This is a genomic window from Amycolatopsis sp. FU40, from assembly GCF_021903635.1.
GTDB lineage: Bacteria > Actinomycetota > Actinomycetes > Mycobacteriales > Pseudonocardiaceae > Amycolatopsis > Amycolatopsis dendrobii.
Map to the genome: position 1 here is coordinate 3,131,407 of NZ_CP091381.1, position 113,427 is coordinate 3,244,833.

Here is a 113,427-nt window from a genome sequence, read left to right on the forward strand (position 1 = left end):
CACGTCGGCGGCGGCGTACTGGACATCCTCGACGAGCAGGGCGAGGCACTGGCAGCCGAGCACGGCGTGCGGCTGCTCGTGACCGGTGTGGCGGAGTTCGGCGGCGGCGCTGTCGACCCCGCTGGACTCGAACTCGCCGTGCTGCGCACCGCTCTCGCCGAACGTCGGCCGCTCGGCGAACTGCCCCGAGTCGGCGTCTCCGGTCTGACCCCGGTCGAAATGCTCGACCGCGCAGAGGCCGACATCCTGCTCGAAGCGACGCCGGTCGACCTCGTCGACGGCGAACCCGGCCTCTCCGCTGTCCGGCACGCGCTCGGCAGCGGAAAGCACGCCGTCCTCGCCAACAAAGGCCCGGTCGCCCTGGCGTACGAGGAACTCTCCGCGCTCGCCGCCGAATACGGCTCGATGCTTCGATTCAGCGCGACCGTAGCCGGGGCGCTGCCGGTCGTCACGATGGGACAGCGCGATCTCGCCGGATGCCGGATCACCCGGATGGAAGGAGTCCTGAACGGCACCAGTCACAGCATTCTGCGGGCGATGGAACGCGGAATCTCCTTTGCTGACGCCGTCCGCGACGCCCAGCGGCGCGGAATCGCCGAGGCTGATCCGAGCCTTGACGTAGACGGGCACGACGCGGCCTGCAAACTGGCGATCGCGGCGAACGCCGTGCTGCGCATGCCCTGCACGGTCAAGGACGTCGCAATCCGCGGGATCCGCGAACTCACCGCCGACGACGTTCGCGCGCCGCTGGCCGACGGCCGCCGGCTCGTCCTGCTGTGCTTGGCCGAGGCCGACGCGACCGGTTACCGGCTCTCGGTCGAGCCGGCGCCCGTGCCGGACGACCACCCGCTCGCGCGGCTGCACCCCGACGAGATGGGGATCGTGTTCCACACCGACCGGAACATGCGGATCTCCGCGGCCAGCCTGGAACCTGGCGCGGAACCGGCGTCCGCCGCGATGCTGCGCGACGTCCTCGACATCAGCCGGAGCACATCATGCACTTGACCACAGCGGACACCCTCGCACGGTTCGCGCTGACTCGGCGAGAAGTCGACGAGATCGAGGGACTGCTCTCCCGCTTGATGTCCCGGCACGATCGCGCCGACAACCCGGGATTCCTTGCGGCAGCGGCACTCCACGCACAGGAGCTGCCGCTGCGGCTGCGCAGCACCTTGGGCGCCATGCGCACCCGCGAGACGAACGCCGCATGCGTTGTCAGCGGGCTGCCGGTGAACGACGCCGCGATCGGCCCGACCCCGCGGCATTGGGCCCGCCAGCCCGACCGGGGCTCGACGCTGCGCGAGGAGCTCTGGCTCGTGCTCGTCGCCTCCTTGCTCGGCGAGATCTTCGGCTGGGCCACGCAGCAGAACGGCGCGGTGGTGCACGATATCTCGCCCTCGCCCGGCCACGAACACACACAGCTCGGCAGCGGGAGCAGCGAAACCCTGGCATGGCACACCGAGGAGGCGTTCCATCCGCTCCGGTGCGACTATCTTGCTCTGCTCGGGCTGCGCAATCACGACCTGATCCCCACCACCTTCGCCTCGATCGGCGACGTCACCCTCGATTCGGAAGTACGCGACGTACTGTTCCAGCCCCGTTTCCGCATCCGGCCGGACGACTCGCATCTCGCGGCGGAGGACCGGACCGCGGAGATCCCGCCGGGCCGCGAGGGCACGCTGCTGCTGGCCGCGCGAGACCGCGTCGACCAGATGAACAGCAGCCCGCAGCGGGTCGCTGTGCTCTCGGGCGACCCCGTCGCGCCCTATCTCGCCATCGATCCCTATTACATGGACGTCCCGGGGGACGACCCGCCGGCGCGCGCCGCGCTCGACGCGATCTGCCGGGCGATCGATCGCCGGCTGCGCGAGATCGTGCTGCGGCCCGGCGACATTGTGCTCATCGACAATTTCCGCGCTGTCCATGGCCGGGCGTCCTTCCGCGCTCGCTACGACGGCACCGACCGCTGGTTCAAGCGCGTCAACATCACCCGCGACCTCCGCAAGTCCCGTGCCCACCGCCTCGCCTGCGATTCGCGGGTCGTCTACTAGGAGCAGCCCGATGTCCTCCCGAACGCTCCGGTCCGTCCCCGGCAGATACTCCGTATGCCGGCTGCCGCCCGCCGCACCGATCCCGGGCGACGCGCTCACCCGGTCCGCCGATTTCCTCAGCGTCACGCGCACGAGCGACGAGCTGACGGTCATCTGTGCCGAAGACGTCCAGGTCCCCGGAGCGGTCCGCGACAGCGGATGGCACTGCCTGCGGGTCGCGGGCATGTCGGGACTCGACGAACCAGGCGTGCTCTCGTCAGTCGTCGCGCCGCTGGCGGACGCCGGGCTGAGCGTGTTCGCGGTCGCCACCTACGACACCGACTACCTGCTGGTCACTGAGCTCCAAGCGGCCTCGAAGGCGCTCGCCGCCGCGGGACACCGCGTTGTGGGGGCCGCAGATGACTGACCCCGGCCGCTGGATCATCCGCTGGCCCGCGCCGCTGACGCCGCGGCTTCGGCTGCTGTGCTTCCCGTACGCCGGAGGCGGTGCGTCGGTTTACCGGCCATGGCGGGAGCACCTGCCGCCTGATGTCGAGCTGTGCGCGGTCCAGCTGCCCGGCCGCGAATCCCGGCTCAGCGAACCGCCCTGGTACCAGCTGTCCGCTCTGCTCCCGCAGTTGCACCGCGGCCTCTCCGGACTGCTGGACCTGCCCTACGCGACCTTCGGCCACAGCCTGGGCGCGCTGGTGTCATTCGAGTTCGTCCGGCAGCTGCGGCGCTGCGGGGACCCGCTGCCCCGGCACCTGTTCGCGTCCGGCCGCGGCGCCCCGCAGGTCCCGGTCCGCTCCGAACCCATCCACCGGCTGCCCGACGCGGAGTTCGTCCGGGAGATCGCACGTTTCCGGGCGACCCGGCCCGAGGTCCTCGCCGATCCGGACCTGCTCGAACTCGTACTGCCCGCGCTGCGCGCCGACTTCGCGCTGAGCGAGCGATACCGCTACCGACCCGAACCCCCGCTGCCCTGCCCGATCACCGCGTTCTACGGGATCGGCGACACGTCCGTGCGGAAGGACGACGTCAGCGCGTGGGGATCCCAGACCAGCGCCGCCTGGCGCGTGCGCGCCATGCCGGGCGATCACTTCTTCCTGCGCCCTGCGCAGCCGCGGCTGCTCGCTGAGATCGGCTCGTCCCTTGCCTGACCCGCCTGCTTCGGAGGAACTCCCATGTGGCCCACCATTCGCGTCATCGACAACTTCCTCGACCCGACTGAGCTCAAAACAGTGACCGGCAAGGTCGGCGCGGCGCGGTTCGTCGACGGGCGGGTGAGCGCCGACGGCGGCAGCGCCGAGGTCAAGAACAACCAGGAAATGGCCTCGGAACAGCAGTACGTCGAGGTCGTCAAGATCGTCGACCGAGCGGTGCGGGCGAACCTGGATCTCAACAACTCCGTGTTCCCGCGGTCGATCACCCGCGCGATCATCAGCCGGTACGAAGACGGCATGGCGTACGGCACGCACATCGACTCGCCGATCATGGGGTTCACGGTGCAGAACGAGGCATACGGTCCGTTCGGCCAGAACTACGTCCGCAGCGACTTCTCCATGACAGTGTTCCTGGCCGAGCCGGATACCTACGACGGAGGCGAACTCTCGTTCGGCAGCCCGTGGGGCACGCACACCTACAAACTGCCCGCCGGGTCAGCAGTCGCCTACCCGACCGGCCTGCCTCACCAGGTCACCCCGGTGACCAGGGGCGTGCGGCTCGCCGCCGTGCTCTGGCTGCAAAGCATGATCCGCGACCACGAGCAGCGTCGGCTCGCCTCGCAGCTGAATCTGCTGGCAACCCGTCTCGAAAGCACCGAAGCCGGCTCCGCCAACGCCCAGCTGGCCCGGGAACTCGCGGCCACCGCCCTCCGGATCAACGCCGACATCTGACCTGCCCGGCAGCTGAAAGGCCCCCGATGAACAGCGGCACTCCCGACGTCCTCGAGGATCTCGCGAGAATCGACCTGACCGACGCCCGGCTCTATTCCGACGACCGGCCGGAGCGCGCGTGGAAGCAGATGCGGGAATTCGGCAGGCCGATCCGGTCCGGCGGTTTCCGCGAGCACTGGGCCGTCACGCGGTACCGGCACATCCAGGAAGTCCAGCGCAACGCGCACCTCTTCTCCTCGCAGAAAGGCATGCACCTGGGCGAGAAACCCACCGACGATAAAGCCGGCGCGGCCGCGGGCGGGTTGTCGCTGCTGGTGACCGACGACCCGGCCCACGCGGAAATGCGGAAGACGATCAACACGTCGTTCACACCGAAATTGCTGCGCAAGCTCACCGACAGCACACTGCAGATCGCGCGGGACCTGGTGTCCGCTGTACTGGACCAGGGCACGTTCGACTTCGTCGAGAAGGTCGCCGCGCCGCTGCCGACGATCGTCACCTGCGAACTGCTCGGCGTGCCCGACGACGACCGCGATCATGTCAAGGAGCTGACGCAGGCGGCCTTCAGCGGGTCCGGTTACACCACCTCCAACGCGCAGATCGCCGCGCACACCAAGCTGTTCGGCTACTGCCACAAACTGCTGGCCGCGAAACGCCGCCGGCCGGGGAACGACGTCGCTACCGTTCTCGCGAACGCGACGATGTACGACCAGCCGATACGGCCCGAGATCGCAGTGATGAACTGCCACGACCTGATCGCGGGCGGCAACGAGACGGCACGGCACACGTCGAGCGCCGGCGCGCTCACCCTCGTCACGGACCCGGGCGAGTGGGCGATGCTGCGCGCCGGGCGCGCCGACCCGGATACCGCGACCGAAGAGATTCTCCGGCTCGGATGCCCGGTCAGCCACGTGATGCGGGTCGCCACCGAGGACGTCGAGATCGGCGGAACCCGCATGCACGCCGGGGAATTCGTCACCCTGTGGCTGAGATCGGCCAACCGCGACCCCGAGGTATTCGATCGTCCGGACACGCTCGACTTCACCCGCAAGCCCAACCGGCACCTGACCTTCGGGCTGGGTTCCCACTACTGCATCGCGGCGTTCCTGGCGCGGCTCGAAGTGGGCTCGATCGTCAAAGCGATGCTCGAACTGGTCGGCACGGCCGAACTGCGCGGCGACCCCGTCCACCTCGAGTCGAACTTCTTCCGCGGGTACCGGTCCCTGCCCATGGCCTTCACGAGCCGCGCGTGACCCGCCGCTCAGGCCCCGGCCTGGGTCAGCAGCACGACCGCGCGGCGGGCCGCCTCTCGCACCCGAAGCACCGAGTCGTCTCGAAGCGCAGCCGCGGCTTCGAGCGCGTCACCCAGCAAATGCCGTGCAATCACCTTCAGCCCCATCTCGCGCACCCGCCACGACTCATCCTCCAGCGCGGCGAGTATCGCGGGCGTAGCGGACTCCTCCCACGCCCACAGCAGGCCGCGCGCGCCCCACACCCGGAACCAGTAGAGGTCGTCGTGCTGGGCGCCGTCGAAGAACTTGTCGGCGCCCGGACCGCCGAGCGCGCGGATCAGCGATTCGTCGACCGGTTCCCCGACAATCAACTTGGCGCATCCGTCCACGACTGCGGGACGCCCGCGACGCGCGCACTCCGCCTCGATGCTCTGCTGCGGGGTCAGCGACCAGACCGAACGACCAGGCACACCTTGATTATGCGGCACCCGGCCGAATCCTGTCGAATCCGCAGCGCGCCGAGCAAAGGGGTCTCCGCGTGAGTGAGCACCAGGTGGCGTTCCTCCTGCTCGACCTCTCGCTCATCATCGCGCTGGCCAGTGCCGCCGGATTCCTCGCACGGAAACTGGGCCAGCCTCCGGTCATCGGCGAAATCATCGCCGGCATCGCCCTCGGCCCGACCCTCTTCGACGGCGCTCTGACCCGCACGCTCTTCCCCGCCGACATCCGGCCCTTCCTCCACACCCCGGCCAACCTCGGCCTCGCCCTGTTCATGTTCCTGGTAGGCACGGGCATCGAGCACATCGGCAGCCGGAGCACCCGCCGGGCCACTGCCGCCGTCGCGATCGGATCGACCGCACTGCCCTTCGGACTCGGCGCCGCGCTCGCCGTCTACCTCGCCGGACACCACCATTCGACCAGCCGTACCGGATTCATCCTGTTCATCGGCGTCACCCTGTCGATCACCGCGTTCCCCGTACTCGCCCGCATCATCGCCGAACGACACCTCACCAACACCGCCGTCGGCGCGATCGCGCTCTCCTCAGCCGCTGCCTGTGATGCCGTCGCCTGGGCCATGCTCGCGTTCGTTCAAGCCCTCTCCACTCACAACTTCGCAGCGCACTGGCAACCCTTGCTCCTGATCCCGTTCATCGCCGTCATGTTCATCGGCGTGCGTCCCCTGCTCACCCGGCTCCTCGCCAGCACCAACCCCGCGGCGGCGACCGTGACCGTCGTCTTCGTCGGCACCCTCGCCACCGCGGCGGCCACCCAACTGATGGGCCTGCACCTCGTGTTCGGCGCGTTCCTCTTCGGCATGATCATGCCCAGAACCCTGACCGGCCGCGCCCGCGAAACGATCACCCGTCCGATCGAGTTCGCCGCACGACAACTGCTTCCGGTCTACTTCGTCATCGCCGGCTTCAACGTCGATCTCTCCCGCCTCGGACTCGCTGGCATCGGCGACTTCTGCATGATCGTCACCCTTGCCGTCCTCGGAAAATGCGCCGGCACCTACGCAGGAGCACGCGCCGGCGGGCTTCCCTCCGAACGAGCAGCCGTCATCGCCAGCCTCATGAACACCCGCGGGCTCACCGAACTCGTCGCACTCGGCATCGGCTTACAGGCCGGTCTGCTCGACCAACAGCTCTACGGCGCAATGGTTCTCATGGCCGTCGCCACCACCGCGATGGCCGGCCCCATGCTCTCCCTCATCGCCTGCCGCGCCCGGCAGAAGGGCCTGGACCCCTATCGCGAAGTCCAACTGGCCCGGACCGGCGACTAGGGTGTCACCTGCAATCAGAATTGAGCACACACGCGCCCGCTGTTAAGCGCACAGCACAATGGTGAAAAAGAAGGAAATCTGCGTCTAAATCGGCGGGCAAGCATCGGTTCACCCCGATGGGCGATGTGAACTTTATCGCTGGACGCGTCACTGTCTCGGCCGAATTCTGCAGGCCAACCGTCGGGACTTGGTACGCGTCGAGCCGATCAATATCGACACACACTGGCAGGATCGGAGTGGCCGCGCACGGAGTCAGCGCAAGTACGCTCCGGCGATGCGCCGGGGTACCCGTGGTCCGCGCGGGAGCCCGCCGTGGTTGTCGAGCGAAAGCAGGGGCGGAGCCGACCGGTCAGTTCCCTCGGACCGCCCGCCGAACCCAGCGTGCCCATTACTGAGCACCGGACTCCCCGCATGGCCCGGTTGGGCGACCGGCATTTCTATCCGGCACCGAGCCAGGACCCTTTGTGCCGGGCACGATGGACGACAGACGCTGATGTCGCCGACCCAGCCGGGCGCGTTTCCACCCTTCCGAAGGTGCCGAACGCGAACTGGGCTCTGCGTTGGCGGGCGGCGTGATTCCGACGCGAGCGTGTGGCGGATCGAGCTGCCGCAGTCGACGCCGACCTTGTTGCAGCCGCCTTGCCGTCCGGGGCAAGGTCGAGTTAGCAACGACATGCCCGGATAGCCCTGGGCGTGGTCATGTGCTGCTCGTCTCGTACGCGAAGCTGACCCGCTGAAGTTGCCGCCATTTGGCCGTCCGTCGCAACTTTGCGTGCGGCCGAACGCAAGCGGGCATCGTTCACGAAGGCGCGAACAGGCCGTGCCCACGCTTCTAGAGCAGATCGGGGGCGCGCGATTCCGAGTTTCCCGAGCGAGCCGCAGTGCGAGACTCCGGCGGCCCGGCAGCCGGAGTTCCCGGGCCGGAAGCTACGGCCTCGCGAGGGCGAGGGATCACCGGGGAGAGAGCACGCCAAAGACCGCGAGTCAGACTGGCGCTGGCGGTGGCGCCGATCGTGTTCAACAGTACGTCGTCGGTGGCGCTGACCCGGCCGGCGTCCAACAGGTACTGCACGGCTTCGATCCCGATCGAAACGAGCGCCGCAGCCGCTGCTACCCGTGCGAGCGACTGCAGCCGGGGCACCCGAAACGGGACCAGCGCCGCGAGCGGTGCCAGCAGCACCAGGTTTCCCGCGATCTGCCAACCCGCGTCGTTTCCCAGACCGGCGACGTCCTGGCCCGGAATCAGGTGCAGGGCACTGCCTTCGCCGTCCCCGGCGGGTGCCGTGACCAGGACGACGACCAGCCCGCCGCAGAGCAGGATCGCCGTGTCGATGGCGGCGGTGAACGTCGCGATCGAGAGCGGCAAGCGCCGGCTCCTGCGCACCGCCAGCACAACCCACAGGATCTGCGACACCGGCAACGCAAAGACCGCCACCGGAATGATCCGTTCGACCACCGTGTCCATCCCGCGCCTCTCCCCTGAACACCTTTCGCAAGATCACCTTCGCATCGGTCAGGGAGAGTGTCGTGTCGTCGCGATCACCCGAGTTGGTGGACGGCCGTATCGCCGAATGCTCTGTCTTGCAGTGGGGTTCGACCAGCCGTTCACCCGACGGCCGGGGGATGCAATTACGCCATTCGTGTAGTGCCGGGGACTCGGGGCTGGACACGCTGGCGGCGGTGCGTGCGAGCGGCACGAGCCGGCGTAGCGGCAGCCGTTTCTGTCACATTGCTGATTGCGAGCATCGGGGGGATCTGGATTCCGAAAGTCAGCGCTTTTCCTTACGTGACTATCGGACTGGCGGCGACCGGCGTGGCACAAGGGCTCGTCCTGGGCTACTGCGACCGCCTCTGCCCCCTTCGGCCAGGATCCAGAGCGAAAGAGCCCGAAGTATTACCCGACCTGGGTGTGTCATCTGCCCGGGGGCGCAAACCTTGCCACCTCAGCTGCGACTCAGCAACCGGCCTGGGCGCGCGTCCCGGCCCCTGGTTCTGCCCGGCAACGCCCCGCCTGCCGGGGTCCCGCCCGCGCCGAAGGCTGCCCGACCCGCTGGATGCCGGTGCCGATCTCAGTCGCTGTCGTGTTTGGCGGTGTCGCCGGGCCACTGACCGGTGAGCTTGTCGTAACCGGTCGCGCCGCCTCGGTCGACAGCTGCCTTCACCAGGCCGAAGATCGCTCCTTGGACGGACGCAGCAAGGAGCACCTCGCCCCATCCCCGGTCTTTCTGGGTCGGGGCGGGCACCTCTTCCCTGCCGGAGATCAGCTTCCACACTCGTTCGAACACCGCGTTCGCGGCCAGACCGCCAAGCACGCCGAACAGCATGCCCAGCGGGCGGTACAGCAGCTTGTTCATCTTCACTTTCCTTCCGGACGACCTTCCACAGCGCACAATCGCGGCGTTCTCGCTCAGCCGGGCGGGTCGATGTCGGCAAGGTTCATGACCGTCTCCTCTCGCTCGATCAAGCACTACCCGCTATCTCGAAGGTGTATGCGCGGCCTCGCTGGCGGTACCTGAGAGCTTTGCCGCCCGGGGGCTGGTCAAGCAGGCCAGAGGCGCGCACGTGCTCGTCTACGACGACCCGCTGCTCGCGCGCGGCGAGGGCAGTACCGCCGGGAGCCGGATCCGCCTTGCCTCCCCCAGCGCTTCACTAGGCCGCGACTATGTTGTCGCGAGCGACGGCGTCGAACGCCGATACCCCGTCGAAGCACGCGGCGCGTACCGGGTCGCCGTCCGCAGCCAAAGCCCTGACGGACAGGGGGCGGCCGGTGCGGGACGGCCCGAAGCACGGCCCGCCCTCGATAGTCGCTTGTGGACAGTCCTGGAGGAGCTGGCCGGGTTTCCGCTCCGGGTCGGCGCACAGCGAAGCCATTTCGGTCTGCGAACGATGCGAACGATGTCGCGCCGCGTGCGTCGTCCTGTGCCGTCAGGAAGTGTTGGCCAGGATCGTGCGGCAGTCGGCGAGCAGCGATTCGTCGGCGGTGACGAATCCGTTGTAGACATCGAAATACTCGACGACTCCCTGCACAGTGTGCCGGCGAACTGAATCCAGCTCGGCGCGGGCCAGCGATGCGGCCGGACGGGCGGCGGGACCCAGTTCCGCCAGGCTGCGCGCCAAGGCAGGCATCAGCACCCGGTTCGTGCGCCACAACGTGACCAGCACCGCCGCTGCCGCGTCGGCGTCGCCGTCGATGCGCCACAGGGCGGTCGCCAGTTGGTAACGCACCCATCGGTAAGGGTCGGATTCGTCGTCGGCTTGGGCGAGCATCGTCCGCAACCGTGCGCGGTAGGACGTTGCTGCTTGGCCGAGGACGCCGAGGGCTTCCGCGGCGGCCGTGATCGCGTATTCGCCTCCGTCCAGGTGCCGGGCGATCGCGGGGAGCACGACATCGGCGTCGCCGGTGATGCGCCACAGCGCGACCGCCGCGCCGATGGAAGACTCCCGGTCTGGTTCGTCCAGCAGCGAACGGAGTGCCGGAACCGCGGCGGCGGCGCGAGGACCTATCTTGCCCAAAGCCGGCACGGTTTCCCGGATCTTGCCGTCCGAGAGGAGGGCCGCCATCTCCGGCACGGCTTCCGCGGCGGCGGCACCCATCTCCCCCAGCGCGCCTGCCAGTGCCTCGGCTTCCCCTGGGAAGTCCCGGATCCGGCGACGGATCAGCGGGACCAGATCGGCCGCGAGCTCGCCGAAACTGCCGATGGCGCTTCCGATCCCGGTGGGCAGCTGCTCTTGCTCAAGCACCCAGCGCTGGGCCGGCAACGCCCGCACGTCCCGCAATTCCGCCAGCACCGGCAGAATCGGGTTGAGATCGACGGAAACCCGCGCAGGCCCGGAGCCGCGCGGGCGCGAAGTCTTGATGAGCCAACCCGGTTGGCCGGACAGCGGGTTGCTCCGTTCGGCTTCCCGGGGCATCGCGTCGAGGGCCTGGCTCAGCGCGCCCGCCGCGGGAGCGGCCAGGACGCCGAATCCCGCCAACGCGGTCACTGCGTTCCCGGCCAGCAGCGGATGCTCGTCGAGCGCGTTTTCGCCGACCCGTGCGGCCAGCTCGTGGTAGTCGCCGCGCCAGCCGCGGACGAGGTCGTTCGCCGCGTTCTGGGCGTCCAGGCGGCATTGCCGCCCAGCCGCCCCCGTCAGGCCGGTCAGCAGCCGGGCCCGGTCGCCGACCTGATCGCCGAAAGCCCAGCTCAGCTCTCGGACCGGCGAGGGTCCGTACGGATCCAGGTCCTCCGGCAGGCCGCTCCGGTGCAGTGCCTTCCGCTTCCGCAACTCGCCGGCGAGCGTCGGCGGCGCGCCCGGCAGGGTCTCGAACGGGGCCGGCTCCGGCACGGGCTCGGGGGCGGCATGCTGGGCGGTCAGCAATTCCACCGCCAGCGCAAGCCTCTCGGCCGACAGCGTTTCCGTGCCGGACCGGGCCAGCGCGGCGAGCGCGGCCAGCCGCACCTTCGGGGGCCCGGGCTCGGCCAACGCGGCGCGCACGCCGGAGAGGTCGATCTCCGCCGAGCGCCGGGCGAACGTTCCGATCGTGGCGACCAGAGCAGCCGCGACGGCCGGCACCGCTTCCGCGGCGAGCCGCCGCTGCACCGCCGCCGCGACCTCGGCCACCTCGGACCTGCGGGCGAGCAGTGCGGCGCCAACGGCCTCCCGGACCTCCACGTCGGAATCGGCCAGCAACGGCAGCAGTGCCTCAGCAGCGCCGCCCACCGCCGACGCCGCCTGCCCGTACCGCATGCGGTCGCGATCCGCCGGCGGCGAAGGCCGTTCCGCACCGCCGATGCTGGCCAGCAGCCGCAGCACATCAGCGCGCCCGGGGAGACCGGGGCACGCGGCTGCGCGCACCAGGAACGGGACGGCCGCGACCGTGCATTCGTAGACATCGCCCTGGTGGTGCACCGCCCCGTACATGCCGTCGAGCGCGACCTCCCGCACGGCCGGGTCGGCAGACACCAGCCCGCGAAGCAGCCCGGGGACGTCCCCCGCCGGTCCGTACGCGTGTTCCATCGCGATCCAGTCGATCTCGTCCAGCCCGGCGAAAACCTCAGCAGGCGCCTCGTTGTCCAGCACGTCGGTGATCATGCCACCGACCCCCGACAAAACCGGCCGCTCTCGTCCTCGGTCCCCGTCCCGAGACCTGCCCCGAGCCGAAGCCATGCGACCGCCTCGTCCACATTTTCGCTCTGCCGACCGCAGGCGGCGGGATCGCGCTCACCGCGCATGGCGGAACCGGCGAAGGCAGCGGCCTGGTCGTGGACATCACCAACGCGTCACCGGAAAACGCGCAATGCGTTTCACTTTCACGTTTATGCCACCCTTCGCGTGAAGCCGGTGCAATCGCGCGGGGCACTCTTTCGGCCGTGCTAGGATCGATTCAGAGAGAGCATCCATCGAACGTCGAGGTGCCCGATCGACGCATTCACCTGAACCCGAGCGGAAATCGCTGCCCGATCGGGTTGTTTTGGCATGGCGACGGGCGATCCCCGGGCATGCGGGTGCGTCTCACCGGGACGAGCGGAATTCCGCGCACCATTTCCGCGGAGCCCTGAAGTTCCCCCGCTTTTCCGCCGCACTGACGTGCGGCTTTTTCGCGCAGGCCAACCAATGACCGGAAGGAATACCGTGATGAGCACCAGTTCGTCCGCGCCTTGTGCGCGACCGCTGATTCAGCGCACTTTGACCCACCTGGCCCAGCCCGCCGACCTCAACCACCAGGGAGACGTCGCGGGCGCGGTCATTTTCCGGCTGATCGACCACGCGGCCTGGCTCGTGACCCTCGAGTACAGCAACGGCCCGACGGCCACCCGCGCCGTGCAGCGCATGGAATTCCTGAACCCCGTGCGAGAGGGCGGTTTGCTGCACGCCCGCGCGCAGATCGAGCGGGTCAACAACACCTCGATCGAAGTCCGCACCACGGTGACCGCCACTTACTGGTCGGGCTGGGCCGACGATCCCGAGGACCTCGCGGCGCCGCCGACGCCGGTGGCTTCCGCGGACTTGGTCTTCGTGGCGATCGACGTCACCGGAACGCCGCGGCCGGTGAACCCGGTGCCGGGGACCAGACTGTCGTCCGAGCACCTGCACCTGCAGCAGGAAGCGGCTTCCGGCTATCGCCGCTCCAGCCCGTAAAACGAATGCGGAGTTCTTGAGCATTCAACGAGAAGACGAAAAGCAGAGCAGGAAGAATAACCGCCTGCAGAACTCCCGAGCCGAAGTGTCGCTGAACGCCGTCAGAATTACCTGACCGGCGAGCAGCTTCTCAGCGACCGTTATTGATCGCGGAACAATCTGGCTGGCGGCGCGTCTAGTGCGTGCCGCCAGCCAGCTTCACGCTGCCTCCGATCGGGTCCGGCGACACCCCTCCGGCAGGCCTCGTCAATGGAACGGGAAGAATCGCTGAACGGAATCCGAAGCGGGAAATGCGCCCGCGAGGGACCGTTTTCGCCGCTCAGCGGCACCCTGCTCGCCAGCCGCGCCGAGTGCGAAGGCGACGACACCCTGGGCGGAAGCGGACCGATTCGCCAAGCCATCGGCAGCGGAGCCGCTCCCCCGCATTCGCCGGTGCGGCCAGGCGGAGCCAGGGGTTTTGCCCGGCTTCTTTAGCCTGCGAGGCCTCCGGGAGGCAGGGCTGGCGGAGACCTCGCAGGCGATGCTGCTGTCGCCAGCGGCGCACCGCCAGCAGGCCGAGCCAGCCCGGCCACCCCGATTCCGCCGGGTCCAGGCTGCCGAACCGGCAGAGCGGGGCCCGGTCGAGGCAAATCGAGGCAAATCGTCTCGGCTTTCCGGCTTCGGACGCGGCGGGTCCGGTCTTGTCATCGTGCCCTTTCCCGCACAGGTGCGAGCTCGGTTTTCTCAGCCGTGGCCTTTCGACCCCTGACCCGGACGAGGACGGATCGCCGCGTGGCCGATCAGTCGCTCGGCCGCGGCGCTGCCCTCCGGCAGCAGGTCGTAATAGCTGACTCGCGGACTGCTTTCTTCGTCCAGCCGGATCCTTTCGACGTACCCCTGCTCGCACAGCTTTCGCAGCGTTCCCCGAAGCGCGTTCGTGCTCGGCGGCTTGCGCAGCCGCCGTCTCAGCTCATGGATGTCCTGAGTGCCGTAACGGGCCAGCGCCACGAGAACAGCCGACTCGGCGACCGACCGCTTCCGCTTTTTTCGGCGCACCGGTTCGGCTTCCGGCTTCCCCGCGCTCTCGTCGTGCAGGCCCGGATCGTCGACCGGAGTGAACAGGCCCAGCTCGCGGCCGAATCCGACGACGAGCGCGTTGTCCGCGGCGGAAGCCGCGAGAACCTCCGCCGGGACGAACAGCACGGCTTCCGCGCCGCCGGTCCGCGCGTCCCAGACACAGGCGCTGTTCTGGCTGCCTGCCGCGATCACCACCGGGCGGCCGGCGGTGGTTCCGAAGAGCAGCCGGGAAGCGACGCCGGCCGACGAGGGAATCGTCAGCACTGCCTCCGCGGCCGCGGCGTCCCACACTTTGATCACGCCGTCCGCCTGCTGCGTCGCCAAGAGCGAGGGACCGGGCGTCGTGGTCATCGCGACGTGCACGAGGTCGGAATCGAGCGGGCCTAAGGCATGCAGCGCCGAGCCTGTGGCCAGGTCGAAGACGACGGCCATCCGGTCGGCGGTGCCGGCCGCGAGCACGGCTCGCCGGCCGATCAGCCCGAACGCGACAGCAGTGACAGCCGGGAGATCCGGCCCGTCGCCGACGGCGTTCGGCAGGACCCGCCCGCTCCGGAGGCTCAGCATCGTGATCCGCCCGTCGTGCAACGCGGCGACCGTCGCGCTCCGCCCGGAGCCGCCGACTTCCAGCGCCGAAGCGGGCATGCGGCGCTTCCACAGCGCTTTGCCGGTGGAGACCAGGCGTGCGGCAACCGTTCCGTCGGAAGTGGCGGTCACCGCGACCGCGCCGTCCCGCGTTCCGCCCAGCCCGACCGCGACCACGGTCCCGGTGCCGACCGTGTAGTGCCCGATCTGCTTGCCGTCCGCGGCCGTGAACAAACGCAGCACCGAGTCGCCGCAAGCGGTGGCGATGACGGTCTGGCCGCCGACACGCCGCACCGCGACCGCGTCGACCCGTTGCGGATGCCTGGCCCCTTCGGCCTGCGTCCGCCAGTGCTCCAGATCCCAGAGGCTCGCCGTGCCGTCCTCGCTCCCGCTCACCGCGATCGGCTCGCCCCAGAGTTCGGTGACCTTGATGTCGGCCACGCCGCCCGTGTGCGCGAAGAACGTCCGCAGCGGCCGGCAGTTCGAGGCGCTCCAGCTCTGCACCGTTTCGTCAGCGGATCCCGACAGGACGACGTGCCCGGCGAGCTCTCCGAGGATCTCGGCTTTTCGCCGCCACCAGTCCGTCTGCGGACGCCGCCGCACCAGGTCCGGTTCGTTCGGCCGCGCCGACTGCGGGGAGCGGTGCGCCCGGACGACATGCCAGGCGACGGCGGTGATCCGCTCCCGGTGCCGGCCGGTCATCCGGCCCAGGAGCTTGCCGTCCGCGAGGTTCCACAGCCGCAGCACCCCGTCCTCGCCGCCGGTGACCGCGACGGTCTCCAGCCCGGTTTCGATCACGCTGAGAACCTCGAGGCAACCCGGGCGTCCGGTCAACGTCGCCGTCAGGGCTCCGTCGGAGAGACGCCACACGTGTCCGGTGCCGTCCTCGTGGGTCGTGACGACGACCGGCTCCTCGCGAACGAACGCACACTCCGCGGCGGACACCGGACTGGCGGCAGTCCCGAATCCGGCGATCGCCCGCCGGGCGATGAGATCGACGACCACCACGGACCCGGCCGCGGTCACCGCCACGGCCACCGGGGCGTCGTCCGCGCCGCCGGAGATCAGCCGGGTCACCGGCCCGCCGGCTCGCACCGCCTCGAGCGGCGTTCCGCCGACGAGATCCCACAGGCGGACCGCACCGTCCGCGTCGCCGGAAATCGCGAGGTGCTTCTCGTCGACGGCGTCGACCAGCAGGCAGCCGACCGCCGCGGTGCCCGCGTGCCGGTATCGCTTCTTGCCGGTGCGAAGTTCCCAGCAGCACACCGTCCCGCCGGTGTCCGCGGTGATCGCCAGCGGCGAGGACGCCGGGCCGCCCACCGCGACGGAAGTCAGCGGCCTCCGATGGCCCCGAAGACGCCGGTGCAGCACCCCCACGAAAAGGTTCCACACGCACGCGGCCCCGTCGTCGCCCGCGGTGACCGCGATCGGCGTCTCTTCGACGAAGCCCGTGGCGATCGCGCGGATCGGCCCGTCGTGCCCGACGAGCGAGGCTTTCAGCGCGAGGCTGATGTTTCCGGCGGTGGCCCAGCGGCACTGCCAGCCGACCGGCGGCAACAGCGGCGGGTTGTACAGCCGCGAGCCGATCCGGCCGGACCGGTGCCGGATCGCGTCCACGGCCAGGATCTGCCGCCGTTGTTCGGGTTCGGAGTGCAGATGGCGCGCCAGCGAGGACCGGTAGATCGGCATGGTCTCGGTGGGGATCCGCGTCTCCAGGATGGCGCCGAAGGTCTGCACGCTGCCGGGAGCGCCGTGGACCAGATACTCGGCGTCCTGGAGGAGTTCGGCCAATTCTCCCGCTTCGAGCGCGTGTTCGGGTGCGTGGCGCAGCAGATAGGGGGAAGCCAGATCCCATCTTCGCGACCCTCCCTCGGTGATCGAGGCGAGCAGCCGCTCGTAGACCAGCGCGGCGGCCGGCCCGCGCGCTTCGGCTTCGGTCATCCCAGCAGCCTGGCCAGGCGGCGGGACTTCAGGTAGTTGCCCGCCTTGTGGAAGTCCCAGGCATGGATGACGTCGTGGTCGTCGCTGTCGACCCCGGCGAAACAGCGCGAGACCCCGCCGATCGGAACCGCGACGAGATCCCCGGGATCGGCCAGGTTGGCCCACCTGCCGACCCGGTGCGGACGTGTCCCCCGCCCTTCTCGCGGCGCGGGCGTGAGCCGCTCGAAAACAGCCTTCGGGAAGGCCAGCGGCGAGCCGAGGGTGATCCACAACGGCACGCTCGGCCCCGCGCTCTCGTGCAGAATCTCGTAGGTCGCCACCGTTCCCAGGGAATGGGCGAGCACGACCTCGGGCTGATGCCGCTGAAGCGCCGCGCGCAGCCGTTCCTGGACGGCGTCCCTGGCCCCGCCGGGCGAAAGATAAGCGACCGCCTCCTTCGCGAAACGAACCAGCAGCCATTCCACGAACCGCTCGCTGCACGCCCGGCTCGACGCGAGCGTCGAAATCATCGCCCGAAGCCACGCGGTCAACCGGCCCTGCGGCACCCCCGGCAGTTCGAGGGGCTGCCCCTCGAGGAGACACCGCAGGAACTCCTCCTCGACGGCGGTCAGATCGCCGAGGTCGCTGTCGTCTCCCTGGCGGCCGCGCACCCGCAGGAGGTCGGAGTAGTACGCCACGGTGACGTCGTGCCTGCCCCCGGCCGCGGCGAGACCAGCCGTCCAGATCCGGGACAGCGAAGCCGAAGCGCTCTCCGGAGTCTCATCAGGACGGTAGTTCCCGATCCCGTGGACTCCCAGGATCTTCATGTCCGGATTCCTTTCCCCATGGCGTTGCCTTGAGATAGTCGGCCAGCCCCTGGTGGAAGAGCCGGTACAGCACCGATCCGTCCGCTTCGACGCTCGTGCGCAGGTAGAAGCGGCCGGCGGCCAGCAACTCCCGGACGTTGTCCTCGGTGACCGAACGATGGAACGCGGGTGCGATCGCGGCGACCGCCTCGGTCGGAAAGCCCTGCCCCTTCGCCCAGGCGACAGCTGCCAGGGCCGCCCGCAGAGCGTCTTTCTCCGGATGCAGCGAAAGGTCCAGTTCGAGCACGTCGGGCAACGTCCGGGGGGCGCTCGCGCCGAGCACGGCGGCGCTGACGGCGTCTGTCGCCGGCTGGAGCGCCACCAGCGACCGGCTGAATATCCGGGCTACCAGAAAGGGTCCCCACTCGCGACGCCGCCGCGGATCCTCCGCGAGAGTGCGCGCCACGGTGCGGGCCAGGACGGCGCGCACGTGGCGGCGCGCAGGTTCCCGGTAAGCGGTGTGATCGGCCAGGACGCGGAGAAGATGCTGTTCGAGGTCCGCGCGCAATTCCGCTTCCGGCACGTCGTCGAGATCGACCACGGCGCCGGCCGCGCCCGCCTGCTTCAGCAATGGTTCGAAGTCCGGCCTCCGGCGGGTCCCGACCAGCAAGCGGCACGCCGGGGCGCCGTCCGCCCGGACGGCCCGAACCAGCGGAAGCAGGAGTTCCCGGAGGAGGTGCACCGGATCGTCGGCTTCGTCAAGCGCGTCGAACACCAGAGCAGGCACCGTTTCAAGGTCCAGGACAGCGGCGACGAGCGCCCGCGCGGACAGCGCGCCCTCGCCCGGGTCGAGACGCCACTGCGCCGCCAGCGAGACGAGAACGGCGTCGAGATCGCGCCCGCGGGCGTGAATGGCCGCCAACCCGTCGTTCGCGGACGGGGTGCCCTCAGGACACTGCGCGGCGAGGCAAGCCCGGACGTCCGGCACCGCGGCGACGATCTCGGGGTGGCCCGCGCACGCCAGCGCGCCGAGCAAAGCCGATTTGCCCGCCCCCGGCGCACCGGTCACCACCTTCAAGCCGCCGACGGTCACATCGTCCAGCCACGGGGCGAGATCGCCCAGCTGCTGCCGCCTCCCGACGAAGTGGTCGCCGACGCGGTCGATGAAATGGTCCGCACCGAGATCGGCGACGAACGGCCGGACCGGCGGCGTGATCGCCTGCACCCGCGCCCGGCGCTCGTCGGACACCCAGTTCGGGTTGCGGAAGAACGGCAGTTCCGGAGGCGGCTGGGACGGGTCGATCTTCGTGGCGTGGATCCGCTGCGTGCTGCCCGCCGCGGTCAAGCGCTGCTGGATCACGAACACCAGGCGGTCCCAGCGGACGAATTCGATCGACGGGTCGGTGTCGAGGCCGTTCGCCGCGATCTGTTCGAGCACCTCTCCCACGATCTCGCTGAATGTGCCGTCGTAGGCGGGTTCCGCGGGGCTGGTCGCCGCGACCACCCAGGCGTTCAGCTCGTCGTCGGGAACCTGGGCCAGCTGCGCGATCCGGGCCGCGCGGCCGGCCCGGCAGAGATCGACGACGAACAGCATCGGCTCGGCTCGCCGGTGCGCGGTGCGAACCCACTGGACCACGTCGGTCCCGTTGCCCGTCTGCCCGCAGGAGGGCACGAAACACAACTGCTCGCTGTCTTCCGCCGATCGTGACCGCACCGCGTCCGCGAGCGACGTCGCACCGTGCGAAATGACGTGGACGATGCGAAATCCCTTCGTCACCGCGTCGTCCCATTTCTCCAGAACAGTCCGCCGGACGGGGTTCTCGACTATTTCCACGTCGTACGCGAGCTTTCGATAAGCCTGGTGCAGCCGCGGCAGCAATGCGGTGACGAAGGGCAAGTCCTCCCACGCCTGCTGCCCGGGCTCCGGCTCTGCATCCGGCGGGAGCGGCGACGCGAACCGTTGTGCCGCAAGCACCATGACCGCCCCGGCGCCCGCCTGTTCGGCAACCGGATGAGTTCGCTCGGCGGCAGGCATGTGCTTCTTTCGGCGGCGGCTTGGTCTCTGCCGAAAGGTCGCGGCAGGACCGCTTGCCGTTACACCGCGTTTCCGGTGGATCCCACCGGCCGTTCACCTGCTCCGCGCGGGCCGGGAGCGCTCGGCTCCCGGCCCGCGCCGTTGTTCGCAGATCGTCAAATACAGCGTCAAATACAAGGATGCGCCTGGATTCCGCCGTCTTCAAGACTCACCGAGTAGCCGCAGCCGCCCGGGCTCGTGGCGGAGAAGCGGTACCGGCGATGCCACGGCGGCGGCGTCAAGGGCTTGCGGAGCAGGATGTACTGGAACGGCTGGACGATGCCCGCGGCGGTCAAAATGTTGTACGCGTTCGAGGGCGTCATCGTGATCGGCAGGTCCACCGCGAGAACACCGACCGGCGGTGCCGCCGGCGAGGTGTGCACCGCCTTGATCTTGCCGTTCAGGCTGGCCTCGACGGCGATGGTCTGGTTTCCCGATTCAGAGCGCGCACCCCCGCAGGCCGGGAATGGCGGAGAAAGCCAGTTCGGGAGAAGACGACAAGTCCTCCTCGTCCAGTGCGCACGCGCCCGGTTCACCCGCTGCGCTGGTTCTTCCGCGAAACGTCCCGCCCGTTCGGCGCAGCCGTGCCGCGAGTCAGGATTCCGTCACCACAGTTGCCGAAGGCGACAGGCGCTCGGCGAACCCGGTTCCGCGGTATAGGCCACCAGCAGCTGCTCCGGATGAGTGTCCACGGTGAACTGCTGAACGTTGAGTTCGAGCTTCCCGGCCACCGGATGCCGATAGACCTTCGACAGCGCTCGCGGCCCGCGCACCCGGTGATCCGCCCACCACCGCCGGAAATCCGGGTCCAGCACGCTCAGCTCGCCGACCAGCGCGCTCAACGCCGGATCGTCCGGCGTCCGGCCGGCTTCCATCCGCAGCACCGAAACGCACTCGCGCGCGGCCCGCGGCCAGTCCGCGTACAGCGACCGGAACGATTCGTCCGCAAAGGTCAGCCGGATCAGATTCCTTTCTGCCGCCGGCAATTTCCCGAAATCGGTGAGCAACGCGGCGCTCCCGCGGTTCCAGGCCAGCACGTCCATCCGGCGGTGCAGCACCATCGCCGGAACGTCGCGCATCGTGTCCAGCAACTGCCGCAGCCGGGGCGCGACCTCGGGCCGGACAGCAGGCCGCGGCGAGACCGGCGCGACGTCGGCGACCGTGAAGAGGTACGCGCGTTCGTCCGGCGCCAGTTGCAGGGCATCGGCGAGCGCGTCGAGCACCGACCGGGAAACGCGGTTCGTGCGGCCCTGTTCGAGCCGCACGACGTAGTCGATGCTGAGGTGGGCGAGCTGAGCCAGTTCCTCGCGGCGCAACCCGGGGACGCGCCGCCGCCGTCCGTCGTCCGGGTACCCGGCCTGCCGCGGGTCGAGCGCCGCCCGGCGGGCGCGCAGGAAGTCGCCCAGTTCGCTTGCCATGCCACCAGTGTGCCGGGCGGCCGGACCGCGTGCCTGGTACTGGGCCGCATAGGCAGCACTGTCCCTGGTCGCGGCTCTGGACCGCGCCGAAGCTGGAGGCATGCGAAACGACGTCTCCTTCCCCAGCAACAACCTCCGCATCGCCGCCCACCTCTGTCTCCCGGACGCCCCCGGCCCGCATCCCGCGCTGGTCGTCGGGCACCCGGGCACCGGCGTCAAGGAGCAGACCGCGGGCTCGTACGCCGAGCTGATGGCCGCCCACGGCTACGCCGCCCTCGCCTTCGACGCCGCTTACCAGGGCGAAAGCGAAGGCCTGCCGCGCGGACTCGAAGACCCCGCTCAACGAGTCGAAGACTTCAAAGCCGCCGTCAGCTACCTGACCGGACGCGAGGACATCGACCCCGCCCGGATCGGTTTGCTCGGCATCTGCGCGTCCGGCGGCTACTCGCTGACCGCCGCGTCCACCGACCGCCGAGTGCGCGCCGTCGCCACGGTCAGCGCCGCCGACGTGTCCCGCCAGCTGCGCCTTGGCGCCGACGGAACCCAGGACCCGGCGGTGTTCGACGCGATGCTGACCGCTTCCCGCACCGCTCCCGGCGGCCTGCCGGTCTTCCCGGCGAACGAACTGGAAGCCCGTGCCGCGGGCCAGCACGCCTACGAGGGCTGGGAGTACTACCGCACCCCGCGCGGCGCGCACCCCCGCTCCGCCAAGACGCTGACTTGGGACAGCATCGACCGGCTCGCGTTCTTCGACGCGTTCGCGCCGCTCTCGCTGCTCGGCCCGCGGCCGCTGCTGACGATCGTGGGCGACCGCGCCGAGACCGCGTGGATGAGCATCGAGGCGTTCCAGCGGGCGACCGGCCCGAAGGAGATGTTCCGGGTCCCCGGAGCGTCCCATGTAGACCTTTACGACCGGCCGGCGGCGGTCGGCGCGGCGGCGGAGAAGCTGGCCGAGTTCTTCGGCAAGCACCTGTGAGCGCGCTCCGCGAAACCAGGTGCGCTCCGCCCGCCACCGCTGCCAGACTCCCTCCGTGGACAACGTCATCGACCTGGACGCAGCCGTGCGGGAGATCGACCGGCGGCGCGGTGTCTGGCAGGGTCTCGGCATCGCCGCGGGCGAGACGACCTGGCGGGATCAGGGCGAGGAATGGCCGCACCCGTTCAAGACCGGCCGCGCGGCGGTCGTCGACGCTGACTCGATCGGCGTCGAGCTCGCCAAAGGCCCGCAGCGGGGAAGCATCGTGCTCTTCACCGGCGGTTGGGCGGACTTCGCCTATGGGGACGGCGACGACCTCCTCGTCCAGGAGGCGCCCGGGTGGGGCGACCCGCTTGACGTCGGGAAGTTCGCCGGCGAGCTCGATCGGCTCACGAAGCTCTTCGCATAGGCGGGACGGCCCGGAGCGCAGCTCGTGCGAGGAGAAGCCGTTTCCCTTGCCAGGCAAGCGAGTCAGCGGCGACCTCCGACCGGGCCGGCGATGTCAGCGGCGCGAGCGGCGAGGCTCAGCCGCCGTCGATGCGCAGCATCCGCCTGAGCCGCCTCGCTTCCGGACGTCAGGCGCAGGCCCTGCGGATGACCTCGTTGATCCGCGCGCCCTCGGCCCTGCTCACCGGGTGTCGCGGAGTGCTGAAACTCTGCACCGCCTCGCCGTCGGGGTCGGGGAGGCGTGCGTTGAGCGCGGTGCACTGCCGGACCACTCGCTGCGGGAAGTACGGCAGTTCCTGCAGAGCCCGCATCCCGTGCCGGACCAGGTCGCTTTGCACCCCGGCCATGCCCAGCGCGGCATGGGCTTTCGCCGCCATGTCGTCCGGGTCGCCGGCCATGCCTCGCATCCAGCTCGGCAGGTATTTCCGGTCCGCTTTGACGGGAGGCGGCATCGGGCCGGACTCCTCCGGTGCGGGCGCGGAGGAGGACGCCGACGGCGGCGGGGCGCCCACCGGGCTGCTGGAGCTCGGCCGCGGTGCGGGTGGCGTCGAACCGCAAGCTGTCAGCACGCACAACCCGATCGCGGCGAGGAAGCGCATTCCGCGCGGTGCACGGCTGTCCTGCGGTGAACTGCGCCGACGGTGTCCTGACACGACATGCTCCGCTCCTGAGTGGACTCGACCGGCAAGGCGGTCATCGGCGCCGACCGTGCCAGGACGCGGCGGGAGCGGTCCCGGGACCTACCAGGCCACCCGGCCCTCGTCGTCGAAGAAGCCGCCGGTTTCGGCGCCCGCCGTTGCCCAGTGCACCGACGCCCGCGCGCCTTCCTCGGTGGTGCGGACACCGTTGAAGTTGTTCAAGTCCGTCGCCACATAGCCGGGAGTCACCGAGTTGATCTTGATGTGCGCGAGCTCCGGATCGTCGAGGAACGCGTTGGCGTACTTGACCGTCAGCATGTTCACCGCGGTCTTGGTCGCGGAGTACGCGAAGGACTCGTGCGACCGCGCGAACATCGAGCCCTTTTCGGTGGTCTTGGCGAACATCGCCGAATCGCTCGCGACGTTCACGATCCGGGCCGAACGCGAACGTCGCAACAGGGGCAGCATCGCGTGGATCACCCGCACGAGCCCGAAAACGTTGGTCTCGAACTCCGGGCGCATGTCGTCGGCCGTGACCTCCACCGCCGGTTTGCGGATGAGCATGCCCGCGTTGTTGACCAGCACGTCGAGCCGTCCGTAGTCCCGCTCTACCAATGCGGCGGCGTCGTTGACTGAAGCGTCGTCGGTGATGTCGATGCGTACTGGCCGCACGGAGAGGCCGTCCTCGGCGAGCTCCTTCGCGGCGCTCGCTCCCCTCTCGGCGTCGCGCGACCCGAGCAGCACGGTCAGGCCGCGTTCGGCCAGCTGGCGGGCGGTGGCGAGGCCGACGCCCTTGTTCGCTCCGGTGACCAGCGCGATGGTTTCCGCGGACATGTTCTCCGCCCTTCCGTGCGCGAAGCACGTACGATGAGAAGTGAAAGTACCCCTACACTTTAACCGTAGGTCTCCTACGGTTGTCAAACGCGGGAGACGGGATGGAACCGGAACTGCCGAGCAGGCGGCCCAAGCGCGCCGACGCGCGGCGCAACTTCGACGCGCTGGTCGCGGCCGCCCGGGAGGCCTTCGAGGAGCAGCGGGCGCAGACCTCGCTGGAGGACGTGGCGCGCCGGGCCGGGGTGAGCATCGCGACGCTCTACCGGAACTTCCCCACCCGCGAGGACCTGGTCGAAGAGGTGAACCGCGAGGCGGTCGAGGCGCTGTGCCGGGCCGCGGGCGACGTCGCAGACCTCGAACCGTGGGACGCGTTCGCGGCGTGGCTCCGGCGTTTCGTCGAGTACATCGGCACGAAGCTGGCCTTCGCCGAATCGCTCAACCGCACCACCGACGGCTTCCAGGCCTGCCGCAGGGCGATGCGCGAGGCAGGCGGTCCGCTGCTGGTGCGCGCGCAGGAGGCGGGGGCCGCACGGCCGGAATCGTCGATCGACGACGTCCTGCGCATGATTTCCGGGATCACGGCGGTCGAATACGTCGACGAGGCCCAGCGGGAGCGGGTATTCGAGTTCGCCCTCGCCGGGCTGCGGGCCGGTTAGGGACCGCGAGTTTCAACCGAGGAGATCGCGGACGACGTCGGCGGGCGAGGGCATCGCGGAGATTTCCGCGCGCAGTCTGCCCGCCGCCGCGGCCGCGCCCGGGGACAGCAACCGGGCGAGGGCTTCGCGCGCCGAGGTACGGGTGACTCGCGAAGGTTCCAGCACCATGCCCGCCCCGGCGGATTCCACCAGTGCGGCGTTGTCCGGCTGGTCGGTCAGGTGTGGCATGACCAGTTGCGGCACACCGGCCGCCAGCGCGCTGAACGTCGTGCCCGACCCGCCGTGGTGTGCCAGCACCCGGCACCGGACGGTGTCCAGCGGAGCCCATTCCAGGGAAAGCGTTCCGGGCACAGCCATGCCGAGGACCACCGTGCGCAGACCGAGGTCTCGTGCCGCGGCCAGCACGGGCGGCACGACCTCGGTGCGGCCCAGCCTGGGCAGGATCGTGCCCAGCGTCAGGCAAAGATCGGCTTCCCGCGGTCCGGCCGCCGGTTCTCCGCGGCAGGGCTGGAAGCGCAGCGGAATCCCCGCGGGCAAGCGGGCGGGGCGCGCCGACGGCGGGCACAGGTCGATCAGCGCGTCCGGTTCGGGCAGCCGGGGACGGACGCCGTGGATTTCGGACAGCGCGGCGAGTTCACGCTCGGCGGCGAGCAGCCGGGCGCGGGGCATGACCAGGCCGAACGAGTGCTCCAGCAGCCTCGCGCCGATCGCTCGCGCGGCCAGCGCGCCGGCGAACTCCGGCGGGGTGCGCACCACGGCGTCCGGCCGCCAGGTCCGGGCGAGCGCGAGCAGGTCGGGCGCGGTGCGTTCGGCCAGCTCGAGCATTCTGGCCCAGCCGGAACGGCCGGGGCCGCCGGGAACGGACAGCAGGCTGACGTCGCCGCCTACCGGGTGCACGGGCAGCCCGCAGGCGCTCGCTTGTGCGGCGTACCCGCCGCCGATCGCGACCAGCACGTCGTGCCCGGCGGCGCGGGCCGCGCGAGCGAACGGCACCAGCGGCCGGAAATGGCTGGCAGCGGGGCACGCGGTGACCAAGAGCCGCATCAGGACGCCCTGCCGGACAGCGCGGCGATCGAGCGCGGCCCCGTCACCGGACCGCCACCCGCAGGCGCAAGCCCTCCGGCTGCAACGAGAGGGCGGGACGCGGCCGCACGACAGCGTCGCCTGGCAGAAGGCGGAACCGCGCGCACAGGCACGTCACCGCGGCCACCGCCTCGGCAGTCGCGAGCGCCGCGCCGATGCACGCCCGCGGCCCCAGCCCGAACGGGAAGTAGGCCCCGCGCGGGCGGTCGGCTCCGGTCAGCCACCGCTCCGGCCGGAACTCGTGCGGCTCCGGGTACCAGCGGGGGTCGCGATGGGTCACCCACTGGCTGACCGACACCGTGGTGTCGGCGGGCACGGCGAAGCCGCCCAGCTCCACGTCCCGCAGCGTCTCGCGGCTGGTCAGCCAAGCAGGCGGGTACAACCGCATCGCCTCGCGCACGACAGCATCCGCGAAGGAATCCGCCGCAGCGGCCCGGTCGGCGGCTTCCGGGTGCGCGGCCAGCAGATGCAGGGTCCAGAGGATCGCGTTTTTCGTTGTCTCATAACCGGAAAGCACCAGCGTCGCGAGTTCGTCGCGCATCTCGTCGTCGTCGGCGCTGGCCAACGCGCTCAGCACGGGCGCGTCGCCCCGGCGGGCCTTGGCGACGACCTCGCTGACGTCGCGCAACGCCCGCCGCATTCGCAGTGCACCCGGCGTCGGCACCCAGCTGGGCAGGACATAAGGGGAAACCGACAGGTCCATGATTTCGTGCACCAGGCTGCCGACTGCGTCCGCGTCCCGGTCGCTCGCCGCGGCCCCGAACAGCAGGAACGTGATTGATCGCAGCGCCAGCCGAGCCGCTGCCGGAGCCGGGTCGAACTCGGCGCCCTCCGGCCAGGCGATTCGGCGTGTTTCCGCACCGGCTGTCTCGGCGGCGAGAACCACCAGCCCGCGAGCGAACACCGGGCCGAGGCGGGCGCGCTTGCTCCGCCACACCGCGCCGTCGCTGTTCATCGTCGCCCGCGGAAAGCCCTGTTTCCGGGCGCGCCGGCGCGTCCGGGGACTGGACTTGGCGAACTCCCCCGCCCGGTCGACGAGCACGCGTTCGACGTCGTCCGGCGCGGTCAGCAGCACGTTGCGGGAGCCGATCGAGACCACGTCGCCGTGCTCCCGGGAGCAGCGGGCGAGAAAGCCCAGCGGGTCGGCGGTGAAGGCGGCCAGATTCCCGGCGATCCGGTCGCCGGCGGGACCCGGAGGCGGGCCAGGCATGCGGTGTCCTCCTGCCAGGAACCGGGGCCGTCCGCCTGCCGGGCGGGCGGCCCCGGTCTCGTCCGTCAGTAGTAGATGTAGGGAGCCGTGAGCCGGTCCTGGCGGGCAATGCCCATCAAGACCGCCACCGACAGCAGCGCCTTGCGCATCTTCGTTCACCTCCCCCCTCTGTCCGGACTCCTCGTTCGGAGCACCGAATCCCCCCTCGCAAGCACCGAAACAGCGTCGGCGGATCCAGGATGGAACGGCGCGGCGGCCGCGGTCTTGGACAAATGCACGGTCTTCCGGAGTACGCCGCGATCTCGCTACCGTGAACCCGAGGCCTTGCCGCGCGAGGCAGGGGCGGCGTCAGCCGAGGGGGAAGGCATGGACCGGTGGGCCGGAGGCCTGTCCCGGCGCGAGGGAGAGACTGGTCTCGGCCAGAGCCTCGCCTGCCGACCCGATCCGCGGCTATCGGCTCATGTGCTCGGCTACGCCGGGTCGCATTACTCCGGCACTCGGACGGTCGTGCGGCGGATCGCGCCCATCGACGGGATCAAGCTGATCATCGACTTCGAGAACCTGGACCGCCGGATGCTCGCGGCGAACGGAGCCGGAGCGCACCGCGAACCCCCGTCCCCGGTCGTCGGCCTGCGCACCGGCCCGCTGGTGTTCGAACAGACCGGAACAGACCACGGCATGGTCGTGGGGCTCACCCCGCTCGGCGCCCACGCCCTGCTCGGCCTTCCGCTCCGGGAACTGCCCGCCTACGCCGGGTTCGCCGAACTGCTCGGCCCTCGGGCAGCGCGTCTCGTCGACGAACTCGCGCACGCCCCGACCTGGTCGGCCCGCTTCGCGCTGCTCGATCGACGGCTGCTCGGCTGGCTCGACCCGGACCGGCGGCTCGCCTCGCCCGTCCAGGTCGCTTGGGACCTGCTCAACGCCACCCACGGGCGACTGACCGTCGCGGGCCTGGCCGACCGTGTCGGATGGAGCCGCTCGCATTTCGAAGCCCGGTTCCGGACGCAGATCGGGATAACGCCCAAGGCGGTCGCGAGAATCGCCCGCTTCCACCACGCCCTGCGGCTGCTGTGCCGGCCCGATCCGCCGCGCGCGGCCGAGATCGCTTCCGTCTGCGGCTACGCCGACCAACCTCACCTCAACCGGGAATTCCGCGCGTTCACGGGATGCTCCCCCACCCGCTTCCTCTCCTTGCCCGATCAGGAGACTTAGTCCGCCCCGCCGGGAGCTCACGGGGACAGGACGCGCTCGTGCAGCCGCCGGACCGCGAGCCGCGCGGACTCGAACGCGCCGGCCTGCCAAGCCGTGAGATGGGTGAGCCAGTCGCCGGCGAAGTACACGCGTCCGGCCGGTTTCCCGAGCAACTGGTAGGCCGGGGTGCCGAGCGGCGGCGTCGCCCACGCGCTTTCGATGTGCGGCATGAGATGCCAGGCGACCGAGAACGCGCTCGCCAGTTCGGTGCGGTGCTTCCCGCCGTGGATCTTGACGCCTTGCTCCACCGCTCGCTGCGCGCGGGCGTCCGGGGCGAGGTCTCCGTATTGGCGGGCGTGGTTGCCGTAGCAGTAGTTCACGAGCAGGCCGCGCGGTCCGTGGAAACCGTGCGACGGGTACCAGATGCGCTCGATGTCCAGGTCGGTGTGCGTGATCCCGCCGTAGATCCGGCAGTCGGTCTCCCACCAGCGGCTGCGGTACTCCAGGCCGATCTTCGCGGCCGTGCCGATCTGCCATTTCCCCAGCGCGGCCTGGATCTCCGGCCCGAGGTTGTGCGGGATCCGGGCCAGCACCCGCGGAGGGAGCGCGGCGACGCAGAAGTCGGCGACGAGGTGGCCTTGGGTGCCGTTCGGCTCGAGGAAGGCGACGCCGACCTTGTCCGCCGTGTTCGTGATCCCGGTGACCGCCGTGCGCAGCCGGAGGCGCCGCGGGCCCAGCGCGCGGGCCAACGCCAGCGGGATCCGGTCCATGCCACCGACCGGCTGGAACATCAGCATGGCCTGCTCGTAGGCGAAATCGAAGGAGAGGTAGCGGCCGGCGCCCTCGGCTAAGGTCCGGGCCAGCGAGGGCACCGGGCCCAGCGGCACGCCCGCCTGGTCGCCCGCTCCCGGATCGGTGGAGTAGCCGCGCCGCGAGGTGCCGGCGTAGCGCCAGCCGGACGCCTTGTTCCCGATCGCGCCCCAGTCGCGCAGGAAATCCAGCAGGCGTTCCTTGTCCGTCGCGGTGAGTTCGCTGTCCAGCGCTCCGCGATCGGTCGCTTTGGCGAGCAGTTCGCTGACATATCCGTACACGTCGGCCTTCGTGGTCCGGATTCGTTCCGGCTGCCGCATTCCGGCCGCTTCGTTGTAGACGAAAGCGCTCGCGTTAGTATTCGTGAACACCTCGACCGGCACGCCGAGTTCGCGACAGTAATCGAGCGTCACCATCCATTGCGCGATCCGCGCCGGACCGGCGTTCAGATAGATTCCTTCGCTGAACGCCGCGGTTTGCGTATCCCCGCGCAGATCGGTCTGCACGGTACCGCCGCGCGCGGTGAAGTTCCGTCCGCCCGGCCGGTCGGCCGCCTCCAGCACAGTGCAGTCGTATCCCCCTTTCGTCAGTTCGTACGCGGCGGCAAGCCCGGCTATGCCCCCGCCGAGCACCACCACTTTCGCCGCTCCGCGCCCGGTCAGCGCGAAGTCCGAGCGGCGCGGCGGCTCGTAGCGCGGGCTCGCGTGAGCCGTCGGCGCGAGGCCGAGCGCACCCATTGTCGCGAACATCGCACCCGCACCGCCCGCAGTGCCGACCGCCGAAAGAAACCGCCGTCTGCTCACTCCCGGCGGCAGGACAGAACCAGCCATCGGACATCTTCCCCTCTCCCCGGAAACCGCGGCGGAATAAAACTTTCCGCAGCGCGGAAAAAGATCGTTTCGGCGAGCCTACTGCAGATTGCGCGGGCCCCTCAATACAACATTCCGGGCAACCTTATTGAACCTGCCGGGGTTATGACTTTCCGCTGATTACGAGTTCCGCATCCGCCGCGGCGGAGGGCAACCGATTTCCGTCGGCGCCGGAATATGCCTCTCGCACGCGGGGTCGCGCGACAGGATAAACTGCGCCGAGGAGCGAGGGAGCGTGATGACGGCAGGCCGAGGGCAGTCCCAGTTGCGCTCGGCTGTTCTCGCGCGCGCCTGGCAGCGGATTCCGGACGTCGAGGTGCTTTCGGCGGGCGACGGCGGGCCGCTGACCCGCACGGTCAAGAAGATCATCGATCCGCTCGTGATCCGCACCGTCGCGCGGCCCCGGCTGGGCCGTCCGCTGCTGGATCCGGCGGACGCGGCGGAAGTGACCGCGTTGCTGCTCGCCGACGCGACGCGGTTGCGCGCCGCAGCGGCCTGGTTCGTCCACCTGAAGCGGCAGCGGCGAGCCCTGCGCATCACCGCGGGAAACGTGCAGGACGTGTGCTTTCCCCTCGCCTACGAACTCGCGACCGGGTTCGGCTTGCCGGACGCCTCCGCGCCCGAGCAGGCCGCGACGGCGCTGCGCGAGTGGCACGGCGAGGACGGTGCGGCCGGGGTCGATCAGCTGGGCCGATACCTGGCTGATCCCCAGCGCGCCACTGGCTTGACCGCCGAGTTGCGCAGTCGCTGGGCTGCCGCGCCGAACGCGTCTCCGGCACAGTTCGTCACGCTGCTCGACGCGGTCGCCCACGGCTTCACCGACGAGGCTTGGCAGCAGCTCGCCGACTCCCCCGCCGGGCACGTGTTCGGCCTCGCCTTGCGGCAGCCCGGCGGCACCGCGGCGCTCGCTCGGGCCGTCCGCGAGATTTCCGGCCTGCCCACGCCCGATCTCGGCCTCCAACGCGGCGAACGCACCGCCGTACCCCCGTTGAGCCAGCGCGACGAAGCTGGCAGCGAGCTGCTCGAACGCAGCATCGAACGACGGGTCCGCGCGACTCTGCGCCGCCTCTCGGCGGCCGAGCAAAGCCCCGTATCCGACCTGGTCGACGAGGAACTCCGCCGCGCGGCCGCCGGATTCGGGCTCGAAGTGCCCGTGCTGGCAACGTGTTTCGTGCTCGGCGTCGTCCTCGCGCCCGCGCTTCGGCCGCTCGACGGCCCGGCTCCCGCCGATCTCCCGGACTTCGCCCAGCGGCTCAACGCGCAGGTCGCGCGGGAGGGATACGTCTTGTACGCCCGCCGAGCGCTGGCCGGTTCGACGCCCCTCACCGCGCGGCCGGACGTCGAGATCCTGCGAGAACTGCGCGAATTCGCGAAACGATTCCTCGCCCGGCTGTGGGCGCGGCTGCACGGTTTCGACGCCAGCGGAGAGGTCCCGGACGACTTCCGGGACCTCCTCACCGGGGTCGTCCGATCGACCTCGCTGGACCTGCGGACGAAGGTGCGCCGCGCGCTCGTCGCCAATCTGCCGCGATTGGAGGCCGCCTCGTGACCCATCCGATGCGCACTCCGGTCCTCGCCGCGGACGGCGGCCTCATCCGCTTCGCGCTCGCCGATCTGCTCGGCGCCGCGCTCCCGCCGATGCGGATCGAACTCACTGACGCCGGCGCGGCCGAACCGTGGCTGACCAGGCTCGTCGGCGCCGAAGCCAGTTTGACCGCGCTCCGGGACGGACGTGTCGACGTCCCGGCCCGGCCGGAATTGGCCCGGCTCGCGCTGCTGCTGTGGGCACGCCGCTGGTGGCCCGCCAGCCCAGCGCTCGGGATCCCGTCGCTCGATTCGGCGCTGCTCGACTTCGAAGCGGCCGTCGCGACCGCGGCAGTCGAAGACCTCGCCGAGGGCCTGCTCGACGGGTTCGAGGCGAGCCCGGCGGAACTGTTCGACCAGGCCACCAGCGCGGGTCTGTTCGCTGCCGCGGGGCCGGGGACCGAGGAGGTCCGTCTTCTGTGCGAGCAGCTTTCGGCCTGGTTCGACCGCCAAGACGACCTCGAGCGGTCCGAAGCCGCAGCCGGACTCGCGGCTCGGGTAGGCCCTGGTCAACGTGCGTACGCCTTGGCGGCGGGCGCTGCGCCCGCCGCGTCCGGCGGAGGCGTGCTGGCCGAGGGACGCGCCAGTGTCGACTGGGCGCGGGTGCCGCCCGGCGTTCTGGACGCCGCGGAGGGCACGGTGACCTGGCGGATCGTCGCGACCAGGACCGCCGCGCGGCTTGCGGTCGAAGTCTCGGGCGCGCTCGACGACGCTTCCCTCAGTGCCGTAGCGACCCACGACGGCGAGCCGTTCGCCGAAGTCGCCCTGCACCTGGGCAGCGCGGGATTCGCCGGAACGACCGACCTCGACGAAGCCGGGGCCCGTCTCGCGGCGACGTCCTCCGCCCGGATCGGACTCGTCGTCGGAGCGGTGGGCCCGGACGTCCAATGCACCGCACCCGAGGACCGCGCCGAGGTGATCTCCCTGGTCCGGGCCCGCGAATCGCTGCCGCCGGAGTCGCGGACGCTGGCGGAACGAGCCGTCGCCGACGAGGAGTTCTGACGTGCTCGCGGGGTTTCCGCCTCCGCTCGCGTCGCCGGACCGGCCGCTTCCCGCGGAGCTGGCCGACGCGGTGTCACACGGCTACAACTGCCGTTGCGTCGCACGGCATTTCGGCCTCGACCCGATGGCTTACCAGGAACTGCCTGCCTGCGCGCTGAGTCAAGCCGAGTACGACGCGCTGCTCACCGAAGCCTTCGCCGTCCAGACCGAAGCCAAGCAGCTCGCCGCGACGCGGGATGTCGCCGGTGCGCAGCAGGCGTACGCGCGGATGCGGCAGCTCGCCCAGCAGCTCGACCGCGTCAGCCTCGAAGTCGCCGCGGTCAGCGATCTGGCCGCCGTCTGCTACTCGGCGGGTGATCTTCGCAACGCGCGCCAGTGCGCGGAAGCCGTCCTCGGCGTTTTCGCGGTCAGCGCCGCCGCTGTCGTCCACTTCGGACAGTACGCCGAGCTGCGGATGATCGAAGGTTCCCGCGAGGTGGCGGAACGCGTGCTCATCTCGCTGTCCACCGAGGAGGGCGACCTTGCCCGGGCACGCCAGTTGCTCGCGGACCAGCGGCGTCGCGCGGCGTTCCGGAAGGCCGCCGAACCCGGCCAGTTCCCGCGCGAACAGCTCGATCCGCACGGCGCCGACGAACTGGAGCTGCGCGTCCTCGAAGTGCGTGTGCAGGTGGCCGCCGGGGATCCGGCCGGTGCGCGGGACGCGATCGACGAGATCCTGACCGGCCTGGAACGCATCTCGGACGTCGACGAGGTCCGCGGCCAAGCGGCGTCGCTGCAAGCGATGGCGCGGGCCGAACGCGCCCGCATCCGCCAGGCAGGCGGCGAGGAAGCGGACGCGACGGCGGATCTTCTGCGGCTCAACGCCCGGCACGAAGGTCCGGCGGCGGCGAAATTCGCCATCGGCCTGGCCGAAACCCGCGCGCTCGACGGGGATCTCCCCGGCGCGATGGCGGAGATCGTCAAAGCCAGAGACGAACTCGCGGCTGCTGGGGTGACCGGCGACGTCGCCGAGGCGAGCTACGCACTGGGCGCCCTCCTCCTGCTCGCGGGCGATGCCGCGCAGGCGCGAGACCAGTTCGAGCACGCGGGAAAGCTCTGGGCCGCGAACGGCGACACCCCGGGCGCGCGTCGGCTCGCATCGGCGTTGGCTCGGTGCGCTGCGGCCGAGGGCGACTGGATCTCCGCGGAAGAGCACGTCGCCCGCCTCCGGGCGGCGGCCCGCGAATCGGGCGAATGGCTGGAGTGCCTGCGAGCCGACTACCTTTCGGCCACGATCGGCTACCACCGCGGCGAAAACCCGCGAGCGGTGCTGGACCTGCTGTTGCCGGTGGCCCTCGCCGCGCAGGAGTACCGGTTCGCGTTCGCGTCGGCCCAGGCGCGCACCGCGTGGGCGAACAGCGTCGCGGCGCCGGCGACGGAACTGCTGATGGTTCTGCTGACCCAGCTCGGCGAAACGCGCCTGACGGCGGAGCTGATCGAGCGCGCGTGCGCAGCCGGGGCGTACCCGGAGGACCGTTCCCTCAACCTGACCGGCGCGCTCCCCGCGCTGGCACCGCCGGTCGACGACCGTCAGCTTCCCTTGGCCGCCTTGGGTTCGGTCACCTCGTCGCTCCCGCTCCGGCTCGCCCCTCCGCCTGGGCTGCGCTGGTCGCCGTCCTCGCCGATGGAGCTCGACGGATGGTCCCGGCTGGCCGCCGAACGCTACGGATGCCGATCAGCACCGGGGACGGTCGAGACCTGGCCGGCCGCCGACGCTGGTCGCGAAACCTTCATCCTGCGCTACGCCGACGCCGGGCACACCTACCTCAGCTGGCGCACCACAAGCGACCTCGACACCGTCCACACGCATCCGATCGACGCCGCTCTCGTCGAGACCGCACGCGGCTTGCTCGCCGAAGCTTCGCCGACACCGCGGGAGGGCGAGCCGGTCGGCGACGCGGTCCGTCGTTCGCTCGACGCTTTCGGCAGTTTCGCCGCGGAGCAACGCCTCGCCCGCGTCCTCGCGCTCAACCTCCTGCCCGTCGACCTCGTCGCGCGACTCCGGCGAGCCACCCGTCCGCTGCTGCGAATCCAGCCGTCCCCGGCGCTCGCCGCGGTCCCGTGGGGCCTGCTCGCCCTTCCCGACCGTCGCCCGGACCACGTGCTCGACGCCGACGAGGTCGACACCTGCTTCGAAAGCGACACCCGGGTCCTCGACCTCGCCGACGTCTCGCTGCTCGCCCCCGCCGGAATCCCGCGCCGCGAACCGGCCCCCGCCGGGCCGCCGGTGTACCTGCTCGACCCGCGGATCCCCGGCCAGAGCGCCTTCGGCGCACTGGGATCGGTGCTCGGCAGGCAAAACGGGGCGTCCCCGTTGATCCGCCACCTCGACGCACAGCTGGCCGCGGGCCCTGTCCGGCCCGCCGCCGCGCGCGGCCTCGACCTGGTCCGCCGCACTGACACCGACCGGCGGCGGCTCGCCGGACTGCTGGCCGAACCGTGTTCGCGGCTGGTGTTCGCGGGACACGTCAGCCGCATCCAGGACGTCCACGGCGCGCAGACCGCACTGCATTTGTCGTGCTCGGCCGACCTGCCGGGCACCGCCGCGCCGATCGGGGCGCACCGGCCGTTCACCGCGGCCGACCTCGCTCTGTCCGAAGTGGACATGCCCGCGCGGGTCGCGCTGATCGGCTGCGCCAGCGCGAGCGACTTCGGCCTGCCGGAACCGTTCGGCGTGCTGCTCGCCGCCGTCGCGTCCGGGGCCGGGCTGGTCGCCGCGACGGTCTGGGCGCTGCCGACGTCGGCCGCGGCCCCCGGCGCGGATCCGATGGCCGAGCTGATCATCGCCGTCGACACCGCGCTCGCCGGAGCCGACCCGGTCGCCGGGTTGTGCGCGTGGCAGCGGACCCGGCTCGCGCGCTGGCGCGAACGTCCCGAACCAGCCCGCTCGCCGGTCTTCTGGGCGGCTCTGACCTGCCTCGATGCCACCGACGACGGCAAAACTTGGGTTCGGTAGCAGCCCGCCCGCCCGAAGCTGTGTCCAGCACACCGGCACAGCGAAAGGCACCCGATGTTCAAGAAGATCCGCGACAAGATCACCGAGGCGACGCAGCAGGGCATGGCCCGCGGCGCGCAGGATTTCCAGCAGCACGCCGAGCAGTTCCGGCAGGCGGCCTCCGCGCAGGGACACGACATCACCCCGCAGCTGCCCACGCCGCACCTGGCCGCGCAGGCTTACCGCAACGTCGCGGCCGACCCCGAGATGGCCGCGTTCCTGGCGCTGCCGATGCCGGAGCAGCTGCGCCAGCAGCAGGAACTGCAGGCCTACGGCACCGAACTGCGCCGGCTGTACGACACCGGCGAGAAGGCCGCCCTGGTGATCCGCGCGCTGGAGCCCACCGGCCGGACGGTCGCCGGGCAGGCCCAGTACACCGCGACCCTCGACGTCACCCGTGCCGACGGCATGATGTACCGGGCGGTCACGCCGCTGATCACGCCGCAGGCGACGATCCAGCAGTACGCGCCCGGCACCCGGCACGAAGCCCGTCTCGACCCCGCCGACCCGGCGAAGGTCGCCGTCTTCGGCCCGATCGCGTAGGCGCCCGCCGTGTTCGGTTCCTTCGCGTTCGGCCTGTCGGACGCCCCTGAACAGACCCGGGCGTCGAACCGGCGGCTGTGGCTTCTCGGGATTCCGGCGACGCTCGCCTGGGCGGTCGCCGGGTGGTCCGGCGCGCTCGGGCTGCTGGACGGCTTCCGGCTGATGTCGCTGAACCGCGTCGGCGCGTGGGGGGCCGACGCGGGAGCGGCGGGTTCGCTCGTGGTGTTCTTCAGCCTGGCTGTCACGGCCGCCTCGTCGCTCGGTTTCGCGATGCTGTGGGGCGGCGGGATGTCGTTGCGCCGCATGGGCATCAGCTTCCGGGCCAGTTCGCTGGCGGCGGCGCTCGGGGTGACGCTGGGCAGCGGCGTGGCGGCGCCGTCGTGGACGCCGCCGGAATCGGTGGGCGAACGGCTGCCGTTCCTCGACGGCAAGGCCGAGCCGTGGTCCGATGTGGACTGGATCGTCTACTACGAGCCGTTTCTGGTTCCCGCGGTGTCCGGGGTCATCGCGCTGGTCCTGATCGTGGTGCTGCTGCGGTCTTTCCTCCGCGCGGCCGAGGCGGACGACCGCGAGCAGGCGCTGCGGCGCTGCGGCCGCCAGGTGACGGGCGTGCTCACCCGCGTGGACTTCACCAACGTCTGGATCATGGGGAATCCGCGGTTCACCGTCCACGTGCGGTTTCCCACCGAGACCGGCGAGCGCGAGGCCGTGACCTCGATGGTCACGTCGCTCTTCCAAGCCCCTTCCGAGGGCACGGCAGTGCGGGTCCGCTACGACCCGCAGGATCCGAAAGCCGTTCTGGTGGAACCGGTTTCCCGCTGACCGCCCGAGAAGGGACTCCTGCCATGGCAGCCATCCGCACCATCGCGGCCGGTTTCCTCACCGGATCGGCGATCGGCGCGACACTGTGCTCGCTCGTCGTCGGGATCGTCCTCGAAAGCGTCCCGTTGTTCGTGACCGGGCTGGGAATTCCGCTCGGCTACGGCATTCTCGTCTGCCTCGGCGGCCTGCCGCGCCGCGCCCGCGAGAAGGCGGTCCCGCCGGCAATGGCGCTCGCGCGGATCGAAAGCCTCCGCGCCGGAGGCACCGAAACGGGCGATCTTCCGCTCAACCTCACCCTCACGGTCGCTCCGGACGGTGCGCCGTCCCATCGCGTGGAGGCGGTCCACACCGTCAACCTGGTGGACCTCCCGAACTTCCGCACGGGCGACGTCCTGGTGGTGAGCTATCGGCTGGCGCGGCCATGGAAGGTCCGGATCGTGTCCAGCCCGCCGCCGGAATGGCAACGGCGGGCGGCGAACGCGGTCATCGAACCCGCGGCCGAGTCCGCTTCGGTCCATCCGCCGCCGGAGGGCTGCGCCGCCGGTGCCTTCACGCTCCTCGGCCTGCTGCTCGGCGCAGGCGCCGTACTCGGGCTTTTCCGGGTCGAGCTGTTCGCACCGGAACCCAGCGCCCCGGCACAGCCGCCCGTGTCGTCCGCCGTGACCACTTCGGGTTCCGCGACAGTCGACGTCGGTCCCGAGCACTCATTGCTGGACGAGGGCGAACTGCGCCGCGCCATTGACGGGCTGGCCCGGAGCACGGACGTCTCGCAGACGCTCACCGCGGTCGTCCAGGAACACCGGCTGTCGGTCGTCTTCGCTCCGTCCGGCGTCCAGGTCCCGCGCTTCGACCTCCGCACCCTGCCCGTCGACGAGATCCCGCGCCTGGTCCGGAAAGCCTTGCAGACCCTCGACGTCGGAACGCCGCGAACCTGGCAGGTCACCGTCGGCCCACTGCCGTCGGCACGCACCGTCCGCGTCACGGTGACCGGCCCCCGCGGCAGCGCTTCCCTCGCCGGTTGATCACCCCGCCAGCCCGAGCGAAGCGCCGAGCAGCAAAAGTCCTTTGGCAGTACGCGGATCCGCGCCGGTCAGGTTGGCGATCCGGGAGAGGCGATTGTCCACTGTGTTCGGATGGACGTGCAGCTTCCGCGCGGTCTCGCGACGGTTGAAGTCGGTCTCGAAGTACGTCCGGAGCGTCGTCGTCAGATCAGGCTCGCCGCTCAGCCGCGCCGCCAGCGCGCGCAGCCGGGGAGTGGCCGCGCTGTCGTGGTTCAGCTGGTATTCGAAGAGGTGGTCGGCGAGCACCGCGACGGTGTCGGGGACCGAATTCAGCCGCAGCAGCCGCTCCGCTTCCGCTACCGCCGCCGGGATTTCCGGCAGCTCGGCCGCGTGGGCGAACCCGCCGGTGATCTCCACGCCCGTCGTCTGGTGCGCCCGCGGCACCGCCAGCCGGGCCTCGGCCAGTGCCGGCTCCGCACCGTCCGAAGCGGACGGAAGCAGCAGCAGACCGCCGTCCGGGTCCAAGGCCGCCAAGACGTCTCCGGACAGTTCGCGCCGCAGGTGCTGCAAGAGCGACCGCGCCTTCCGCTGCCCGGCCAGATGGCGGCCTACCGAGTCGCCGACGGAATCCGCCGGGTCCGCGGCGAACCGCAGCGCCAGCACGCCGTACGCCGGGGCGAGGCGGACGTCGGCCGGTTCCGGGACCGGCTCCCCCGCGGCCAGCCGCCGCACCAACGCCCGCGCGGCCTCGCGTTGTTCGTGGTCCGCGGTCTGGAATTCCTTCTGGTGCGCCTGCACCGCCGCGTTCGTCACCCGGTGCAGGCACCTCAGCAGCACCGCGGCCGTGTCGCTCGGCGGCGACCCGCCGGACAGGTCCTGGACCTCTGCCCACACTTCCTCGGCCGCCAGCAGGTACGCGTGCACGAACTCGCTGACCGGCAGCCCCTCCGCGCCTCGTTCCCGGCCGCGCTGGCGGAACAGCTCCAGCTCGTCCTCGCGCGGTTCGCTCCCCTCCCGCGCCGCACGCGCGAACAGCCGGCCGAACTCGCGGATGGTGTGCGCCATGTGCAGGTGCAGGTGCGCGGGCACCTCGCCGCGGTAATGCGGCGAGGTCGCCACGTAGCGGCGGATCGTCCGTTCGACGGCCTTCGGCAGCCGGTGCTCGAAGCTGCGCCACGACAGCTGTGACATGTCACAGCACGGTAGCCGAAAACCTGGGCAATGTGCGCTACCAGCTGGGCAGGCCAGCGGCGACAGTTGGGGTTGTGTCCATGACCGCGATCACAGGAGGTCCCGCACCGATGCGCTGCGAGCCGCTGTTCCGCCCGAAATCGGTCGCCGTGGTCGGCGTTTCCGCGACCACCGCGCTGTCCTGGGGACGGATCGCGCTGGACCGGCTGCTGCGCGGCGGCTTCGGCGGCCAGGTCTTCGCGGTCTCCCGCGGCCCGCTCGACCTGGCCGGCGTCCGCACGGTCGGGTCGCTCGCCGAGATCGGCTACGGCCCCGACCTCGTCGTCCTCGCGACCCCGGCGGAAACGGTCCCCGCGCTGGTCAGGGAGGCGCGCGAACTCGGTTCCGGAGCGGTCGTCGTCTTCGCGTCGGGCTTCGCCGAGGGCGGCAACACCGCGCTGGAGGACGAACTGCGCGAGGCCGCCGGAGACCTGCCGGTGCTCGGCCCGAACTGCCTGGGCGTGGTGAGCCATCCGGCCGGCGTGCAGCTGTCGACGACCGTTTTCCTCGACCGCGAGCGCGTGCCGCCGGGTCCGATCGCGATCGTCACGCAGAGCGGCGCGATCGGCTTCGTGCTCGCTGACCTGCTCGAACAGGCCGGGATCGGCTACTCCTACTACGCGAGCGTCGGGAACGAAGCCTGCCTGTCCGGCCACGAGATCGGCAGCGACCTGCTCGATCAGCCCGACGTCGAGGTGCTCGTGCTCTACCTCGAAGGCGTGCGCGACGCTGACGGTCTCCGCGCGCTCGGCCGGCAGGCGCGGGCTGCGGGCAAGACCGTGGTCGCGCTCGCGGTGGGCAGCAGTGCCGCCGGCCGGCAGGCCGCGCTGTCGCACACCGCGGCCGTCGCCGGCGATCATTTCCTGCTGGCCTCGCTGTGCCGTCAGGAAGGCATCCGCCTGGTCACCGACGACGATCAACTGGTGGACGCGGTGCTCTGCGCCCGCAAAGGCACGACGCTTCCTCCCGCACCGCGGCTCGCCGTCCTCACGATGTCCGGCGGCGCGGGCGGCATCCTCGCCGACAACTTGACCGCGCTCGGTGTGCGTATTCCGCCGCTGTCCGGCGCGACGCGCGCGAAACTCGCGGAGGCCGGCGGGGTCGAGGCGGCCGACGAGAACCCCGTCGACCTCGGCGGCAACATCGACCGCTGGCTCGACCGGGTAGGCGATCTGCTCGGCGCGCTCGACGAAGACCCGGAACTGGACGGCGTCGTGCTCTATCTGACGTTCGGCGACCGGTTCCGCGAGGCTTACCACCGGCTCGCCGCCGCTGCCGCCGCGACGCGGACGCCGACGTGGTTCATCTGGGCCTGCGCGCCGCCCGGCGAGCTGGCGAACGCCGGTCGCCCGGACACCGTGCTGCCCAGCATCGGTGCTCTCGTGCGACGGCTTCGGGTACTGGTCCCGGACCGGGTCCCCGAGCCCGCGAACCACGCCACGGCGGCTGACCGTCCAGTGTGGACTGAACTGCGGGCCGTTCCGCTGCTGGAAGACGCCGGCATCCCGCACGTGGACACCGTCGCCGGAATCGATCTCGCCGCCGCCGTCGCGCACAACGGCTGGCCAGAGCCGTATGTGGTCAAGGGCGACGCCGCCGACGTGCCGCACCGGGCCCGGGCCGGGCTCGTCCGCGTCGGCGTCACGGCGGCGGAACTGCCCGCGGTGCTGGACACGCTCCAAGCGCGGCTCGACGAGGTCTCCGCCGACCCGGACCGGACCCTCGTCGTGCAACCGCTGCTGCCGCACACCGCCGAACTCGCCCTCGGCGCGACGCGGGATCCGTTGTACGGCACCGCGATCGTCCTCGGCGCGGGCGGCGACCGTGCCGAGGACCCCGCCGCACCCCGCCGCGCGCTGCTGCTCCCGGCGACCCCGGAGCAGCGAGCCGAACTGGCCGCCTGGGCCGGCGACGTCCTCGCCGCTCCAGTCCCCGCCGTCGCCGCCGCGATCGACGGGCTCGTCCGCATCCTCGGCGACCATCCGGAATTCGCCGAAGCCGACCTCAACCCGCTCTGCGTCACCGGCGAGGACCTGGTCGCTGTCGACGCGCTGTTCACCGAAAACGTTCAGGAGGCATCCCGTGACTGACCTGCTCGACTACGCCGACAAGGTCTGGCGAGGCGAGGCCGACACCCGCGTCTACCACACCGGCACGCTGCGCGAGGACGGTCTGCACGAACTGGCCGAGGGCGTCTGGATGTGGCCGGCGTTCGGCAACGTCTTCCTTTTCCCCACCGCCGACGGCCTGTTCTGCTTCGACACCGGCGAACGCCGCACCGCCAAAGACCTTTTCGGCGCGACCCGCGCCCGCACCGACGCTCCGCTGCACACCGCCGTCTACTCGCACGGCCACATCGACCACGTCTTCGGCGTCGGCCCGTTCGATCTCGAAGCCGAGGAGCGCGGCTGGCGTCGCCCGTCCGTGCTGGCGCACGAAAACACGCCGCCGCGCTTCGAACGGTACGAGCGCACCCGCGGCTACAACACGGTGATCAACCAGCGGCAGTTCCAGTCGCCCGGATTCCGCTGGCCCGACCGGTACCGGCACCCCGACGTCACGTATCGCGACACCACGACGCTGCGGATCGGCGACCTCGACGTCCGGCTGAAGCACGCTCGCGGCGAGACGGACGACGCGACGATCGCGTGGCTGCCCGGCCGGAAGATCCTGTGCTGCGGCGACTTCTTCATCTGGTCCTCCCCCAACCCGGGCAACCCGCAGAAGGTCCAGCGGTATGCCGCCGAGTGGGCGCGGGCGCTGCGCTGGATGGCCGGGCTGGGCGCGGAACTGCTGCTGCCCGGGCACGGCGTGCCGATCGCCGGAGCCGACCGGATCCGGACCGCGCTGTCCGACACCGCCGAGTTCCTCGAAACCCTGCACGACCAGACCGTGGACGCGATGAACGCGGGAGCCACGCTCGACGAGGTGGTGCACGGCGTCACCGCGCCCGCCGAACTCCTGGCCAAGCCGTATCTCAAGCCGTCCTACGACGAGCCGGAATTCGTCGTCCGCAACGTCTGGCGGCTCTACGGCGGCTGGTACGACGGCAATCCGGCCAACCTCAAACCCGCGCGCCGCGCCGAACTGTCCCGCGAACTGGCCGACCTGTCCGGCGGCTCCGACCGGCTGGCCGCGCGGGCGCGGGAACTGCTCGCCGCGGGCGAACACCGGCTCGCCGGGCACTTCGCCCAACTCGCCGTGGACGCGGCCCCGGACGACGAGATCGCGCACACCGCCCGCGCGGAAGTGTTCACCGCACTGGAAAAAGCCGCGACCTCGACGATGGCCAAGGGCGTTTACGCCTGGGCCGCCGCCGAATCCCAAGCCGTGCTCGACGGAACCGACCGCGCCGAGCAGTTGCGCACCCGCACCGCGGGCCGCACCCGCTGGGCCTTCTGACCCGCCACCCCGTCCGACCACGACGTTGAAATGGGGACCCCACGATGAACGCTCCCGCCCTCCCCGCCGAAACGGCCTCCCCCGGGCGCACCCGCGGCACCAGCGCCCGCGGCTGGGTCGTCACCGGGCTGCTGCTGGTGTTCATGCTGATCAACTTCGCGGACAAGGCCGTGCTCGGCCTCGCCGCGAAACCGCTGATGCACGATCTCGGCCTGTCGCCCGAGGCGTACGGCCTGATCAGCAGCGGGTTCTACTTCCTGTTCAGCATCTCCGCGATCGTGGTCGGCTTCGTGTCGAACCGCGTGCCGGCGAAGTGGATCCTGCTGGTGCTGGGCGTCGTCTGGGCACTGACCCAGGCCCCGATGCTCGGCACCGTCGGGTTCGGCGCGGTGCTGGTCAGCCGGATCGTCCTCGGCGCGGCCGAGGGCCCGGCGAACCCGCTGGCCATGCACGCGGCGTACAAGTGGTTCCCCAACGAGAAACGCGGCCTGCCCAGCGCGTTGCTCAACGCCGGTTCCGGCATCGGCGTGGCGCTGGCGTCGCCGCTGCTGACCGCGCTGATCGTCGGCTACGGCTGGCGCTGGGCGTTCTTCGCGCTGCTCGTCGTCGGCCTGGTGTGGTCGTTGCTGTGGGCGGTCTTCGGACGGGAGGGCAAGGTCGCCGGGACCGCTTCGGTGCACGCGGCCGCGGTCAAGTCCGAGGCGGACGAACCGCGCGTGCCCTACCGGAAGATCCTGCTGAACGGCACCTGGCTCGGCGGGTTCCTGGCCGGATTCGCCGCGTACTGGGCGCTGGCGGTGCTGGTCGCGTGGGTGCCGCATTACCTCGAAACGGCCTTGCACTACAGCACGGTGACCACCGGGACGCTGGTCGCGCTGCCGTGGATCGCGTCGGTCGTGTTCAACCTCGCCCAGGGCGCGCTGAGCGACCGGCTGATGCGGCGCGGCGTGTCGAGCCGGGTGGCCCGCGGCGTGCTCGGAGGGATCGCGGTGCTGATCTCGGGTCTCGCGATGCTGCTGTTCCCGCACACCGGGGGCTGGTTCCAGATCGCGCTGCTGACCGTCGCGTTCAGCCTGGGCGGGGTTGTGTTCGCGCTCGGCGTCACGATGAACGCCGAGATCAGCCCGACCCGGCAGCGCGGGGCGGTGCTGTCGATCACCGTCGGCCTGGTCACCACCGCCGGACTGCTCGCTCCGTACCTGACCGGACGGCTGATCCAAGCCGCATCGTCGCCGGCCAGCGGCTTCACGCTCGCCTTCACCATCAGCGGCCTGCTGTCCATTGCCGGCGGGCTGCTCGCCGTGTTCTTCGTCAACCCCGACCGCACCGCGCGGCGGCTCGGGCTGCGCACCGAGGTGGTCCGCTGATGCCTTTCCAGGACACCAAAAACCCGCTCTACGGCAGCGGACAGATCACCGAGGTCGCACCGGGCGTCCGCTCGATCGGACTGCAGGGCAACAGCCTGGCGGTGGACACCGCGTCAGGGCTCGTCGTGGTCGACACCGGCCCCTCGCCGGACCTCGTCGCGCCGGTGCTGGACCAACTGGGCGAACCGGTGCGGTGGATCGTCTACAGCCACGGGCATCTCGGCTACAACTACGGCGTGCCCGGGTTCTTCGAGCACGCCGCCGCACACGGAGAACGCCGCCCGACCGTCGTGGCGCACGAAAACGTCGTCCGCCGCTACCAGCGGTACCTCGAGACGGCCGGGTTGCAGAACCACATCAACACCCGGCAGTTCCGCCGTCCGATGGCCGACCTGACAGCTCCCCCGCCGATCACCTTCCCCGACCAGACCTACCGGGAAGCGATGACGCTGGCCCCGGACGTCCGGCTCCTCTGGGCGCCCTCCGAAACCGACGACGTGACCGCGGTGTGGCTGCCGTCCCAGCGGGTTCTGTACGGCAGCGCGGCGGTGATCAACGGCATCCCCAACATCGGTACCCCCATGCGCACCATGCGCGACACCGTCCGCTGGGCCGACACCCTGGACCGGCTCGCGGCGCTGAACCCGGCCGTCCTGGTGCCGGAGTTCGGGCCGATGGTGCGCGAGGACCCGGTCCGCCAGCTCACCATGACCGCGGCCGCGCTCCGGTGGCTGCGCGGCGCGGTCGTGGACCAGCTCAACCGGGGGCGGCGAGTGGACGACATCGTGCACGATCTCCGGTACCCGGCCGAGTTGTTCGACGTGCCGTGGATGCGCGAGCACTACGGGCACCGCGAGTACATCGTTCGCGACATCGTCCGCTCGGAAACCGGCTGGTGGGACGGAAATCCGACGAGCCTGCACCCGTCCCGCCCGGACGTCGCGGCCGCTGCCCGGGCGGAGGCGATCACGGACAAGCAGGCAGTGCTCGACCATGCCGAGCGGCTGCGCACGGACGGGCGGGTGCAGGAGGCGTTGCATGTCATCGATTTGCTGGCGCTCGCACCCGGGGACGATCCGCTGGTGAAGCAGGCGCGGACGGTGAAGGAGGAACTGTGCGCGGTGCGGGCGGCGGAGGCCAGCAGTTACGTGTCGCGGAGTTTCTACCGCAGCGGGTGGTGACGCGTGACGCCTGCGCACCATCCGTCTCCCGACCGCTGCGATTAATTCTCTTTGCCGGATAGCTTTGCGGGCATGAGCCGGCTTTCGGGACGCCGCGATCTTGGTGCGCGCACGACAGACCCGGCTGCTGAGCGCCTGCTTTTCCAGCTGGGTTCCGGAGCGAACCGCACTCGCGTGGTTCACGGTGTGGCTCGTGCTCGTCCCCGCGGCTTTGATACTTCTCAGCTGGCTTGCCGGTCCGCGGGTGCCCGGAGCTCTCGCTGCCGCATGATCGGCCGCGTCCGGCGCGAGCGGGTTCGCCGGGAGAGTTCCCGGCGAACCCCCGGTCACCGCGCGGGCAACGCCGTTTTCCAGGCCAGCTCCAGCCGCTCCGGCCCCCGCTGCCGTCGCGCGGTCAGCCACGGCACCTCGGCCGCGAGCTCCAGGTCCGGGAACCGGGCCAGCAGCGTCCCCAGCGCGACCTGCAGTTCCAGCCGCGCCATCTGCGCGCCCAGGCAGTGATGCGGTCCGTGCCCGAAGCCGACGTGGTGGTTGCGCGTCCGCGCCAGGTTCAGCTCCTCCGGGCAGTCGAAGACCGTCGCGTCGCGGTTCGCGCCTTCCAGGTCGGCGAACACCGCCTCGCCCTCGCGGATCAGCTGGCCGCCGATCTCGACGTCCTCGCTGGCGATGTGCGCGAAACCCGCGCTCGCGCCCAGCGGGACGAACCGCAGCAACTCCTCGACCGCCGACGGCAGCAGGCCGGGGTCGGAACGCAGGCGGGCCAGCTGGTCCGGGTTGGCCAGCAGGGTGTAGAGCAAGTTGGAGATGTGGTTCGCGGTCGTCTCGTGGCCGACCGCCAGGATTCCGCCGGACAGGTCGATCAGCTCGCCCTCGGTCAGCCTGCCCTCGTCGTCCCTGGCCCGCACGAGCGCGCCGATCAGGTCGTCGGTGGGGGTTTCCCGGCGTTCGGCGACCAGCCCGGCGATGTAGCCCCACAGTTCGCGCTGCGCGGTCATGATCTCGGCGTGGTCCGAGCCTTCGCCGCTGAGCATCAGCATGGTGTCGGTCCACGTGTGGACCTTGTCGCGGTCCTCCTGCGGGACGCCGAGCAGCTCGCACAGCGCGGTGATCGGCAGCGGGATGGAGAACGACGACACCAGGTCCGCGGGCGGGCCCTGCTCGATCATCCGGTCGATCAGGCCGTCGGCGATCTCCTGGATCCGCGGGCGCAGCGTTTCCACCCGCTTCGGCGTGAACGCGGCCGCGACGAGCCTGCGCAGCCGGGAGTGCATCGGCGGGTCCATGGTGATGATCGAGCTTTCGCTCTCGATCGCCTCGGTCCCGCGCGGCGCGTCCTTGCCGACGGTCAGGCTGCGCATCAGCCTCCGGTCCACCAGCACGGCCCGCACGTCCTCGTACCGCGTCGCCAGCCACGCCTCGCCGCCGAACGGCAGCCGCACCCGGCTCATCCCCTGCTGCTCGCGCATCTCGGCGTACCGCGGGTCGACGGCCAGCGCCGACGGTTCGAACGGGTACGGGCACACTTCACTGGTCACGACGAACTCCCAAGTCCGGCAACGGTTTCCCCGATCGGTTCTGCCACGGATCCCAGCCACGCCCCGACGGCCGAGGCGGTGCTCTCCGCGTCCTCGGCGACGATGCTGAAATGGTTCCCCGGCACGGTTTCCACGCGGTCGGCCCGCGACCACGTCGTCTGCCACGCTGTCCCGGCGACGTCCCCGAAGCTGCGGGCGGAGCGCAGCAGCACAGTCGGGACGGTGGTGTCCGGCGGCCCCGCGCCGGCGAGAAGGCCGAGGTAGCGGCCCATGGCAGTCAGCTGCGCGCGGTCGAACCCGCCATCGTCCTGGCGGGTCAGCACTTCCCCGGCCATCGCGTGGACCGCGTTCTCGGCCGGGCCGCCGATTTCGTACGTGTCCAGCAGGCACAGCCCCTCCGGAGCACGACCGGTCCGCGCGAGTTCCGCTGCCACGGCTTCGGCCAGCAGCCCGCCGGACGAGTACCCGAGCAACGCGAACGGTTCGCCGTCCGCTGCCTCGCGGGCCTGGCCGGCGAGCGCTGCGACGAGCGTGGCCAAGTCGGCCGGAAGCGGCTCGTCCGCGGCGAAACCGGGCAAGGACAGCACCGAGAACCGCCGGTCGCCGCGGAACGGCGCGGCCAGCCGTCCATATTGGACAGCGCCGGTCATCGCGGCCGGTGAAGGCACGCACAGCAGCGCGGGACGCCGCGGTCCGTCGGCCAGCCGTACCGGCCGGGCTCCGGTGGCCGGATGCCGGAAGGACGGACGCAGGTTCGCCGCAGCTCCGAGCAGGGCGACGCCTTCCGGTACCCGGCCCGCCGCCACTGCCTCGGCGAAGAGCCCGGCGACCGGGTCCGCCTGCTTCGGAGCCGGCGTTTCCCCGGCAGTGTCCGAAAAGGACTCGTTCAGGAATCCGGCCAGGTCCGCGACGGTGGGATGGTCGAACACCAACGTCGCGCCGAGCGTCAGGCCGGTCAGCTCGGAGAGCCGGTTGCGCACCTGGACCGCGGTGAGCGAGTCGAACCCGAGGCCGGGCAGCGCGCGGCCGGGCTCGACGGTCTCGCCGTGGCCAAGCACTGCCGCTACCTGTGCGCCGACCAGTTCCGCCAACCGTTCCCGCCGCTCGGCTGGTGGAGTACGGCGTAGCCGAGCGGCGGCGGAACCCGCTGTGCGCCGGGGCGTCCGCACGTGGCCGCGCAGCAGCGACGGGACGTCGTCGCCACGCCACGTGTCGAGCCGCAGCGGAGCCAATACAGGGGCTGGGTCGGCGATGGCGGCGTCGAACAGGGCCAAGCCTGCTTCGACGGTGAGGCCGCCAGTGCGTTCGTCGGAGTTCCACAGTCCCCAGGCCAGCGACTGTGCGGGCAGCCCAAGGCGGTGGCGATGCCGGGCGAGCGCGTCGAGGAACGCGTTCGCCGCCGCGTAGTTGGCCTGGCCCGGCGCGCCGAGGATCCCGGCGGCGGACGAGAACAGGACGAACTTGTGCACGTCCCCGGCGAGCTCGTGCAGGTGCCACGCGGCGGTGGCCTTCGCCTCGAACGCCGCGTCGACTTGGTCTGAGGTCAGCGACGTGAGCATCCCGTCGGCCAAAACGCCCGCTGCGTGCACGATCGCGGTGACCGGGTGCGCGGTCAGCAGCGCGGCGACGGCGGACCGGTCGGAGAGATCGCACACCGCCACCTCGGCGCGCGCGCCGAGTGCGGCCAGTCCGGCGGTGAGGTCGTCCCCGCCCCGGCCGGTCCGGCTCGCCAGCACCAGCTCCCGTACGCCGTGGTGGCGGACTAAGTGTTCGGCCGCCAATCGGCCGAGTTGCCCGGTCCCGCCGGTGATCAGCACCGGGCCCGGTCCCCATTCCGCGCTGTCGGTGGTTTCGACGGCGACCAGGCGCGGTGCCAGCGTTCGACCGCCGCGAACGACCATGGCCGGCTCGCGCGCGGCAGCGATCAAGTCGTCGGACGGCGGCTCGTCCGTGTCCAGGTGCACGATCCGGCCCGGGTGTTCGGTCTGCGCGGAACGGACCAGACCGGCGACTGCCGCACCGGCCAGGTCGACCGGTTCGCCAGGCAGTCCGGCCGCGTGGCGAGTGACGACCACGATCCGGCGCTCGTCCGCGAGCGCCGCGCGCAGCTCGGAGAGAATCCGGTGAAGTTCACGCTGTGCCGCGGCAGCGTCCGCACCAGGCGAAACGACCAAGGTGCGGGCGTCCTCCGCTCCCCCGTCCGGGAGCACGCACTCAGTCCACTCCGGACGGAGCAACGCCCCCGAACGGGGAGTACGCCGTATGCCGGTGACCGGGCGCAACGCCAGCGCGCCGATCGCGGCCACCGGATTGCCCGAGCAGTCCGCCAACGACAGCGAGACAGTGTTCTCGGCCAGCGGTTTCACCTGCACCCGAAGCTCCGAGCTGCCGGCCGACCACAGATCCGCCTCGGACCACGAGTACGGCAGGAGCGTCTCCGCCCCGGTCGACGGACCGAGACCGATCGCGTGCAGCGCCGCATCCGCGAGCCCGGGATGCAGGCCGAACGCCGCGGCGTCCAGCACCGCGGACTCCGGCAGGGAGACCTCGGCGAACACCTCGTCCCCGCGTCGCCAAGCGGTCTTCAGGCCCTGGAACAACGGCCCGTACTCGACGCCGCGCTCAGCGAGAAGCTCGTACATCCCGTCGAGATCGATCTCCTCGGCCCCGGACGGCGGCCAGGTCAGCACCGGGTCCGGTACTGGGCCAGCCGGGGCCAGCGCACCGTCGGCGTGGCGCACCCAGGGCGCGTCGCCGCTCTGCGCGTGGACGCTCACCGGACGCACCCCGGCTTCGTCAGCGTTACCGACGCGAACCTGAACCCGCACCCCGTCGGCGTCCAGCACCAACGGCGCGTGCACGGTCAGCTCGCGCACCCGGGCGCCACCGGCCTCTTCACCGGCGCGCAGAGCGAGTTCCAGGAACCCGGTGCCGGGGAACACCACCGAGCCGCCGACGACGTGTCCGGCGAGCCACGGCTGCGCGGCAGTCGAAATCCGGCCGTGGAGCAGGAATCCGTCGCCGTCGGCGAGCGGTACCGCGGCGCCGAGCAACGGATGCCCGGCGGCTTCGAGCCCGGTCGCGGACAGGTCTCCCGCTTCGTCCGAAGCCGACAGCCAGTAGCGTTCCCGCTGGAAGGGGTAGGTCGGCAGGTCGATCAGCTCCGCTGCGCGAGGTGCGAACACCGCCGCCCAGTCCAGGGCGACCCCGTCGGCGTGCAATTCCCCGATCGCCTCGGCGATCGCGACGTCCTCGGGCACGTCTCGGCGCAGCGCGGCTACGGCCAGCGGCGCGTCCGGCAGCAGCGCGGTCAACGGCCGATCCGCGCCGAGTTCGAAAAACCGGGTGACGCCTTGGCTCTCCAACGTGCGGATCGCGTCACCGAACCGGACTGTGCGGCGGATGTTGCGCACCCAGTAGTCGGCGTCGAAGGACTCGACCGGCTCGCCGGTCACCGTCGAGACGATCGGCACCGCGGGCTCGGCATAAGCGACGCGCGCCGCGATCGCGCGGAACGGCTCCAGCACCGGGTCCATCAGCCGCGAATGCGAACCGACCGACAGCGCCAGCCGCTTCGTGCGCCGCCCCTCGGCGGAGAACCGGGCGACGACGGCCAGCACCGCCGCTTCCTCCCCGGCGACGACGACCGCGCGCGGCCCGTTGACCACCGCGACGTCGACCTCTTCCCCGGCGAACTCCTCCGGATCCGCCTCGATCGCCGCCATCGCACCGCGCGGCCGAGCCTGCATCAGGGTGGCCCGTGCGACGACCAGCTCCGCCGCGTCCGCGAGGGACAGCACCCCCGCGCAATGCGCGACGGCCAGCTCGCCCCCGGAGTGTCCGCAAAGGACATCCGGCAGCAGCTGCCACGATTCGGCCAGCCGGAACAACGCGACCTCGATCGCGAACAACGCGGCCTGGCTGTACCGGAACTCCTCGAGCGCACCGCCGATCGCCTCCCGCAGCGGACGGTCGAGGTGCCGGTCGAGTTCCGCGCAAGCAGCGGCATACGCGGCCGCGAACACCGGGTGCGCGGCGGCCAGTTCCTCGCCCATGCCCGTCCGCTGCGAACCCCCGCCGGAGAACAGGAACGCCAACGGCCCTTCGCCGCGCGCCATCCGCGCGGGCGGATCGTCCAGCGCGGTCAGCAGCTCGTCCCGGTCGCGCGCGACGACCACCGTGCGATGCTCCAGATGCGTGCGCCCGGTCGCGAGCGTCCGGCCCACATCGGCCAGCCGGAGGCCGGGTTCCGCGCGCAGCCGCTCGGCCAGCCGTTCCGCCTGCGCGCGCAACGCCGCCGGATCGTGCCCGCTGAGCACCACCGGCACCGCTGCCCGATCGTCCGCCGCACTTTCCGCGGCAGGCGGGGCTTCCTCCACGACGACGTGCGCGTTCGTCCCGCTCAACCCGAAACTCGAGACCGCACCCCGCCGCGGGCGGGACCCGCGCGGCCACGGCGTCGCCTCGGTCAGCAGCTCGACCTCGCCGGCCGACCACTCGATCCGGCTGCTGGGCGCGTCGACGTGCAAAGTCCTCGGCAGCAGTTCGTGCCGCAACGCGAGCCCCAGCTTCAACAGCCCAGCGACGCCGGACGCGGCCTGCGTGTGCCCGAGGTTGGACTTCAACGACCCGAGCCGCAACGGTTCCCCGTCGCCGCGGTCCGCGCCATAAGTGGCCAGAATCGCTTGCGCCTCAATGGGATCGCCGAGCGGCGTCGCCGTCCCGTGCGCCTCCACGACGTCGACCTGCGCCGCGGACAACCGGGCCGACGCCAATGCCTGCCGGATCACGCGACGCTGCGCCGGACCGTTCGGCGCGGTGATGCCGTTCGACGCCCCGTCGGAGTTGACCGCACTGCCCCGCAGCACCGCCAGGATCGGCCGGCCGGACCGGCGCGCGTCGGAAAGCCGTTGCAGCACCAGCGTTACGCAGCCCTCGGACCACGCCGTTCCGTCGGCGGATTCGGCGAAACTCCGGCACCGCGCGCCGCGGGACAACGTGCCGTCCTTGCTGAACTCGACGAACGTGCGCGGCGTGGACATCACCGTCGCTCCGCCCGCGAGCGCGAGTTCGCACTCCCCCGCGCGCAGCGCCTGTGCTGCCAGATGCACCGTGACCAGCGACGACGAGCACGCGGTGTCCACAGTGATCGCCGGCCCCTGCAATCCGAAGGTGTAGGCCACCCGGCCGGACACCATTCCCGACGCGGCGAAGCTGCCCGGATAATCGTGGTACATCACGCCGGTGAACACGCCGGTCCGGCTGCCGCCCAGCGACCGCGGCGGGATCCCGGCGCGCTCCAGCGATTCCCAGCCGGTTTCCAGCAGGAGGCGGAGCTGCGGGTCCATCAGGAGCGCGTCGCGCGGGCTGATCCCGAACAGCCCGGCGTCGAATTCCCCCGCCCCGGCCAGAAACCCGCCTTCCCGCACGGAAAACGAGCCCGGCCGGACGCCTTCGGGGTCGTAGAGCCGCTCGACGTCCCAGCCGCGGTCTTCCGGGAACCCGCCGATCGCGTCGCCGCCCTCGGCGAGGAGCCGCCACAGCTGCTCCGGCGTCTCGATCCCGCCCGGCAGCCGGCATCCCGCGCCGACGATCGCGACCGGTTCCCCGCCCGCGGCGGCGCCGAGCAGCCGCCGGTTTTCGTCTTTGAGCCGATGATTCTCCTTCAGCGACGTACGCAATGCGGCGACCAGGTTGCGTTCGGACTCGCTCAACGGCCCCCCAGGGCTAGAAGTGCGGCGTGACCCGGCCGACGTTACGCACCGGCAAGATCCCTGCCACCCCCTAATACCGCCGGGGAAGTCCGGTAAGCGGTCGAATGCCGGGGTTGGGGCGGTGCCTTTCCCTGCCGCCGCGAACCGCTCGCGCACCCGGCTGACCAGGGACGGAAGCGCCGTTTCCGCTGCGGTGACGGAAAAAAGCGGGAGCCCGCGAGCACGGCGAGGCCGGCGTGCCGGGAAGCGGCAGGATAGGTGGCGTCCGGCTGCCAGCCCGCGGAACACCGCGAGCACGGCGCCGCCATCGGCGCTCGACACGAGCGCTTCCGCAGCGGCAGCGCTGAAAACCCGAAACCTGGGTGGCAGAGGAGCGCGGCGAGTTCGTTCCAGAAGTCGCGAGAGACGGCTTCCCGGTCTTCGACCCCGGCTAGCCAAGAGGAGCTCCCGACATCGCAGTATCCGGCCGGCGCAACGCCGCGAGCTGCAACCCGAGCACGACCCCGACTCCGATCGCCGCCGTAGCGAGAATCGCCTCCGCCACCGCGTCCCAGGCGCCGGGAACCCGCGCGAACACCTGCGACAGGCTCAAGTACAGCGCGGGCCCCGGCAACACAGCACCGGTCAAACCGGGGATCGTGACCACGGCGGTCGGTGCCTTCAGCGTCCGCGACACCACCGCGGCGAGCACCCCCAGCACCGTCGTGGCGAGGAAGATCGAGACCGGAGCCGACAGGCTGAGCACCGATCGACCCGTCCAGTTCGCCAGGGACGTCACGATCCCGGCCGCGCAGGCGAGCAGCCACCAGCGCGCGGGCGTGCCCATCAGGATCGCGTTGCCCAGTGCGCCGACCAGGGCCGTCACCGGCACCAGGGCCAGCGGCAGCGCGGCGAGTTGCACCCGGCTGGCCTCGCCGAGGATGTCGAGGTCGTTCGCCACCGACACGACGACCATCACGCCGGTCGCGATCGCGCCGGTGAGCAGCAGGACTGTCACGATCCGGGCGGCCGCCATGAGGTGGAAATCGCCGACCGCGTCCTCGACCAGCGAGACCAGCGACAGAATCGGCAGCAGCAGCACGAGATTCGCCGCCGAAAGGCTCGCCGCCTCGTGCCCGGTGAGCACTCCCAGCGACAGCAACGAGATCGCGACCGCCAGCACGGTGCTCGCCTTCGCCGCGACTTGGAAGAACTCCGCCATGCCGACTGTGCTCAACGCCCAGCCGACGCGGTTGGCGAAAACGAACAACCCGGCGGACACCGCCGCGGCGAGCACGGTCCCGTTCGCCTGGAGGCAAATCATCGCCGCGAGCAGGCATCCGCCGAGCAAACTTACGTACCACGGCCAGGTCGGGCCCGCTTGAGCAAGGATTCCGGCGTCGCGCTCGGCTTCGGCAGGCGAAATCGTACCGGCGGCGGCGCGCACCGCGAGCGCTTCCCAGTCTCCCATCCGGCCGATGTCGCGAGCGTCGTTCGCCTGCACGCTCCCGAACAGCACCAGCGGTTCTCCTGCGCCGCCGCAGTACTGGAGGTGAATTGCCCGCACTCCCACCGAAATCCGCAGATCCGCGACGCCGCCGGCCGACGCCAGCCCGCGGACCGTGCGCACGATGACGGCGGTTTCGATGCCCTGCCGGAACATCTGCATCGCCACGTCGAGAGCGAAGCTCAGCACCCGTTGCGCCCGTTCGCGCTCGTCCACTGCCATGACCGCACTTTAAGCAGCCGCCCCGACAAGAAAGGGCCCGCGAACGCGCGGAATGGGAGCCTTCGCCCGATCGTGGCGCACGCTGGCTTTCCCTGAGCGGAACACCCCCGGACAGCCGCTTGCGCGAGCGACCGCGAGGGCCACACTTTTGAGTGAACCGCCGCGATACCTGTGACACGGCCCACATCTGAACCGATACACCTTCTGCCGTGCCTCTGACCGCACCGCGAGCCGAACGGCAGGACCTGGGGGAACCGCACGTGCTGACCGCCGCAGAACTCTTTGTCCGGCAAGCCTTCCGGCGTCCAGCGGAGGGGACGGCCGTGCCGGAGCCGGTCGTCGCGCTGCTCGGGCCGAAGGGCTCGGGCAAGAGCGCCGCGCTGAAAACGATCTCCGCCGCGTGCGGGGGCACGCTCGTCCACGCCCGGCTCGATTTCCAGGACGCCCAGGTCGCCGATCCGATCTCCGCCGTCGCGTACGTGTCCTTCCTGCTGGCGCGGCACTGGGACAATCTGCCGCGCGACCCGGCCTTCCACCGCGTCGGGCTTTCCCTGCTGGCACTGAACGAAACCCTGCCGCAGGACCGGGACGCGGCCCGGGCGCACGTCCTCCAGCTCGTCGGAAGCTACCTGCACCAGGACGACGACCACGCCGTCGCGGACATGGCGGGCGAGGCGGTCAAGTTCGCGCTGTCGCTGTCCGGGATCGGCGCACAGGTGCCGGGACCCGCTGTCCAGCAAGTGCTCAGCAGCGGAATCAGCGCGCTGCTGCGGCTGACGAACCGGCGGCGGCGAAGTGTGCGGCAGGCGTTGAAATGGTTCAGCGGCCTGCTGGAGGGAGCCGGCACGATCGACTCGCTGATCGAGCTGAGCCAGCGCAATTCCGATCCGGTCCCGCACGTGCTGAACGCGTTCCTGACCGATCTGTCGCGCAGCGCCGATCAATGGACGACGCCGGTGCGCCGGTGCGATTGCCTGGCCCCGCACGGACAGGACGTCCCGCACGAGCACGCCTGGGCGCTGCTGGTCGACAACGTCGACGCGACCCCCGCCGGCCGCGAATTCCTCTCCGCGTTCGTGCGCGCACGGCAGAATCGGTTGCCCGAGCGCGATCCGCTGCTGATCGTGGCGGCGATGGACCGGTGGTCGTCCGCTTGGGGCCACTGGTGGCGGGAACCGTGGCGGACGAAGGCGGACTGCCCGGGCAAGCGGCCGATCCCCCTGCTGTCCCAGGCGGATTTCAAGCAGTGGACCCACCATCTGGCCGCCACCGCCGACAGGGGCGGCTCGCCGACCCGCGCCTGGTATCCGGTGTGGCTGGACCCGCCCGGCCCCGAAGTGCTGCACAACCTCGCCCCGACCCCGCCGGACGGCTGGGAACCGGCCGTCTTCGACGAGTTCGTCCGGCGGCTCTCCGGCGGCCTGCCCGCGGCCGCGCAGGAGATCGGCCGCCGGGCAGGCGAACCGCCGGTCGACGCCAAACCGCTCGCCCGGTCGCTGCTTTTCCAGCCGCACAACGGAATCACGCTCTGGGAACGCGCGCTGACCTCGTTCTTGCCGCGGCCGTTGCTGGCCGACCCGCTGCCGATCGTCGTCCCGCAGGCGGTCGCGGTCGGGGTGCGGCTCGGCCAGCCGGGGCAGTCGCCCGGGCTGGATCCGGCCGTTTTCCCCGACGCGAACGACATCCTGCGCGCACTGCGGGAGAACCTGTGGGTCAGCACTTTCGCCGCCCGGCCTTCGCGCCTGTGGCCGGTCGCCGCCCCCGAGCGGGAACATCCCGCGGCGCTGCATCCGTGGCTGCTCGCCTGCCTGCTGGCCGGACTGCACGCGCAAAGCGCCGCGGACCGCCATCCCGTCGGCATGACGTGGGCGGAAGTGTTCAGGCGGATGGCGAACACCTGCGCCGAGCCCACCGGCGAAACCGAGGACAAGGCCCGGCGGCTGTACTACGCCCTCGCCTGCGACAACTTCACGCACGTGGTCGACGAATTGGTCACCGAGTTCGCCAAGACCGGGCATCCCCGCTGGGTCCGGCTGGTCGACCAGATCACCCGGGCGCCGTGCCGCCGGCCCGCGGTCGAGCCGACCGACCACAGCGTCGCGGAGCTCGTGCCGGACGGGCAGCCGGGGCGGGAGTCCGCCGAGGCCGCGATCACCAGCATCGTCGCGCGGCTGTGGCTCTACCACGATCCGCACACCGTTCCCAGCCCGGCGCACGACCAGCGGATCTCCAAGAACTTCACGAGGCTGGCCGGCAATTACGCGGCCGGCGACGACACCGACGCGCTGACCGACGCCGCCGCGCAATTCGGCGGCCGGTGAACCCGCCTCTTCTCCCGACAGGAGCGTGATGGACCGCATTCGCAAGCTGCTGCGCTGGTTCACCCACCGATTCCCGCGGCTGGCCAACTGGGTGCTGCGGCGTCCGGTGCTGGCGACCGGCTTCGCCACGCTGACGGTGGTCGTCCTCGTCGCCGCGGCCCTCCTCGTACCCCCGTTGCTCGCCCGGTGCGGGGACGGCATGGCCCCGGACGCGAACGACGCGTGCGTCGGCATCGACCTGGACAGCTCGCAGTTCCGGCAGAACGAACCGGAGCACATGCGGGAGCTGGAAGCGACGGTCCGGGCCAACAACGCTGCGGTCGGCGACAACTACGTGTCCGTGGTGATGTTCCAGGACATGACGCCGAACGAAGGCGTCGACACCCGCCTCTACCCCGATCTGTACCCGGACATCGAGGGCGCGATCGCCGGGGTGTGGCGGGCCAACCACACCGCCGCGTTCCAGGGCAGCGTCCCGAAGGTCAAGCTGTTCCTGGCGAACATGGGCAGCCAGTACGCGAGTTGGTCCGAGGCCGTCGACGAGATCTCCGAGCACGCGGCGGGCAACCACGTGGTCTCGGTTATCGGGCTGGGCCAGAGCATGGACAACACCCGCGCGGCGGCCGCGAAACTGACCGCCCAGGCGCATCTTCCGGTGATCGGCGCGACGGTCACCGGGGACACCATGAACCTCACCCCGGAGGGCAAGCTCAACACCGGTTTCTTCCGCACCTCGCCCACCAACACCCATTCCGTGGCGGCCGCCGCCCGGTACATCGCGGGCATCGAGCCGGACCCGTCGCGGGTCGCGATCGTGCAGGACAACATTCCCGGCGACGACTACACGCAGACCCTCGGCTCGCGGGCGGTGAAGGAAATGCCGGCGGCGCACCGGTTCCCGTTCACCTCGCCGGGCGCGCTGCCGCGCGACGTCTCCCGCACGGACCCGCTGCTCACCCAGTTCGCCTACCTGAACCAGAATCTGTGCTCGGTCGCGCCGACGGTCGTCTACTTCACCGGCCGCGGCACCGACCTCGGGCCGTTCGTGCAATCGTGGACGCAGGGGAACACGCCGTGCGCCAACGGAAAACTGACCGTCGTCACCGGCGACGACGGAGGCTCCGCGATCAACGAGGCCAGCCTCCGCGACGCCGTCCGCGGCGGCCACGTCCGGGTGCTGTTCACCTCGCTGGCCAGCCCCGACGAATGGGGCCCGTGCAACGGCACCGCCGAACAGGCCGCCTACAACACGTTCCAGGCGGTCTTCACCGGCAGACCCGGCGTGTGCAACGGCCAGTCCGTCCGCGCGGACGACGGCGCAGCCTCGCTGACGTTCCCCGTCGCAGACCTGAGCAGCGGCGAAGGCATCCTCGCCCACGACGCCATGATGGTCGCCGTCATGGCCGCCCGCCGGGCCGCGAACGGCAACGCCGACCCGGTGGTCCGCACGCCCCTGTCGCAAATCGGCCTCATCGAGGAGATGCGGTGCCAGAACGCCGTCCAGGGCGCGAGCGGGACCATCCAGTTCAGCCCCGATCAGGCGCAGTACGGCAACCCGGTGGAAAAGCCGTTCCCGATCGTGGAGATCAGGGCCGACGGGTCCACCGCGACAGTCTGGAACAAAGCGGTCACGAGTGCGACGCCGAGGACGTCCTGCTGATGCCCCGGCGGTCGAGCCAGCTGCGGTAGCGACGCAACGCGCGTTGCTGCAGCACCGTCTCTTTCGCCAGCGCCAGCTTGGGGTTCGTCCGCAACCGCGGCGAACGGCCCGCGCCCACCCGTCGCAACTGGCGGCGCACCCGCGCCATCCCCGCTGCCGAAGCCAGCGTCTTGTCCTTGATCGCCACCGGCGCGAGCTCCACCGCGGCGTCCTCGCCGCGGAGCCACTTCTTCGGCAGATCGGGATCCATCGCCAGAGCCGTCCCCATTCCGGCCAGCTCGATGCCCCCGGCCAGGACCTGCTCGGCGACCGGCCGCCGGACGATGCCGCCGGTCAGCATCAACGGCAGCGGGCTCGTCCGGGCGAGTTCTTCGGCCAGGGTCAGGAAATACGCCTCTCGTGCCACCGTGCGCTCGTCGGCGGAACGGCCCGACATCGCCGGGCTCTCGTAGCTGCCGCCGGACAGTTCGACCACGTCGACACCGAGCGGAGCCAGCATCTCGATCACCCGGGCGGCGTCCGCGGCGTCGAACCCGCCTCGCTGAAAATCGGCCGAGTTCACCTTCACCGCGACGGTAAATGCCGGCGACACCGCGTCGCGCACGGCTCGCACGATGTCGAGCAGCAGCCGCGCCCGGTTCTCCAGGCTGCCGCCCCACTCGTCGGCCCGCCGGTTGGCCAGCGGCGACAGGAACTGCGACAGCAGATACCCGTGCGCGGCATGGATCTCGACCCCGTCGAACCCGGCCTCCTCGGCACGACGCGCGGTTTCGGCGAACCGCGCCACCGTCTGTCCGATGTGGTCCGCGGTCATCTCAGCCGGCTGCGCGAGCCGCTTGCTCTGCTTGCCCACGTCGACCTTGATAGCCGACGGACCCCACGCGACCCCGGGCAGGTTCGCCATCACCTGGCGTCCGGGGTGGTTGATCTGCATCCACACCCGCGAGCCGCCGCTCTTGGCCGCGTCCGCCCACGCGCGGAACGGCTCCAGCGGCGACCGCTCGTCCAGGACGATGCCCGCCGGCCCGGTCATCGCTTCGGCGTGCACCATCACGTTCCCGGTGATGAGCAGCCCGGCCCCGCCTGCGCTCCAGCGGCGGTACAGGCGGCGGATCCGCTCGTCGGGCACCTGCCCGGAGCCGGCCATGTTCTCCTCCATGGCCGCTTTGACGAGCCGGTTGGCGAGCGCGGGCCCATGGGCCGGCGCGAATGGCGTGAACAGCGGCGAGGTCGTCATGATTCCTTCGATCCGTGCGGTATGTTTGCAGTGCTCACATGAGCGTAGGAGGCGATGTAAGCAGTGTCAACTTCCACGAAGGACGGCTACCATCACGGCGACTTGCGGGCAGCCCTGCTGACGACCGCGATGGAGATGCTCGAACAGGGCGAGCAGTTCTCCCTGCGAGCCGTCGCACGGAAAGCGGGCGTCTCCCCGACCGCCCCGTACCGGCACTTCGCCGACCGTGAAGCCCTCGAGTCAGCGCTCGCCGCCCAAGGCCTCCGGGATCTCAACGACGACCTGGTCCAGGGCGACGCGATGCCGGCCACAGTCGCCGAACTGGCCGAACTGGGCGTCGCGTACGTCGACTTCGCCCTGCGCCGCCCGGCACTGTTCCGGCTCATGTTCGGCAATGCCTGCGACGACACGAACGAGGACCGGGTCAGCGCCGCCGCCTCGGTGCACGAGACGCTCGCCCGCGCCGTCGCCAACGTGTTCCCCAAGGCCGACCTGGCCAACATCGCCATCGCGGGCTGGGGACTGGTGCACGGGCTGGCCAGCCTGCACCTCGACGGGAAGCTAGCCAGCGACTCCCCCGGCGACGTCGCCAAGCAGGTCCGCGCGTCCTTCGCCGCGGTCTTCGCCGCCCGGCCGGGTGAGTGACGACCCGCGGTGTTGACAGTGCTCACATCGAGGGCCTACCGTGATGTAAGCACTGCACACATACCCTGACGGGAGCGACCGCGATGGCACCGACCGGAACTGTGGACGTCGATCTGGGCGGTCGCCTCGTCACCGTCCCCGAAGGCGGCCTGTACGACCGCTACCGGATGGACACCGACCTGGACGAGATCGCCCGCGACCCGCGCGTCAGCGGCGTCGAGTTCTTCCGCGGCCTGCCCAAGACGAAGGTCGAGTCGCCGATCGGTCCCACACTCACGCCGAACTTCTACTACCGGATGTCCTCGGCCCGCCTTACGATGCTCGCCCGGTCCCGCGCGATCCGCGCCCGGCTGCCGCGGGAGCTGGCGCCGCTGGAGGTCGCGCCCGGCCTCGGCCTGGTGTCGGTGATGTTCTTCCGCTACGACGTGTGCGACATCGACTTCTACACCGAGGCCGCCGTCGGCATCGCGGTCCAGCCCGCGCGGCACGGGAAGCTCGGGTTCGTGGACCTGCTCGCCGCGCTCAAGAACGACCACCTCGACACCTACGTCCTGTCGCTGCCGGTCAACACGGACATCGCCCAGGTCCGCGGCCACGACGGCTACGGTTTCCCCAAGTGGGTCACCGAACTCGACGTCGAAATCGACGCGCGCCGCACCACCGCCCGGGTCGCCAACGACTCCGGCGAACTCGACCTGGCGCTGTCCGCAGCCACCCCCGCCCAGACGAGGTACCCGAGCGGCGAACGTGTTTCGACCCTCACCTCCTACACCACCATCGACGGCGCCTGGCACTCGACGCTCAGCCAGACCAACGCGCTGTCGGGCGGAAGCGCGTCCTTCCCGCGCACCGTCGATCTGCGGCTCGGGCGCGGTCGGATGAGCGACGGCCTGCGCTCGCTCAAGCCGACCCGCCCGGTCCGCTTCGACGTGCTCGCCGAAGGCCAGCTCGCCCTGCACCTGCCGGTCCCGTACTCGGTTCCCCCGCAAGGAGTTTCGCGATGACCAAGGTTCTGCAGGTGCTCTCCGCCGCCCGGGTCTGGACGCTGAAAGACGGCACCGAGCACCCGACCGGATTCTGGGCCGAGGAATTCGTCGTCCCCTACACGCTGTTCACCGACGCGGGCTGGGACGTCACCGTCGCCACTCCCGGCGGCAAGCGGCCCGTGGTCGACCAGCTCAGTCTCGGCGTGAAAGGCGGAGTTCTCCCGCACACCGCCAAGAAACTCAAAGCCGGACTCGAGCGCCTGGCCCCCGTGCTGGCCGAGCCCGCCGATCTGTCCGAAGCGGACCCGGACGACTTCGACGTCGTCTTCTACTCCGGCGGCCACGGCCCGATGGAAGACCTCGCCGTCGACCCGGTTTCCGGCGCGCTGCTGACCACACGGCTGGCCTCGGCCCGGCCGCTCGCCCTGCTGTGCCACGCGCCGGCCGCCGCCCTGGCGGCGAAGAACCCGGACGGCAGCTGGCCCTTCGCCGGCTACCGGATGACCGGGCTTTCCAACGTCGAGGAACGGTTCAACCCGTTCGCGTGGAAAGCCAAGTGGCTGCTCGAAGACCGGCTCAAAGAGGCGGGCGCGGACTACACTTCCGGGCTGCCGCTGAAATCCCACGTGATCGTCGACCGCAGTCTTTACACCGGACAGAACCCCGGTTCCTCGGCCGCACTCGCCCGCCGGATCATCGACGACGTCTCCGCCGCATAGCGCGGATCACGCCACGCCTTGATGTTCCCGCCGCCCGGCGCTGCTGACGCCGGGCGGCGGTCGCTCCGGACGCCTACGAGCCCGAGGCGGCCCCTTCAGCGCCCGCGACCCGTTCGATCAGTTCGTCGCGAAACTCCCGCGCCGCCTGGAACTCCGGTTCGTCGCCGGTCGCCCTCTTCAGCGCGCCCTCCAGGATCTTCAGCGCTTGGCGTTCGTCGCCGTGCGAATCCGCTTGCCTCGCAGCGTTTTCCATCGCTTTCGCGAGCTTCGTCCGCGCCTCGGGCTCCTTCGCGGCCTGGTTGATCCGGATCCAGTTGCCACCCGGATCGACGACGGTGAACCCGGTATAGCGGTCGTTGCGCAGCCGCGGCCGGGTCATCCGGGGGATGCCGGAGACGAGCAGCTTGCCGTGCACGGACCGCATCCCCGCCGCGAAGGCCTCGAACAGTTCGCTGGTGTCCTCCACGATGACCAGGCAGGTGCTGTACGACTGCTTCGGGTCGTAACCGTCCATGCCGAAGAAGTGCAGATTGAGGTCTTCCCGCCGCACCGCGACGTGCGAGTACGGCCGTGCCTGCCGGGAGGTGATCTCGAAGCCGAGCATCTCGTAGAACGGCGCGATCTCGTCGATGGAGGGACAGGGCAGGAGCGGAATGGTCAATTCGTTCGCCATCTCCTGAACGTAAGCCCGGATCCGCCGAAACGACACGGAGCTATTTGCTCGTGCGAACAGGAGCGCCGACAGTCGGCGGCACCAGGTCCGGGCGTTGCTCCAGGGCGGCGAGAACCAGCGCGGCCATCGCGGCCGGGTCGCCGTTTTCCGGGCGCAGCACCAGGTCCGGGGCCGCGGGCCGTTCGTACGGCGCGTCCACTCCGGTGAATCCGGTGATCTCGCCCGAACGCGCCTTGGCGTACATGCCCTTCGGATCCCGGTCCTCGCACACTTCGAGCGGGGTGTCGACGAAGACCTCCAAAAACTCCAGCCCCGCGGTTTCGTGCACGGTCCGCGCGAGTTCGCGATCAGCCTGGTACGGGCTGATCAACGACACCACCGCCACGACCCCGGCGTCGGCGAACAGCTTCGCGACCTCCGCGACGCGGCGGATGTTCTCGGCCCGCTGCGCCGGGGCGAACCCGAGGTCGCCGTTGAGCCCGTGCCGGAGGTTGTCGCCGTCGAGCAGGTACGCGGGGCGGCCCGAGGCGACCAGCCTGCGCTCCAGTTCCGCGGCCACGCTCGACTTGCCCGAGGCGGACAGCCCGGTGAGCCAGACCGTCCGGCCGCGGGTCGCGCGTTCGTCCCGCGACACCGCCGCCGGATGCCAGACCACGTTCGGCGCGGTCGTGCCCGGGCCGGTGATCACGCCCGCGCCGACGGTGTCGCCGGAGTGTTCGTCGACCAGGAGGAACCCGCCGGTCGGCCGGTTGCGGGCGTAGGGGTCGAACAGCAGCGGCTGCCGCGTCCGCAGCCGGATCCGGCCGATTTCGTTGAGCGACAACGACTCCGCTGCTTCGTCGCGGTGCAGCGTGGTGACGTCCAGCCGGTAGTCGAGCGAGGCGACCTCGGCCTTGGTCTCGCGCGTGGTGTGCCGGACGAGGTAATTCGCGCCCGGAGCGAGCGAGGACTGTTCGGAGAACCAGCACACCATGGCGTCGACGTCCTGGCCCACGTGCGGCCGGTTGCCCGGACGGCAGATCAGATCGCCGCGGCTGAGGTCCAGTTCGTCGGCGAGTTCGATGGTGACCGCCAGCGACGCGAACGCCTCGGCCACCGCGGTCCCGCCGGGTCCCCAGATCGCGCGTACGGTCGTGGTGAACCCGGACGGCAGCACGGTCACCTCGTCGCCGGGCTTGAAGACGCCGCCGGCCACGGTACCGGCATAGCCGCGGAAATCCCGGCTGTGCTCGCGAATCACGTACTGCACCGGAAAACGCGCGTCGACCAGGTTCCGGTCGGACGCGACGTGCACCTGTTCCAGGTGGTGCAGCAGCGAAGTGCCTTCGTACCACGGCATGCTCGCACCCCGGTGCACCACGTTGTCGCCGTGCAACGCGGACATCGGGACGAAGGTCAGGTCCGGGGTCTGCAATTTCATCGCGAACCCGCGGAAGTCCTCGCGGATTTCCTCGAACCGCTCCTGCGACCAGCCGACGAGGTCCATTTTGTTCACGCACACCACCAGGTGGCGGATGCCCAGCAGACTGGCGAGAAACGCGTGCCGGCGCGACTGCTCGAGCACGCCCTTGCGCGCGTCGACCAGGATCAGCGCGACGTCCGAAGTGGACGCTCCAGTGACCATGTTCCGGGTGTACTGCACGTGTCCCGGCGTGTCGGCGATGATGAACTTCCGTTTGGGCGTGGCGAAATACCGGTGCGCGACGTCGATCGTGATGCCCTGTTCGCGTTCCGCTCGCAGGCCGTCGGTGAGCAGCGCGAGGTCCGGATACGCGTCGCCGCGGTCCCGGCTCGTGCGCTCGACCGCTTCGAGCTGGTCGGTGAACACCGTCTTCGAATCGAACAGCAACCGGCCGATCAGGGTCGATTTGCCGTCGTCCACACTGCCCGCGGTGGCGAGCCGTACCGTCGTGACCCGGCTCATCAGAAGTACCCTTCCTTCTTGCGGTCTTCCATCCCGGCCTCGGAAATCCGGTCGTCGGCCCGGGTCGCGCCGCGTTCGGTCACTCGCGTCGCGGCGACCTCGGCCACCACTTCCGCGGGCGAGGAAGCGGTCGACTCGACGCAGCCGGTGCAGGTCGCGTCGCCGATCGTGCGGAAGCGAACCGTTGCCGGACAAGGAACTTCACCCTCGGCCACGGCGAGGAACCGGGTGTCGGCGAGCAGCATCCCGTCGCGTTGGACCACCGCCCGGCGGTGCGCGTAATACAGCGACGGCAGGGCAACGTCCTCCGCTTCGACGTACTGCCAGATGTCCAGCTCGGTCCAGTTCGAGAGCGGGAACACGCGGATGTGCTCGCCCTTCCGATGCCTGCCGTTGTACAGATTCCACAGTTCCGGGCGCTGCCGCCGGGGATCCCATTGCCCGAACTCGTCGCGGAAGCTGAACACGCGTTCCTTGGCCCGGGCTTTCTCCTCGTCCCGCCGGGCACCGCCGAACACCGCGTCGAAGCCGTTCTCGCGGATGCCGCGCAGCAAAGTCGCCGTCTGGAGCCGGTTCCGGCCTGCCTTGGGATCCTCGACGCTGCGGCCCGCGTCGATGTCGTCCTGGACGCGCGCGACCAGCAGCCGCAATCCGCAGCGCTCGACGGTTTCGTCCCGGAACCGGATCACCTCGTCGAAATTGTGCCCGGTGTCGACATGCATGACCGGGAAGGGCAGCGGCGCGGGCCAGAACGCTTTCGCCGCGACGTGCAGCATCACCATCGAGTCTTTGCCGCCGGAGAACAGCAGCACCGGCCGTTCGAAGGTCGCCGCGACCTCGCGGAAGACGTGCACGGCTTCGGCTTCGAGCGCACCGAGGTGGCTCAGCTCGTAGGCCGGGGGTGCCTGGGTCGCCATCGGATCCGCCCTTCCGAGGTTCGAGGACAGAAAAGTAGAACAGGTTCTTGCGCTCGGTCAAGCAGCGGAGGACGCTGAGCGCATGGACCTGGCCGCGCTCGAAGAAATCCGCCGCGTGAAATTCCGCTACCTCCGGTGCCTCGATTTGAAGCGCTGGGACGAGATGGCGGAGACGCTCACCGCCGACGCCCGCGTGCACTACGGCACGCCCTCCTACGGCGAACCGCTGAACTTCGACGACCGCGACGCGCTCATGGAGTTCCTGCGCACCACCGTCGGCCCGGGCATCACGACGATGCACTTCGCCGGCCACCCGGAAATCGAGATCGACGGGGACACCGCGACCGGCCGGTGGATGTTCCAGGACAAGGTGATCGTCGCCGAGCACCGGGTGGTGATCGAAGGAGCCGCGTACTACGAGGACACCTACCGGCGCGAGGACGGCGTCTGGCGGATCAGCAGCACGGGGTACGAGCGGCTGTACGAAACGCTGGTCTCGATGAAGGACCAGCCGGGGTGGAAGCTGACGGCGAACATGTGGGGTCAGCCAGCCTGACCGGGCCGGGCCCCGCCCGCCTCCGCCGTCACCGCATCCGCGACCGCGGCCAGCGCCGCGCCGCGGCGGGCGATTTCCGCCCCCGTGATCGGCTCCCCGACCGACAACGTCAGCACCAGTTCCTGCCGCCCCGACGCGTCGAAAGTCGGGGCGGCGAGCAGGCTCACCGCGTGTTTCTTCCGCGGTTCCAGGTCCGCGCCGAGGTACACCCGCTCCCCCAGGCTCGACACCAGCTCGCCGACCAGCCCGCGCACTTCGGGCGGCAGGTCTCCCGCCGCCACGCCCGCCATCAGCGTGTAGAGCCTGCGGCCCGCTGACGTGAGGCTTTCCACCAGGTAGCCGTGTTCCCGGCACTCCGCGACCACGCGGCGCAGGTACGTCTCGTCCAGCCGGACCGGCACCGCGGGCGGCGTCGCGAGCCAGGCGTCGAAGGCGGAATCGGCGTCCCACAGCACGTACATCAGCCCGACCGGCGGCGCGAACGGATAGGTCTCGCCGAGCCGCACCTTGCCCGGTCCGGCGCTCTGCAGCATCAGGATGCGCCCGTCGACCACTGCCGACGCGGTGCACGTCGCCTGGTACCGGGCACTGAGTTCTTCGAGATGGGTCCGGGCGATTTCGCTGGCGCCGAAACCCTCCGCGGCCGCGCGTCCGGCCGCGATCATCGCCGGTCCCAGGCGATACGTCGTGGTCCTCGGGTCGCGGACCACATAGCCGCCCGCGGTCAGCTCGGTCAGGATGCCGAGGCAGGTCGGCTTGCTCAGGTCCAGTTCGCGAGCCAGCGCGGACAGTCCGAAGCGCTGGCCCGGCCGGGCCGCGAAATAGTCCAGCAGCCGCACGACCCGCTGCGTCGGCGGCGAGCGCCGGGTAACCGCCATTGACCCATCCTTAGAACGCGTTCTAGTCTCAACGGACTGTGAACGTACCACCCCGGTACAGATCTGGACCACTGTGAGGAGTCTCCGGTGCTGACCGAACCGCTCGCCGGCGCGATCGCCGAAGCCGAAAAGATCATCGCCGAGGCGCCGCACGTCCGGACCGAACAGGACCTGGTCGAGGGCTACGACTACCTCGCGGGCAGCATCCGGGCGTCGGTCCAGACGGCGTGGGCCTACGACCGGGACTTCCCGTACTTCACCCTCTCCACCGGCCCGTACACGAAAATGGGCCTGGACAACCCGGACACCCTGTACTTCAACGCGAACATCCGCGAGGACCGCGAGTACGTCGTCACCGGCACCCGCGGCACCACCGCCGACCTGAGCTTCCAGATCCTCAACGGGGACTACACACCGGTCGAGGTGCCCGACAGCATGACCGCGTTCGACGACCGCGACATCCCGATCGCCGAAGACGGTTCTTTCGAGATCCGCTTCGGCCCGGCGAAACCCGATCCCGAACCCGGCTATTTCGTGCTCGGCCCGGGTTCCTCGATGCTCGTCGTCCGGGAGGTCTACAGCGACTGGGCGACTGAACGCCGCGGCACGATCCAGCTCCGCTGCGCCGGCACCGCCGGCCAGGCGCCGCCCGCGCTCACGCGCACCGCGATGGAGAAACGGTACGGAGTCACCGGCAAGATCCTGCTCAGCCGGATCCGGACGTTCCTCGCCTTCCCGAAGTGGTTCTACCTGAACCTGCCGGTGAACACGATGACCGAACCGCGCAGCACGCCCGGCGGCCTGCCCACCCAGTACTCCTCGGCGGGGCACTACGAACTCGCCGACGACGAGGTCATGATCGTCACCGTGCCCCGTTCGGACGCGCCGTACCAGGGAATTCAGCTCGGCAGCACCTGGTACGTCTCGCTGGACTACCTGAACCACCAGACCAGCCTCACCGCCGACCAGGCCCGGGTCGACCCGGACGGCAAGATGCGGTTCGTGATCAGCGAACGCGACCCCGGCGTCGCGAACTGGCTCGAACGCACCGGCCACGACCGCGGTTACGTCCAGATCCGCTGGCAGCGGCTTTCCCGGGAACTGACCGAAAAGGACGGTCCGGAGGTCGAGGTCGTGAAGTTCGGCGAACTCGCCGACCGGCTGCCCTATCACCGGCAGGCCCGCGTGACGCCGGAGGAATGGGCACAGCGGATCGCCGCGCGACAGGCCGCCGTGGCGGCCAGGATGCTGGGCTGACCTCATGGATCTCCTCACCGGCAAAGTCGTTCTCGTGTCCGGGATCGGCCCGGGGCTGGGCCGTTCCGTCGCCCTGCGCTCCGCCGCGGCCGGGGCCGACGTCGTCCTCGCGGCCCGCACCGAATCCCGGCTCGCCGAGGTCGCCGCCGAAGTGGCAGCACTCGGCCGCCGCGCCGTCCCGGTGCCGACCGACATCACCGACGACGCCTCGGCGACCAAACTCGTCGAGACCGCGCTGAGCGAGTTCGGGCGGCTGGACACCTTGGTCAACAACGCTTTCGCGATCCCGCCGATCACCGACCTCGCCGAGGTCGACCTCGACGCGGTGCGCGCCGGATTCGAAACCAACGTGCTCGCCGCGCTCCGGCTGACCCGCCTCTGCACCTCCGCACTCGCTGACAGCGCCGGTTCGGTCGTGATGATCAATTCGGCCGTGCTGCGGCATTCCCGGCGCACGTTCGGCGCTTACAAAATGGCGAAGGCGAGTTTGCTCGCGCTCGCGCAAAGCCTCGCCTCGGAACTCGGCCCGCGAGGGATCCGGGTCAATTCCGTCGCCCCGGGCTACATCTGGGCGGACTCGCTCAAGTGGTATTTCGCTTACCTGGCCAAAGAACGCGGCATACCGGCGGAGCAGGTGTACGCGGAGACGGCGGAGACGATCGACCTGCGCCGCCTCCCGGAACCGGACGAGATCGCCGACACCGTCGTGTTCCTCGCGTCCGCGCTCGCCCGCTGCGTCACCGGGCAATGCCTCGACGTCAACGCCGGCGAATACCACCACTGAGGGGAAAAGCATGCGTCCAGGACGAGCCAGCGTCGGCACGGTCGAAGACCTCCACGCGTCCGCCACGAAACTCACCGGCCTCGACGATTTCGGCGGCGACGAATACCTCGAAGGTCTCCGGGTGCTGCTCGATTCCTATGCCGGCGAAGCCGATTTGACCCCGTACGGCAACAAAGTCCACCGCGCTTTCCTGCGCGGCGCGCTGGTCGCGCGGCTGCTGAGCGAGGCTTCGTGGAAGCAGAATCCGCAGTATGCCGACGTGCCCATCGAGCGGCCCATCTTCGTCACCGGCCTGCCGCGCACCGGGACCACGGCGCTGCACCGGCTGCTGACCGAAGACCCGGCACACCAGGGTCTCGAGGTGTGGCTGACCGAAATGCCGCAGCCCCGCCCGCCGCGCGAAACGTGGCCGGAAAATCCGGTGTTCCAGGCGGTCCAGGCCGGATACGAGCAGCACCACGTCGACCATCCGGAGTTCATGGGCCTGCACCACATGTCGGCCGACCAAGTCGAGGAATGCTGGCAGCTGCTGCGGCAGTCGCTGAAATCCGTCTCGTACGAATGCCTCGCGCACGTGCCCGGCTACTCGCGCTGGCTCGACGGCCAGGACTGGACCGACGCCTACCGCAGGCACCGGCGCAACCTGCAGCTCATCGGCCTGCCCGACGCCGGCCGCCGCTGGGTGCTCAAGAACCCGAGCCACCTGTTCGCCCTCGACGCGCTGCTGGAGGTCTACCCGGACGCGCTGGTCGTGCAGACTCACCGCGCGCCCAGCACCATCATCGCGTCGGTGTGCAGCCTGACCGAACAGGCTTCGGAAGGCTGGTCGGACACCTTCCGCGGCGAGGTCGTCGGACGCAGCCAGCTCGACCTGTGGGCTCGCGGCGCGGAACGGTTCGCCGCCGCCCGCGGACGGCACAACCCGGCGCAGTTCTGCGACGTCCGGTACGAGGACTTCATCGCCGACCCGATCGGCACCGTCGAAGGCGTCTACCAGCACTTCGGCCTGGATCTCGCACCGCGGGCGCGCGAGGCGATGACCACGCTGCACGAGCGGAGCCGCACCGGCGACGCGAAACCGAGGCACCGCTACGACCTCGCCGACTTCGGCCTGACCCCCGGGGAGGTCGACGAGCGGTTCGCCGGAAACTCTGCCGCGCCCCGAAGTCGAAGCCGTTTCGAGACCGGGATCTTCGGCGAACCGGCCACGCCGGACGGGGCCGCCCCCTAGGATCTGCCCGACGTTCCTCGAGCGGAGAGCAGGCATGACGACCTTCACCAACACGATCCTTCAGATCCTCCCGCAGGCGTTGCTGCTGATCGTGGGGCTGTTCGGCCTGATCCTCTCGATCAACCGGCGCTCGCGCGGCGGCTCCGGGCTGATGGTGGCCGCCTTCGCGGTCATGCTCGTCACCACGGCGCTGGACATCGCCTGGCGGATCATGCTGGCGAACGTCGCGTCCTGGATGGCATCGGACCACCTGAGCACCTCCGAGATGACGACGATCTTCACGATCGTGGGCCTCACGCTCAGCGTTCTCGAAGTGCTGTCGTGGCTGCTGGTCGTGCTCGCGGTGGCGAAGGGCGGCCGCGCACCGCAGCCCGGTTTCGCTCCGGGCGGATACCCGATGGGCGGGCAGCCCGGGTACCCGCAGGCCGGCTACGGCCAGGCCGGGTATCCGCAGCCGGGCTACCCCGTTCAGCCGCAGCCAGGGCAGCCGCAGCCTGGCTATCCGCAGGCGGATCCCAGCCAGCAGTCCGGTTACTCCCAGCCGCTGCCGCCGCAGCCCAACCCGGGCGAAGGACCGCAGCAGCCGCCGAACTAAAGCCGGTCAGACCGCCGCTTCGGCTTCGGCGCGGGCAAGGATCCGGTCGACGGTTTCCTCGGCAGTCAGCTCCGAAGTGTCCAGCCACAGCCCGATGTGCGGGGTCTGCTCGCGGAGGTACGCGTCCAGTCCCGCGATCCCGGTGTCGCCCGGCTGGTACGCGACCTTCCCCCGCGCCGCCTCGCGCTGCGCCACCACCTTCGCGCTCGGCGCAAGAACCACGACGTAACACGGTCGCGTGCGCAGCGCGCCGACCATCTCCGTCAGGTGCTCGCCGAGCACGATGTCTTGCAGCACCACGGCGAATCCGGCGTCGGCGTACCCGTCCGCGACCTGCGCCGCGAGCGCGTGCCGGAGCCGAAGCTGGCGGACGGCCTCGGCGGGCGGGTCGGCCGGGCCCATCTCGACCCGGCCGTTGACCACCATCCGCCGGAACGCGTCACCGCGCACGTGCACCGATTCCGGCAGCCGTTCGGCGAGCGCCTGCGCCACCGTCGACTTGCCCGCCGCTTGGACACCGGTCACCAGGAAAATCGGCACACCGCGAACCCTGCCTTCTTCGGCGCGGGCCTGCCAGCGGTTTTCCGCTACCGCGAGACGGTCGCCCGAATCAGGTCGTACGCCAGGTCCATCCGGACGCCGTCGGGATTGGTGAGACCCTTCTCGTCGTACCAGGACGCGTCGGCCTCCGGATGCGGCCCGCTGACCCCCACCCGCCCCTTGCCGTACGGCGCGACGACCACCGCGGCCGCCCCGTTGGGGTAGGTCGCCAGCACTGTCGCGTCGGCTCCCTCGTTCAGCCGGAACGTGGGCCCGTCCTGGAAATACATGTGCCGCTGCTGCCCGCGCCAGCTGACCTCGATGACGGTGTCGCGCTCGTCCGGAACCGTCGATCCCGGAGAACCCGCGTACCCGTGCGTGTCGCCCGGCAGCAGCCCGAAGCCAGGATCGCGGCCCGCGAGATACCCGCCGAAGCACAGCCCGAGATAGCTGCCGCCGCCGCGAACCCAGTCGCGCACGACGTCGGCGGACCCGGCCAAGTCCTGCCAAGTCCGGTCGAGATCCTGCCCGCCGCCCGGCTGAACGTACAGCTGCGCCTCCGCCAGCACCGCCGCCGTGAGCGGCTTCCCGGTGCCCGGCCCCACATACTCGACCCGGAAATGCTGCGGTGCCTGACGCAACAGATCGGCGACGGCGGGCCCGCATTCAGCACATCCCTGCGGCCCGTTGTAAACCAGCGCGAGCGGTGCCTCCGCACTGTGCACCGGAGGCTTCGCCTCAGCTTCCGGCTGACCGCACCCCGCGGCCAGCAATGCCGCGGCCGAGAGAAACCCGCTCAGCACCCGTCGCCGCCGCAGAACCGAAGGCCGACCCGACATTGGTTTCTCTCCTCTGATCACCGTACCCGTTACCTTAACGTAACCGTTAGCTTTTGGGCCTGATAGGGTCGGCGCTGACCTTTCACCCGTATCGTGCCGCAGTCTCCGCCCCGTTTTCCGGCCGCAGCCGGGATTCACCCCGTCCGCCGACCACTCGGGCATCGCCCCGCAAGGAACCCCTCATGCCCGCCTGGCCCGCCACCGAGGCCGACGCCCTCGCCGAACAAGACCGCCTGCGCACCCTGGTCGACCCGACCGGCCCCGCCCTCTCCGACGGTGCCTTCGTCGCCGGAGTCGACGTCGCCTACGACGATGAACGGAACGTGGTCGTCGCGGCCGCCGTGCTAGTCGACTTCGCCACCCGCGAGACCGTCGAAGAAACCACCGCGGCCGGACCGGTCAGCTTCCCGTACGTACCGGGTTTGCTCGCCTTCCGCGAACTCCCGCCGGTCCTCGACGCCCTCGGCGCGCTCCGCCACCGCCCGGACCTGATCCTCTGCGACGGCTACGGCTTAGCCCACCCGCGCCGCCTCGGTTTGGCCAGTCACCTCGGAGTCCTGACCGGCCTGCCGACCGCCGGGGTCGCCAAAACGCCGTTCACGTTCTCTTACGACCAACCGGGTCCTGCGCGCGGCGATTGGTCGCCGCTGCTGGATGGCGCGGAGGTCGTCGGCCGTGCCGTGCGTACCCAGGCAGGGGTCAAACCGGTCTTCGTCTCGGTGGGCCATCGGATCGGCTTGGCTGAAGCGTGCGACGCGACGTTGGCGTTGGCTGCGCGTTACCGCTTGCCGGAGACGACCCGCCGGGCGGATTCCCTGTGCCGACGGGCGCTGGCAGAAACGGTGCGCTGAGTCCCAGCGCCTCCGCATCGCCTCGACACTGCTCCATTCGGGGGTATCCCGCGACCCCTCGGCCCCGTTTTTGTCGGTGCCTCCTCTCACACTGGCCGTAATCGAGCGCCGCCGTGAAACAGAAATCGCGGGGCGAGCGATCCAGTCCGCGCCACTGCGGCGGCGGTGGCCGTTTTCGGTTTCGAGGGGAGAATGATGGCGACTGAGACCGGGTGGGTCACATTGCCCGACGGCCGGAGAGTCAAACTCAACGACGGCGGAGGCAAGAAGAAGAGCGGTGGCGTGGTGGCCGCCGCGGCGGCAGCCGTCGCGATCGCAGCGGGCGGTTCGGGTGCCGCGGTAAGCGGTCTTGCCGGTTCCAGCAGTGGTGCTGGCAGCGTGTTCGCCGAGAACGTCGCTGCCGACGTCGTCGACGCACTTCCTGGGCGCACTCTTTCGCAACGCACGGCGAAAGCTCGGGATTCCGCCAAGAAGGGGAACCGGAAAGAGTCCTGGAGCCGGATGAAAATGAAGGAACTCCGGCACAAATTCGAGCACGAGGCCGAGTGCCTTTCGGCGTCCTCCGGCAAAGTCCGCGAGTTCCTCGCCCGAACCCCCTGCACATCCCTGGACCGGATGCTGCTGGCCGTCGGCGACGGGCACGGCAACGTCGCAGTCGTGTCGGTCGTACGGGTCGGGTTCAAGTCGGCCAAGCAGCGGAACAGCTTTCAGGACGTAGAGACCGTGCAGGGCAGCGGTGACGTGCGCCCGCTGGAGATCTCCCTCGCGCTCGGCATCACCGGCGTGTCGTTCACCGGATTGAACTATCGCGACCGCCGGGACAAGAACGCCTTGGTCGTGGCCGAAGCCGACACCGCCGCCGGGCATCTCGACGGTCCGACGTTGAAAGCTCTCGCCGATGTCGCCCGGTTCATGCCGGTAGCGTGATTTCCGCCCGAGGCAGCGTCTCCGAAAGGACGTTCGTGACCGTCATCGACAAGATCGCCTGGATCCGGTTCGACGCGGGCCGGATCCTCAGCACCCGCTCCCGGGGCAAGGACGTCTACTACCTCCCCGGCGGCAAACGCGAACCCGGCGAGACCGATCTTCAGACCCTCGCCCGCGAAATCGACGAGGAACTCGCCGTCGCCATCACACCCGACAGCGCGCAGCACTTCGGCACCTTCCAAGGGCAAGCGCACGGCCACGCAGCAGGCACCACCGTCCAGATGACCTGCTACACCGCCGATTACCGCGGCACCTTGACCCCCCGTAGCGAGATCGAGGAAATCGTCTGGCTGACCTACGCCGACCGGAGCCGGGTGTCCCCGGTCGACCAGATCATCTTCGACCATCTGCGCGAGGTCGGCCTACTAGCCGACGCTCCGCATTAGACATTCAGCGCGGCCTCGGCCTCAGGCAAGAAGTCGAGGCCGCGCTGACGCTCGCGGATGGGGTTGACTCTCCAGGTTCTGCTCGGCAGGCACGCGCCGGAATCAGCGACGGCGGAGTTGCGCAGGCAGACCATGCGCCTCTGGAACTGATAGTTACGCGCCAGCGCCTTCCGGCGTCCCGTAACCTCCTCCCCCGCCGGACTCGCACCGCAGCACGTCCCCGCGACGCACGCGGAGGCTGTTCACCTTCAGCATCTCCCGCGCATCGGCCGTACCGGGGTTGAGCACCACGCGCGGCGGAGCGCCCGACGAGCCGCCGAACAGGCCCCACGCGGGCGTCACCGAGCGTTCCCACCACAGCGACAGATCCTGGTCGGCCTCCATCACGTACTCCCGGATCACCCCGTCGCCCCCGCGCCAGCGGCCCGCGCCGCCCGAACCGGTGCGGATGCGGTATTCGTTCACCCGCACCGGATACAGCGTTTCGACCACCTCGACCGGCAGGTCGCGCAGCGAGCCGTTGACGTTGTTGATCAGCGCCGTCTCCCCGTCGCCGCCTTCCCAGGCGCCCCAGCCGCCGACGGTCGCCTCCAGCGTCACGAACGGTTCCCCTGTCCGCGGGTGGTCGCCGGCGAACTGCACGATCATCGAGTCGCCGTAACTGGCCGCGGCGACGCGGTCCGGCATCGCCGGCGCGAGCGCGGCCACCACGAGATCGATGAGCATGCCGAGGCTCGAGTAGTAGTACTGGCACGCCGCGGGCTCCCGAGCGCCGAGCATCGAACCGTCGCGGACCTGCACGTCCAGCGGCGCGAACGAACCGCCGTTGAGGCTGACCTGCGGCGAGATCAGCAGTTTGTACCCGACCCGCGCGGCCGAAATCGCCTGGGAGCGGCCGCAGTTGACCGGTCCGGTGGCCTGGTCGGCGCAGTCGGTGAGGTCGATCGTCATCGATTCGCCTTCGACGACGACCCGCACGCGCACCTTCAGCGGCGTGTCCGGGTCGATCGCGTCGTTGTCCAGGTAGCCGGTCGCCTCGTATTCGCCGTCCGGGATCGCCGCGATCCGTTCGCGTTCCAGCCGTTCGGTCTGGGCGAAGATCTGCTCGCGCGCGGCGTCGACGGTTTCCGCGCCGTAGCGGGCGAACAGTTCGCCCAGCCTCCGCACGCCCATCCGGGCACAAGCGATCTGCGCACGCATGTCGCCGAGGGTCACGTACGGGAACCGCACATTCGTTTCGATCAGCCGGAGGATGTCAGCGCATTCGACGCCGCCGGCGACGATCCGCGTCGGGCCCATCCGGAGGCCCTCTTGGTAGATGTTCGTGGAATCCATTGAACCGCCGGGGTCCTTCGAACCCATGTCGATCCAGTGCGCGCGCGAAGCCGCGAAGCCGACCAGTTCCTCGCCGACGAAAATCGGCGCGTACACGGTGCAGTCGTTGAGGTGCGTGCCGCCGATGTAGGAGTCGTTGAGGACCCACACGTCGCCGGGCTGCCAGACGTCCGCGCCGAACAGGTCCTCGGTGTGGCTGGTGCAGATCTCCAGGTTTCCCAGGAAGATCGGCAGGCCCGAGGACTGGCCGAGGACGCGGTGATCGCGGTCCAGCAGCGCGACGGCGCAGTCTTTGCCCTCGTAGATCGTCGGCGTGTAGGACGACCGGATCAGGGTCATGTTCATGTCCTCGGCCGCCTGGATCAGCGCCGAGCGGATGATTTCGGTGGTGACGGGGCTGATGCTCACGCGTGTTCCTCCTGCAAGTGGCCGGCGGCCGCGAGGGTGAGGACCAGGAAGCCGTGGTCGTCGACGGCGAGTCCGGCGTCCGGCGGGACGACCGTGGTGGCGGTTTCCTCGTGCACGATCGCGGGTCCGGACAACCGGCTCCCGGGGGCGAGCGACGAGCGCGCCACGATCGTGGTGGGCACGGGCTGTCCGGCGAAGACGACGTCGCGGACCACCGGATCCGGCCGTTCGGCGTTCGCTTCGGCGGCCGCCGCGGAACGGTCGACGACGCCGTGTCCGGTGGTGCGGAGCGCGACGAACTGCACGGGCGCGCCGGGGGTGGCGTGGCCGTAGCGCTGGTGGTGGATCTCGGCGAACCGCGCCTCGACCGCGGGCAGGAAGCCGGGGCTGTCGACCGGGTCGTCGTCCAGGATCGGCACGGTCAGCGTGTAGTCCTGGCTTTCGTACCGCATGTCGACGCCGTGCGTCACCGACCGGCGGTCCTCGGCGATTCCCTGTTCCTGCAACGCTTCCAGTGCCTGATCGCGCAGCGAGTCGAGCGCCGTGCGCAGGGCGCGGGTGTCGAGTTCGGCTCCGTTGGCGAAGAACTGCATGGCGAAGTCCCGCCGGACGTCCGCCTCCAGCATGCCCCACGCGGAGAACGCTCCCGGGAACCGCGGCACGATCACCTCGGTGATGCCGATTTCCTGCGCGATGAACGCCGCGTGCATCGGTCCCGCTCCGCCGAACGCGAGCAGGGCGAACTGGCCCGGTTCGCGGCCGTGCTCGACGGTCAGGGTCCGGATCGCCTGTGCCATCTTGGCGTTGCCGACGTCGCAGATCCCGGACGCCAGCTCGACCGGGTCCATCCTGAGCTGCTGGGCCAGCGTCGAGACGGCTGTCTGCGCGGCATCGAGGTCGAGCGGCATGCCGCCGCCGGCGAACGACTCGGGGTCGACCCGGCCGAGCACGCAGTTCGCGTCGGTGACCGTCGCCTGCGTGCCGCCCCGGCCGTAGCACGCCGGACCGGGCACCGCGCCCGCCGACTCGGGCCCGACCCGCAGCGCGTCGCCCTCGGCGTAGGCGAGCGAACCGCCGCCCGCGCCGACGGTGTGCAGGTTGACCAGCGGCATCAGCAGCGGGAAACCCTCCGCCTCGCCGTCCGGCGAAACGTCGGCGGCGTAGTCCATCACCAGGGAGACGTCGAACGACGTCCCGCCCATGTCGACGCAGATCAGATCCGGACGCCCGAGCAGCTTCGCCGCCGCGACGCCGCCCATCGTGCCGCCGACCGGACCCGACAGCAGCGTCTGCAGGGGATGCCGCCGCGCGAACCCGGCGTTGACCAGACCGCCGGAGGACTGCATGACGTGCACCGGAACATGCAGGCCCTTCTCGGTGAACCGCGCTTCGATGCGGTCGAGGTAACGGTGCACCGACGGGCCGGTGTAGGCCTCCAGCACGGCTGTCGACGTCCGCTCGTACTCCCGCCATTCCGGCGCGACCTCGTGGGAGAGCACGACCAGCGCGTCATCGCCTAGCTCGTCGCGCAGGATCTCTCCCGCGCGGCGTTCGTGCGCGGAATCCAAGTAGGAGAAAAGGAAACACACCGCGACGGCTTCGAAACCCTCTTCGCGCACGCGTTTCGCGACCAGCCGCACGGCGTCCTCGTCGAGCGGTTCGAGCTCCGCGCCGGTCGCGTCGAGCCGTCCGGCGACCTCCGCGACCGCTTCCGGGCCGACGAGCGGCGCGGGCTTGCGGTAATGCAGATCGAACAGCCGGTTCCGGTTGCCGCGCGCGATCCGGTAAACGTCGCCGATTCCCTTCGTGGTCAGGATCAGCACGTTCGCGCCGCGCCGTTCGAGCAGCGCGTTGAGGCCTTGCGTGGTGCCGTGCACGAAGAACTCGATCTCCGCGAACGGCAGGTCGAATCCTTCCAGCGCACCGAAAACGCCGCGCGCGAGGTCGTCGGGGGTGGTGAGCACCTTGCCCGCGCGCAGCCGCTGCGTCGCGCCGTCGTGGACGACCACGTCGGTGAAGGTGCCGCCGATGTCCATGGCGACCCGGTAGGTCATGGGAACTCCTTGTCGGATAAGGGAAATCAGGTGAGCGCGCGGCCCTCGGTCTCGGGCAGCGGAAGAACGGCGAGCAGGGCGACGACCAGGAAGGCCACGATCGACGCGACGGTCAGCGACGACGCGACGCCGTGGTCCATCATCGCGCCGATGACCGGCACCGAAACGGTGTTCGCCAGCAGGATCGCCGAGGTGGACCAGGAATAGCCGACGCCGCGCAGCCCGGTCGGCAGGACCTCGGCCGACCAGGTGTTCCAGATGCCCCAGGCGCCGAGCGAGAAGAACGCGAGGATCAGGTTGCCCGCGTACAACTGCGTCGAACCGGTCGCGAGGCCGAACAGCACGCCGCCGATCGCCGAGGCCAGCGCGAACAGCAGGAAGATCCGCTTGCGCCCGTGGCGGCGGGTCAGCCACGCGGCAAGCAGATAGCCGGGCACGGACACGACCTGCGTGACCGCGACGAACCACAGCGCACCGGACACGCTCAGCCCGCGGTTCTGCAACAGGACGGGCAGCCACGTCTGCAAACCCCAGTAACCCCAGCTGAAAGTGAACGACGTCAGCAGCATCGGCAGGAACCGCCGCCGCACCGGCGAACGGAACAGGTTGCGCACCGCGCCCGCCTTGCGGTCCGCGTCCTCGACGGAAAACGTGGTGTCGGCGGGAATTTCGGCACCGAGGCCGCGCAGTACGGCAGCAGCCTCCGCGTGGCGGCCGCGCCTCGCGAGCCAGTACGGCGATTCGGGCACCCAGCGCAGCACGGCGAACGCCCACAGCCCGGCCAGCGCGGCGACCACGGCGACCGCCCGCCAGCTGATCGTGCCGAGCGACTGGCTCACGCCGATGCACAGCAGTGTGCCGACGGGAAACCCGATGCTGAGCGCGACCGCGCCTTGGCCGCGGCGAGCGGTCGGCAGAAGTTCGAGGAAATACGGGAACGTGACCGCGTAAACCCCGCCGAACGCGACGCCGGACAGGAACCGCAGCACGACGAACGGCCAGAACGCCGGCGAAAGCCCCGCGGCCAGCGCGAGCACCGCGTAGATCAGCAGGCTCGCGACCGTCACGCGGCGGCGGCCGAGCCGGTCGATCAGCCCGCCCCACAGCAGCGCGCCGGGCACCATGCCGAACGCGACCGCGGACAAGGCCCAGCCCAGTTTCGTGTTGTCCACGCCGAATTCGCCCGCGATCCCGTTCGAGACGTAGACGAGCCCGACCTGTTCCCATGCCTCGACGACGAACGCGAAGAACAGCACGGATCCGGCGAGCCAATGCCGTCGGGTCAGCCCCATCCCGGTGCAGACGTCGCCGACGGTCGGCGCGGCGGCGGCGGTGGGCGGGGCGGGCTCGTGCGGGGCGGCCATGGCGCCTCCTATCATCATCAAAACGTTTTGATGAGCTTTCGCGGCATCAAACCCGCGCGCCGGTGCGGTGTCAAGACCTTCCGCGGCGTCCGGTGGGCGATACTGGGCCGTCCGGAGGAGCGCGAAGGGGGACGACGGTGGACGCGGAGGGCGGCAAACGGCCGGTGACGATCCGGGAGGTCGCCGAGCGCGCCGGGGTTTCGATCAGCACGGTTTCGCACGCGCTTTCCGGGCGCAGGCCCATTTCGGCGGCGACCAAGGCGCGGGTGCGCGAAGCCGCGGCGGAACTGGGCTACGACCCGAACCCGAACGCGCGCTCGCTGCGCACCGGCCGGTCCGGGCTGGTCGGGCTCATCCTGCGGCCGCGCTACGCGGTAGCCGGCACGCCCGATCGCGCCGAGACGTTCAACCGGCTCGTCGGGTCGATCGCGACCGAGATGCTGCGGCACAAGACCGGCCTGATCCACGTGCCCGACCTGCACGACCCGGCGGTGGCGAGCGTGCCGATGGACGGCTGCATCGTGGCCCACCCCTACGGCGGCGACACCGCGCTGGCCGAACTGCTCGGCCGCGGCCTGCCGGTGGTGACCGTCGAGGAGGACCCGGAACAGCCGGACCTGCCGTGGGCCGTGCGGCTGGACTACCCGCCGGTGGTCGAAGCGCTGCTGGACCACCTCTACGAGCAGGGCGCGCGCGACGTGCTGCTGCTGTCCGGCACCGAGGACAACGCGTGGAACCGGCGGCCGCGCGAAACCTATCTCGCGTGGTGCAAGCGGCGCACGCTCCCGCCGCGGACCGCCTTGCTCAGCGAGGGCTTGACCCCGGGTGACGTGCCCGAACTGGTGCAACCGCTGCTGTCCGGGCCGGATCGGCCGGACGCGATCGTGGTCGCCACCAGCGATTTCGCCCCGCTCATCGCCGACGCCGCCGCGGCACAGGGCCTGCGCGTCCCGGACGATCTGCTGCTCGCGGCACTGACCGACAGCGAGCACGCCCGCACGAGCACCCCGCCGATCACCGCGATGGACCTGACCCACGAAGCGCTGGCCGAACGCGCGGTGGACCTGATGCTGGCACGGCTGTCCGGCGCCGAGACCCCTGACGGACCAGCGTTTCTGACTCCGGAACTGCGATTGCGGGAGTCGACTCAGCGCGGAGGATGACTCCGGCGCAGCGCTGCTCCCCGTCAAGCCAGTACTTGCCCAAGAGGAAAGTGTCGAGGTACTTTCTCCTCAGGCAAGTACTCTCAGGCAGACAAGGAGGCGACCGTGGCTGAGCATCCCTCCCCGGAAGAGGCGGCGCGAGCGTTGCGAGATGTCGACCGCCGCAGGGATCAGGCGCTGGGCGAACTGCACGGCGCGAAGTGGGTGGACGTCGCCTTCGCGCTCGTCGTCTTCCTGTATCTGGCTTCGGCGGACTTCCTGCCCAGCGCCGCCGAGTGGAAAGGCCTGGTGCTGGCTGTTCTCGTCGTGGGCTACGTGCTGATGCTGCGCAGCCGTCGAGGTGCGGCGTTGCTGGGTCACCGCGTGCGGGCGGACAAGTCCGCGATCCGGCCGAGGTTCGCCTTCGGCGTCGCGCTCTTCTTCGTGGCGGCGTGCGTGGCGGCCGCGGTCGCGCTGGCGCTGACGCACGTACGGATCCCTTACGGGAACACGATTCTGGGCGCGGTGCTGGCGATCGTGCTGATCGCGTTCGGGCAGCACCTGCGGCGAGGCCTCGCGGCGCTGATCCGGCGCAGCCGTTCAGAAGGCGCACCGCATGGCCATGCCTGATCTGGATCCGCTCCTGCTGGACCCCACCCGGCTGTCCATCGCGGCACTGCTGTCCGGGACCGAGTGGGCCGAGTTCAGCTGGGTCCGAGATTCGGCCGGGCTGTCGGATTCCGCGCTGTCCAAGCAGATCACGAACCTGGCCAGCGCAGGCTACGTCGAAGTCAAGAAGGGGTATGTGGGCAAACGGCCGCGAACTTGGCTCAACCTCAGCGGTTCCGGGCACCAGGCGCTGCGCGCCCACGTCGCGGCCTTGAATCAGATCGTCGAACAGTCGCAGCGGGCGGAACGCACGCGGCACGCGGAGGAACCCAGCGAGTGACCGCCTTCCTGCGGTGTCCGCTGCGGAAGAAATGCCGACCGCGGGGACCTTTTCGGTCGCCGCGGCCGGCCCTCCGCTACTCCACCGGCGTGACCTCGGCCATTTCCGACCAGGCCGCGCCGTCGAGGTTCTGGTAGTTGATCTGCGGTTTGGCCGCGACGACGGTCGACATGAACGGGAAGAAGTCCTGCGCGTGCCGGGTGGCGACGTGCGCGTCCCCGGCGGCGCTGTCGGCGAAGACCTCGACGAGGACGAACTCGTTCTCGTCTCCGCCGTTCTGGTAGTAGTCGAACGAGACGTTGCCCGGTTCGCTCCGCACGTTCGCGGTGTAGCGCTCGATGCCTTCCAGCCATTCGGCTCGCTTCTCGGGACGGATCTGTGCTTTGAGGACGATCAAGATCATGCACCGAGTATCGCAAGCGACCGGCTACCCGGCGACCGCCGCGGCGCGAATCACCCGCGCCCCCGCCACAGCCGTCACCAGCAGCACCACCCCTCCCCCGAAAACCGCGCTCGCCGCGAACGGCCAGACGCTGAACGCCGCCGCCGGGCCGCCCGTTTTGACGATCGAGAACGGCAGCACGCACAGCACCGAACCCACGACCGCGACGACAATCGCCAGCAGGGCCGCGGCGGAGGTTTCGCGCAGGAGCATGCCGCGGACCTGCCGGACGGTCGAGCCGATCAGCGACAGCGTCGCGAACTCCGTCCGCCGGTCGCTGATCGCGGCCATCAGGTTGTTGGTCAGCGCGATCGCCATGAAGAGCGAGATCAGGACCACCACCAGGTAGTTGATCGACGCCAGCACCTCAGCGGTGCTGCCCGGGACGCTGTGCTGGTTTTCGATGCCCTGCATGGCAAGCGTGCCCGCGGAGACGCCGACCAGCAGGGTCAGGAAAGTGACGATCGGACGGGCGCGTTCCGGAGCGGCGCGCAGGTTCACGCCCGCCAGATGCGCTTCGGCGTTCTTCGCGCCGTGCGAAAGCCGCCCGACGATCCGGGTGGCCGCGGTGATCAGTTCCGGAGCCAGAATCGCGAACCCGATCGAGCACAGCACCACGGCGGGACCGGTCAAGCCGGTGGTCGCGATGGTGTCGGCAGGCAGAGCGAGCACCGCGCTCGCCGACCCGAAACCCGCTGCCAGCACCACGATCGCGGCAATCCGGCGCGGCCGGGCCGACCTGGCCCGGCGCGGAGCGGACGACGCTTCTTCCACCGGACTCCGCCGAGCCGGACCGCGGCTGCCGATCCACGCCGCGAGCACTCCGGCCAGCAGCACCACCGCGACACCGGTCAGCGGCAGCCCGATGCCGGGCGCGTACGACGTACTCGGCGACGTGAGGCCAGTGGACCGCACGCCAGTCAGGAGCAGGAGTCCGAGCAAATAGCCGAGTCCCAGGCCGGGCAGTGCGGCCGCGACGGTGATCGCGAGGGTTTCCGTCGAAACGAGCGCGCGGATTTGCCGTGGCGCCGCACCGATCAGCCGCAATCCGGCGATCTCGCCCGACCGCGCGGCTAGCGTGACGCCGATCGTCGACACCATCGCGAACACGACGATCGCCACCACCCAGCCGCCCAGGATGAGCGGGAACTGGGTGAGGAATCCCCGGTCTGCCGGGGCGGTGCTGCCGGAAAGGCCGGTGCCGAGCAGCGCGGTCATCGCGACCACCAGGGCCATTCCGACGAGCGCGACCAAACCGGTGGCCACAGCGGCGGCGCGATGGTGGCCGAAGAGCCGTAACGCCAGTCTCAGCATGTCAATCCCCCTTCGCTCTTGCTTTTCTCGCGCCGGATCACCGAGCACCGACGGCATTCGCCGCCCGCTCGGCAGACTCGACCAGCACAGCCATCCGGTTCGCCACCGCCGCGGCGGCCGGGCTGGCCAGCTGATCGACCACCAAGCCGTCGGCCAGGAACAGGACCGCGTCGGCATAGGACGCGGCCACCGGGTCGTGGGTCACCATCACGATCGTCTGGCCCCGGTCCGCCAGGTGCCGCAGCAGGCCCAGCACTTCCCGCGCGCTGCGGATGTCCAGCGCGCCGGTCGGTTCGTCGGCGAACACCACCTCCGGATCCGTCACCAGCGCCCGGGCCACGGCAACCCGCTGCTGCTGGCCGCCGGAAAGCTGCCCCGGCCGGTGTCCCCCGCGCTGCGCGAGGCCCACCTGCGCCAGCAACGCGGCAGTGCGCTGCGAGTCCGGGCCGCGACCGTCCAACCGCAACGGCAGTTCGATGTTCTCCTCCGCGGTCAGCGCGGGCAGCAGGTTGAACTGCTGGAACACGAAACCGATCCGCTGGCGGCGCAGTTCGGCCAGCCGTGGTTCATCCAAAGCGGACAGATCGGTGCCGTCCAGTTCGACAGTCCCCTCGGTCGGGGTGCGCAGGCCGGCCGCGCAGTGCAGCAACGTGGTTTTCCCCGAGCCCGAGGGGCCCATGATCGCGGCGAAAGCACCGCGCGGGACGTCCAGATCCACGCCCCGCAGTGCGTCGACCGGACCGCCTTCGCCGTCGAAGCGGCAGCGCAGCCGCCGGATGCGGATCGCGGGTGCGGTCATATCGAGTCCTCCCAGAGTCATGAACGATCGTTTAAAACGAACGTTTACATGATACGTTAGCACGCGTGGGACACCGCGAGAACCTGATCACCGCCGCCCGGGAATGCCTCCTCAACGCCGGTTACGCGCGCACGACGGTGCGCGACCTCGTCGCCGCCTCCGGGGCGAACCAGGCGTCGATCAACTACCACTTCGGTTCGAAGGAACAGTTGCTCACGCAGGCGTTGTTCGACCTCAACACGGAGTGGGGCGAGATGTTGTTCGCCGTTCTCGCCGACCCGGCCGACGAGAAAGCCGGACCGGAGCGGCGCTGGGCGCGGATCATCGAGTCCGTCCAGAAGCACCGCGAGCTGTGGTTCGTGAACTTCGAGAGCGTCAGCTACCTGCAGCACGACGAGACGATCCGGAAGATCAACGCGGAAGGACAGCGGCAGGCGCGCGTCGCGCTCGCGAAAGCCTTCGGCGACATGGATCCGGACGCCGACCCGGAGGACGTCCACGCGATCGGCGCGCATTACTACTCGCTGCTCGTCGGAACCGCGCTGCAGTGGCTGACCGATCCGGACAACGCTCCCTCGGCGGCCGACGTCGTCCGCGCCGACTGGCGAACCCGCTGAACCCGCACTGATTCAGCACTGAACCAGCGCACGTCACGCTGACATCACGGATCCCCCGCCCCCGCGACGGCTCCGTTGACACGTCCGCCATCCGGGTGACATGATTCGGCCACCGCTTGGAAACGTTTCCAGACCGTCCAGAACGTAACTTGGAAACGTTTCCAACCACGGTTTCCGCACCGTTGTCGCTGTGTCCGACTGGGAGGGACGATGACGTCAACCCGAGCCACGCTGATCCAGGTGGCCGAGCGCGCCGGCGTGTCGCTGGCTTCGACCTCGCGCGCGCTGCACGGGACCGGCGCGAGCAAGGCGATGGTCGAGCGCGTGCGGGCCGCCGCGGCGGAACTCGGGTACAGCGCGGACGCGATCGGGCGGTCGTTGCGGCTGAAGAAGACGTCGCAGATCGCGTTCGCGGTGGCGGACATCGGCAACCCGGTTTACGTCGAGATCATGCGCGGCATCCACGAAGTCCTCGCGCCGCACGGGTATCGGGTCGTGGTGATGTCCACCGGGGACACCGCGGCGTCGACCGCCGAACTCATGCACAGCCTGCACGGCGGGTTCGTCGACGGGATGATCGTGATCCCGCTGCGCACCGACGACGAGCTGATCGAGCAGATCGGCCGGGCCCCGGTGCCGGTCGTGGTGATCGGCCGGGCGATGAGCGACCGCGGGATCAGTTCGGTCTCCACCGATTCCGCGGCGGGGATCGGCTCGGCGGTGCAGCACGTGGTTTCCCTGGGCCGCCGCCGGATCGGCTTCCTCAACGGGCCGCTCGACACCACGCCGGGCTCCTCGCGCCAGCGCGGGTTCGACGAAGCGGTGTCGGCAAAGGACTTCGCCGCCGAGACCGACGTCGAGGTCGCCGCCGATTTCACCGTCGCGGCCGGGATCGAAGCGGCCCGGAAGCTGCTCGACCGTCCGCGACGGCCGGACGCGATCGTGGCGGCGAACGACCTGCTCGCCATCGGGGCCATCCGCGCCGCCCGCGAACGGGGGCTCAGCATCCCGCGCGACGTAGCCGTCACCGGGATGGACGACACCGAACTCGGGCAGGTTTTCCTGCCCCGGCTGACCAGCGTGTCCCTCGGCTCGGCCGAGCGCGGGCGCGCCGCCGCCCGGCTCATGCTCGGGCTCGCCGACGACGCGGAGGCTCCGGCGCGGCAGATCTCGGTCGGGACCGAGCTGTTCGTCCGGGAATCCACTCTGGACCAGAACGCGGAGGACGCGGAATGACCACCGCGACGCAGCCGAGGCGAGCGGCCCCCGCTCCCCCGCCGCGCCCGAAGAAGACCACCCAGGCCCGCACGCGCCGGCGCGAGGCGATCGCGCTGGTCATGCCGTCCCTGATCCCGATCCTGGTGCTTTCGGTGGCACCGCTGGTGATCGGCATCGTGCTGGCCTTCACCGACACCCGGCTGGTGCGGCATCCGGACTTCGGCTTCGCCGGGATCGACAACTTCGTGCGCCTCGGCGGCAACTCGCTGTTCTGGGACTCGCTCCGGATCGGTCTCATTTGGACAGTCGGCGTGACGGTCCTGCAACTGGCCGCCGCGATGGGTCTCGCGCTGCTGCTGAACTCCGGGCTCAAACTCCAGGGCCTCACCCGGGTGCTCGCGCTCATTCCGTGGGCGATGCCGCCGGTGGTCGTCGCGATCATGTGGCAGATGATCTACTCGGCCAACGGCGGTCCGCTCAATGCGTTCCTCGGCAGCATCGGCTTGCCGGACGGAATCAACTGGCTCGGCGATTTCAACACCGCCTTGCCCGCGGTGATCGTGGTCGGCGTGTGGGTCGGCATGCCGCAGACCACCGTGACGCTTCTGGCCGGCCTGCAACAGATCCCCGCCGAACTGCACGAGGCGGCGGCGGTGGACGGAGCCGGAGCGTGGCGCCGGTTCACCGCGGTGACCTGGCCCAGCATGCGCCCGATCGTCAGCTCCATCACCTCGCTGAACTTCATCTGGAACTTCAATTCCTTCTCGCTCGTCTACGTGCTCACCGCGGGCGGCCCGGGCGGCAAAACGATGGTCCCGGTGCTGTTCGTCTACCTCGAAGCGTTCAAGAACCGCGAAATCGGCTACGCCGCCGCGATGGGGCTGGTCCTCGTCGTCGTGGTCGTCGCGCTGCTCGCGATCTACCTGCGGTCGCAGTTCCGCGGCGACCGCCCGGAAAGGGGGCGGTGATCCATGCGCTGGTCCGTGCGCCCCGCGCAGTACCTGGCTCTCGTGCTGTACCTGCTGTTCCTCGGCTTCCCGCTGCTGTGGCTGATTTCCGCGTCGGTGAAGTCGTCGGCGGAGCTGAACTCGCTGTCGGTCAACCTCATCCCGAGCGAATGGCATTGGGACAACTACGGTGAAGCGCTTTCCCGCCAGGGTCTGCTGCATTCGGCGCTCAACAGCCTGCTGGTCGCGCTTGCCAGCACCGTGCTCGCGATCCTGATCTCGGTGCCCGCGGCCTACGTGCTGGCCCGGCTCAAGGGAAAGCTGCGCGTCGCGGGCGTCACCTGGATCCTCGTCAGCCAGGTGTTCCCGGTGGTGCTGGTGATCCTGCCGCTGTTCCTCGTGCTGCGGACGCTCGGCCTCGCCGACAGCCTGGTCGGGCTGACGCTCGTGCACACCACCTACATCCTTCCGTTCGCGCTGTGGATGCTGCAGGGCTACGTCGCGGCGATCCCGGCGGAGCTGGAGGAGGCCGGGGCGATGGACGGCGCGAACCGGTTCACCGTGCTGCGCACCATCGTGTTCCCGCTGCTGGCCCCCGGCGTGGTCGCGACGGCGATGTTCAGCTTCGTGTCGTCGTGGAACGAGTTCTTCTTCGCGCTGGTGCTGCTGCAGTCGCCGGAGAACTACACGCTGCCGATCACGCTCACCATGTTCATCGGCGGCGAGGGCAAGGTCGCCCTCGGACCGCTGGCCGCGGGCGCTGTGCTCGCGGCGATCCCGAGCATCGCCTTCTTCAGCCTCCTGCGGAAGAAACTCACCGGCGGCCTCATGGCCGGGGCGGTGAAGGGATGAGCCCCACCCCATCGGAAACACCTTCGAAAGGTCGGTCGATGAAGACACGACGCGCGGCAGTCGCCGCCAGCCTCGCCCTCACCAGCCTGCTCGCCGCCGCGTGCGGCGGCGGCGCGGACAGCGGCAGCGGGGACGGCGGTCCGGTCACCCTCACGTTCCAGTCGCTGTCGGACCAGCCCGCCGCGATCGCCGCCACGAACAAGATCGTCGGGGCGTGGAACCAGGCGCATCCGGACACGCAGGTGAAGGTCGTCCAGGCGGGCTGGGACAGCGCCTACGACAAGCTGATCACCCAGTTCAACGCGGGCACCGCACCGGACATCGTGCACTACGAGGCCGCCGGGATCGGGCCGTTCGCGACCGACGGCTACCTCGCCGACCTCTCCCCCTACCTGTCCGAGCAGAAGCGCGCGGACATCCCGAAGGGCGTGCTCGACTCGGTGACGGTCGACAGCAAGGTCGTCGCGTACCCGACCGAACTGCAGTCCTATGTGGTCTTCGCGAACAAGAAGCTGCTGGAGCAGTCCGGCGCGCAGATCCCCGCCGGCGAGACGATGACCTGGGATCAGCTGCGTCAGATGGCCAAGACGGCCACGAAGGACGGCAAGTACGGCCTCGGCTGGGGCCTGTCGAGCCCGACCGCGACGTTCGTGGCGATGGCCCCGGCGTTCGGCGGCAAGTACTTCGAGGGCACCGGAGACAACGCGCAGATCACCGTCGGCCAGGGCGAAATGGCGCTGCCGCAACTGGTGCACGACATGAACGCGACCGACCACTCGATCCTGCCGGTGACGCTGACCCAGTCCGGCGGCAAGGCGCTGGCCCCGTTCTACGCGGGCCAGGTCGCGATGACCGTGCAGGGTTCGTACCAGGCGGCGAACATCGAGAAGGACGCGCCGAAGGACCTCGATTGGATCGCGCTGCCGCCGATCGCGGGCCCGGCCGGACCGGCGCAGGCGGCGAACCCGCAGACGCTGTCGGTCAACAAGGACTCGAAGCACGTCGAGCAGGCCGCGAAGTTCCTGGACTTCTTCACCAGCACCGAGAACCTCGCCGCGCTCAACGAGGCCGACACGCTGATCCCGGCGAGCAACTCCGCCCGCGAGGCGCTGGACAAGAAGCTCGGCGCGAAGAAGGGCTGGAGCACGATCCTGGCCTCGGGCAAGTACCTGACCTCGGCGCCGTATCTGTTCGCCGGCAAGTACGCGCAGTGGAAGGACACCGTCGCGACGCCCGCCTACCAGCGCTTCCTGGCGAACCAGATCGACGCGAACACGCTGGCGCAGCAGCTGAAGGACGGCTGGAAGAGCGTCGGCAAGTGACCGCCGCGCCGGGACCGGGGCAGATGTCCGGTCCCGGCGCGCACGACAGGCGCGGGCGGACTGCCCGCGCCGGGGAACGAAGGGACGCAAGCCGGTGACCTGGCTGGAGGACCGCGCGGTGGCAGTGATCACCGGCGCGGCAGTGGGGGACGCGCTCGGCGGCGCGACCGAAGGGTGGACGCCCGAGCAGATCGAGGAGCGCCACGGCGGCCGGGTGACCGGGATCGTTCCGCCGTGGTACCCGAACTGGCGGGACGCGCGCCCGATCGCGCCGTACCACAAGGGCGACGGGCACATCACCGACGACACGTTGATGACCCGCGCGATCGTGGAGGTGTACGCGAAACGCCGCGCGCACCTCGACGCGTACTCGATGGCCGAGGACCTGGTGCCGCTGATGATCGGCGAACCGCGCTGGGTGCCGGAGCTGGAGTCGACGGCGCTGCTGCTGCAGCGGGTGTTCCTCGCCGAGAAGTGGATCGTCGCGAAGCTGCACTACGGGCACGCGGATCCGCGGGAGGCGGGCGTCGGCAACATCGTGAATTGCGGTGCGGCGATGTACATCGCGCCAGTCGGCGTCGTGAACCCTGGCGATCCGCAGGCCGCGTATGCCGAGGCGATCGATCTGACCGCGCCGCACCAGTCGAGTTACGGCCGGGAGGCTGCCGGGGTGCTGGCCGCGATGGTCGCCGCTTCGGTCGCGCCGGGTGCCTCGATCGGCGACGTCGTGCAGGCTGCGCTCGCGGTGTCCCACGACGGGACTCTGGCGGCGATGCAGGCTGTTGTCGATGCCTTCCGGGGATGGGACGCCACGCCGGAGACCGACGACGACGAGCGTGCGCTCGCGCGGAAGATCCGTGAGACGGTCGCGCCGTTCGATTCGGTCGGGCCGGAGTACCGGCAGATGTCGATGGACGCGCGGCGGCCGTCGCGGACCAAGGCGATCGAGGAATTGCCTGCCGCGCTGGGGTTTGTGCTGGGCCATCAGGGCGACTACCGCGGCGCGGTGCTGGCCTCGGTGAACTACGGCAGGGACGCCGATTCGATCGCGTCGATGGCGGGTGCGCTCTGCGCCGGTCTCGGCGGGGCGGCGGCGGTGCCGGACGAGTGGATCGATCCGATCGGCGAAGCCAGCAAGATGGATCTGCGCGAGACCGGGCGGCTGCTCGCTTCGGCGGCGACGGACATCGTCAAAGCCGACCGGGCACGGGCTCAGGCGCGGCTCGCCGCCCTCGACGCGCTGGACGCGGCATGAGGCTGACCTGGGCCCAGCCGGAAGACCTGCTCGCGCACGAGTTCGTCCAGTCCGCTGTGGAGGGCAAGGACGTGACCTCGGTGCGGGAGCGCTGGGTCGCCGCCGGCGGCGACCCAGCGCCCGCCGTGAGCGGGGCAGGACCGCGGCCGGCGCCCCCAGCGTTGCGGGCGCTGGCCCGGACGCTGCTGGACGAACTGGCCGCGCTCCCCTGCCCGGCCGCGCCGCACGAACCGCACGGCTGGGACGAGATCGCCGCGCTGCTCCCGGCCGCGCCGGTCCTCCCCTCGTCCGCGGCTGATCGCACGCTCGGCGCGTGGACCGGCCGGGCGGCGGGATGTCTGCTGGGGAAGCCGGTCGAGAAGATCCCGCGCGAGGGCATCGAAGAGATCTTGCGCGCGACCGGACGCTGGCCGCTGGACCGGTGGTTCACCGCCGCCGGGCTGCCGGACGACGTCGCCGCGCGATGGCCGTGGAACCGGCGGTCGGCGCCGACTTCCTTGGAGGAGAACATCTCCGGGATGCCGGAGGACGACGACCTCAACTACCCGATCCTCGCGCTCACGCTGCTGGAACGGCACGGCCGCGAGTTCACCACCGATGACGTCGCGCAGCTTTGGCTGGAACAACTGCCCGCCGGACGGGTGTTCACCGCCGAGCGCGCCGCGTACCGGAACTTGCTGGACGCGCGCCCGGCGCCGGAGACGGCGACGCACCTCAACCCGTTCCGCGAGTGGATCGGGGCCTTGATCCGGACCGACGTCTTCGGCTGGGTCTCCCCCGGCGACGTCCGCGGCGCAGCGCGGCTCGCGTGGGTGGACGCGCGGCTCAGCCATACCCGGAACGGGATTTACGGCGCGATGTGGGCGGCTGCGCTGGCGTCGGCGGCGATGGTCTGCGATTCCGTCCACAGTGTCCTCGATGCGGCGGAAACTGTTGTGCCGCCGGAGAGTCGGCTGGCCGCGGCGGTGCGGTTCGGGCGGGAAGCTGCTGCGTACGACGACGGGCTGGACCGGATCCACGCCGAGTACGGCGACCTGCATTGGGTGCACGTGCTCAACAATGCGGCGGTGATCGCGTACGCGCTGACTCGCGGCGATGGGGACTTTGGGCAGAGCATCTCGCTCGCCGTCACGGCTGGGTGGGACACGGACTCTGCGGCTGCGACAGCGGGCGGCGTCGTCGGTGCGCTGGTAGGCCTCGACGGGATCGGCGAGCAGTGGACGAAGCCGCTCGACAACCGGATCGCGACGTCGTTGCCCGGCGGGGAGCAGCGGATCGCCGACCTCGCCGCGCGGACGGCCGGGATGGCGCGATGACCGGCCGAGTTGTCGTCGTCGGGTCGGCGAACGTCGATCTGGTGGTCGACGTTCCGCGGCGGCCGCACGGGGGCGAGACCGTTCTCGGCGGCGATCTGCGGCGCAGTCCCGGCGGCAAGGGAGCCAACCAGGCTGTCGCCGCGGCGCTCGCGGGTGGCGCGGCGACGACGTTCCTCGGCGCGTTCGGTTCCGACGACGGTGCGGACTTTCTGTTGTCGTCGTTGACGGAGGCCGGGGTTCGGACAGATCTGTTGTCGCGAGTGGACAGTGCGACCGGGACCGCGTTCATCATGGTGTCGCCGGACGGCGAGAACTCGATTGTGGTCGCGCCCGGGGCCAACTCGCGGCTCTCGCTGGCCGGGGAGCAGCTGGAGCGGATCGCCGCGGCGGACGTCGTGCTCGCCCAGCTGGAAATTCCGCTCGAGACCGTGACCGCCGCGGCCGCGGCCCGGCGCCCGGGTGCCCGGATGGTGCTCAACGCCGCGCCGTCCCGGCCGCTGCCGCAGCTTGATCTGGACGTGCTGATCGTCAACGAGCACGAGGCGGCCGACCTGGCGGGCAGGTCCGCTGCGCCCGAGGAATTGGCTCGGCTTCTGCAACGGCGCGCACCCGCGGTGGTGATCACGCTCGGGGCGGCCGGTTGCGTCGTCGCGGAACAGGAAATCGTGCACCTGCCTGGGTTCGAAGTGTCCCCAGTGGACGCCACCGGCGCCGGGGACACGTTCTGCGGCGTGCTCGCGGCGGCGCTCGCCGAGGGCCGTCCGCTTCGCGAAGCCGCCGAACGCGCTGGGGCCGCCGCCGCGCTCGCGGTCACCCGGCCCGGCGCGCAGTCCGCCGTGCCGACCGTCGCAGAGGTCGCCGAGTTCGCTGCCGGAGGAACCACCCGATGACGTACGTGTTCGACCCGCTCGTCCCGCGCCCGATCGACCAGCCGACCGAGGTCCCGCTCGGCGCGCCTCTCTCCCCCGAGCAGCTCGCGGCGCTGGACGAAGCCAAGATCTTCGTCGGCCCGGCGGATCCCGCCGACCGTCCGGAATGGCGGGCGCGGCTGCGGCAATGGCGTGCCGACGCGCACGAGCGGCACAGCTACCACGGTCGCGCCTACGACCGGCCGGAAGCCGCGTGGGCCGCCGGATGCCACACGGTCGCGCAGGTATGGCTGTGGGACGAGCTGCTGTATTCGTTCGAGGAGCGCCGGTTCACGCCCGAGCGGTTCCTCGCCGACGCGCACCAGCGGTTCGGCGGCCTCGACGCGGTCGTGCTGTGGCACGCGTACCCGGTGATCGGCCTCGACGACCGCAACCAGTGGGATTTCTACCGCGACGTGCCTGGTCTCCGCGAGCTGGTCGAGACGTTCCATTCGGCGGGCGTGCGGGTGTTCGTGGACTACAACCCGTGGGACGTCGGCACCCGGCGAGGCGACGACGACGCTGCGGAACTGTCCGCGGTACTGGCGGATTTCGGTGCGGACGGCGTCTTCCTGGACACGTTGAAGAAGGCCGATCCGGCGTTGGTCGAGCAGCTCGAACGCGCGCGTCCCGGCGTCGTGCTGGAGGGCGAATCGAAGCTGCCGGTCGAGCGGATCGAGGACCATTCGGCGTCGTGGGCGCAGTTCTTCGCCGATTCGCCGGTGCCGGGCGTGCTGCGCTCGCACTGGTACGAGCGGCGGCACATGCAGCACCACGTGCGCCGGTGGCACCGCGACCACACCGAGGAACTGCAGTCGGCGTGGCTGAACGGCGTCGGCGTGATGGTGTGGGAAGTCGTGTTCGGCGTGTGGGTCGGCTGGTCGCAGCGGGACGCGGCGACGGTGCGGCGGATGGTGTCTGTGCAGCGTGCGGCCGGTGAGCTGCTGCGCGAGGGCGAGTGGACGCCGTTGGCGCCGCTGACGCCGGAAGCCGAAGCAGCCGGGGTTTACGCGTCGCGCTGGGAACTCGGTGACTGGACACTGTGGACGGTAGTGAACCGGGGCGACTCGGACTATCTCGGGCCGGTTGTGGACGGCCTGGTGCTCGATCTGTTCGCCGACGGGCGCGTGCCCGCGCGCGGGATTTCGGCGTTGCTGCGGGTCGCCGAGGGTGCGGCGGAGCCGCCGTGGCTGTCGCAGGTGGCGACTCTGCCGCATGATCCCGACGCTCGGTTCCCGCATCGGCTCGCGACGCGGGTCGTTCACAAGCCGACGAACGGTATGCCCGAGGACGACGCGGTCGTGGTTCCTGCCGGGCCCTATGTGCTGACGGTCCGGTACCGCGGGCGCGAAACCGGGATGTACCAGGGCGCGCCGTACGTGGACGAGTGGAAGCCGCTGCCGCCTCGGCTGCACGACGCGCGGACGCTGCAACGCGACGGTTCGCTGGCGTCGCCGGTCGCGGTGGGCGCTGCCGAGGTGACAAACGGGCAGTTCGCGGAATTCCTTGCTGCCACGGGGTATCAGCCGGCCGAGCCGCACCGGTTCCTCGCGCATTGGGTCGACGGCCGGCCCGCTGCCGAGGACGAGCCGGTGACCTTTGTGGACCTCGACGACGCGCGTGCGTACTGCGCGTGGCGCGGCGGCCGGTTGCCGACCGAGGACGAATGGCAGCTCGCCGGGGAGACCGGCGGTCTGCGGTGCGGCACACCCGCGGTGTGGAACTGGACCGAAAGCGAACACTCCGACGGGAGGACCCGGTTCGTGATGCTCAAGGGCGGCAGCGATTACCGCGCCGAGGGTTCCGAGTGGTACGTCGAGGGCGGCCGGCACGCGCCGGATTACAGCGTGAAGCTGCTGCTGCCCGGGTTGGGGCTGGCGCGCGGGGCGACCGTCGGATTCCGCTGCGCGTGGGACGTGACGCGATGACAGTGTCGAGGGAAGCTTCCGCGGGCGCGCTGGCCGGGCTGCGGGTCGTGGACGCGTCGACGTTGTTCGCCGGGCCGATGGCCGCGATGCACCTCGGCGACATGGGCGCCGAGGTGATCAAGGTCGAGCATCCGTCGCGACCGGACCCGTCGCGCACGCACGGGGTGGCCAAGGGCGACGTCAACCTGTGGTGGAAGACGTTGGGGCGCAACAAGCGCACCGTCACGGCGAACCTGGGCAGCGACGGCGGGCGCGAGGTGTTCCTGGCGCTCGCCGCAACCGCGGACGTGGTGATCGAGAACTTCCGGCCGGGCACGCTCGAACGCTGGGGACTCGGCTACGAGGAACTGTCGGCACGGAACCCGGGGCTGGTGCTCGCGCGGGTAACCGGATTCGGCCAGTTCGGGCCCTACTCCCCTCGGCCGGGTTTCGGCACGCTCGCCGAGGCGATGAGCGGATTCGCCGCGGCCACCGGGGAACCGGACGGGCCGCCGACGCTGCCGCCGTTCGGGCTCGCCGACGGGGTCGCGTCGCTGGCCACCGCGTACGCGATCATGGTCGCGCTCGCCGGGCGCACCGCCGGCGGCCGCGGCCAGGTCGTGGACGTCGCGATCATCGAGCCGATTCTCGCCATGCTCGGACCGCAGATCACGCGGTGGGACCAGCTCGGCACGGTCCAGCCGCGCACCGGCAACCGCTCCACCAACAACGCGCCGCGCAACACCTACCGCACGAGCGACGGGCAGTGGGTGGCGGTGTCGACGTCGGCCCAGTCGATCGCGGAACGCGTGGTGCGGCTGGTCGGACGGCCGGAACTCGCGGACGAGCCGTGGTTCGCGACGGGCGCGGACCGGGCCGCGCACGCGGACGAACTCGACGAGGCCGTCGGCGGCTGGATCGCTCGGCACACGCGCGACGAGGTCGTGGCCGCCTTCGAGGAAGCACAGGCGGCGGTCGCGCCGATTTACGACGCGGCCGACATCGTCGCGGATCCGCAGTTCCGCGCGCTGGGCACGATCCACGAGATCGAGGACCCGGAGCTGGGCGCGACGTTGATGCAAGGGCCGCTGTTCCGGTTGTCGGACAACGACGGCGTCATCGGCTTCACCGGACGCCCGCACGGCGCGGACACCGACGAGGTGCTCGGTTCGCTGGGCTTCGCCGCGGCGCGGATCGCTGAGCTGCGGGCGGAGGGAGCGGTATGACGCCCGCGTTGACCCTGCTCTACGTCCCCGCCGACCGGCCCGACCGCGTCGCCAAAGCCCTCGCGTCGGATGCCGACGTCGTGCTGGTCGACCTCGAAGACGCCGTCGCGCCCGCGCACAAGGACGCCGCGCGAGACAACGCGGTCCGCTTGCTGGCCGACGTCCCCGCGTCGCGGCCGGTGCAGGTGCGGATCAACCACCCGGACACGCCGTGGCACGCGGCGGACGTGGCCGCGGTCGCCGCGCTGCCGGCATGGGTGGGTGCGCGGTTGCCGAAGGTCGAGAGTTCGCTCGACGTCCGGTCGCATGCCGATGCCCTGCCGGGACGGGAATTGCACCCGCTGATCGAGTCGGCGCTCGGGGTGGAGCGGGCGCTGGAGATCGCGCTCGCTTCCCCGCGGACGGCGTCGCTCGGGCTGGGCGAGGCAGATCTGCGGTCCGACCTGCGACTCGCCGACGAAGCCGGACTCACCTGGGCGCGCAGCCGGATCGTGAACGCCGCCCGCGCCGCGCGGCTGCCCCCGCCGGCGATGTCGGTGTACGCGAACGTCCGCGACCTCGACGGACTGGCGGAAAGCTGCCGGGCCGGACGTGCGCTCGGCTTCCGCGGCCGGACCGCGATCCACCCGCTGCAACTGCCGACGATCCGCGCGGCGTTCCTGCCGACGGCGGAGGAGGTCGCGCGGGCGCGCGAGGTGCTGTCCCGAATGGACGGTGCCACCCAGGCTGGGGTGGGTGCGATCGCGCTCGCCGACGGGACGTTCCTGGACGTCGCGATGCGGGACCAGGCCTTGGCGGTGCTCGCACTCGTCTCCGACTAGGCCTTGTCCGCGGAAACCAAGCGCAGCAACGGGTCGAAGCGGGCCGGGCCCTCGGTCGTCAGCTGCACGGGTTCCGCGACCGGCTGATATCCGGTCACGACGACGGTGTACTCGCCGGGGAACAGGTCCTCGACGGTGTAGTGGCCCGCCTCGTCCGTGACCGTCACTCGCTGGACCTGGCCTTTCGCGTCCAGCACCGCGACCTGGGCGCCCGGGAACGGACCCCGGACCGCGTGCACGGTGCCGCTCAGCCGCACCGAGCGGGCCAGCTCGATGTTCTCGCGCACCGGCTCGGCGCCCACCTGCACATGGCGGGCCACCGGCTCACGGCCGCCTGCCTGGACCAGCAGCAGATACGTGCCCGCCGGGGCGTCCAAGGCGAAGGTGTTGTCCGCGCCGGTGGTCGCGCGACGCACTTCGTGGGTTTCCAAGGACGTCAACGAGACTGACGCGGTTTCCGCGGGCGCGAGGCCGCTTACCGCACCGGAAACCGCCGCAGCTGGCGCGCTTCGCGTGGTGCCGCGGCGTTTGCGCGTCCGGGACAGCAGCACGTCGACGACACCGAACAGCAACGCGAGCACGACCAGCGCGGTCGAGCCGATCAGCCCGAGCGCGGTCGCCGAGTGGTAATCCCCGTGCGAACGCCCGAGTTCGCCGAAGAACAGCGACCCGCCGAGCGCGGTGCCGACCGCGGAACCGATCCGCTGACCGGTCTGCAGCACGCCGGCCGCCGTGCCGCCCTCCGCGGGCGGGACTTCTTCCAGAGCGAGCGTCGAGTTCGGCGAAATCACCAGCCCGCTGCCGAACCCGCCGACGAACAACGGCCCGGCCAGCACGAACGCGGTGTTCGCGCCGGAGTAGTCGCGGACGAGCCACGCGGTCGCGGCGAGCCCGATCGCGACGAGCAGCGTCCCGAGCACGACCATCGGCCTGCCGAACCGGTGCACGAGCCGCCCGCCGATGGTCGGCGAGATCGCCGAGCCGATCGCGAACGCGAGCATCGCCGCGCCGGCCTGCAATGCCGTGTAGCCGAGGCCCTGCTGGAAGAAGAGCGTGAGGACCAGGAAAATCCCGGTGAACCCGGCGAAGTAGACCATGCCGAGCGCGGAGCCCATCGAGTAGCTGCGCACGGTCAGCAGCGTCAGGTTCACCAGCGGCTGCTTGCCGCGGTTGCCGAGCCAGCGCTCCCACAGCACGAACAGCACGAGCAACCCGGCCGCGACGCCCATCAGCCACCAGCGCGGTGCCGTCGCCTGTTCCTCTTCCTCGATCAACGGCAGCATCACCAGCACGACCGCCACGCCGAGCAGCACGCTGCCGACCAGGTCCGGCGTCCGCTTCCGGCCGCTGCGCGCGTCCTTGGGCAGCAGGCGCAGCCCGAACAGGATCGCGAGAATCCCGATCGGCAGGTTGACGTAGAACACCCAGCGCCACCCCTGGTCGACGCCGATGCCCTGGATCAGCAACCCGCCGAGCACCGGCCCGATCGCGGTGGACAGCCCGACCGTCGCCCCGAACGCGCCGAACGCCTTGCCCCGTTCGCGCCCGGAGAACAGCTGCTGCATCAGCCCGATGATCTGCGGGTTCAGCAACCCGCCCGCGACGCCCTGGCCCAGCCGCGCGACGACGAGCCACGTCGCGTTCGGCGCCGCCCCGCACAGCACACTGGTCGCCACGAACAACGCCAGCCCGAGCAGGAACATCCGGCGCCGCCCGTAGTCGTCGCCGAGCCGCCCCGACGGCACCAGCGCGAGCCCGAACGTGAGCGCGTAGCCGGAGACGACCCACGAAACGTCCGCGGGCGTCGCGCCGATCCCGTGCTCCATCGAGGGCAGCGCGACGTTGACGATGCTGACGTCGAGCAGCGTCATGAACCCCGCGATGAGGCACACCCACAAGGCGCGCCAGCGCTGCGGATCGGGCTCGGATGAAGGCGAAGCGTGCACGGACCGTCCTGATTCGAGACCGGTAAGATAATTACTGGTGTTAGAATACTCGCCCATGCCAGCGGAGCGGGACCACGTCGACGGAGTCATGGCGCAGATCACCGGCGTGCGCGCGGAAGACCGGGTCAGCAAGGCGCTGAGCTTCCGTCTGCTGCGCGCCGCCCGGCTGCTGGAAACGGAACTGCGCCGCGAATTCGACGCCTTCGGGGTCGGCCTGTGGGAAGTGGAGCTGCTCGGCGCCCTCAAACGAGCCGGTCCCCCGTACCGCCTTTCGGCCGGGCAGCTGCTGGACAGCATGCGCCTGACGTCCGGCGGGGTCACCAAACGCGTCGCCGGACTCGAACGCAAGGGCTGGGTCCGCCGCGACATCGCTCCCGACGACCGGCGGCAGATCCTGGTCAGCCTCACCGACGAAGGGCTGGCACGGGCGCAGGAGGTGTTCGGGATGAAGACCCAGACCGAGGCGCGGCTGCTGGGTGTTTTGTCGCACGCGGAACAGGACCGGATGAATGCCGACCTGCGGGAACTGCTGCTGGACTGGGAAGGGCCGGACGGGCGGGCTTGACCGGCTCCGGCGCCGCCTGGCTGCCCCGGCCTCGCCGATCAGGCACCGGGAGGCCGGGGCGTCCTCGCCACGGCGCACCTCGCCGCCCGGCAGGCTCCCCGCCCGCGGGAGCAGCCATTCCCCCACAGCACACCTCCTCGCCCGGCAGGCCTCCCCTCCGCAACAGCAGCCATTCCGCCACAGCACGCCTCAGCGTCCTGCGGATGCACCAAACGCAGCGGCAGCCGACTCCGCACCGCAGACTTCGGCGGCCGGCAGGCTCCTCGCTCACGGCTGCCAGCCGCTATGGCCAACCTCGCCGGTGCTCCGTGTGAAGCTCCTGCCCACACCAGGGTCAAAGCCGACATGAGCTGCCTCAGCGTGGCGGCGCGCACCCACCAGGCTCCGCACACGGCACCAGCCGACGCCGCCGCGCGCAACCTCGCCGCCCGCCAGTCGTCCCGCGCGCGGCAACGCCCAGCCCCACGACGGCCCGGTGTCCGCCAAACCCCCGCACGCGGCAACGCCCAGCCCCACGACGGCTCGGCGTCCGCCAAACCCCCGCACGCGGCAACACCCAGCCCCCACGACGGCCCGTCCCGCGGCGAACCGCAGCGGCGCTCGCGAACTCGAGACAGCAAGCTCCGCCACGGCCCGGAGCGAAACCGGGCCACGCGCTCAAGCCCCGGCGAACTCCCAGGCAGTCGCTCCATGCGGTTCCGCCGAAGCGACACCCACCGCGCGTCGCAGGGTGAGCCGGTAGAGGTGCCACGGCGGCGGCCCCGCGCTCGGCGCGCTGAACGGTGCCGTCAGCGCGTCGCCGGACGCCGTCGCTGGCCAGCCGCCGGAGCGGTAGACCTCGGCTAGGCGTGCCACGGTGTCCGGGTCCGTGACTCGGTGGGCATCGCCCTCGAGAACCAGGTCGAGGCCGCGCAGGCGTACCGAAATGCTGCACGCCGGGTTCGCCGCGAGGTTCCGCGAACGGCGGGTGCCCGGGCCGCCGACGAAATACAGGGCGTCGTCCACCCAGACCGCGCCTACGCCCGCCGAGTGGGGACGGCCGTCTGGACGGACGGTCGCGACGAAGAACGTCAGGTCGGCGGTCGGGGTGTCAGCGGCTAGAACATCGCGGGCACGGCTCCAGGGCAGCGGGGCGTTCCCGTAGCGGTCGAGGTTCCGGGTCAAGGTCGCTTCGTAGTCAGTCATGCCCATGCGTCGAACGGGGCGGCCTCGAATCGACACGGCCCCGCGAGCAGAGGGGTCAGGCACCTCCGGACGAGCCGGGGCGGTAGCGGAAACCGTCGCCGTCTCGCTCGATTCGTCCGGCCCCGAAGTGTGCGGGCAGGAGCAGGGCGTCTCGTTCGACGGCCAGTTCGCACAGGGTCCGCCGGGACTCCGCGGCGGCGGCGGGGTCGGAGTCGCCGCCTTGGGCCAGTGTCAGGTCCGCGAACTGGAACGGGTGGTGCAGCACATCTCCGCTCGCCAAGGCGTGCTGACCGCCGCCGCTGAGCTCGGCGATCAGGTGGGCGGCGGTGTGGCCGGGCAGGGCGCGCAGAGTGATGCCGTCGGTCACCTCGTACGGGAGGTCGATCAGTTCGACCAAGCCTGCCTCGACGACCGGAAGGACGCTGTCTTCGAACGTCCTCGCCAGGTCGGCCGCTGCCCCGCCGTCGGGTGCTGCGGCGTGCACCTCTTGCAGCCAGCCGTATTCCTCGGCCGGGATCAGGTAGCGGGCACGCGGGAAGGTGGGGTCCCACGAACCGTCGACCAGCTGGGTGAAGCCGCCGCAGTGGTCTGGGTGGAGGTGGGTCGCCACGACGACGTCGACGTCCTCCGGCATGACGCCCACCGCGGCCAAGCGGTCCAGATACGGCGTGTCGAACTGGTGGTGTGCGAGCAGGACCGGGCGTTCCTTCGCGTTGCCGTTCCCGGCGTCGAGAAGCACGGTCTGGTCCGGAGTGCGCACCAGGTACGTGGTGATCGACAGGTCGAGGTCGCCGCGGTGCTCCCCCAGCTGTTCGGGCGTGACGCCGGGGAACAACTCGGCGGCGGCGAAGGGCCAGTGGTCCAGTTCGGTCACCGGGTCGATCCGCAGCGACCCGAGCGTGATGGTCATCGGGCGTCCTGTCGTTCGGGGGACCGGATCATCGGGGCACCGCGGCCATCGCCTCGATTTCCACGGCCAGCTCCGGTTTCGCCAGCGCGGACACCACGATCAGCGACTGCGTCGGCCAGTCGCTCCCCGGGAACCACCGGCTGAACACGTCGCCGGTCGCGGCGCGAAAACCGGGCAGATGCCCGGTGCCGGCGACCATGCTGAACACCTTCACCAGGTGTTCCGGCCCGGCGCCTGCCGCGGCGAGCACGCGTTCGATGTTCGCCAGTGCCTCGCGCGTCTGTGCTTCCGCGTCCGGCCCGGCGAGTGTGCCGTCCGGTCGCGCGCCGATCTGCCCGGCCACCACGACCAGTTCGTGATCGGCGGGAATCTGCGCGAGGTGGCTGTAGCGGCCGACCGGGGCCGCGACAGTCTCGGGATTCCAGCGCTTGCTCATCAGGTGTTCCCCTCCCTGGGTTCGTGTCCACAGTTCACCACGAAGCACCGACAAAAAATCGACGGCCGCGCTCAGGCGATCGCGACCACCAGCTTGCCGAACTGGTCCCCCGACGCCAGTTCGGCCAGCGCGCGCGGGCCGTCGGCCAGGTCGTAGACGTGGTGCACCACCGGCCGCACCCGGTGTTCCGCCACCAGCGCGACCATCTGCGAGAACTCCCGCGCGCTGCCCATCGACGTCCCCAGCAGGCTGATCTGCCGGAAGAAAAGATCGCGCAGCGACAGCTCGACGTCCGGACCGGTGGTCGCGCCGAGCGTCACCATCCGGCCGCCGGAGCGGAGCACGGAGAGGCACGCGTCGAAGGTCGCCGAGCCGATGCTGTCCACGACCAAGTCCACCGGTTCGCCGAGTTCGGCCGCCCAGTCTCCGCTGCTGCCGATCGCGCGGTCGGCACCCAGTTCCGTTGCCCTGGCGAGCTTTTCGGGGCTGCGCGAGGTGACGCTCACCGTCGCGCCCGCGGCTTTCGCCATCGCGAGGGCGAACGTCGCGACTCCGCTGCCGATACCCGGCAGCAGCACGTGTTCCCCGGCGGCGAGGCCGCCGCGAGTGAACAGCGCCCGGTACGCGGTGAGCGCGGCCAACGGGAGGGCGGCAGCTTCAGTCCAGCTCAGGTGCGCGGGTTTCGGCACGACGTTGCCCGCCGGGACGACGACGTACTCGGCCAGCGTGCCGTTCGCCGGCACTCCGAGAATCGCGGGAATCTCCGGCACCGCGTCCGGCTCGGCCCAGTCGAGGGACGGGTTGACGACGACCTCGGCCCCGACCTCGACGGTCGTTTCCGCGCCCGCCGCGGCGACCACTCCGGCACCGTCCGAGCCCAGCACGGTCCAGGGGTCAGCCGGACCGCGACTGTCCACGACGAACAGGTCCCGGTGGTTCAGCCCGGCCGCCTTCAGCCGGACCAGTACTTCACCCGGGCCCGGTCGCGGCGCCGGAACCTCCGCGACCCGCACTCCGCCGGCTCCCGCCGCGCCTTCGTGCACCACTGCCCGCATCGCTTTTGTTGTCACGTCCGCGAACCTAACAGCCGCGCCCGCCCCCGGCCGAGCTGGCGCGAATCCCGTCACAGCAGGGAATTTTCCGCTCCGGACGCCGGTACGCCGACCAGTCCGAGCTGATCTTTTTCACTAGGCTAATTTGGATATATGACTCCTCGCACCGCCGCCGCGGCCCCGTTCGCCGTGCTCGGCCTCGGGTGCGCAATCGCCGGCGGCCTGGCGTCCGCGGTCATCGCCCCGCATCCGACCCCGCACGGCGCTTGGGCGGTCGCATACCTGGTCCTGGTCGGCGGGATCGCCCAGCTCGGCCTCGGGATCGGGCAGGCCTTGCTCGCCCCGGAACCGCCGGCCAGCCGACTCGTCTTCGCCCAGATCGCGGCTTGGAATCTCGGAAATGCCGCCGTACTGGGCGGAACGCTCTCCGACACGACTCCCCTGGCGGACATCGGCGGCGCGCTTCTGGCAGTCGGCCTGGCACGGCTGGTTCTCGGCGTGCGCGGCGGTTCGCCGGACGGTCGCAGGCGGTGGGTGCGGCACGGTTTCCAGGCACTCGTCGTGCTGCTGCTCGTCAGCATCCCGGCCGGGCTCGTCCTCGCGAGGATCGGGCCGGCCTGAGTCCCACGTCACGCCGGCGATCCCGCGATTTTGCACTATTATCCTCGTAAATACTCTTTCCGGGAGGTTCCCGTGACCGGCTCGTCCGAGGTGTGCATCAGCGGCACCAGCACCGACCCCGCGTTCCGCGCCGGCGAAGCCCTCCGCGCCGAATCCGGCCGGGTGCTGGCCGAATACCGGGAAAAAGCCGCCATGGTCACGGAACTCCAGCTCGACGGCAGCGCCCGAGAGGAGGCCAACGCCCGGCTGATCGAGTTCGCGTCGGGCCGGCTGACCGAGTACCTGTCCGCCGCCGACCGCGTCCTCAACGCGACCGCCGCCGGCGCCCCCGCGACGCGCCTGCTGGTCCGCGCCTTGCGGCGGATCCAGGGCTCCGTGCTCCGCACCGTCGAAGAGCTGCGGGAATCCGGCACCTCGGCCCGGATCAGCCATGCCGCGCAGGCATTGGACGCGCTCCTCGGCGCTTACCTGGACGCGGAGACCAGCGTCCTGCTGCCCGCGCTGGCCGATCTCCCCGGCGCCGACGTCCCCGTACTGGCCAACGATCTCCGCACGCTCCTCGACGGCGGCGAACTGGACCGAGCGGAAGTCCTCGACGTCCGCGAAATCCCGCACGGCACCCGGCATCCGCGCATCTTCGGCCGCTACGCGCGGCTCGCGCCCGGGGAGTCGTTCGTGCTCGTCAACAACCACGATCCGAAGCCGCTGCGCCGCGAGTTCACCGCCGCCCACGGCGAGGATTTCACGTGGGAGTACGTGGAATCCGGGCCGGAGAAGTGGCGGGTCCGGATCGGCCGCGCCGCGGTCCCGGTCTGACCCCGATACCCGCGCCGACTCCCCTTCGGCGCGCCTCCCCGCGGCGGCCGGTCTCCCCCGCCCCGGCCGCCGCGGACCGGCTTGCTCGCGTCCCAGGGAAGGCTCGTCGGACCGATGGCCTTCGCGGGCAAAATTCCTTCGGCCGTCGTGAATCTGCGTCGCCGCGCTCGTCCGCCTGCTGCGAACCGGCTTGCGGTGCATGAGAAACGCTCGTCCGGCCACGGCGCTTCGCAGACGGAACTTCTTTAGCCGCCGCGAATCCGCGCTCCCGGACTCACCCGGGCCGCCGGCTGAACCGGCAAGCGGCGAGCGGTGAGCGCGGCAGGCAGCGCGGGAAACCGCCGTTCTGGCAGGCCGAGAGACATCCCAGTCGGACCGGCGACCGTCAGCGGCGGCGTTTGCCAGTCGGCCTCAAGTGCGCCAGGCACAACGAAGGCTCGACAAACGGCTCCAACCGCTCGGCGGTCAACGGTGCGCGCACCTCGTCCAGCACCCCGCGCATCAGCCCGAGATGCAGGCCGCACACCACGTCCCGGCGTTCCTCCGCGATCTCGCGGAACGGGCAGTGCCGCAACCGGATCACGTCGCCGCCCGGATCCGGGGCGAAACCGGCGCCGCTCAGCACAGTGGACAGTCGCCGGATCCCCTCGGCTTCGTCGACCAGCCGGGTCGGCGGCGGGCGGTCGGCCAGGTACCGGCCCCACGCTTCACCGGCGGATTCCGCGGCTTTGCCCGGGTCGGCCACGTTCTCCGCGATCAAGCCGGTCAGCATTTCCGCGAGCAGCCGGTAGCTGCGCCGTCCCTCGGCCGCTTCCTCGGCGATCGCGACGTAGACCGTCCGCGGACGACCGGGGCGGGTGCGGTCTTCCGCGCGGCGTTCGGCGAGGCCGGATCCGACGAGGCCGTCCAGGTGGAACCGCGCGGTGTTGGCGTGCAAGCCCACCTGCTCGGCGACGTCCTGCACCGCGACCGGGCCGCCTGCCGACCGCAGCGCGGCCAGCACCCGGGCGCGGCTTTCGCCCAGCGCGCGGGAGGCGGGCGGATCGGTCAGCGTCTGCTCGCTCATGGGGACCAGTTTAACCGAGCCGACTAGGACAAACTACTGCTGCGTGGGCAAGTCCGGCCTCGGCTGCCCGCGGCCGGCGGCGGGTCCGCGCCGAGATCGCCAAGTTTCGCGGCACCGCCAGGACCGCCGAGGGCTCATCGCGGCGAACTGCTGCCGCGCGGCCGCCTCCGGCAGCGGCAGCCCCACGATCACCGGGCTTCACCACCGGGGCCGGCCAAGGGCGCGTCGCGGCGAAACTATTGCCGCGCGGGAATCTCCGGCCGCGGCAGCCCCGAGACCAGCGGCGTATCCACCCCAAGGTCACCCAGCTTCACCGCACCGCCAGGAGAGTCCAGGGGTGCATCCCGCCCGGGGAGGGTTTCGCTGAAGAACCGGGCGTTGTCCTCGGCATAGATCCGCCAGCGGTCCGGGAGGTCGTCCTCGTAATAGATCGCTTCGACCGGGCACACCGGTTCGCAGGCACCGCAGTCGACGCACTCGTCCGGATGGATGTAGAGCGAGCGTTCGCCGACGTAGATGCAGTCCACCGGGCATTCGTCCACGCACGCCCGGTCCATCACGTCCACGCACGGCTCCGCGATCACATACGCCACGGCCCGCCTCCTTCCGCCGCCTTTTCACCAATGTACTCGGTAAAAAGGTCAGCCCAGCGGGATGGCGCGGAAAACTCCGTCCGGGTCGTAGCGGTGTTTGATGTCGCGCAGCCGGCCCGAGTTGGGGCCGAAGACGTTCGCCGAAGGGACGTCCGGTCCCAGCAGGTTCGCGTACGCGGTGGGCGACGCATGGGGAGCCAGCGCCGCCGAGGCGGCATCCGCCCAGGCTCGGTCGTCGTTGCCCTCGCCCAAGCCGAGGATCTCGACCATCAGGTGGTCCTCCCGCAGCGGAAACGCCATCTCCGCCACCGGAACCCGCGAGGCCAAGCCGTGGAAGTGGTGGATCGACAGGCCGGAGAGCGGCGAGGTCCGGGCTGCCGCGGCCGAAGCCAGCACCGGCACGGCCTCCGGTGTGAACGACCGAAGCGACCTGGTACGGATGGTGACCGAGCGGCCGTCGGGGAACATCGCGTCCCGGCGGGCGATCTCTGCCGCATAGGAGGAGACCGTTTCGATTTGTGAAGCGAGCGGCGGTCCGAGGCGGGCGAGGAAGCCGTCGGGATCGGCGGGGCCGCACCAGGTTGGCCAGACCAGCACGCACAGCGAGCCGTCGGCGCCGGCGAGGATGCCGCTCTGCACGGTGAGTTCGTCTGGCGCATCAGCCTGTATTTCGGCCACCGCGGCGAAAACCCGCGCGGAATCCGACGCCGGGTACCAGACTGGGCCGGTCGTGATCTGCGGTGTCTCGTGCAGGCGCACGCCGAGCGCGGTCACCACGCCGAAATTTCCGCCGCCGCCCCGCAGGGCCCACCACAGGTCCGGCAGGCGCGAAGCGTTGGCGAGCACGACCTCACCGTCCGCGAGGACGATCTCGGCGCCCAGCAGATTGTCCGCAGCCAGCCCGTATTTGCCCAGGAAGGGACCGTATCCGCCGCCGAGCGCGAGGCCGGCGAATCCGACCGTGCCGATCGTGCCGACGGCGGCGGTGAGGCCGTGCGCCTCCGCGCCCGCAAGCACATCGTTGGCCCTGGCCCCGCCGCCGATCACCGCGGCGCGTCGCCCGGCATCGACGGCGACGCGGTTCATCGGACGCAGATCGAGCGTGATCCCGCCGTCGGCAAGAGCGCGTCCGGCCCAGTCATGGCCGCCGCTCCGCACGGACAGCGGCAAGCCCAGCTCGCGCGCGGCACGCACCGAGGCCTGGACGTCCGCCGTGCTCCGGCATTCCACCACCACCGCCGGACGCGCGGCGACGGCGGCGTTCCAGACCGCCGCCGTCGATTCGTACTGAGGGCCGGACGTGTGCACCTGCTCGGCAGGCAGTCGAGCCCGCAAGGCACGGGCGGCATCCTCGGAATTCATGGGCGGCTCCCCTGCTCGTCGATTCCGACTCTAGGGCCGAACCGGCCGGAAAAGGCAGCCCCGCAACAAGATTAGTGATTCACATAAGCCGCCGACGCCTCGCCGAGCGCTTCGAGCGCCGCCCGGACCCCGCCGTGCGTCTCCTCGCCGGAGCGGCAGGCGGCGATGATCGTGCGGTTGAGGACCGGCCGCGTCGCGAGCATCCGGACGCCGTCCGGCACCGGGCCGCGGGCGAGCCGCGGGACGAGCGCGGCGCCGACGTTGCCCGCGACGAGCGCCAGCTGCGTCACGTAACTCCCGATGGTGCAACTGATCCGCGGTTCCAGCTCCTGCGAACGGAGCACGTGCACGAGCCATTCATAGCAGCCGGAACGCCCGGTCCAGCTGATCCACGACACGTCGTCCACCTCGGAGAGGTCGACCGTGCGGCGGTGCGCGAGCCGGTGCCCGGCGGGCAGCGCGAGATCCGCGACGTCGGAGAACAGCGTGACCTGCGTGATTCCCGCAGGCACCACCGTCGGCCGGTCCGCCCAGCTTTCGAACACCGCTACGTCGAGGTCCCCGGCGAGCACCTTCGGCAGGGTCTGCTCGGCTTCGCCCTCGCCCAGCGTCACGTTCAGCCGCGGGTGCTGTTCGGTGAGCACGGCGAGCGCGGGCGGCAGCAGGGCGTGCACGCACGTCGCGATCGACCCGATCCGCAACGGCCCGAAGACATCCTCGCGCAGCCGCTCGAGATCGGTGCGCGCTTCGGCCAGCTGAGCCAGCACGCGTTCGGCGTGCCCGACCAGAACCTGCCCGGCGCGCGTGAGCCGCACGGTCCGGCCGCGCGGCTCCAAAAGCGCGAGCCCCGCTTCCCGTTCCAGTTTCGCCAGCTGCTGCGACACCCCGGACGGCGTGACGTGCAGCGCGGCTGCCGCGCGGGCGACCGAGCCGTGCTGCGCGACCGCGTGCAGGGCGCGCATCCGATCCACACTGAACACGGTAGTAATGCTACCGGATTTTCCGCAGGAACATTCACTTGTCCTTGATAGTTAGCGCCCCCACCATAGAAGGCATGACCACCGAATCCGCCCCGTTGCCCGCCGCGGGCCCGATCGCCGCGCTCACCGGCCGCGCCGACCCGCGGCTGCTCGCCGCGGCGGGCTGCCTCTGCATCGCGCTGACCTCGGTGCTCATCAAGGTTTCCGGGGCCAGCGGGGCGACCAGCGCGTTCTGGCGCTGCGCCCTCGCGCTGCCGCTGCTCGCGATCCTGGCGTTCAGCGAGGCGCGGCGGACCCGCGTGCGCGCGAAGATCCTGCTGCCGCTGCTGGCCGGGCTCGGCCTCGGGCTCGACTTCGTCCTGTGGGGCGAGGCGATCCCGCGCGTCGGCGCGGGCGTCGCGACCATGCTGCTTTCGGTGCAGGTGGTGATCGTGCCGCTGCTGGCGTTCGTCTTCCTCAAGGAGCGGCCGGACCCGCGGTTCACGTTCGTCGCGCCGACGCTGATCGGCGGGATCGTGCTCGCCGGCGGCGTGTTCGGTTCGTCGATGACCGGCTCGAACCCGGTGCTGGGCATGGTTTTCGCGCTCGCCGCGGGAGCGGGCTACTCGGGGTACCTGCTGTTGCTCCGGCTCAGCAGCACCCCCGCGACGCAGGTCCGCTCGCTGTCGCTGGCCACCGTGTCGGCAGGCTTCGTCTCGGTCGTGCTCGGACTGCCGTTCGGCCGCCTCGACCTGACGCCCAGCCTGCCTTCGCTCGGCTGGTTCGCCGCGCTGGCCCTCGTCGGCCAGGTCGTCGGCTGGCTGCTGATCGCCGGGGCGCTGCCGCGGCTGGCGGCCTCGACCGGCGCGACGATGATGCTGCTGCAGCCGGTCGGCGCGGTCGCGTTCGGCTTCCTGCTGCTGAGCGAACGGCCGGGCGCGCTGCAGCTCGCCGGCTGCGTGATCGTGCTCGGCGCGGTGTGCTTCGCCGGCCGCGGCGCGGGGAAGAAGCCCGCGGTTCAGCCGTCGGCCAAGCTCAGCCCGGCCGAGTCGAGCAGGCCGCGCGCCATGTCCCTGAACTCGTCGCGGCGGTGATCGACCAGGCCGTCCCCGCCGAGCAGGTCCGCGGCCAGCTCGTCGACCGGCCAGCAGACCAGCTTGCCGTGCCGTCCGAGGAGGAGTCCGACCTCGCGGATCCGGTACAGGTCGGCGACGTCGAGCCAGGCGTACAGCAGGATCTGCCACAGCCAGCGTCCGGCCCGGTCCGGATCGCCGACGGTCAGCACGGTCTTCACGTCCAGCAGGGTGCCGTCGGCGATCCCCGCTTCGGGGTCGAGCTTCCCGAGCAGGAGATCGCCGTCCGCCCAGCCGGGCACGATGGTCGGCCCGGCGATCCCGAGCGGACAGCCCTCCGGCGGAGCGCCGCCGAGCCGCCGCAGTTCCCACAGCGCACCGTTGTCGTGCAAGCGTTTCGCGAGCTCTGCCAGTTCGGCGACCTGTGCGCCGGAGGGCAGCGCGCGCAGGTCCGCGATCGTGCCGCCGCCGTCGACGACCCGGGCCAGCCGGGGGTCGATGCGGCCGGAGCGGTAGATGTCCTCGCACGCCGACAGCACCCAGTTCGTCCGGGCCAGTCCGGCCTCCGCGCCCGGTCCGCCGAGCGCGCCGGGCGGGGCGTGCTGCGCCTGGTAGCGGCGAGCGCGTCCCAGCAGTTCGCCCCACAGCTCCTCCGCGCCCGGGAGCGCCCCGCCGTCCGGCAGCCCGTCGCCGAGGTCGAGCCAGGTCGCCGCGGCCGGACGGATGCCGAGCGCCCGCGCCCGGTATTCCAGCGGAAGCTCGTCGTGCGTCGGGTACTCGGCGGCTTGCGCGTGCGCCCAAGGGCCGCTGCCCCACTGCGCCCGGACCATGCCGAGCAGCGCGTAGTACGGCGGCGCGGGCTGCACGAGGTCCGCGATCCGCTGGCCGAACGCACCGCCGATCTCGGCCCAGTGCTCCCGGGGCGGACGCGCGAGCGCCGGACGGATCGGGCGCACGCCGTTCGCCGCCTCCTCGACCCGGCGCGCGGCCGCGGTCGTGCCGGTGAAGACGCGGGCGCACCAGCGCGCGAGTTTCCCGCGCGGGTCGGCCAGCTCGGACGTCAACGACACCCGGCCAGTATCTCCCGGGACAGGAACGGCAGCAGCAGATCGAGGAACTCGCGCGGACGGTCCAGCGGGACCAGGTGCCCGCAATCCGGCAGCACGTGGCCGGCGAGGTCGTCGGCGATCGGGCGGAGCTGCTGCTCCAGCGCGCCGCCGACGGGGTTCGCGCCGATCGTCATCGTCGGCACGGTCAGCCGCTTCTCCGCCGCCGCGGTCAGCTGCCGGGCGCTTTCCGGCATCGCCCGGTAGTACTCGAAGGCGCAGCGGAGCGCATCGGTGCCGGTGTACGCCTCGGCGAAGGCCGCTTCGATTTCCGCCGGCACGCCGCGACCGAGCGTGCCCTGGTCGAGGAACCAGCGAACGTACTCCGCCTCGTGTCCGTCAAGGACGGTCTCGGCCAGCCCCGGCACGGCGTGGAAGCCGAACCACCACGGCGGGCCGGCCGGGAATCCCCAAGGCAGCGACTCCATCAGCACCAGGCGACGGACTCGCTCCGGCTGCCGCAGCGCCAGCAGCAACGCGCTCGACACCGCCAGGTCGATCGCCACTGCCTCGGCGTCCGCCTCCCCCAGCGCATCAAGCAGGCCCGCGATGTCGGCAGCGATCGTCCCGGCGTCGAAGCCGCGGTCCGGACGGCTGCTCGCGCCCAGGCCGCGGAGGTCCGGCGCGATCACCCGGTACCGCTCGGCGAGGGCCGGGACGACCTTGTTCCACAGCTGCCAGGTGTGCGGAAATCCGTGCAGCAGCACCAGCGCCGGACCGCTCCCGGCGACGGCGACGTTCAGCCGCACCCCGTTCGCTTCGACCTGCCGCACCGCGCTCATCGGACCTCCTGTGGTTACCATTGGTTACCAGCACACGGTAGGTAACTACAGAAGCGCCGCCAAGACGGCACTTTCCCGACAGGTGGTGAGCCCGAGGTGACCCCCTCCGCCCGCGGCGATCTGTTCGATCCGGCCTGCCCGACGCGGCGGCTGCTCGACCGGATCGGAACGAAGTGGACGTCGATGACGGTCAAGATCCTCGCCGAGGCCGCGCCGGACGAGGTGCGCTTCGCCGATCTTCGCCGCCGCATCCCCGGGGTGTCGCAGAAAATGCTCTCGGTGACGCTGCAAAGCCTCGTCCGGGACGGCCTCGTCACACGGCGGGTCGAGGACACAGTGGCGCCCCGGGTGCATTACCGGCTCACCGCACTGGGCACGTCGCTGGAATCCGCACTCGCGGTATTGCGCACGTGGGCGGAAGAGCACATGGCCGAGGTCGACGAGGCCAATCAAAAATCGGAGCGGTAATTTTCCGCACACAGGCGAGTCGGTCAGCCACCGCGAAGCGAAAACAGCACACACTCTTCCCCCGTGGAGTCGCCAACCGAACGGGACAGCAAACCCGCACGGCACGCAATCGGGCAGTTCTTCGCGCATCCGCTCGCGTCGTTCCGGATCATCGTCGCGATTTGGGCGCTGCTGACGCTGCTCGGCGCGGTGATGGCGCTGTCGTCCTCGGCCGCCGCTGCCAACCCGGCCGCCGGAACCGGGGTGTACCAAGCCTTTTTCCGGCATCTGATGTTCGTCGCACTCGGCGCGGTCGCCTTCGTGCTCGGCCTGCGCATCCCGTTTTCCCGGCTGCGCAAGGCCGCTACCCCGGCGCTCGCCGCCGCCGTCGTGCTGCTGCTGCTGGTGCTGACTCCGCTGGGTTCCGACCACGGCGGCGCGCAACGCTGGCTCTCCGCCGGGCCGATCACCTTGCAGCCAGTGGAAATCGCGAAGGTCGCGCTGGTGTTCTGGGGCGCGCATCTGCTCGTGTCGAAACAGAAGGTGCTGCACCATTGGCGGCATCTGCTGGTGCCGCTGATCCCGGTGACGCTCGGGTTGTGCGCGCTGCTGCTGGCCCAGCCGAATCTCAGCGGAACGGTCACGCTCGCGCTGATCGCCTTGGGTTTGCTGTGGTTCGCCGACGCGCCGAAGCGGTTGTTCGCCGCCATTCTCGCCGGCGGGGTCGCCGGAATCGTCGTACTCGCCCTTTTCGCCAGTTATCGGCTCGCGCGCATCCTTTCTTTTCTTTCGCCGAATCCCGACGCGAGCGGCAGCGGCTACCAGGCACAGCAGGCGCAATACGCGCTCGCCGACGGCGGCTGGTTCGGGGTCGGGCTCGGCCGAGGCGCGGCGAAGTGGAGCTATCTGCCGGACGTCCAGAACGACTTCGTCTTCGCGCTCGTCGGCGAGGAACTCGGGTTCGCCGGCTGCCTGCTGGTGCTGGGCCTGTTCGGCTGCCTCGCGGTGGTCGGCCTGCGCACCGCGGCGCGAGTCGCCGATCCGTGGGTGCGGCTCGTCGCCGGGACGACCACCCTGCTGCTGGTGGCGCAGGCGCTGATCAACATCGGCTACGTCGCGGGCGCCCTGCCGGTGACCGGCGTGACGCTGCCGCTGGTGTCCGCGGGCGGGACGTCGCTCGTGGTCACCATGCTCCAGTTCGGCATCCTCGCCCAGGCCGCGCGGGAGGAACCGGCCGCCCTGAGGTTCCTCGCCGGGCCGCGGAAGAAAGGCTCCGGTACAGTCCCAGCGTGATCAAGAAGGCACTCTCCGCTACCTGCGCCGCCGTAGCGCTCGCCGGACTGGCCGCGTGCTCCAACCCGACCGGCAAGTCGTGGGCGATCACGTACGAGGTCACCTCCGACCAGCAGACCACGGCCACCGGCGTCACCTACGGCGAGTCCGGCAACCGCTACGAGGACAAGGTCGCGCCGCACCAGCTCACCGGTCCGCTCGGGCTGCCGTGGAAACAGGACGTCGTGGTCAGCGCCGGACAGGAGGCCTCGGTCACCGCGACACCGTCGACCGCCGCGACGCTGCGCTGCCGGATCCTGCTGGACAAGACCAAGGAACTCGCCAAGGCGAGCGCTCCGGGTCCCGGCAAGCCGGTGACCTGCAAGCGCACCACCGACTCCTGACCCGTCCCGGAGAGTCCCCGCGGACTCACGGGGCGTCGCGGACTCCCCTCCGCCGCTCGGTACGCTCGTGACCTTCGGGTGAACGCGAGATGGCCGCCAGGCGAACCGGCGGACCGGAGAGGGGTTGTATGGCGACCACGGCCGGAGCTTCCAGCAGCGAGACGTACGACGCGATCACCCATTTCGGCCTGGCGATGCCGGGCTGGGTGCAGTCTCTCGTGCTGGCGTACACGCATTACGGCCTGGTCCTCGTGGCCCCGTTCTTCGCCTGGCTCTGGTGGCGGGCGCGCGGAACCGGCTCGCCCGAACGGATGGCCGCGGCGCTGCTGGTCCCGGCGGCCACGGTGGTCGCCTATGTGCTCAGCGAGATCATCAAAGCCTTCGTGCACGAGCAGCGGCCCTGCCGGGGGCTCCCGCCGGAGGCGATCGTCGGAGTCTGCCCGCCGCCGGGCGACTGGTCGTTCCCGAGCAACCACTCCACCATCGCGGCCGCGGTCGCGCTCGGCGGGGCCTTCGCCTGGCGCAAGGGCGCGCCGTGGCTCGCGGCCTTCGCGGCGACGATGGGCTTCTCGCGAGTGTTCGTGGGGGCGCACTATCCGCACGACGTGCTGATCGGGCTCGCGCTCGGGGCCGGGATGGCGTTGCTGTTGCAGCGGTACGCGCTGGGCCCGGCTGCCGGGCTCGTGCGGCGGTTCTCGGAGAAGGTGCCGTTCGGGTTGCTGGGTGTCGCGCCGGCCGGTGCGGAGCCTGCGACTGTGCGCCCTCCGGCTGAGGAAAAGCCGCGGCGACCCCGCGGCGGCCGTCCCGACGACGCGCCGGTCCTCCCTGAGGACGCCGGTGCTCTGCCACAGCGAGGGCCGGTCCGTCCGGCCGGTTCAGCGCCTCGGGACGCCGGCG

Annotated in this window: 100 protein-coding genes (2 of these 100 cut by a window edge); 57 read left to right on the top strand and 43 right to left on the bottom strand. The window is 70.7% G+C overall.

From position 1 onward, the window contains the following. The 6 genes in view from L3Q65_RS15345 to L3Q65_RS15370 are tightly spaced (at most 26 nt apart) and all read left to right on the top strand, a layout consistent with a single transcriptional unit that may run on beyond the window. Positions 1–1,005 carry the 3' portion of a homoserine dehydrogenase gene (locus tag L3Q65_RS15345; protein WP_182888989.1) on the top strand. The gene continues 48 nt to the left of window position 1, outside the view, so the window shows 1,005 of its 1,053 coding nt (coding positions 49–1,053); the start codon falls outside the window, past its left edge; the stop codon is at positions 1,003–1,005. Then, complete coding sequence (gntD, locus tag L3Q65_RS15350; RefSeq protein WP_182888988.1) at positions 996–2,051, top strand: guanitoxin biosynthesis L-enduracididine beta-hydroxylase GntD; 1,056 nt, start codon at positions 996–998, stop codon at positions 2,049–2,051. Before L3Q65_RS15345 ends, gntD begins: the two co-directional genes overlap by 10 nt. 10 nt (positions 2,052–2,061) lie before the next feature. Next, positions 2,062–2,457, top strand: a complete 396-nt coding sequence (locus L3Q65_RS15355; protein ID WP_237600052.1) for an ACT domain-containing protein — start codon at positions 2,062–2,064, stop codon at positions 2,455–2,457. After that, entirely contained in the window at positions 2,450–3,190 is a 741-nt protein-coding gene (locus tag L3Q65_RS15360; protein ID WP_237600053.1) for a thioesterase II family protein, read from the top strand. Before L3Q65_RS15355 ends, L3Q65_RS15360 begins: the two co-directional genes overlap by 8 nt. Before the next feature lie 24 nt (positions 3,191–3,214). After that, the gene (locus tag L3Q65_RS15365) at positions 3,215–3,925 is read left to right on the top strand and encodes a Fe2+-dependent dioxygenase (protein ID WP_182888985.1); all 711 of its coding nucleotides are present in this window, start codon (positions 3,215–3,217) and stop codon (positions 3,923–3,925) included. Positions 3,926–3,951: 26 nt separating this feature from the next. Then, positions 3,952–5,178, top strand: a complete 1,227-nt coding sequence (locus L3Q65_RS15370; protein WP_182888984.1) for a cytochrome P450 — start codon at positions 3,952–3,954, stop codon at positions 5,176–5,178. 8 nt (positions 5,179–5,186) lie between these two features. Here the strand turns inward: L3Q65_RS15370 and L3Q65_RS15375 are convergent, their stop codons facing one another. Continuing rightward, positions 5,187–5,627: a HEAT repeat domain-containing protein gene (locus L3Q65_RS15375; protein WP_182888983.1), complete on the bottom strand. Its 441-nt coding sequence runs from the start codon at positions 5,625–5,627 to the stop codon at positions 5,187–5,189. A gap of 83 nt (positions 5,628–5,710) precedes the next feature. Between L3Q65_RS15375 and L3Q65_RS15380 the strand changes: the two genes are divergently transcribed. Continuing rightward, positions 5,711–6,940: a cation:proton antiporter gene (locus L3Q65_RS15380; RefSeq protein WP_220506574.1), complete on the top strand. Its 1,230-nt coding sequence runs from the start codon at positions 5,711–5,713 to the stop codon at positions 6,938–6,940. A gap of 832 nt (positions 6,941–7,772) precedes the next feature. Here the strand turns inward: L3Q65_RS15380 and L3Q65_RS15385 are convergent. From L3Q65_RS15385 to L3Q65_RS15395, 3 genes are all read right to left on the bottom strand, one after another. Continuing rightward, positions 7,773–8,405 carry a VanZ family protein gene (locus L3Q65_RS15385; protein WP_182888981.1) on the bottom strand — a complete coding sequence of 211 codons (633 nt, stop codon included), beginning with the start codon at positions 8,403–8,405 and terminating at the stop codon, positions 7,773–7,775. Positions 8,406–9,009: 604 nt separating this feature from the next. Beyond that, positions 9,010–9,294 carry a DUF4235 domain-containing protein gene (locus tag L3Q65_RS15390; protein WP_182888980.1) on the bottom strand — a complete coding sequence of 95 codons (285 nt, stop codon included), beginning with the start codon at positions 9,292–9,294 and terminating at the stop codon, positions 9,010–9,012. Positions 9,295–9,865: 571 nt separating this feature from the next. Continuing rightward, positions 9,866–12,013, bottom strand: a complete 2,148-nt coding sequence (locus L3Q65_RS15395) for a hypothetical protein (protein ID WP_237600054.1) — start codon at positions 12,011–12,013, stop codon at positions 9,866–9,868. Positions 12,014–12,556: 543 nt separating this feature from the next. Between L3Q65_RS15395 and L3Q65_RS15400 the strand changes: the two genes are divergently transcribed. Continuing rightward, positions 12,557–13,060, top strand: a complete 504-nt coding sequence (locus L3Q65_RS15400) for an acyl-CoA thioesterase (protein WP_182888978.1) — start codon at positions 12,557–12,559, stop codon at positions 13,058–13,060. Between the two features lie 723 nt (positions 13,061–13,783). Here L3Q65_RS15400 and L3Q65_RS15405 read toward each other — a convergent pair. The 5 genes from L3Q65_RS15405 to L3Q65_RS15425 form a co-directional block, all read right to left on the bottom strand. Further along, entirely contained in the window at positions 13,784–16,639 is a 2,856-nt protein-coding gene (locus tag L3Q65_RS15405) for a hypothetical protein (protein ID WP_237600055.1), read from the bottom strand. After that, complete coding sequence (locus L3Q65_RS15410) at positions 16,636–17,445, bottom strand: serine peptidase (RefSeq protein ID WP_182888976.1); 810 nt, start codon at positions 17,443–17,445, stop codon at positions 16,636–16,638. The genes L3Q65_RS15405 and L3Q65_RS15410 overlap by 4 nt, the downstream gene beginning before the upstream one ends. Beyond that, positions 17,402–19,459, bottom strand: coding sequence for an ATP-binding protein (locus L3Q65_RS15415; RefSeq protein ID WP_182888975.1), 2,058 nt, complete (start codon positions 19,457–19,459; stop codon positions 17,402–17,404). The genes L3Q65_RS15410 and L3Q65_RS15415 overlap by 44 nt, the downstream gene beginning before the upstream one ends. Before the next feature lie 167 nt (positions 19,460–19,626). Further along, positions 19,627–19,881 carry a hypothetical protein gene (locus L3Q65_RS15420; RefSeq protein ID WP_237600056.1) on the bottom strand — a complete coding sequence of 85 codons (255 nt, stop codon included), beginning with the start codon at positions 19,879–19,881 and terminating at the stop codon, positions 19,627–19,629. Between the two features lie 222 nt (positions 19,882–20,103). Beyond that, complete coding sequence (locus L3Q65_RS15425) at positions 20,104–20,916, bottom strand: helix-turn-helix transcriptional regulator (RefSeq protein WP_237600057.1); 813 nt, start codon at positions 20,914–20,916, stop codon at positions 20,104–20,106. Positions 20,917–21,016: 100 nt separating this feature from the next. Between L3Q65_RS15425 and L3Q65_RS15430 the strand changes: the two genes are divergently transcribed. Beyond that, complete coding sequence (locus tag L3Q65_RS15430) at positions 21,017–21,892, top strand: alpha/beta hydrolase (protein ID WP_237600058.1); 876 nt, start codon at positions 21,017–21,019, stop codon at positions 21,890–21,892. A gap of 55 nt (positions 21,893–21,947) precedes the next feature. Further along, the gene (locus tag L3Q65_RS15435) at positions 21,948–22,301 is read left to right on the top strand and encodes a hypothetical protein (protein ID WP_237600059.1); all 354 of its coding nucleotides are present in this window, start codon (positions 21,948–21,950) and stop codon (positions 22,299–22,301) included. 166 nt (positions 22,302–22,467) lie between these two features. Here the strand turns inward: L3Q65_RS15435 and L3Q65_RS15440 are convergent, their stop codons facing one another. Further along, positions 22,468–22,791 carry a hypothetical protein gene (locus L3Q65_RS15440; protein WP_182888970.1) on the bottom strand — a complete coding sequence of 108 codons (324 nt, stop codon included), beginning with the start codon at positions 22,789–22,791 and terminating at the stop codon, positions 22,468–22,470. 288 nt (positions 22,792–23,079) lie between these two features. Beyond that, entirely contained in the window at positions 23,080–23,811 is a 732-nt protein-coding gene (locus L3Q65_RS15445) for an SDR family NAD(P)-dependent oxidoreductase (protein ID WP_182888969.1), read from the bottom strand. 101 nt (positions 23,812–23,912) lie between these two features. Between L3Q65_RS15445 and L3Q65_RS15450 the strand changes: the two genes are divergently transcribed. Continuing rightward, complete coding sequence (locus tag L3Q65_RS15450) at positions 23,913–24,467, top strand: TetR/AcrR family transcriptional regulator (RefSeq protein ID WP_182888968.1); 555 nt, start codon at positions 23,913–23,915, stop codon at positions 24,465–24,467. Between the two features lie 12 nt (positions 24,468–24,479). Here the strand turns inward: L3Q65_RS15450 and L3Q65_RS15455 are convergent, their stop codons facing one another. The 3 genes from L3Q65_RS15455 to L3Q65_RS47605 all read right to left on the bottom strand — a co-directional run bounded on the left by L3Q65_RS15455 (position 24,480) and on the right by L3Q65_RS47605 (position 26,909). Continuing rightward, on the bottom strand, positions 24,480–25,511 hold the full coding sequence (locus L3Q65_RS15455; RefSeq protein WP_237600060.1) for a glycosyltransferase: 1,032 nt from the start codon (positions 25,509–25,511) through the stop codon (positions 24,480–24,482). Between the two features lie 43 nt (positions 25,512–25,554). Next, entirely contained in the window at positions 25,555–26,760 is a 1,206-nt protein-coding gene (locus L3Q65_RS15460) for a cytochrome P450 (protein ID WP_237600061.1), read from the bottom strand. 65 nt (positions 26,761–26,825) lie between these two features. Beyond that, positions 26,826–26,909: a cittilin family RiPP precursor gene (locus L3Q65_RS47605; RefSeq protein ID WP_220506654.1), complete on the bottom strand. Its 84-nt coding sequence runs from the start codon at positions 26,907–26,909 to the stop codon at positions 26,826–26,828. A gap of 217 nt (positions 26,910–27,126) precedes the next feature. Here L3Q65_RS47605 and L3Q65_RS15465 point away from each other — a divergent pair, with 217 nt between their 5' ends. Then, positions 27,127–27,972 carry an AraC family transcriptional regulator gene (locus L3Q65_RS15465; RefSeq protein ID WP_237600062.1) on the top strand — a complete coding sequence of 282 codons (846 nt, stop codon included), beginning with the start codon at positions 27,127–27,129 and terminating at the stop codon, positions 27,970–27,972. A gap of 17 nt (positions 27,973–27,989) precedes the next feature. Here L3Q65_RS15465 and L3Q65_RS15470 read toward each other — a convergent pair whose 3' ends face one another. Next, complete coding sequence (locus L3Q65_RS15470) at positions 27,990–29,591, bottom strand: FAD-dependent oxidoreductase (protein ID WP_237600063.1); 1,602 nt, start codon at positions 29,589–29,591, stop codon at positions 27,990–27,992. 277 nt (positions 29,592–29,868) lie between these two features. On the opposite strand from L3Q65_RS15470, the gene L3Q65_RS15475 reads away from it, so the two are divergent. From L3Q65_RS15475 to L3Q65_RS15500, 6 genes are read left to right on the top strand one after another with little or no spacing between them, the layout of a single operon-like run. After that, positions 29,869–31,179, top strand: coding sequence for a hypothetical protein (locus L3Q65_RS15475; RefSeq protein ID WP_237600064.1), 1,311 nt, complete (start codon positions 29,869–29,871; stop codon positions 31,177–31,179). Then, positions 31,176–32,216, top strand: coding sequence for a hypothetical protein (locus tag L3Q65_RS15480; protein ID WP_237600065.1), 1,041 nt, complete (start codon positions 31,176–31,178; stop codon positions 32,214–32,216). The genes L3Q65_RS15475 and L3Q65_RS15480 overlap by 4 nt, the downstream gene beginning before the upstream one ends. Before the next feature lies 1 nt (position 32,217). After that, a complete protein-coding gene (locus L3Q65_RS15485) occupies positions 32,218–35,211 on the top strand; it encodes a hypothetical protein (protein ID WP_237600066.1) in 2,994 nt (997 codons plus the stop codon). 54 nt (positions 35,212–35,265) lie between these two features. Continuing rightward, on the top strand, positions 35,266–35,793 hold the full coding sequence (locus L3Q65_RS15490; protein ID WP_182888960.1) for a hypothetical protein: 528 nt from the start codon (positions 35,266–35,268) through the stop codon (positions 35,791–35,793). Positions 35,794–35,802: 9 nt separating this feature from the next. Beyond that, positions 35,803–36,615 (top strand): DUF3592 domain-containing protein, encoded by an 813-nt coding sequence (locus tag L3Q65_RS15495; protein WP_237600067.1) that lies wholly within the window; start codon positions 35,803–35,805, stop codon positions 36,613–36,615. 23 nt (positions 36,616–36,638) lie between these two features. Beyond that, positions 36,639–37,637 (top strand): hypothetical protein, encoded by a 999-nt coding sequence (locus L3Q65_RS15500; protein WP_237600068.1) that lies wholly within the window; start codon positions 36,639–36,641, stop codon positions 37,635–37,637. Here the strand turns inward: L3Q65_RS15500 and L3Q65_RS15505 are convergent, their stop codons facing one another. Next, entirely contained in the window at positions 37,638–38,807 is a 1,170-nt protein-coding gene (locus tag L3Q65_RS15505; RefSeq protein WP_237600069.1) for a CdaR family transcriptional regulator, read from the bottom strand. It abuts the gene before it with no gap. Positions 38,808–38,887: 80 nt separating this feature from the next. On the opposite strand from L3Q65_RS15505, the gene L3Q65_RS15510 reads away from it, so the two are divergent. The 4 genes from L3Q65_RS15510 to L3Q65_RS15525 are packed head-to-tail and all read left to right on the top strand — an operon-like array spanning position 38,888 to position 44,796. Next, complete coding sequence (locus tag L3Q65_RS15510) at positions 38,888–40,936, top strand: acetate--CoA ligase family protein (protein ID WP_237600070.1); 2,049 nt, start codon at positions 38,888–38,890, stop codon at positions 40,934–40,936. Further along, a complete protein-coding gene (locus tag L3Q65_RS15515; RefSeq protein ID WP_237600071.1) occupies positions 40,929–42,248 on the top strand; it encodes an alkyl sulfatase dimerization domain-containing protein in 1,320 nt (439 codons plus the stop codon). Before L3Q65_RS15510 ends, L3Q65_RS15515 begins: the two co-directional genes overlap by 8 nt. 44 nt (positions 42,249–42,292) lie before the next feature. After that, positions 42,293–43,615, top strand: coding sequence for an MFS transporter (locus L3Q65_RS15520; protein ID WP_237600072.1), 1,323 nt, complete (start codon positions 42,293–42,295; stop codon positions 43,613–43,615). Then, positions 43,615–44,796 carry an alkyl sulfatase dimerization domain-containing protein gene (locus L3Q65_RS15525; RefSeq protein ID WP_237600073.1) on the top strand — a complete coding sequence of 394 codons (1,182 nt, stop codon included), beginning with the start codon at positions 43,615–43,617 and terminating at the stop codon, positions 44,794–44,796. Before L3Q65_RS15520 ends, L3Q65_RS15525 begins: the two co-directional genes overlap by 1 nt. Positions 44,797–45,122: 326 nt before the next feature. Here L3Q65_RS15525 and L3Q65_RS15530 read toward each other — a convergent pair whose 3' ends face one another. The 3 genes from L3Q65_RS15530 to L3Q65_RS15540 form a co-directional block, all read right to left on the bottom strand. Then, complete coding sequence (locus tag L3Q65_RS15530) at positions 45,123–46,331, bottom strand: cytochrome P450 (RefSeq protein WP_182888952.1); 1,209 nt, start codon at positions 46,329–46,331, stop codon at positions 45,123–45,125. After that, positions 46,328–52,045, bottom strand: coding sequence for a type I polyketide synthase (locus L3Q65_RS15535; protein WP_237600074.1), 5,718 nt, complete (start codon positions 52,043–52,045; stop codon positions 46,328–46,330). Before L3Q65_RS15535 ends, L3Q65_RS15530 begins: the two co-directional genes overlap by 4 nt. 430 nt (positions 52,046–52,475) lie before the next feature. Further along, positions 52,476–53,753: a threonine/serine exporter family protein gene (locus tag L3Q65_RS15540; protein WP_237600075.1), complete on the bottom strand. Its 1,278-nt coding sequence runs from the start codon at positions 53,751–53,753 to the stop codon at positions 52,476–52,478. 209 nt (positions 53,754–53,962) lie between these two features. On the opposite strand from L3Q65_RS15540, the gene L3Q65_RS15545 reads away from it, so the two are divergent. Continuing rightward, complete coding sequence (locus tag L3Q65_RS15545) at positions 53,963–56,074, top strand: hypothetical protein (RefSeq protein WP_237600076.1); 2,112 nt, start codon at positions 53,963–53,965, stop codon at positions 56,072–56,074. 28 nt (positions 56,075–56,102) lie between these two features. Next, positions 56,103–57,734 (top strand): ABC transporter substrate-binding protein, encoded by a 1,632-nt coding sequence (locus L3Q65_RS15550; protein WP_182888948.1) that lies wholly within the window; start codon positions 56,103–56,105, stop codon positions 57,732–57,734. Here L3Q65_RS15550 and L3Q65_RS15555 read toward each other — a convergent pair. Then, positions 57,703–58,971: an NADH:flavin oxidoreductase/NADH oxidase family protein gene (locus tag L3Q65_RS15555; protein ID WP_237600077.1), complete on the bottom strand. Its 1,269-nt coding sequence runs from the start codon at positions 58,969–58,971 to the stop codon at positions 57,703–57,705. The genes L3Q65_RS15550 and L3Q65_RS15555 overlap by 32 nt on opposite strands. A 63-nt stretch (positions 58,972–59,034) precedes the next feature. Between L3Q65_RS15555 and L3Q65_RS15560 the strand changes: the two genes are divergently transcribed. The 3 genes from L3Q65_RS15560 to L3Q65_RS15570 all read left to right on the top strand — a co-directional run bounded on the left by L3Q65_RS15560 (position 59,035) and on the right by L3Q65_RS15570 (position 61,321). Next, the gene (locus tag L3Q65_RS15560; RefSeq protein ID WP_237600078.1) at positions 59,035–59,616 is read left to right on the top strand and encodes a TetR/AcrR family transcriptional regulator; all 582 of its coding nucleotides are present in this window, start codon (positions 59,035–59,037) and stop codon (positions 59,614–59,616) included. Positions 59,617–59,699: 83 nt separating this feature from the next. Continuing rightward, positions 59,700–60,620 carry an acetoacetate decarboxylase family protein gene (locus L3Q65_RS15565; RefSeq protein WP_237600079.1) on the top strand — a complete coding sequence of 307 codons (921 nt, stop codon included), beginning with the start codon at positions 59,700–59,702 and terminating at the stop codon, positions 60,618–60,620. After that, positions 60,617–61,321 carry a type 1 glutamine amidotransferase domain-containing protein gene (locus L3Q65_RS15570; RefSeq protein ID WP_237600080.1) on the top strand — a complete coding sequence of 235 codons (705 nt, stop codon included), beginning with the start codon at positions 60,617–60,619 and terminating at the stop codon, positions 61,319–61,321. Before L3Q65_RS15565 ends, L3Q65_RS15570 begins: the two co-directional genes overlap by 4 nt. A 73-nt stretch (positions 61,322–61,394) precedes the next feature. Here L3Q65_RS15570 and L3Q65_RS15575 read toward each other — a convergent pair whose 3' ends face one another. From L3Q65_RS15575 to cysD, 3 genes are read right to left on the bottom strand one after another with little or no spacing between them, the layout of a single operon-like run. Beyond that, positions 61,395–61,994: a hypothetical protein gene (locus tag L3Q65_RS15575; protein ID WP_237600081.1), complete on the bottom strand. Its 600-nt coding sequence runs from the start codon at positions 61,992–61,994 to the stop codon at positions 61,395–61,397. A 40-nt stretch (positions 61,995–62,034) separates the two neighbouring features. After that, positions 62,035–63,918, bottom strand: a complete 1,884-nt coding sequence (gene cysC / locus L3Q65_RS15580) for an adenylyl-sulfate kinase (RefSeq protein WP_237600082.1) — start codon at positions 63,916–63,918, stop codon at positions 62,035–62,037. Further along, positions 63,918–64,835 (bottom strand): sulfate adenylyltransferase subunit CysD, encoded by a 918-nt coding sequence (cysD, locus tag L3Q65_RS15585; RefSeq protein ID WP_182888942.1) that lies wholly within the window; start codon positions 64,833–64,835, stop codon positions 63,918–63,920. Before cysD ends, cysC begins: the two co-directional genes overlap by 1 nt. 82 nt (positions 64,836–64,917) lie before the next feature. Between cysD and L3Q65_RS15590 the strand changes: the two genes are divergently transcribed. Then, positions 64,918–65,391: a nuclear transport factor 2 family protein gene (locus L3Q65_RS15590; RefSeq protein ID WP_237600083.1), complete on the top strand. Its 474-nt coding sequence runs from the start codon at positions 64,918–64,920 to the stop codon at positions 65,389–65,391. Here L3Q65_RS15590 and L3Q65_RS15595 read toward each other — a convergent pair. Beyond that, positions 65,379–66,269 (bottom strand): helix-turn-helix domain-containing protein, encoded by an 891-nt coding sequence (locus L3Q65_RS15595; protein ID WP_237600084.1) that lies wholly within the window; start codon positions 66,267–66,269, stop codon positions 65,379–65,381. The two genes, L3Q65_RS15590 and L3Q65_RS15595, sit on opposite strands and share 13 nt — an antisense overlap. Before the next feature lie 87 nt (positions 66,270–66,356). Here L3Q65_RS15595 and L3Q65_RS15600 point away from each other — a divergent pair, with 87 nt between their 5' ends. From L3Q65_RS15600 to L3Q65_RS47490, 4 genes are read left to right on the top strand one after another with little or no spacing between them, the layout of a single operon-like run. Beyond that, positions 66,357–67,526 carry a hypothetical protein gene (locus tag L3Q65_RS15600; RefSeq protein WP_237600085.1) on the top strand — a complete coding sequence of 390 codons (1,170 nt, stop codon included), beginning with the start codon at positions 66,357–66,359 and terminating at the stop codon, positions 67,524–67,526. A 4-nt stretch (positions 67,527–67,530) separates the two neighbouring features. Beyond that, entirely contained in the window at positions 67,531–68,310 is a 780-nt protein-coding gene (locus L3Q65_RS15605) for an SDR family oxidoreductase (protein ID WP_182888938.1), read from the top strand. A gap of 10 nt (positions 68,311–68,320) precedes the next feature. Beyond that, positions 68,321–69,541, top strand: coding sequence for a sulfotransferase (locus L3Q65_RS15610; protein WP_237600086.1), 1,221 nt, complete (start codon positions 68,321–68,323; stop codon positions 69,539–69,541). 34 nt (positions 69,542–69,575) lie between these two features. Further along, positions 69,576–70,136, top strand: coding sequence for a hypothetical protein (locus L3Q65_RS47490; protein WP_304504562.1), 561 nt, complete (start codon positions 69,576–69,578; stop codon positions 70,134–70,136). A 6-nt stretch (positions 70,137–70,142) separates the two neighbouring features. Here the strand turns inward: L3Q65_RS47490 and L3Q65_RS15620 are convergent, their stop codons facing one another. Both L3Q65_RS15620 and L3Q65_RS15625 read right to left on the bottom strand, forming a co-directional pair. Continuing rightward, the gene (locus L3Q65_RS15620) at positions 70,143–70,676 is read right to left on the bottom strand and encodes an AAA family ATPase (protein WP_237600087.1); all 534 of its coding nucleotides are present in this window, start codon (positions 70,674–70,676) and stop codon (positions 70,143–70,145) included. Positions 70,677–70,723: 47 nt separating this feature from the next. Beyond that, positions 70,724–71,515, bottom strand: a complete 792-nt coding sequence (locus tag L3Q65_RS15625) for a BPL-N domain-containing protein (protein WP_237600088.1) — start codon at positions 71,513–71,515, stop codon at positions 70,724–70,726. A gap of 182 nt (positions 71,516–71,697) precedes the next feature. On the opposite strand from L3Q65_RS15625, the gene L3Q65_RS15630 reads away from it, so the two are divergent. The 3 genes from L3Q65_RS15630 to L3Q65_RS15640 all read left to right on the top strand — a co-directional run bounded on the left by L3Q65_RS15630 (position 71,698) and on the right by L3Q65_RS15640 (position 73,739). Beyond that, positions 71,698–72,366 carry an endonuclease V gene (locus L3Q65_RS15630; protein WP_237600089.1) on the top strand — a complete coding sequence of 223 codons (669 nt, stop codon included), beginning with the start codon at positions 71,698–71,700 and terminating at the stop codon, positions 72,364–72,366. Between the two features lie 195 nt (positions 72,367–72,561). Further along, positions 72,562–73,293, top strand: coding sequence for a hypothetical protein (locus L3Q65_RS15635; RefSeq protein ID WP_237600090.1), 732 nt, complete (start codon positions 72,562–72,564; stop codon positions 73,291–73,293). 35 nt (positions 73,294–73,328) lie between these two features. Next, positions 73,329–73,739 (top strand): NUDIX domain-containing protein, encoded by a 411-nt coding sequence (locus L3Q65_RS15640; protein WP_237600091.1) that lies wholly within the window; start codon positions 73,329–73,331, stop codon positions 73,737–73,739. A 153-nt stretch (positions 73,740–73,892) separates the two neighbouring features. Here L3Q65_RS15640 and L3Q65_RS15645 read toward each other — a convergent pair whose 3' ends face one another. The 3 genes from L3Q65_RS15645 to L3Q65_RS15655 are packed head-to-tail and all read right to left on the bottom strand — an operon-like array spanning position 73,893 to position 78,900. After that, positions 73,893–75,482: a hydantoinase B/oxoprolinase family protein gene (locus L3Q65_RS15645; protein WP_182888932.1), complete on the bottom strand. Its 1,590-nt coding sequence runs from the start codon at positions 75,480–75,482 to the stop codon at positions 73,893–73,895. Beyond that, positions 75,479–77,536, bottom strand: coding sequence for a hydantoinase/oxoprolinase family protein (locus L3Q65_RS15650; protein WP_182888931.1), 2,058 nt, complete (start codon positions 77,534–77,536; stop codon positions 75,479–75,481). The genes L3Q65_RS15645 and L3Q65_RS15650 overlap by 4 nt, the downstream gene beginning before the upstream one ends. 26 nt (positions 77,537–77,562) lie before the next feature. After that, positions 77,563–78,900: an MFS transporter gene (locus L3Q65_RS15655; RefSeq protein ID WP_220506572.1), complete on the bottom strand. Its 1,338-nt coding sequence runs from the start codon at positions 78,898–78,900 to the stop codon at positions 77,563–77,565. A gap of 137 nt (positions 78,901–79,037) precedes the next feature. Here L3Q65_RS15655 and L3Q65_RS15660 point away from each other — a divergent pair, with 137 nt between their 5' ends. The 3 genes from L3Q65_RS15660 to L3Q65_RS15670 all read left to right on the top strand — a co-directional run bounded on the left by L3Q65_RS15660 (position 79,038) and on the right by L3Q65_RS15670 (position 80,991). Then, positions 79,038–80,063 (top strand): LacI family DNA-binding transcriptional regulator, encoded by a 1,026-nt coding sequence (locus tag L3Q65_RS15660; RefSeq protein WP_237600092.1) that lies wholly within the window; start codon positions 79,038–79,040, stop codon positions 80,061–80,063. A gap of 105 nt (positions 80,064–80,168) precedes the next feature. Beyond that, positions 80,169–80,672, top strand: a complete 504-nt coding sequence (locus L3Q65_RS15665; protein ID WP_182888928.1) for a hypothetical protein — start codon at positions 80,169–80,171, stop codon at positions 80,670–80,672. Next, positions 80,659–80,991: a transcriptional regulator gene (locus L3Q65_RS15670; protein ID WP_237600093.1), complete on the top strand. Its 333-nt coding sequence runs from the start codon at positions 80,659–80,661 to the stop codon at positions 80,989–80,991. Before L3Q65_RS15665 ends, L3Q65_RS15670 begins: the two co-directional genes overlap by 14 nt. Positions 80,992–81,067: 76 nt before the next feature. On the opposite strand, the gene L3Q65_RS15675 is transcribed toward L3Q65_RS15670, so the two are convergent. The 3 genes from L3Q65_RS15675 to L3Q65_RS15685 are packed head-to-tail and all read right to left on the bottom strand — an operon-like array spanning position 81,068 to position 83,546. Further along, positions 81,068–81,394 (bottom strand): putative quinol monooxygenase, encoded by a 327-nt coding sequence (locus tag L3Q65_RS15675; RefSeq protein WP_182888926.1) that lies wholly within the window; start codon positions 81,392–81,394, stop codon positions 81,068–81,070. Between the two features lie 24 nt (positions 81,395–81,418). Then, complete coding sequence (locus L3Q65_RS15680) at positions 81,419–82,747, bottom strand: FtsX-like permease family protein (RefSeq protein ID WP_237600094.1); 1,329 nt, start codon at positions 82,745–82,747, stop codon at positions 81,419–81,421. 37 nt (positions 82,748–82,784) lie between these two features. Further along, positions 82,785–83,546, bottom strand: a complete 762-nt coding sequence (locus tag L3Q65_RS15685) for an ABC transporter ATP-binding protein (protein ID WP_182888924.1) — start codon at positions 83,544–83,546, stop codon at positions 82,785–82,787. A 65-nt stretch (positions 83,547–83,611) separates the two neighbouring features. Between L3Q65_RS15685 and L3Q65_RS15690 the strand changes: the two genes are divergently transcribed. The 11 genes from L3Q65_RS15690 to L3Q65_RS15740 all read left to right on the top strand — a co-directional run bounded on the left by L3Q65_RS15690 (position 83,612) and on the right by L3Q65_RS15740 (position 95,935). After that, positions 83,612–84,163, top strand: a complete 552-nt coding sequence (locus L3Q65_RS15690) for a TetR/AcrR family transcriptional regulator (RefSeq protein WP_237600095.1) — start codon at positions 83,612–83,614, stop codon at positions 84,161–84,163. Between the two features lie 210 nt (positions 84,164–84,373). After that, positions 84,374–85,399 carry a LacI family DNA-binding transcriptional regulator gene (locus L3Q65_RS15695; protein WP_237600096.1) on the top strand — a complete coding sequence of 342 codons (1,026 nt, stop codon included), beginning with the start codon at positions 84,374–84,376 and terminating at the stop codon, positions 85,397–85,399. Continuing rightward, positions 85,396–86,349 (top strand): carbohydrate ABC transporter permease, encoded by a 954-nt coding sequence (locus L3Q65_RS15700; protein WP_116199985.1) that lies wholly within the window; start codon positions 85,396–85,398, stop codon positions 86,347–86,349. Before L3Q65_RS15695 ends, L3Q65_RS15700 begins: the two co-directional genes overlap by 4 nt. A gap of 3 nt (positions 86,350–86,352) precedes the next feature. Further along, positions 86,353–87,180 carry a carbohydrate ABC transporter permease gene (locus L3Q65_RS15705; RefSeq protein ID WP_182888921.1) on the top strand — a complete coding sequence of 276 codons (828 nt, stop codon included), beginning with the start codon at positions 86,353–86,355 and terminating at the stop codon, positions 87,178–87,180. A 38-nt stretch (positions 87,181–87,218) separates the two neighbouring features. After that, complete coding sequence (locus L3Q65_RS15710) at positions 87,219–88,502, top strand: ABC transporter substrate-binding protein (protein WP_182888920.1); 1,284 nt, start codon at positions 87,219–87,221, stop codon at positions 88,500–88,502. Positions 88,503–88,596: 94 nt separating this feature from the next. Further along, entirely contained in the window at positions 88,597–89,757 is a 1,161-nt protein-coding gene (locus tag L3Q65_RS15715; protein ID WP_237600097.1) for an ADP-ribosylglycohydrolase family protein, read from the top strand. Next, the gene (locus L3Q65_RS15720) at positions 89,754–91,073 is read left to right on the top strand and encodes an ADP-ribosylglycohydrolase family protein (RefSeq protein WP_237600098.1); all 1,320 of its coding nucleotides are present in this window, start codon (positions 89,754–89,756) and stop codon (positions 91,071–91,073) included. The genes L3Q65_RS15715 and L3Q65_RS15720 overlap by 4 nt, the downstream gene beginning before the upstream one ends. Further along, entirely contained in the window at positions 91,070–91,963 is an 894-nt protein-coding gene (locus L3Q65_RS15725) for a ribokinase (RefSeq protein ID WP_237600099.1), read from the top strand. The genes L3Q65_RS15720 and L3Q65_RS15725 overlap by 4 nt, the downstream gene beginning before the upstream one ends. Beyond that, positions 91,960–93,909 (top strand): SUMF1/EgtB/PvdO family nonheme iron enzyme, encoded by a 1,950-nt coding sequence (locus tag L3Q65_RS15730; protein ID WP_237600100.1) that lies wholly within the window; start codon positions 91,960–91,962, stop codon positions 93,907–93,909. The genes L3Q65_RS15725 and L3Q65_RS15730 overlap by 4 nt, the downstream gene beginning before the upstream one ends. Continuing rightward, positions 93,906–95,114 carry a CaiB/BaiF CoA-transferase family protein gene (locus L3Q65_RS15735; protein ID WP_237600101.1) on the top strand — a complete coding sequence of 403 codons (1,209 nt, stop codon included), beginning with the start codon at positions 93,906–93,908 and terminating at the stop codon, positions 95,112–95,114. Before L3Q65_RS15730 ends, L3Q65_RS15735 begins: the two co-directional genes overlap by 4 nt. Beyond that, complete coding sequence (locus L3Q65_RS15740; protein WP_182888914.1) at positions 95,111–95,935, top strand: CoA ester lyase; 825 nt, start codon at positions 95,111–95,113, stop codon at positions 95,933–95,935. Before L3Q65_RS15735 ends, L3Q65_RS15740 begins: the two co-directional genes overlap by 4 nt. Here L3Q65_RS15740 and L3Q65_RS15745 read toward each other — a convergent pair. Further along, entirely contained in the window at positions 95,932–97,806 is a 1,875-nt protein-coding gene (locus tag L3Q65_RS15745; RefSeq protein WP_370648211.1) for an MFS transporter, read from the bottom strand. The genes L3Q65_RS15740 and L3Q65_RS15745 overlap by 4 nt on opposite strands. A gap of 130 nt (positions 97,807–97,936) precedes the next feature. On the opposite strand from L3Q65_RS15745, the gene L3Q65_RS15750 reads away from it, so the two are divergent. Then, entirely contained in the window at positions 97,937–98,446 is a 510-nt protein-coding gene (locus L3Q65_RS15750; RefSeq protein ID WP_182888912.1) for a MarR family winged helix-turn-helix transcriptional regulator, read from the top strand. 657 nt (positions 98,447–99,103) lie between these two features. Here the strand turns inward: L3Q65_RS15750 and L3Q65_RS15755 are convergent. The 4 genes from L3Q65_RS15755 to L3Q65_RS15770 form a co-directional block, all read right to left on the bottom strand. Further along, a complete protein-coding gene (locus tag L3Q65_RS15755; protein WP_237600103.1) occupies positions 99,104–99,631 on the bottom strand; it encodes a pyridoxamine 5'-phosphate oxidase family protein in 528 nt (175 codons plus the stop codon). A gap of 55 nt (positions 99,632–99,686) precedes the next feature. Beyond that, a complete protein-coding gene (locus L3Q65_RS15760; protein ID WP_237600104.1) occupies positions 99,687–100,541 on the bottom strand; it encodes an MBL fold metallo-hydrolase in 855 nt (284 codons plus the stop codon). Positions 100,542–100,569: 28 nt separating this feature from the next. Next, the gene (locus tag L3Q65_RS15765; RefSeq protein WP_182888909.1) at positions 100,570–100,977 is read right to left on the bottom strand and encodes a RidA family protein; all 408 of its coding nucleotides are present in this window, start codon (positions 100,975–100,977) and stop codon (positions 100,570–100,572) included. 71 nt (positions 100,978–101,048) lie between these two features. Continuing rightward, the gene (locus L3Q65_RS15770; RefSeq protein WP_237600105.1) at positions 101,049–102,047 is read right to left on the bottom strand and encodes a zinc-binding dehydrogenase; all 999 of its coding nucleotides are present in this window, start codon (positions 102,045–102,047) and stop codon (positions 101,049–101,051) included. A gap of 135 nt (positions 102,048–102,182) precedes the next feature. Between L3Q65_RS15770 and L3Q65_RS15775 the strand changes: the two genes are divergently transcribed. Continuing rightward, entirely contained in the window at positions 102,183–102,650 is a 468-nt protein-coding gene (locus tag L3Q65_RS15775) for a hypothetical protein (RefSeq protein ID WP_237600106.1), read from the top strand. Between the two features lie 72 nt (positions 102,651–102,722). Then, positions 102,723–103,466, top strand: a complete 744-nt coding sequence (locus L3Q65_RS15780) for a DUF2249 domain-containing protein (protein ID WP_237600107.1) — start codon at positions 102,723–102,725, stop codon at positions 103,464–103,466. Positions 103,467–103,851: 385 nt separating this feature from the next. Here L3Q65_RS15780 and L3Q65_RS15785 read toward each other — a convergent pair whose 3' ends face one another. The 4 genes from L3Q65_RS15785 to L3Q65_RS15800 all read right to left on the bottom strand — a co-directional run bounded on the left by L3Q65_RS15785 (position 103,852) and on the right by L3Q65_RS15800 (position 107,467). Next, positions 103,852–104,532, bottom strand: a complete 681-nt coding sequence (locus tag L3Q65_RS15785) for a metalloregulator ArsR/SmtB family transcription factor (RefSeq protein WP_237600108.1) — start codon at positions 104,530–104,532, stop codon at positions 103,852–103,854. Between the two features lie 236 nt (positions 104,533–104,768). After that, positions 104,769–105,125 (bottom strand): ferredoxin, encoded by a 357-nt coding sequence (fdxA, locus tag L3Q65_RS15790; protein WP_237600109.1) that lies wholly within the window; start codon positions 105,123–105,125, stop codon positions 104,769–104,771. 48 nt (positions 105,126–105,173) lie between these two features. Further along, positions 105,174–106,487, bottom strand: a complete 1,314-nt coding sequence (locus tag L3Q65_RS15795) for an FAD-dependent oxidoreductase (protein ID WP_237600110.1) — start codon at positions 106,485–106,487, stop codon at positions 105,174–105,176. 71 nt (positions 106,488–106,558) lie between these two features. Then, the gene (locus L3Q65_RS15800; RefSeq protein WP_182888903.1) at positions 106,559–107,467 is read right to left on the bottom strand and encodes a LysR family transcriptional regulator; all 909 of its coding nucleotides are present in this window, start codon (positions 107,465–107,467) and stop codon (positions 106,559–106,561) included. A 74-nt stretch (positions 107,468–107,541) separates the two neighbouring features. Between L3Q65_RS15800 and L3Q65_RS15805 the strand changes: the two genes are divergently transcribed. Continuing rightward, entirely contained in the window at positions 107,542–108,540 is a 999-nt protein-coding gene (locus L3Q65_RS15805) for a DMT family transporter (protein ID WP_182888902.1), read from the top strand. Here the strand turns inward: L3Q65_RS15805 and L3Q65_RS15810 are convergent. Both L3Q65_RS15810 and L3Q65_RS15815 read right to left on the bottom strand, forming a co-directional pair. Then, positions 108,465–109,589, bottom strand: coding sequence for a hypothetical protein (locus L3Q65_RS15810; protein WP_237600111.1), 1,125 nt, complete (start codon positions 109,587–109,589; stop codon positions 108,465–108,467). The genes L3Q65_RS15805 and L3Q65_RS15810 overlap by 76 nt on opposite strands. Beyond that, positions 109,580–110,407 (bottom strand): alpha/beta fold hydrolase, encoded by an 828-nt coding sequence (locus tag L3Q65_RS15815; protein WP_237600112.1) that lies wholly within the window; start codon positions 110,405–110,407, stop codon positions 109,580–109,582. Before L3Q65_RS15815 ends, L3Q65_RS15810 begins: the two co-directional genes overlap by 10 nt. Positions 110,408–110,503: 96 nt before the next feature. On the opposite strand from L3Q65_RS15815, the gene L3Q65_RS15820 reads away from it, so the two are divergent. From L3Q65_RS15820 to L3Q65_RS15835, 4 genes are all read left to right on the top strand, one after another. Then, a complete protein-coding gene (locus tag L3Q65_RS15820) occupies positions 110,504–110,875 on the top strand; it encodes a helix-turn-helix domain-containing protein (protein WP_237600113.1) in 372 nt (123 codons plus the stop codon). Between the two features lie 63 nt (positions 110,876–110,938). Next, a complete protein-coding gene (gene ftsW / locus L3Q65_RS15825) occupies positions 110,939–112,147 on the top strand; it encodes a putative lipid II flippase FtsW (RefSeq protein WP_237600114.1) in 1,209 nt (402 codons plus the stop codon). Continuing rightward, a complete protein-coding gene (locus tag L3Q65_RS15830) occupies positions 112,144–112,530 on the top strand; it encodes a hypothetical protein (protein ID WP_182888897.1) in 387 nt (128 codons plus the stop codon). Before ftsW ends, L3Q65_RS15830 begins: the two co-directional genes overlap by 4 nt. Positions 112,531–112,658: 128 nt before the next feature. Continuing rightward, positions 112,659–113,427, top strand: partial view of a phosphatase PAP2 family protein gene (locus tag L3Q65_RS15835; protein WP_237600115.1) — the 5' portion only. The gene runs 422 nt beyond the window's last position; the window shows 769 of its 1,191 coding nt (coding positions 1–769); its start codon is at positions 112,659–112,661; the stop codon falls past the right edge of the window.

What these genes read in the sequence shown, in the direction of transcription:
- gntD (WP_182888988.1), top strand. Translation starts at nt 996, where the DNA reads ATGCACTTGACCACAGCGGACACCCTCGCACGGTTCGCGCTGACTCGG.
- L3Q65_RS15355 (WP_237600052.1), top strand. Translation starts at nt 2,062, where the DNA reads ATGTCCTCCCGAACGCTCCGGTCCGTCCCCGGCAGATACTCCGTATGC.
- L3Q65_RS15360 (WP_237600053.1), top strand. Translation starts at nt 2,450, where the DNA reads ATGACTGACCCCGGCCGCTGGATCATCCGCTGGCCCGCGCCGCTGACG.
- L3Q65_RS15365 (WP_182888985.1), top strand. Translation starts at nt 3,215, where the DNA reads ATGTGGCCCACCATTCGCGTCATCGACAACTTCCTCGACCCGACTGAG.
- L3Q65_RS15370 (WP_182888984.1), top strand. Translation starts at nt 3,952, where the DNA reads ATGAACAGCGGCACTCCCGACGTCCTCGAGGATCTCGCGAGAATCGAC.
- L3Q65_RS15385 (WP_182888981.1), bottom strand. Translation starts at nt 8,405, where the DNA reads ATGGACACGGTGGTCGAACGGATCATTCCGGTGGCGGTCTTTGCGTTG.
- L3Q65_RS15390 (WP_182888980.1), bottom strand. Translation starts at nt 9,294, where the DNA reads ATGAACAAGCTGCTGTACCGCCCGCTGGGCATGCTGTTCGGCGTGCTT.
- L3Q65_RS15395 (WP_237600054.1), bottom strand. Translation starts at nt 12,013, where the DNA reads ATGATCACCGACGTGCTGGACAACGAGGCGCCTGCTGAGGTTTTCGCC.
- L3Q65_RS15400 (WP_182888978.1), top strand. Translation starts at nt 12,557, where the DNA reads ATGAGCACCAGTTCGTCCGCGCCTTGTGCGCGACCGCTGATTCAGCGC.
- L3Q65_RS15405 (WP_237600055.1), bottom strand. Translation starts at nt 16,639, where the DNA reads ATGACCGAAGCCGAAGCGCGCGGGCCGGCCGCCGCGCTGGTCTACGAG.
- L3Q65_RS15410 (WP_182888976.1), bottom strand. Translation starts at nt 17,445, where the DNA reads ATGAAGATCCTGGGAGTCCACGGGATCGGGAACTACCGTCCTGATGAG.
- L3Q65_RS15415 (WP_182888975.1), bottom strand. Translation starts at nt 19,459, where the DNA reads ATGCCTGCCGCCGAGCGAACTCATCCGGTTGCCGAACAGGCGGGCGCC.
- L3Q65_RS15425 (WP_237600057.1), bottom strand. Translation starts at nt 20,916, where the DNA reads ATGGCAAGCGAACTGGGCGACTTCCTGCGCGCCCGCCGGGCGGCGCTC.
- L3Q65_RS15430 (WP_237600058.1), top strand. Translation starts at nt 21,017, where the DNA reads ATGCGAAACGACGTCTCCTTCCCCAGCAACAACCTCCGCATCGCCGCC.
- L3Q65_RS15440 (WP_182888970.1), bottom strand. Translation starts at nt 22,791, where the DNA reads ATGCCGCCTCCCGTCAAAGCGGACCGGAAATACCTGCCGAGCTGGATG.
- L3Q65_RS15445 (WP_182888969.1), bottom strand. Translation starts at nt 23,811, where the DNA reads ATGTCCGCGGAAACCATCGCGCTGGTCACCGGAGCGAACAAGGGCGTC.
- L3Q65_RS15450 (WP_182888968.1), top strand. Translation starts at nt 23,913, where the DNA reads ATGGAACCGGAACTGCCGAGCAGGCGGCCCAAGCGCGCCGACGCGCGG.
- L3Q65_RS15455 (WP_237600060.1), bottom strand. Translation starts at nt 25,511, where the DNA reads ATGCGGCTCTTGGTCACCGCGTGCCCCGCTGCCAGCCATTTCCGGCCG.
- L3Q65_RS15460 (WP_237600061.1), bottom strand. Translation starts at nt 26,760, where the DNA reads ATGCCTGGCCCGCCTCCGGGTCCCGCCGGCGACCGGATCGCCGGGAAT.
- L3Q65_RS47605 (WP_220506654.1), bottom strand. Translation starts at nt 26,909, where the DNA reads ATGCGCAAGGCGCTGCTGTCGGTGGCGGTCTTGATGGGCATTGCCCGC.
- L3Q65_RS15465 (WP_237600062.1), top strand. Translation starts at nt 27,127, where the DNA reads ATGGACCGGTGGGCCGGAGGCCTGTCCCGGCGCGAGGGAGAGACTGGT.
- L3Q65_RS15470 (WP_237600063.1), bottom strand. Translation starts at nt 29,591, where the DNA reads ATGGCTGGTTCTGTCCTGCCGCCGGGAGTGAGCAGACGGCGGTTTCTT.
- L3Q65_RS15475 (WP_237600064.1), top strand. Translation starts at nt 29,869, where the DNA reads ATGACGGCAGGCCGAGGGCAGTCCCAGTTGCGCTCGGCTGTTCTCGCG.
- L3Q65_RS15490 (WP_182888960.1), top strand. Translation starts at nt 35,266, where the DNA reads ATGTTCAAGAAGATCCGCGACAAGATCACCGAGGCGACGCAGCAGGGC.
- L3Q65_RS15500 (WP_237600068.1), top strand. Translation starts at nt 36,639, where the DNA reads ATGGCAGCCATCCGCACCATCGCGGCCGGTTTCCTCACCGGATCGGCG.
- L3Q65_RS15505 (WP_237600069.1), bottom strand. Translation starts at nt 38,807, where the DNA reads ATGTCACAGCTGTCGTGGCGCAGCTTCGAGCACCGGCTGCCGAAGGCC.
- L3Q65_RS15510 (WP_237600070.1), top strand. Translation starts at nt 38,888, where the DNA reads ATGACCGCGATCACAGGAGGTCCCGCACCGATGCGCTGCGAGCCGCTG.
- L3Q65_RS15520 (WP_237600072.1), top strand. Translation starts at nt 42,293, where the DNA reads ATGAACGCTCCCGCCCTCCCCGCCGAAACGGCCTCCCCCGGGCGCACC.
- L3Q65_RS15525 (WP_237600073.1), top strand. Translation starts at nt 43,615, where the DNA reads ATGCCTTTCCAGGACACCAAAAACCCGCTCTACGGCAGCGGACAGATC.
- L3Q65_RS15540 (WP_237600075.1), bottom strand. Translation starts at nt 53,753, where the DNA reads ATGGCAGTGGACGAGCGCGAACGGGCGCAACGGGTGCTGAGCTTCGCT.
- L3Q65_RS15550 (WP_182888948.1), top strand. Translation starts at nt 56,103, where the DNA reads ATGGACCGCATTCGCAAGCTGCTGCGCTGGTTCACCCACCGATTCCCG.
- L3Q65_RS15555 (WP_237600077.1), bottom strand. Translation starts at nt 58,971, where the DNA reads ATGACGACCTCGCCGCTGTTCACGCCATTCGCGCCGGCCCATGGGCCC.
- L3Q65_RS15565 (WP_237600079.1), top strand. Translation starts at nt 59,700, where the DNA reads ATGGCACCGACCGGAACTGTGGACGTCGATCTGGGCGGTCGCCTCGTC.
- L3Q65_RS15570 (WP_237600080.1), top strand. Translation starts at nt 60,617, where the DNA reads ATGACCAAGGTTCTGCAGGTGCTCTCCGCCGCCCGGGTCTGGACGCTG.
- L3Q65_RS15575 (WP_237600081.1), bottom strand. Translation starts at nt 61,994, where the DNA reads ATGGCGAACGAATTGACCATTCCGCTCCTGCCCTGTCCCTCCATCGAC.
- cysC (WP_237600082.1), bottom strand. Translation starts at nt 63,918, where the DNA reads ATGAGCCGGGTCACGACGGTACGGCTCGCCACCGCGGGCAGTGTGGAC.
- cysD (WP_182888942.1), bottom strand. Translation starts at nt 64,835, where the DNA reads ATGGCGACCCAGGCACCCCCGGCCTACGAGCTGAGCCACCTCGGTGCG.
- L3Q65_RS15590 (WP_237600083.1), top strand. Translation starts at nt 64,918, where the DNA reads ATGGACCTGGCCGCGCTCGAAGAAATCCGCCGCGTGAAATTCCGCTAC.
- L3Q65_RS15595 (WP_237600084.1), bottom strand. Translation starts at nt 66,269, where the DNA reads ATGGCGGTTACCCGGCGCTCGCCGCCGACGCAGCGGGTCGTGCGGCTG.
- L3Q65_RS15605 (WP_182888938.1), top strand. Translation starts at nt 67,531, where the DNA reads ATGGATCTCCTCACCGGCAAAGTCGTTCTCGTGTCCGGGATCGGCCCG.
- L3Q65_RS15610 (WP_237600086.1), top strand. Translation starts at nt 68,321, where the DNA reads ATGCGTCCAGGACGAGCCAGCGTCGGCACGGTCGAAGACCTCCACGCG.
- L3Q65_RS47490 (WP_304504562.1), top strand. Translation starts at nt 69,576, where the DNA reads ATGACGACCTTCACCAACACGATCCTTCAGATCCTCCCGCAGGCGTTG.
- L3Q65_RS15625 (WP_237600088.1), bottom strand. Translation starts at nt 71,515, where the DNA reads ATGTCGGGTCGGCCTTCGGTTCTGCGGCGGCGACGGGTGCTGAGCGGG.
- L3Q65_RS15630 (WP_237600089.1), top strand. Translation starts at nt 71,698, where the DNA reads ATGCCCGCCTGGCCCGCCACCGAGGCCGACGCCCTCGCCGAACAAGAC.
- L3Q65_RS15635 (WP_237600090.1), top strand. Translation starts at nt 72,562, where the DNA reads ATGGCGACTGAGACCGGGTGGGTCACATTGCCCGACGGCCGGAGAGTC.
- L3Q65_RS15650 (WP_182888931.1), bottom strand. Translation starts at nt 77,536, where the DNA reads ATGACCTACCGGGTCGCCATGGACATCGGCGGCACCTTCACCGACGTG.
- L3Q65_RS15655 (WP_220506572.1), bottom strand. Translation starts at nt 78,900, where the DNA reads ATGGCCGCCCCGCACGAGCCCGCCCCGCCCACCGCCGCCGCCGCGCCG.
- L3Q65_RS15670 (WP_237600093.1), top strand. Translation starts at nt 80,659, where the DNA reads ATGGCCATGCCTGATCTGGATCCGCTCCTGCTGGACCCCACCCGGCTG.
- L3Q65_RS15675 (WP_182888926.1), bottom strand. Translation starts at nt 81,394, where the DNA reads ATGATCTTGATCGTCCTCAAAGCACAGATCCGTCCCGAGAAGCGAGCC.
- L3Q65_RS15680 (WP_237600094.1), bottom strand. Translation starts at nt 82,747, where the DNA reads ATGCTGAGACTGGCGTTACGGCTCTTCGGCCACCATCGCGCCGCCGCT.
- L3Q65_RS15685 (WP_182888924.1), bottom strand. Translation starts at nt 83,546, where the DNA reads ATGACCGCACCCGCGATCCGCATCCGGCGGCTGCGCTGCCGCTTCGAC.
- L3Q65_RS15695 (WP_237600096.1), top strand. Translation starts at nt 84,374, where the DNA reads ATGACGTCAACCCGAGCCACGCTGATCCAGGTGGCCGAGCGCGCCGGC.
- L3Q65_RS15700 (WP_116199985.1), top strand. Translation starts at nt 85,396, where the DNA reads ATGACCACCGCGACGCAGCCGAGGCGAGCGGCCCCCGCTCCCCCGCCG.
- L3Q65_RS15705 (WP_182888921.1), top strand. Translation starts at nt 86,353, where the DNA reads ATGCGCTGGTCCGTGCGCCCCGCGCAGTACCTGGCTCTCGTGCTGTAC.
- L3Q65_RS15710 (WP_182888920.1), top strand. Translation starts at nt 87,219, where the DNA reads ATGAAGACACGACGCGCGGCAGTCGCCGCCAGCCTCGCCCTCACCAGC.
- L3Q65_RS15720 (WP_237600098.1), top strand. Translation starts at nt 89,754, where the DNA reads ATGAGGCTGACCTGGGCCCAGCCGGAAGACCTGCTCGCGCACGAGTTC.
- L3Q65_RS15725 (WP_237600099.1), top strand. Translation starts at nt 91,070, where the DNA reads ATGACCGGCCGAGTTGTCGTCGTCGGGTCGGCGAACGTCGATCTGGTG.
- L3Q65_RS15730 (WP_237600100.1), top strand. Translation starts at nt 91,960, where the DNA reads ATGACGTACGTGTTCGACCCGCTCGTCCCGCGCCCGATCGACCAGCCG.
- L3Q65_RS15735 (WP_237600101.1), top strand. Translation starts at nt 93,906, where the DNA reads ATGACAGTGTCGAGGGAAGCTTCCGCGGGCGCGCTGGCCGGGCTGCGG.
- L3Q65_RS15740 (WP_182888914.1), top strand. Translation starts at nt 95,111, where the DNA reads ATGACGCCCGCGTTGACCCTGCTCTACGTCCCCGCCGACCGGCCCGAC.
- L3Q65_RS15745 (WP_370648211.1), bottom strand. Translation starts at nt 97,806, where the DNA reads ATGACGCTGCTCGACGTCAGCATCGTCAACGTCGCGCTGCCCTCGATG.
- L3Q65_RS15750 (WP_182888912.1), top strand. Translation starts at nt 97,937, where the DNA reads ATGCCAGCGGAGCGGGACCACGTCGACGGAGTCATGGCGCAGATCACC.
- L3Q65_RS15755 (WP_237600103.1), bottom strand. Translation starts at nt 99,631, where the DNA reads ATGACTGACTACGAAGCGACCTTGACCCGGAACCTCGACCGCTACGGG.
- L3Q65_RS15760 (WP_237600104.1), bottom strand. Translation starts at nt 100,541, where the DNA reads ATGACCATCACGCTCGGGTCGCTGCGGATCGACCCGGTGACCGAACTG.
- L3Q65_RS15765 (WP_182888909.1), bottom strand. Translation starts at nt 100,977, where the DNA reads ATGAGCAAGCGCTGGAATCCCGAGACTGTCGCGGCCCCGGTCGGCCGC.
- L3Q65_RS15775 (WP_237600106.1), top strand. Translation starts at nt 102,183, where the DNA reads ATGACTCCTCGCACCGCCGCCGCGGCCCCGTTCGCCGTGCTCGGCCTC.
- L3Q65_RS15785 (WP_237600108.1), bottom strand. Translation starts at nt 104,532, where the DNA reads ATGAGCGAGCAGACGCTGACCGATCCGCCCGCCTCCCGCGCGCTGGGC.
- L3Q65_RS15795 (WP_237600110.1), bottom strand. Translation starts at nt 106,487, where the DNA reads ATGAATTCCGAGGATGCCGCCCGTGCCTTGCGGGCTCGACTGCCTGCC.
- L3Q65_RS15805 (WP_182888902.1), top strand. Translation starts at nt 107,542, where the DNA reads ATGACCACCGAATCCGCCCCGTTGCCCGCCGCGGGCCCGATCGCCGCG.
- L3Q65_RS15815 (WP_237600112.1), bottom strand. Translation starts at nt 110,407, where the DNA reads ATGAGCGCGGTGCGGCAGGTCGAAGCGAACGGGGTGCGGCTGAACGTC.